The organism is Nonomuraea mesophila (assembly GCF_004352805.1).
In the GTDB taxonomy this organism is placed as follows: Bacteria; Actinomycetota; Actinomycetes; order Streptosporangiales; family Streptosporangiaceae; genus Nonomuraea; species Nonomuraea longispora.
In genome coordinates, this window is record NZ_SMLD01000001.1 from 54,862 (window position 1) to 162,005 (window position 107,144).

Annotated in this window: 121 protein-coding genes, 3 tRNA genes and 4 pseudogenes (1 of these 128 running past the window's edge); 69 read left to right on the forward strand and 59 right to left on the reverse strand. The window is 69.6% G+C overall.

Features of this window, described 5'->3' with window-relative positions:
* Positions 1-373, reverse strand: the 5' end (the start) of a protein-coding gene (locus E1295_RS00300; protein ID WP_246079743.1) for a TetR/AcrR family transcriptional regulator. The gene continues 392 nt to the left of window position 1, outside the view; only the first 373 of its 765 coding nucleotides appear in the window; it begins with the start codon at positions 371-373; its stop codon lies beyond the left edge, outside the window.
* An 82-nt stretch (positions 374-455) separates the two neighbouring features.
* Here E1295_RS00300 and E1295_RS00305 point away from each other — a divergent pair, with 82 nt between their 5' ends.
* Both E1295_RS00305 and E1295_RS00310 read left to right on the forward strand, forming a co-directional pair.
* Positions 456-1,190, forward strand: a complete 735-nt coding sequence (locus tag E1295_RS00305) for a DUF2306 domain-containing protein (RefSeq protein WP_132627588.1) — start codon at positions 456-458, stop codon at positions 1,188-1,190.
* Between the two features lie 235 nt (positions 1,191-1,425).
* Complete coding sequence (locus E1295_RS00310; protein WP_132627589.1) at positions 1,426-1,677, forward strand: hypothetical protein; 252 nt, start codon at positions 1,426-1,428, stop codon at positions 1,675-1,677.
* A gap of 263 nt (positions 1,678-1,940) precedes the next feature.
* Here E1295_RS00310 and E1295_RS00315 read toward each other — a convergent pair whose 3' ends face one another.
* Positions 1,941-2,708, reverse strand: coding sequence for a phytanoyl-CoA dioxygenase family protein (locus E1295_RS00315; protein ID WP_132627590.1), 768 nt, complete (start codon positions 2,706-2,708; stop codon positions 1,941-1,943).
* Positions 2,709-2,810: 102 nt separating this feature from the next.
* Between E1295_RS00315 and E1295_RS52335 the strand changes: the two are divergent.
* Positions 2,811-3,098, forward strand: a pseudogene (locus tag E1295_RS52335) (cupin domain-containing protein); the annotation flags it as partial.
* A 128-nt stretch (positions 3,099-3,226) separates the two neighbouring features.
* Here E1295_RS52335 and E1295_RS00325 read toward each other — a convergent pair.
* The gene (locus E1295_RS00325; protein ID WP_132627591.1) at positions 3,227-3,439 is read right to left on the reverse strand and encodes a hypothetical protein; all 213 of its coding nucleotides are present in this window, start codon (positions 3,437-3,439) and stop codon (positions 3,227-3,229) included.
* On the opposite strand from E1295_RS00325, the pseudogene E1295_RS52340 reads away from it, so the two are divergent.
* Positions 3,438-3,584, forward strand: a pseudogene (locus E1295_RS52340) (helix-turn-helix domain-containing protein); the annotation flags it as partial. The gene E1295_RS00325 and the pseudogene E1295_RS52340 overlap by 2 nt on opposite strands.
* Positions 3,585-3,615: 31 nt before the next feature.
* The gene (locus E1295_RS00335; RefSeq protein WP_181957939.1) at positions 3,616-3,882 is read left to right on the forward strand and encodes a hypothetical protein; all 267 of its coding nucleotides are present in this window, start codon (positions 3,616-3,618) and stop codon (positions 3,880-3,882) included.
* A gap of 65 nt (positions 3,883-3,947) precedes the next feature.
* Here the strand turns inward: E1295_RS00335 and E1295_RS00340 are convergent, their stop codons facing one another.
* Positions 3,948-5,303: a serine hydrolase domain-containing protein gene (locus tag E1295_RS00340; RefSeq protein ID WP_132627592.1), complete on the reverse strand. Its 1,356-nt coding sequence runs from the start codon at positions 5,301-5,303 to the stop codon at positions 3,948-3,950.
* A gap of 100 nt (positions 5,304-5,403) precedes the next feature.
* Between E1295_RS00340 and E1295_RS00345 the strand changes: the two genes are divergently transcribed.
* The gene (locus E1295_RS00345) at positions 5,404-5,955 is read left to right on the forward strand and encodes a helix-turn-helix domain-containing protein (protein WP_166427010.1); all 552 of its coding nucleotides are present in this window, start codon (positions 5,404-5,406) and stop codon (positions 5,953-5,955) included.
* Positions 5,956-6,055: 100 nt separating this feature from the next.
* Here E1295_RS00345 and E1295_RS00350 read toward each other — a convergent pair whose 3' ends face one another.
* Positions 6,056-6,745: an aminotransferase class IV family protein gene (locus E1295_RS00350; protein WP_246079744.1), complete on the reverse strand. Its 690-nt coding sequence runs from the start codon at positions 6,743-6,745 to the stop codon at positions 6,056-6,058.
* Positions 6,746-6,829: 84 nt separating this feature from the next.
* On the opposite strand from E1295_RS00350, the gene E1295_RS00355 reads away from it, so the two are divergent.
* Positions 6,830-7,174 (forward strand): MerR family transcriptional regulator, encoded by a 345-nt coding sequence (locus tag E1295_RS00355; protein WP_132627594.1) that lies wholly within the window; start codon positions 6,830-6,832, stop codon positions 7,172-7,174.
* 4 nt (positions 7,175-7,178) lie between these two features.
* Here the strand turns inward: E1295_RS00355 and E1295_RS00360 are convergent, their stop codons facing one another.
* Complete coding sequence (locus tag E1295_RS00360; RefSeq protein ID WP_132627595.1) at positions 7,179-7,973, reverse strand: class I SAM-dependent methyltransferase; 795 nt, start codon at positions 7,971-7,973, stop codon at positions 7,179-7,181.
* A gap of 73 nt (positions 7,974-8,046) precedes the next feature.
* Here E1295_RS00360 and E1295_RS00365 point away from each other — a divergent pair, with 73 nt between their 5' ends.
* Positions 8,047-8,646, forward strand: coding sequence for a TetR/AcrR family transcriptional regulator (locus tag E1295_RS00365; protein ID WP_132627596.1), 600 nt, complete (start codon positions 8,047-8,049; stop codon positions 8,644-8,646).
* A 45-nt stretch (positions 8,647-8,691) separates the two neighbouring features.
* Here the strand turns inward: E1295_RS00365 and E1295_RS00370 are convergent, their stop codons facing one another.
* Complete coding sequence (locus E1295_RS00370; protein ID WP_132627597.1) at positions 8,692-9,240, reverse strand: dihydrofolate reductase family protein; 549 nt, start codon at positions 9,238-9,240, stop codon at positions 8,692-8,694.
* A 71-nt stretch (positions 9,241-9,311) separates the two neighbouring features.
* Positions 9,312-10,013 (reverse strand): helix-turn-helix domain-containing protein, encoded by a 702-nt coding sequence (locus E1295_RS00375; protein WP_132627598.1) that lies wholly within the window; start codon positions 10,011-10,013, stop codon positions 9,312-9,314.
* Positions 10,014-10,153: 140 nt separating this feature from the next.
* On the opposite strand from E1295_RS00375, the gene E1295_RS00380 reads away from it, so the two are divergent.
* Positions 10,154-10,645, forward strand: coding sequence for a MarR family winged helix-turn-helix transcriptional regulator (locus tag E1295_RS00380; protein ID WP_132627599.1), 492 nt, complete (start codon positions 10,154-10,156; stop codon positions 10,643-10,645).
* A 13-nt stretch (positions 10,646-10,658) separates the two neighbouring features.
* On the opposite strand, the gene E1295_RS00385 is transcribed toward E1295_RS00380, so the two are convergent.
* On the reverse strand, positions 10,659-11,042 hold the full coding sequence (locus E1295_RS00385) for a hypothetical protein (protein ID WP_132627600.1): 384 nt from the start codon (positions 11,040-11,042) through the stop codon (positions 10,659-10,661).
* Between the two features lie 140 nt (positions 11,043-11,182).
* Here E1295_RS00385 and E1295_RS00390 point away from each other — a divergent pair, with 140 nt between their 5' ends.
* Entirely contained in the window at positions 11,183-11,866 is a 684-nt protein-coding gene (locus E1295_RS00390; RefSeq protein WP_132627601.1) for a flavin reductase family protein, read from the forward strand.
* Here the strand turns inward: E1295_RS00390 and E1295_RS00395 are convergent.
* From E1295_RS00395 to E1295_RS00405, 3 genes are read right to left on the reverse strand one after another with little or no spacing between them, the layout of a single operon-like run.
* Positions 11,828-12,337, reverse strand: a complete 510-nt coding sequence (locus E1295_RS00395; protein WP_132627602.1) for an NUDIX hydrolase — start codon at positions 12,335-12,337, stop codon at positions 11,828-11,830. The genes E1295_RS00390 and E1295_RS00395 overlap by 39 nt on opposite strands.
* 19 nt (positions 12,338-12,356) lie before the next feature.
* The gene (locus E1295_RS00400; RefSeq protein ID WP_132627603.1) at positions 12,357-13,100 is read right to left on the reverse strand and encodes an ABC transporter permease; all 744 of its coding nucleotides are present in this window, start codon (positions 13,098-13,100) and stop codon (positions 12,357-12,359) included.
* Complete coding sequence (locus E1295_RS00405; protein WP_132627604.1) at positions 13,081-14,022, reverse strand: ATP-binding cassette domain-containing protein; 942 nt, start codon at positions 14,020-14,022, stop codon at positions 13,081-13,083. Before E1295_RS00405 ends, E1295_RS00400 begins: the two co-directional genes overlap by 20 nt.
* 257 nt (positions 14,023-14,279) lie before the next feature.
* Here E1295_RS00405 and E1295_RS00410 point away from each other — a divergent pair, with 257 nt between their 5' ends.
* From E1295_RS00410 to E1295_RS00470, 13 genes are all read left to right on the forward strand, one after another.
* A complete protein-coding gene (locus tag E1295_RS00410) occupies positions 14,280-14,831 on the forward strand; it encodes a P-loop nucleotide/nucleoside kinase family protein (protein ID WP_132627605.1) in 552 nt (183 codons plus the stop codon).
* Positions 14,828-15,832 (forward strand): lysozyme, encoded by a 1,005-nt coding sequence (locus E1295_RS00415; RefSeq protein WP_166427011.1) that lies wholly within the window; start codon positions 14,828-14,830, stop codon positions 15,830-15,832. The genes E1295_RS00410 and E1295_RS00415 overlap by 4 nt, the downstream gene beginning before the upstream one ends.
* Before the next feature lie 41 nt (positions 15,833-15,873).
* On the forward strand, positions 15,874-16,419 hold the full coding sequence (locus E1295_RS00420; RefSeq protein ID WP_132627607.1) for a C40 family peptidase: 546 nt from the start codon (positions 15,874-15,876) through the stop codon (positions 16,417-16,419).
* Positions 16,420-16,489: 70 nt separating this feature from the next.
* The gene (locus E1295_RS00425; protein ID WP_132627608.1) at positions 16,490-16,720 is read left to right on the forward strand and encodes a transposase; all 231 of its coding nucleotides are present in this window, start codon (positions 16,490-16,492) and stop codon (positions 16,718-16,720) included.
* Positions 16,721-16,759: 39 nt separating this feature from the next.
* Positions 16,760-16,832 (forward strand) — tRNA-Thr (locus E1295_RS00430).
* 299 nt (positions 16,833-17,131) lie between these two features.
* On the forward strand, positions 17,132-17,569 hold the full coding sequence (locus E1295_RS00435; RefSeq protein ID WP_132627609.1) for a hypothetical protein: 438 nt from the start codon (positions 17,132-17,134) through the stop codon (positions 17,567-17,569).
* A 289-nt stretch (positions 17,570-17,858) separates the two neighbouring features.
* Positions 17,859-17,932: transfer RNA gene (locus tag E1295_RS00440), tRNA-Met, on the forward strand.
* 70 nt (positions 17,933-18,002) lie between these two features.
* A complete protein-coding gene (gene rpmG / locus E1295_RS00445; protein WP_019632658.1) occupies positions 18,003-18,167 on the forward strand; it encodes a 50S ribosomal protein L33 in 165 nt (54 codons plus the stop codon).
* Between the two features lie 193 nt (positions 18,168-18,360).
* Positions 18,361-18,810: a MaoC family dehydratase N-terminal domain-containing protein gene (locus E1295_RS00450; protein WP_132627610.1), complete on the forward strand. Its 450-nt coding sequence runs from the start codon at positions 18,361-18,363 to the stop codon at positions 18,808-18,810.
* Positions 18,810-19,238 carry a MaoC family dehydratase gene (locus E1295_RS00455; protein ID WP_132627611.1) on the forward strand — a complete coding sequence of 143 codons (429 nt, stop codon included), beginning with the start codon at positions 18,810-18,812 and terminating at the stop codon, positions 19,236-19,238. The genes E1295_RS00450 and E1295_RS00455 overlap by 1 nt, the downstream gene beginning before the upstream one ends.
* Before the next feature lie 55 nt (positions 19,239-19,293).
* Positions 19,294-20,349, forward strand: a complete 1,056-nt coding sequence (locus E1295_RS00460) for a hypothetical protein (protein ID WP_132627612.1) — start codon at positions 19,294-19,296, stop codon at positions 20,347-20,349.
* 56 nt (positions 20,350-20,405) lie between these two features.
* Positions 20,406-21,443 carry a UDP-N-acetylmuramate dehydrogenase gene (locus tag E1295_RS00465; protein ID WP_132627613.1) on the forward strand — a complete coding sequence of 346 codons (1,038 nt, stop codon included), beginning with the start codon at positions 20,406-20,408 and terminating at the stop codon, positions 21,441-21,443.
* Positions 21,444-21,662: 219 nt separating this feature from the next.
* Entirely contained in the window at positions 21,663-22,229 is a 567-nt protein-coding gene (locus E1295_RS00470) for a TMEM165/GDT1 family protein (RefSeq protein ID WP_132627614.1), read from the forward strand.
* A gap of 6 nt (positions 22,230-22,235) precedes the next feature.
* On the opposite strand, the gene E1295_RS00475 is transcribed toward E1295_RS00470, so the two are convergent.
* Both E1295_RS00475 and E1295_RS48405 read right to left on the reverse strand, forming a co-directional pair.
* Entirely contained in the window at positions 22,236-25,091 is a 2,856-nt protein-coding gene (locus E1295_RS00475) for an ATP-binding protein (RefSeq protein ID WP_246079745.1), read from the reverse strand.
* 122 nt (positions 25,092-25,213) lie between these two features.
* Positions 25,214-25,360 (reverse strand): hypothetical protein, encoded by a 147-nt coding sequence (locus tag E1295_RS48405; RefSeq protein ID WP_166427013.1) that lies wholly within the window; start codon positions 25,358-25,360, stop codon positions 25,214-25,216.
* A gap of 165 nt (positions 25,361-25,525) precedes the next feature.
* On the opposite strand from E1295_RS48405, the gene E1295_RS00480 reads away from it, so the two are divergent.
* From E1295_RS00480 to E1295_RS00490, 3 genes and pseudogenes are all read left to right on the forward strand, one after another.
* A complete protein-coding gene (locus E1295_RS00480; RefSeq protein WP_132627616.1) occupies positions 25,526-25,792 on the forward strand; it encodes a hypothetical protein in 267 nt (88 codons plus the stop codon).
* 526 nt (positions 25,793-26,318) lie between these two features.
* Positions 26,319-27,015 (forward strand): annotated as a pseudogene (locus tag E1295_RS49900) (DUF6192 family protein).
* Between the two features lie 370 nt (positions 27,016-27,385).
* Positions 27,386-27,574, forward strand: coding sequence for a hypothetical protein (locus E1295_RS00490; RefSeq protein WP_132627618.1), 189 nt, complete (start codon positions 27,386-27,388; stop codon positions 27,572-27,574).
* Here E1295_RS00490 and E1295_RS00495 read toward each other — a convergent pair.
* Complete coding sequence (locus E1295_RS00495) at positions 27,569-28,360, reverse strand: hypothetical protein (protein ID WP_132627619.1); 792 nt, start codon at positions 28,358-28,360, stop codon at positions 27,569-27,571. The genes E1295_RS00490 and E1295_RS00495 overlap by 6 nt on opposite strands.
* The gene (locus E1295_RS00500) at positions 28,357-28,857 is read right to left on the reverse strand and encodes a SigE family RNA polymerase sigma factor (protein WP_132627620.1); all 501 of its coding nucleotides are present in this window, start codon (positions 28,855-28,857) and stop codon (positions 28,357-28,359) included. The genes E1295_RS00495 and E1295_RS00500 overlap by 4 nt, the downstream gene beginning before the upstream one ends.
* A 239-nt stretch (positions 28,858-29,096) precedes the next feature.
* Between E1295_RS00500 and deoC the strand changes: the two genes are divergently transcribed.
* From deoC to E1295_RS00520, 4 genes are read left to right on the forward strand one after another with little or no spacing between them, the layout of a single operon-like run.
* Positions 29,097-30,038, forward strand: coding sequence for a deoxyribose-phosphate aldolase (deoC, locus tag E1295_RS00505; protein ID WP_132627621.1), 942 nt, complete (start codon positions 29,097-29,099; stop codon positions 30,036-30,038).
* A complete protein-coding gene (locus E1295_RS00510; protein ID WP_132627622.1) occupies positions 30,038-31,468 on the forward strand; it encodes an aldehyde dehydrogenase family protein in 1,431 nt (476 codons plus the stop codon). Before deoC ends, E1295_RS00510 begins: the two co-directional genes overlap by 1 nt.
* Complete coding sequence (locus E1295_RS00515; protein WP_132627623.1) at positions 31,461-31,673, forward strand: hypothetical protein; 213 nt, start codon at positions 31,461-31,463, stop codon at positions 31,671-31,673. Before E1295_RS00510 ends, E1295_RS00515 begins: the two co-directional genes overlap by 8 nt.
* Complete coding sequence (locus E1295_RS00520; protein ID WP_132627624.1) at positions 31,666-32,511, forward strand: aldehyde dehydrogenase family protein; 846 nt, start codon at positions 31,666-31,668, stop codon at positions 32,509-32,511. Before E1295_RS00515 ends, E1295_RS00520 begins: the two co-directional genes overlap by 8 nt.
* Before the next feature lie 82 nt (positions 32,512-32,593).
* Here E1295_RS00520 and E1295_RS00525 read toward each other — a convergent pair whose 3' ends face one another.
* A complete protein-coding gene (locus E1295_RS00525) occupies positions 32,594-34,036 on the reverse strand; it encodes an amidase (RefSeq protein ID WP_132627625.1) in 1,443 nt (480 codons plus the stop codon).
* A gap of 56 nt (positions 34,037-34,092) precedes the next feature.
* Between E1295_RS00525 and E1295_RS00530 the strand changes: the two genes are divergently transcribed.
* Positions 34,093-35,271 carry a threonine synthase gene (locus E1295_RS00530; protein ID WP_220448479.1) on the forward strand — a complete coding sequence of 393 codons (1,179 nt, stop codon included), beginning with the start codon at positions 34,093-34,095 and terminating at the stop codon, positions 35,269-35,271.
* Positions 35,272-35,286: 15 nt separating this feature from the next.
* Here the strand turns inward: E1295_RS00530 and E1295_RS00535 are convergent, their stop codons facing one another.
* The 3 genes from E1295_RS00535 to E1295_RS00545 are packed head-to-tail and all read right to left on the reverse strand — an operon-like array spanning position 35,287 to position 38,751.
* A complete protein-coding gene (locus E1295_RS00535) occupies positions 35,287-35,961 on the reverse strand; it encodes a hypothetical protein (RefSeq protein WP_132627627.1) in 675 nt (224 codons plus the stop codon).
* Positions 35,958-38,351 carry an ATP-dependent helicase HrpB gene (gene hrpB / locus E1295_RS00540; RefSeq protein ID WP_132627628.1) on the reverse strand — a complete coding sequence of 798 codons (2,394 nt, stop codon included), beginning with the start codon at positions 38,349-38,351 and terminating at the stop codon, positions 35,958-35,960. Before hrpB ends, E1295_RS00535 begins: the two co-directional genes overlap by 4 nt.
* A gap of 10 nt (positions 38,352-38,361) precedes the next feature.
* Complete coding sequence (locus E1295_RS00545; protein ID WP_132627629.1) at positions 38,362-38,751, reverse strand: ArsR/SmtB family transcription factor; 390 nt, start codon at positions 38,749-38,751, stop codon at positions 38,362-38,364.
* An 88-nt stretch (positions 38,752-38,839) separates the two neighbouring features.
* On the opposite strand from E1295_RS00545, the gene E1295_RS00550 reads away from it, so the two are divergent.
* The gene (locus E1295_RS00550; RefSeq protein ID WP_166427015.1) at positions 38,840-39,997 is read left to right on the forward strand and encodes an MFS transporter; all 1,158 of its coding nucleotides are present in this window, start codon (positions 38,840-38,842) and stop codon (positions 39,995-39,997) included.
* Here the strand turns inward: E1295_RS00550 and E1295_RS00555 are convergent.
* Positions 39,940-40,560 (reverse strand): TetR/AcrR family transcriptional regulator, encoded by a 621-nt coding sequence (locus tag E1295_RS00555; protein WP_132627631.1) that lies wholly within the window; start codon positions 40,558-40,560, stop codon positions 39,940-39,942. The two genes, E1295_RS00550 and E1295_RS00555, sit on opposite strands and share 58 nt — an antisense overlap.
* Before the next feature lie 55 nt (positions 40,561-40,615).
* On the opposite strand from E1295_RS00555, the gene E1295_RS00560 reads away from it, so the two are divergent.
* Positions 40,616-41,134: a hypothetical protein gene (locus tag E1295_RS00560; protein WP_132627632.1), complete on the forward strand. Its 519-nt coding sequence runs from the start codon at positions 40,616-40,618 to the stop codon at positions 41,132-41,134.
* On the opposite strand, the gene E1295_RS00565 is transcribed toward E1295_RS00560, so the two are convergent.
* A complete protein-coding gene (locus E1295_RS00565; protein ID WP_132627633.1) occupies positions 41,103-41,933 on the reverse strand; it encodes an undecaprenyl-diphosphate phosphatase in 831 nt (276 codons plus the stop codon). The two genes, E1295_RS00560 and E1295_RS00565, sit on opposite strands and share 32 nt — an antisense overlap.
* Positions 41,934-41,972: 39 nt before the next feature.
* Positions 41,973-42,854 carry a MurR/RpiR family transcriptional regulator gene (locus E1295_RS00570; RefSeq protein ID WP_220448480.1) on the reverse strand — a complete coding sequence of 294 codons (882 nt, stop codon included), beginning with the start codon at positions 42,852-42,854 and terminating at the stop codon, positions 41,973-41,975.
* Between the two features lie 111 nt (positions 42,855-42,965).
* On the opposite strand from E1295_RS00570, the gene E1295_RS00575 reads away from it, so the two are divergent.
* The 10 genes and pseudogenes from E1295_RS00575 (at position 42,966) to E1295_RS00620 (ending at position 50,531) form a co-directional block, all read left to right on the forward strand.
* Positions 42,966-44,099 carry a C45 family autoproteolytic acyltransferase/hydrolase gene (locus E1295_RS00575; protein WP_246079746.1) on the forward strand — a complete coding sequence of 378 codons (1,134 nt, stop codon included), beginning with the start codon at positions 42,966-42,968 and terminating at the stop codon, positions 44,097-44,099.
* Positions 44,096-45,703, forward strand: coding sequence for an ABC transporter substrate-binding protein (locus E1295_RS00580; RefSeq protein WP_132627636.1), 1,608 nt, complete (start codon positions 44,096-44,098; stop codon positions 45,701-45,703). The genes E1295_RS00575 and E1295_RS00580 overlap by 4 nt, the downstream gene beginning before the upstream one ends.
* Before the next feature lie 4 nt (positions 45,704-45,707).
* Positions 45,708-46,625, forward strand: coding sequence for an ABC transporter permease (locus E1295_RS00585; protein ID WP_220448481.1), 918 nt, complete (start codon positions 45,708-45,710; stop codon positions 46,623-46,625).
* Positions 46,622-47,464 carry an ABC transporter permease gene (locus E1295_RS00590; protein WP_132627637.1) on the forward strand — a complete coding sequence of 281 codons (843 nt, stop codon included), beginning with the start codon at positions 46,622-46,624 and terminating at the stop codon, positions 47,462-47,464. Before E1295_RS00585 ends, E1295_RS00590 begins: the two co-directional genes overlap by 4 nt.
* 11 nt (positions 47,465-47,475) lie before the next feature.
* Entirely contained in the window at positions 47,476-48,405 is a 930-nt protein-coding gene (locus E1295_RS00595; RefSeq protein ID WP_246079747.1) for an ABC transporter ATP-binding protein, read from the forward strand.
* Positions 48,406-49,167 (forward strand): ABC transporter ATP-binding protein, encoded by a 762-nt coding sequence (locus tag E1295_RS00600; RefSeq protein ID WP_132627638.1) that lies wholly within the window; start codon positions 48,406-48,408, stop codon positions 49,165-49,167. It abuts the gene before it with no gap.
* Between the two features lie 60 nt (positions 49,168-49,227).
* A pseudogene (locus E1295_RS52345) lies at positions 49,228-49,326 on the forward strand (AraC family transcriptional regulator); the annotation flags it as partial.
* On the forward strand, positions 49,326-49,835 hold the full coding sequence (locus tag E1295_RS00610) for an HAD domain-containing protein (RefSeq protein WP_246079748.1): 510 nt from the start codon (positions 49,326-49,328) through the stop codon (positions 49,833-49,835). The pseudogene E1295_RS52345 and the gene E1295_RS00610, both read left to right, overlap by 1 nt.
* 62 nt (positions 49,836-49,897) lie before the next feature.
* On the forward strand, positions 49,898-50,089 hold the full coding sequence (locus E1295_RS00615) for a PspC domain-containing protein (RefSeq protein WP_132627639.1): 192 nt from the start codon (positions 49,898-49,900) through the stop codon (positions 50,087-50,089).
* Between the two features lie 97 nt (positions 50,090-50,186).
* A complete protein-coding gene (locus tag E1295_RS00620; protein WP_246079749.1) occupies positions 50,187-50,531 on the forward strand; it encodes an NAD(P)-dependent oxidoreductase in 345 nt (114 codons plus the stop codon).
* Positions 50,532-50,607: 76 nt separating this feature from the next.
* Here E1295_RS00620 and E1295_RS00625 read toward each other — a convergent pair whose 3' ends face one another.
* The 3 genes from E1295_RS00625 to E1295_RS00635 all read right to left on the reverse strand — a co-directional run bounded on the left by E1295_RS00625 (position 50,608) and on the right by E1295_RS00635 (position 52,137).
* Positions 50,608-51,177 carry a hypothetical protein gene (locus E1295_RS00625; protein ID WP_132627640.1) on the reverse strand — a complete coding sequence of 190 codons (570 nt, stop codon included), beginning with the start codon at positions 51,175-51,177 and terminating at the stop codon, positions 50,608-50,610.
* Positions 51,174-51,722 (reverse strand): RNA polymerase sigma factor, encoded by a 549-nt coding sequence (locus tag E1295_RS00630; RefSeq protein WP_181957940.1) that lies wholly within the window; start codon positions 51,720-51,722, stop codon positions 51,174-51,176. Before E1295_RS00630 ends, E1295_RS00625 begins: the two co-directional genes overlap by 4 nt.
* 157 nt (positions 51,723-51,879) lie before the next feature.
* Entirely contained in the window at positions 51,880-52,137 is a 258-nt protein-coding gene (locus tag E1295_RS00635; RefSeq protein ID WP_132627641.1) for a hypothetical protein, read from the reverse strand.
* Between the two features lie 136 nt (positions 52,138-52,273).
* Here E1295_RS00635 and E1295_RS00640 point away from each other — a divergent pair, with 136 nt between their 5' ends.
* The gene (locus E1295_RS00640) at positions 52,274-52,516 is read left to right on the forward strand and encodes a GntR family transcriptional regulator (RefSeq protein WP_132627642.1); all 243 of its coding nucleotides are present in this window, start codon (positions 52,274-52,276) and stop codon (positions 52,514-52,516) included.
* Positions 52,517-52,574: 58 nt separating this feature from the next.
* Positions 52,575-53,210: a lipoyl(octanoyl) transferase LipB gene (gene lipB, locus E1295_RS00645; protein WP_132627643.1), complete on the forward strand. Its 636-nt coding sequence runs from the start codon at positions 52,575-52,577 to the stop codon at positions 53,208-53,210.
* Between the two features lie 6 nt (positions 53,211-53,216).
* Here the strand turns inward: lipB and E1295_RS00650 are convergent, their stop codons facing one another.
* The 3 genes from E1295_RS00650 to E1295_RS00660 form a co-directional block, all read right to left on the reverse strand.
* Positions 53,217-53,432, reverse strand: coding sequence for an antitoxin (locus E1295_RS00650; protein ID WP_132627644.1), 216 nt, complete (start codon positions 53,430-53,432; stop codon positions 53,217-53,219).
* A gap of 66 nt (positions 53,433-53,498) precedes the next feature.
* Positions 53,499-55,031, reverse strand: coding sequence for an amino acid permease (locus E1295_RS00655; protein WP_132627645.1), 1,533 nt, complete (start codon positions 55,029-55,031; stop codon positions 53,499-53,501).
* A gap of 161 nt (positions 55,032-55,192) precedes the next feature.
* Positions 55,193-55,735: a type 1 glutamine amidotransferase domain-containing protein gene (locus E1295_RS00660; protein WP_132627646.1), complete on the reverse strand. Its 543-nt coding sequence runs from the start codon at positions 55,733-55,735 to the stop codon at positions 55,193-55,195.
* A 562-nt stretch (positions 55,736-56,297) separates the two neighbouring features.
* Between E1295_RS00660 and E1295_RS00665 the strand changes: the two genes are divergently transcribed.
* From E1295_RS00665 to E1295_RS00695, 7 genes are all read left to right on the forward strand, one after another.
* A complete protein-coding gene (locus E1295_RS00665) occupies positions 56,298-57,422 on the forward strand; it encodes a HesA/MoeB/ThiF family protein (RefSeq protein ID WP_220448482.1) in 1,125 nt (374 codons plus the stop codon).
* A complete protein-coding gene (locus tag E1295_RS00670; protein ID WP_132627647.1) occupies positions 57,412-58,620 on the forward strand; it encodes a M50 family metallopeptidase in 1,209 nt (402 codons plus the stop codon). The genes E1295_RS00665 and E1295_RS00670 overlap by 11 nt, the downstream gene beginning before the upstream one ends.
* A gap of 189 nt (positions 58,621-58,809) precedes the next feature.
* The gene (locus E1295_RS00675) at positions 58,810-60,624 is read left to right on the forward strand and encodes an ABC transporter substrate-binding protein (protein WP_132627648.1); all 1,815 of its coding nucleotides are present in this window, start codon (positions 58,810-58,812) and stop codon (positions 60,622-60,624) included.
* A complete protein-coding gene (locus E1295_RS00680; protein ID WP_132627649.1) occupies positions 60,621-61,676 on the forward strand; it encodes an ABC transporter permease in 1,056 nt (351 codons plus the stop codon). Before E1295_RS00675 ends, E1295_RS00680 begins: the two co-directional genes overlap by 4 nt.
* Positions 61,673-62,554 (forward strand): ABC transporter permease, encoded by an 882-nt coding sequence (locus E1295_RS00685; protein WP_132627650.1) that lies wholly within the window; start codon positions 61,673-61,675, stop codon positions 62,552-62,554. The genes E1295_RS00680 and E1295_RS00685 overlap by 4 nt, the downstream gene beginning before the upstream one ends.
* Positions 62,551-63,525, forward strand: coding sequence for an ABC transporter ATP-binding protein (locus tag E1295_RS00690; protein ID WP_132627651.1), 975 nt, complete (start codon positions 62,551-62,553; stop codon positions 63,523-63,525). Before E1295_RS00685 ends, E1295_RS00690 begins: the two co-directional genes overlap by 4 nt.
* Positions 63,522-64,526: an ABC transporter ATP-binding protein gene (locus E1295_RS00695; protein ID WP_132627652.1), complete on the forward strand. Its 1,005-nt coding sequence runs from the start codon at positions 63,522-63,524 to the stop codon at positions 64,524-64,526. The genes E1295_RS00690 and E1295_RS00695 overlap by 4 nt, the downstream gene beginning before the upstream one ends.
* Positions 64,527-64,619: 93 nt before the next feature.
* On the opposite strand, the gene E1295_RS00700 is transcribed toward E1295_RS00695, so the two are convergent.
* On the reverse strand, positions 64,620-65,267 hold the full coding sequence (locus E1295_RS00700; protein WP_132627653.1) for a response regulator: 648 nt from the start codon (positions 65,265-65,267) through the stop codon (positions 64,620-64,622).
* A 22-nt stretch (positions 65,268-65,289) separates the two neighbouring features.
* Complete coding sequence (locus E1295_RS00705) at positions 65,290-66,486, reverse strand: sensor histidine kinase (protein ID WP_132627654.1); 1,197 nt, start codon at positions 66,484-66,486, stop codon at positions 65,290-65,292.
* Between the two features lie 172 nt (positions 66,487-66,658).
* On the opposite strand from E1295_RS00705, the gene E1295_RS00710 reads away from it, so the two are divergent.
* Positions 66,659-67,402: a GNAT family N-acetyltransferase gene (locus tag E1295_RS00710; protein ID WP_132627655.1), complete on the forward strand. Its 744-nt coding sequence runs from the start codon at positions 66,659-66,661 to the stop codon at positions 67,400-67,402.
* A gap of 126 nt (positions 67,403-67,528) precedes the next feature.
* Here E1295_RS00710 and E1295_RS00715 read toward each other — a convergent pair whose 3' ends face one another.
* The gene (locus E1295_RS00715) at positions 67,529-68,167 is read right to left on the reverse strand and encodes a maleylpyruvate isomerase N-terminal domain-containing protein (RefSeq protein WP_132627656.1); all 639 of its coding nucleotides are present in this window, start codon (positions 68,165-68,167) and stop codon (positions 67,529-67,531) included.
* 75 nt (positions 68,168-68,242) lie between these two features.
* Positions 68,243-68,971 carry a nucleotidyltransferase domain-containing protein gene (locus E1295_RS00720; protein ID WP_132627657.1) on the reverse strand — a complete coding sequence of 243 codons (729 nt, stop codon included), beginning with the start codon at positions 68,969-68,971 and terminating at the stop codon, positions 68,243-68,245.
* Positions 68,972-68,981: 10 nt separating this feature from the next.
* On the opposite strand from E1295_RS00720, the gene E1295_RS00725 reads away from it, so the two are divergent.
* On the forward strand, positions 68,982-69,749 hold the full coding sequence (locus tag E1295_RS00725) for an SDR family oxidoreductase (RefSeq protein WP_246079750.1): 768 nt from the start codon (positions 68,982-68,984) through the stop codon (positions 69,747-69,749).
* A 53-nt stretch (positions 69,750-69,802) separates the two neighbouring features.
* The gene (locus E1295_RS00730) at positions 69,803-70,618 is read left to right on the forward strand and encodes an SDR family NAD(P)-dependent oxidoreductase (protein ID WP_132627658.1); all 816 of its coding nucleotides are present in this window, start codon (positions 69,803-69,805) and stop codon (positions 70,616-70,618) included.
* Positions 70,619-70,703: 85 nt separating this feature from the next.
* Here the strand turns inward: E1295_RS00730 and E1295_RS00735 are convergent, their stop codons facing one another.
* Both E1295_RS00735 and E1295_RS00740 read right to left on the reverse strand, forming a co-directional pair.
* On the reverse strand, positions 70,704-71,645 hold the full coding sequence (locus E1295_RS00735; protein ID WP_132627659.1) for a ribose-phosphate diphosphokinase: 942 nt from the start codon (positions 71,643-71,645) through the stop codon (positions 70,704-70,706).
* 33 nt (positions 71,646-71,678) lie between these two features.
* Positions 71,679-72,317 (reverse strand): HAD family hydrolase, encoded by a 639-nt coding sequence (locus E1295_RS00740; RefSeq protein WP_246079751.1) that lies wholly within the window; start codon positions 72,315-72,317, stop codon positions 71,679-71,681.
* Positions 72,318-72,443: 126 nt separating this feature from the next.
* On the opposite strand from E1295_RS00740, the gene E1295_RS00745 reads away from it, so the two are divergent.
* Complete coding sequence (locus E1295_RS00745) at positions 72,444-74,243, forward strand: alkyl/aryl-sulfatase (protein WP_132627661.1); 1,800 nt, start codon at positions 72,444-72,446, stop codon at positions 74,241-74,243.
* A 20-nt stretch (positions 74,244-74,263) separates the two neighbouring features.
* Here the strand turns inward: E1295_RS00745 and E1295_RS00750 are convergent, their stop codons facing one another.
* Positions 74,264-74,731, reverse strand: coding sequence for a hypothetical protein (locus E1295_RS00750; RefSeq protein ID WP_132627662.1), 468 nt, complete (start codon positions 74,729-74,731; stop codon positions 74,264-74,266).
* Between the two features lie 35 nt (positions 74,732-74,766).
* On the reverse strand, positions 74,767-76,215 hold the full coding sequence (locus E1295_RS00755; protein WP_132627663.1) for a purine-cytosine permease family protein: 1,449 nt from the start codon (positions 76,213-76,215) through the stop codon (positions 74,767-74,769).
* 95 nt (positions 76,216-76,310) lie between these two features.
* Between E1295_RS00755 and E1295_RS00760 the strand changes: the two genes are divergently transcribed.
* A complete protein-coding gene (locus E1295_RS00760) occupies positions 76,311-77,711 on the forward strand; it encodes an MFS transporter (protein WP_132627664.1) in 1,401 nt (466 codons plus the stop codon).
* Positions 77,712-77,721: 10 nt separating this feature from the next.
* Here the strand turns inward: E1295_RS00760 and E1295_RS00765 are convergent, their stop codons facing one another.
* Positions 77,722-78,702: an NAD-dependent epimerase/dehydratase family protein gene (locus tag E1295_RS00765; protein ID WP_132627665.1), complete on the reverse strand. Its 981-nt coding sequence runs from the start codon at positions 78,700-78,702 to the stop codon at positions 77,722-77,724.
* Between the two features lie 221 nt (positions 78,703-78,923).
* Here E1295_RS00765 and E1295_RS00770 point away from each other — a divergent pair, with 221 nt between their 5' ends.
* A complete protein-coding gene (locus E1295_RS00770) occupies positions 78,924-80,288 on the forward strand; it encodes a sensor histidine kinase (protein WP_166427016.1) in 1,365 nt (454 codons plus the stop codon).
* A 144-nt stretch (positions 80,289-80,432) separates the two neighbouring features.
* Here E1295_RS00770 and E1295_RS50575 read toward each other — a convergent pair whose 3' ends face one another.
* Together E1295_RS50575 and E1295_RS00780 are read right to left on the reverse strand one after the other, a co-directional pair.
* Positions 80,433-81,611, reverse strand: coding sequence for an alpha/beta hydrolase (locus tag E1295_RS50575; protein WP_132627667.1), 1,179 nt, complete (start codon positions 81,609-81,611; stop codon positions 80,433-80,435).
* Between the two features lie 337 nt (positions 81,612-81,948).
* On the reverse strand, positions 81,949-83,772 hold the full coding sequence (locus E1295_RS00780) for a bifunctional metallophosphatase/5'-nucleotidase (RefSeq protein WP_132627668.1): 1,824 nt from the start codon (positions 83,770-83,772) through the stop codon (positions 81,949-81,951).
* 108 nt (positions 83,773-83,880) lie between these two features.
* Between E1295_RS00780 and mshD the strand changes: the two genes are divergently transcribed.
* Entirely contained in the window at positions 83,881-84,807 is a 927-nt protein-coding gene (mshD, locus tag E1295_RS00785) for a mycothiol synthase (protein ID WP_246079752.1), read from the forward strand.
* Positions 84,808-84,814: 7 nt separating this feature from the next.
* Here mshD and E1295_RS00790 read toward each other — a convergent pair whose 3' ends face one another.
* The 3 genes from E1295_RS00790 to dcd all read right to left on the reverse strand — a co-directional run bounded on the left by E1295_RS00790 (position 84,815) and on the right by dcd (position 87,269).
* The gene (locus E1295_RS00790) at positions 84,815-85,819 is read right to left on the reverse strand and encodes an inorganic phosphate transporter (RefSeq protein WP_132627670.1); all 1,005 of its coding nucleotides are present in this window, start codon (positions 85,817-85,819) and stop codon (positions 84,815-84,817) included.
* 5 nt (positions 85,820-85,824) lie between these two features.
* Positions 85,825-86,442, reverse strand: a complete 618-nt coding sequence (locus E1295_RS00795; RefSeq protein WP_132627671.1) for a DUF47 domain-containing protein — start codon at positions 86,440-86,442, stop codon at positions 85,825-85,827.
* A gap of 251 nt (positions 86,443-86,693) precedes the next feature.
* A complete protein-coding gene (dcd, locus tag E1295_RS00800) occupies positions 86,694-87,269 on the reverse strand; it encodes a dCTP deaminase (RefSeq protein ID WP_132627672.1) in 576 nt (191 codons plus the stop codon).
* A 101-nt stretch (positions 87,270-87,370) separates the two neighbouring features.
* Between dcd and E1295_RS00805 the strand changes: the two genes are divergently transcribed.
* Positions 87,371-87,444 (forward strand) — tRNA-Gly (locus E1295_RS00805).
* Between the two features lie 101 nt (positions 87,445-87,545).
* Here the strand turns inward: E1295_RS00805 and E1295_RS00810 are convergent.
* From E1295_RS00810 to E1295_RS00845, 9 genes are all read right to left on the reverse strand, one after another.
* Entirely contained in the window at positions 87,546-88,874 is a 1,329-nt protein-coding gene (locus E1295_RS00810; protein ID WP_132627673.1) for a tyrosine-type recombinase/integrase, read from the reverse strand.
* Entirely contained in the window at positions 88,874-89,080 is a 207-nt protein-coding gene (locus E1295_RS00815) for a helix-turn-helix domain-containing protein (RefSeq protein ID WP_225271124.1), read from the reverse strand. The genes E1295_RS00810 and E1295_RS00815 overlap by 1 nt, the downstream gene beginning before the upstream one ends.
* A 12-nt stretch (positions 89,081-89,092) precedes the next feature.
* Positions 89,093-90,622 carry a replication initiator gene (locus tag E1295_RS00820; protein WP_132627729.1) on the reverse strand — a complete coding sequence of 510 codons (1,530 nt, stop codon included), beginning with the start codon at positions 90,620-90,622 and terminating at the stop codon, positions 89,093-89,095.
* Between the two features lie 29 nt (positions 90,623-90,651).
* The gene (locus tag E1295_RS48415; protein ID WP_166427018.1) at positions 90,652-90,804 is read right to left on the reverse strand and encodes a hypothetical protein; all 153 of its coding nucleotides are present in this window, start codon (positions 90,802-90,804) and stop codon (positions 90,652-90,654) included.
* Positions 90,801-92,210: an FtsK/SpoIIIE domain-containing protein gene (locus E1295_RS00825; RefSeq protein WP_132627674.1), complete on the reverse strand. Its 1,410-nt coding sequence runs from the start codon at positions 92,208-92,210 to the stop codon at positions 90,801-90,803. Before E1295_RS00825 ends, E1295_RS48415 begins: the two co-directional genes overlap by 4 nt.
* Before the next feature lie 88 nt (positions 92,211-92,298).
* Positions 92,299-92,601: a hypothetical protein gene (locus E1295_RS00830; protein ID WP_132627675.1), complete on the reverse strand. Its 303-nt coding sequence runs from the start codon at positions 92,599-92,601 to the stop codon at positions 92,299-92,301.
* Positions 92,598-92,876, reverse strand: a complete 279-nt coding sequence (locus E1295_RS00835; protein ID WP_132627676.1) for a hypothetical protein — start codon at positions 92,874-92,876, stop codon at positions 92,598-92,600. The genes E1295_RS00830 and E1295_RS00835 overlap by 4 nt, the downstream gene beginning before the upstream one ends.
* A complete protein-coding gene (locus E1295_RS00840; RefSeq protein WP_132627677.1) occupies positions 92,873-93,286 on the reverse strand; it encodes a plasmid replication, integration and excision activator in 414 nt (137 codons plus the stop codon). Before E1295_RS00840 ends, E1295_RS00835 begins: the two co-directional genes overlap by 4 nt.
* A gap of 516 nt (positions 93,287-93,802) precedes the next feature.
* Positions 93,803-94,534 (reverse strand): GntR family transcriptional regulator, encoded by a 732-nt coding sequence (locus E1295_RS00845; RefSeq protein ID WP_225271129.1) that lies wholly within the window; start codon positions 94,532-94,534, stop codon positions 93,803-93,805.
* 795 nt (positions 94,535-95,329) lie between these two features.
* Between E1295_RS00845 and E1295_RS00850 the strand changes: the two genes are divergently transcribed.
* Both E1295_RS00850 and E1295_RS00855 read left to right on the forward strand, forming a co-directional pair.
* Entirely contained in the window at positions 95,330-96,202 is an 873-nt protein-coding gene (locus E1295_RS00850; RefSeq protein WP_132627679.1) for a DUF5919 domain-containing protein, read from the forward strand.
* Positions 96,199-97,023 carry an inositol monophosphatase family protein gene (locus E1295_RS00855; protein WP_132627680.1) on the forward strand — a complete coding sequence of 275 codons (825 nt, stop codon included), beginning with the start codon at positions 96,199-96,201 and terminating at the stop codon, positions 97,021-97,023. Before E1295_RS00850 ends, E1295_RS00855 begins: the two co-directional genes overlap by 4 nt.
* Before the next feature lie 382 nt (positions 97,024-97,405).
* On the opposite strand, the gene E1295_RS00860 is transcribed toward E1295_RS00855, so the two are convergent.
* The 3 genes from E1295_RS00860 to E1295_RS00870 form a co-directional block, all read right to left on the reverse strand.
* Positions 97,406-98,125, reverse strand: coding sequence for an aminoglycoside phosphotransferase family protein (locus E1295_RS00860; RefSeq protein ID WP_132627681.1), 720 nt, complete (start codon positions 98,123-98,125; stop codon positions 97,406-97,408).
* Between the two features lie 289 nt (positions 98,126-98,414).
* Positions 98,415-98,855, reverse strand: a complete 441-nt coding sequence (locus tag E1295_RS00865) for a type II toxin-antitoxin system VapC family toxin (RefSeq protein ID WP_132627682.1) — start codon at positions 98,853-98,855, stop codon at positions 98,415-98,417.
* Positions 98,848-99,060 (reverse strand): hypothetical protein, encoded by a 213-nt coding sequence (locus E1295_RS00870; RefSeq protein WP_132627683.1) that lies wholly within the window; start codon positions 99,058-99,060, stop codon positions 98,848-98,850. The genes E1295_RS00865 and E1295_RS00870 overlap by 8 nt, the downstream gene beginning before the upstream one ends.
* Positions 99,061-99,592: 532 nt before the next feature.
* Between E1295_RS00870 and E1295_RS00875 the strand changes: the two genes are divergently transcribed.
* Positions 99,593-99,985 (forward strand): SCO4402 family protein, encoded by a 393-nt coding sequence (locus tag E1295_RS00875; protein ID WP_425465328.1) that lies wholly within the window; start codon positions 99,593-99,595, stop codon positions 99,983-99,985.
* 233 nt (positions 99,986-100,218) lie between these two features.
* Here the strand turns inward: E1295_RS00875 and E1295_RS00880 are convergent, their stop codons facing one another.
* Positions 100,219-100,854, reverse strand: coding sequence for an FMN-dependent NADH-azoreductase (locus E1295_RS00880; protein ID WP_132627685.1), 636 nt, complete (start codon positions 100,852-100,854; stop codon positions 100,219-100,221).
* Between the two features lie 74 nt (positions 100,855-100,928).
* Here E1295_RS00880 and E1295_RS00885 point away from each other — a divergent pair, with 74 nt between their 5' ends.
* Positions 100,929-101,348, forward strand: coding sequence for a winged helix-turn-helix transcriptional regulator (locus tag E1295_RS00885; RefSeq protein ID WP_246079753.1), 420 nt, complete (start codon positions 100,929-100,931; stop codon positions 101,346-101,348).
* Positions 101,349-101,377: 29 nt separating this feature from the next.
* Here the strand turns inward: E1295_RS00885 and E1295_RS48420 are convergent, their stop codons facing one another.
* Together E1295_RS48420 and E1295_RS00890 are read right to left on the reverse strand one after the other, a co-directional pair.
* Positions 101,378-101,521, reverse strand: a complete 144-nt coding sequence (locus E1295_RS48420) for a hypothetical protein (RefSeq protein ID WP_166427019.1) — start codon at positions 101,519-101,521, stop codon at positions 101,378-101,380.
* A complete protein-coding gene (locus E1295_RS00890; RefSeq protein ID WP_132627687.1) occupies positions 101,518-102,204 on the reverse strand; it encodes a DsbA family oxidoreductase in 687 nt (228 codons plus the stop codon). The genes E1295_RS48420 and E1295_RS00890 overlap by 4 nt, the downstream gene beginning before the upstream one ends.
* Positions 102,205-102,721: 517 nt before the next feature.
* On the opposite strand from E1295_RS00890, the gene E1295_RS50580 reads away from it, so the two are divergent.
* Positions 102,722-102,895, forward strand: a complete 174-nt coding sequence (locus E1295_RS50580; RefSeq protein WP_246079754.1) for a hypothetical protein — start codon at positions 102,722-102,724, stop codon at positions 102,893-102,895.
* Between the two features lie 254 nt (positions 102,896-103,149).
* Here E1295_RS50580 and E1295_RS00900 read toward each other — a convergent pair whose 3' ends face one another.
* Positions 103,150-103,635, reverse strand: coding sequence for a DUF5946 family protein (locus E1295_RS00900; protein WP_132627689.1), 486 nt, complete (start codon positions 103,633-103,635; stop codon positions 103,150-103,152).
* Positions 103,636-103,987: 352 nt separating this feature from the next.
* Between E1295_RS00900 and E1295_RS00905 the strand changes: the two genes are divergently transcribed.
* The 4 genes from E1295_RS00905 to E1295_RS00920 all read left to right on the forward strand — a co-directional run bounded on the left by E1295_RS00905 (position 103,988) and on the right by E1295_RS00920 (position 107,075).
* Positions 103,988-104,497 carry a hypothetical protein gene (locus tag E1295_RS00905; RefSeq protein WP_132627690.1) on the forward strand — a complete coding sequence of 170 codons (510 nt, stop codon included), beginning with the start codon at positions 103,988-103,990 and terminating at the stop codon, positions 104,495-104,497.
* A gap of 1,111 nt (positions 104,498-105,608) precedes the next feature.
* Entirely contained in the window at positions 105,609-105,962 is a 354-nt protein-coding gene (locus E1295_RS49910) for a class I SAM-dependent methyltransferase (protein ID WP_220448483.1), read from the forward strand.
* 121 nt (positions 105,963-106,083) lie between these two features.
* Positions 106,084-106,353 (forward strand): hypothetical protein, encoded by a 270-nt coding sequence (locus tag E1295_RS49915; protein WP_220448484.1) that lies wholly within the window; start codon positions 106,084-106,086, stop codon positions 106,351-106,353.
* 26 nt (positions 106,354-106,379) lie between these two features.
* Complete coding sequence (locus E1295_RS00920; protein ID WP_132627691.1) at positions 106,380-107,075, forward strand: class I SAM-dependent methyltransferase; 696 nt, start codon at positions 106,380-106,382, stop codon at positions 107,073-107,075.
* The last annotated feature ends 69 nt before the right edge of the window (positions 107,076-107,144 follow it).

The window sequence follows — 107,144 nt, forward strand, 5'->3', positions numbered from 1 at the left end:
GCTGCGACAGCCAGGGATGGCGCTCGTACACCTGCCGGTTGGCGAGCATCCACTGGCGCACGCCGGCCCGCCAGCCGGCCTGCTCGCTGATCTGGGGAGGCGGGCCGGTGGCGAGGTCGGCCATCAGGTCGAACAGCTCGTCCTTGGACCCCACGTAGCGATACAGCGACATCTTCGTGACGCCCAGGGTCTCGGCGACTTTCGGCAGGGTCGCGCCTGGCAGCCCGTGGCGATCGGCCAGCTCCATGGCCGTGCGGACCACCCGGTCCACGTCGAGCCCCGCGGGACGGCCGCGATGCGACCCGGTGGAGAGCCGCCACAGCCTCCTCAGCGGTGCGGGCACCTCGGGTTCTGCGGACGGCTTGTTGCGCACGCCTGCGACTCTATCTTCCCGAGTTAGTATCCATGAGATAGTATCTCTGGGATACAAATTCGCACCCGACGTGGAGCAGACGATGACGACCCAGATACCGGAGCAGGCCCCACCGACGACCCGGCCGCGGCGGAAGCGGCGGAAGTCCCCCTGGTGGTCGCTGCCCCTCGCGGTGATCACCTTGGCGATCCTGGCCTACATGCTGGAGGCGTACGTCCCGCCCGACATCCGTACGAGCCGGGCCGACATGCACGGCGACAACGTGCGCTACGCGCTCCTCCTCGGCCACATCCTGTTCGGCGCGATCGCCACCGTGACGGGTCTGCTGCAGCTGTGGGCGGGGTTGCGCAACAGGTTCCCCCGCGTGCACCGGTGGACCGGCCGGGTCTACTTCTACGCGGGGATCTTCCCCTCGATGATCTTGGCGGTGCCGGTCTCCATCATGAGCGAGTCAGGGGTCTCCAACGTCGCCGCCCTGGACGCCATGCTCGTCATGTGGGCCATCACCGGCGTCGCGGGCCTGCGGGCCGCCAGGTCCCGCCGGTTCGCCGACCACCGCATCTGGATGATCCGCAACTACTCGGTCACGCTCGCCATCCTCGCCTCCCGGCCGTGGGGCCTCATCATGACGCTGCTCGTGACCGCCCAGGCGGACGGTCCCGCCTACGAGGGCAACTCCGTCGCGATAATCCACGACATCGCGAGCTCTGGCGCGTGGACGGCTCTGCTCGTCAACGTGGTCCTGGCCGAGATCTACGTCCAGCGCAAGTACATGGGGAGGGGGCGCAAGCTCGCCCCGGCAGGCGCGGGACGCTGACGCCGCGGCCGCGGCCGCGGCCGCACGAGCGAGACAGGTAAGGCATGACGATGTCAGACCGCACACCAGCGACCCGGCCGTCCCGCTGCGCGTCGGCGGTGACCATTCCGCCCACGCAGGATCCCGGGTACGCGGCGCCGCTGCCGGTCACCCTGGCCCTGATAGCGGCGATCGGCGTCATCGGCGCGGTGTCGCTCCGGGCGCTCTCGGCGTGGCCGTGGGCTGCCTGGTCGTCATGTTCCGCGCGGCGCGGTCGTCGCGGTGGACCGACCGCCACACCCTTGCGGTCGCCGGCGGCGCGATCGTCGCGCACAGCATCGGCGGGGTTCCGATGACGGCGTTCGTCGAACGGCAGCTCGTCGACCGGCTGGCGCTCGCGGTCATGGCGGTGCTGGCGGCCATCCTGATCGCGTACCTCGACCGGCGGCTGCGCGCGGCGCCGACGACGCGAGACGACCACGAACCAATGCATGGGAGGAAGCGATGACCGGCCCTGGGGCGGATTGCTGGGCACTGCCGGACCGGATCAAGGTCTCGGGCGGCGAGGTGGCCGCGGGCGTCTTCGGCGCCTGAGGACTGCCGATCGTGCTGGTGCACGGCACCCCGGCGTGGTCCTACCTGTGGCGTGACGTGGTGCCCGTCCTGGTCGGGCACGACATCGGCGGCCGGACCGTCGCGCGCGCCCACCTGGTGAACGACCTCGGCGTCAGGGCCATCGCCCTGGTGGACGCCCCGGTGCTCGGTCCGTGGTCAGGCTCCGGCGAAAGGCCGGTGCTTGCTCGGCACGTACGTGGGGAACGGCTGGTAGACGTTCACGCCCGGGTCCCCACGCAGCAGCAGCGCCGACACGAACGGCTGCTCCTCGCTGGTGATCCGGGTCGAGGTGGGGATGTAGCGGATCGTCAGGCCGCACCGGCGCTTCGGGGAGGTGTTGGCGTTGGAGGCGTGCAGGATGTTCGGATGGTGAACCTCCACGTCGCCGGGTGACAACACCAGGTCCACGGCCTTCGACTCGTCCACCGCCACCGCGCTCTCCGAGCCGAGCACGTTGTCCACGTCGTCGCGCTGCCGCAGCTCGTGCAGGTCCTCCCGGTGGGAGCCGGGGATCACCCTCAGGCAGCCGTTCTCCGTCGTGGCCTCGTCCACCGCCAGCCAGAGCGTGACCACTCGCATGGGCTCCAGCGGCCAGTACGCGCCGTCCTGGTGCCACAGGACGGGTTTGCCGGAGAACGGCGGCTTGCTGATGTAGTGCGAGGCGAACAGCGCGATGTCGGGACCGACGAAGAGCTCGGCGATGTCCAGCAGCCTTTCGTCGCTGACGAGGCGGACCCAGAAGGGGTCGCGGGGGACCAGCTCGGTGCCCAGGTCCTCGCCGTGGCGGTCCGGGTGCCGGGCCTGGAGCCAGGAGACGTGGTCGCTCGCGTCGGCGATGAGGTCGCGGTCGAGGACATTCCGGAAGATCGTGTAGCCGTCGCGGTCGAAGTCCTGGAGGGTCCGGTCGACGTCCGTGATCACCATGTGCTCCTCTGCAGCCTGTGGCCAGGTGTACGACTCGGATTCTTCGGTCTGGGCGGCCCTGGTTGCTAGTAATCGACGCTCTATAACTCTTAATATCCTGACATGTCGACCATCTTGCGCTGGATCGAGTTCGCCGCGGGGCTCCCGTACCACGCGGCCCTCGTCCCGGTGACCGGGAGCCGCCGCGACCGCCCCGAACCGCACACGCACGCCGACTTCCACGAGCTCGTTCTCGTCACGACGGGGGCGGGCACGCAGACGGTCGGCCCCGACCACGAGGGCGCGGAGATGCCGCTGCGCGCGGGCGACCTGATCCTGGTACGCCCGTCCGACCGGCACGAGTTCGCCGCCACGGCCGCGGGCATGCACTTCGTCAACATCGCCTTCCCCAGCGAACGCTGGCGCGCCTTCGCCGACCTCGCCGGGCTGGCGGACTGGGACCGGCGTGACCTGCCCCTGATCGCGCGTACGGACCTGGGCGGGCCGGTGGCCGAGGAGTTCGGCCGGGTGCTGGCGGCCTACACGGGCACGCCTCGGGTGCTCGACCTGGTCAGGCTCTGGACGGCAGTGGTCCCGGTGCTGGAGCGCGCCGACGGTGCCGCAACGGACCTGCGGCCGGGCTGGCTGGTGTCGGCCTGCGTGGCGATGAGCCGCGAGGAGAACCTGCGCGAGGGGTTGCCCCGGTTGCTGGCGCTGGCCGCGGTCAGCGCCGGGCACCTGGCCCGCTCCATGCGCCGCCATTACGGCTGCACTCCGGTGGCATTCGTGGTCGGGCGCAGGCTGGAACACGCCGCCCTGCTGCTGACCACGACGACGGAGGGCATCGGGCGGATCGCCCAGCGCTGCGGGTTCTCCGGTCAGTCGTATTTCGGCCGGCTCTTCCAGCGGAAGTACGGGATGGCGCCGCGTGACTATCGGGAGGCGGCGCGGCGGGCGGTGGTCCCCGCCGCTATGGACACCCGGCGACCCGGCCATCGCGGAGATCAGCGAGGCCGCGGGCAACGGCGAGCACCGGCTGGTCAACCGCTATTTCGAGGCCACGCCGCCGCCCGTGCTGACGGCCGCGCTCGACGGGTTCGGCAAGTTCATCACCCAGCCCGGCTCGTACAAGGAGGTCCTGGAGACCATCCAGCAGGCCGCCGACGAGTACTGGAGCACCCATCAGCCAGGCTGACCGCGTGGTCACATCGTCGCGGCCGTCCGCTGCGAGTGGCGGGCGGGGGTCTCCTCCCGTCGGGGTCAGGAGATGCGTACCATCGCGCGGCTGTTGTGCAAGATCCGGAAGCGTCCGTCGGCTCCCGGGTCGAGGAAGACGACCTCCTGGCGCTCCCCGTCGTCCCGCCCGATCTCGACGAAGCGGGAGCCGCCGAGTGCGGCCAGCGTCGCGACGGGGTTCGTGACCAGGGATTCGACGTAGCTGGAGCGCGGGATCGTGGTCATCGTCAGGACGTTCCGCCCGTCATGGCCGATCCTGATGGTGGCCGGCCCCATGTCGAAGTCGCCGACGTACGGGCGGGGGTCGAGAGGCGTCCCGGACTCCGGAGGACTCGCCGGAGTGGGGGCGCGCACGCCGGCCAGCTCGTTCAGCAGCGGATGGACGAGGTCGGCGTGGAGGGCGTCGGCGGCGCCGCCGTTGGTGAGCAGGGCGACGGCCACGTCCGCTCCGGGGACCATGCGCAGGTAGGCCTTCTGCCCGATCGTCGCCCCCGCGTGGCCGGTGACCGTGCCGCCGTCCCAGTCGTGCACCTCCATGCCCAGCCCGTACGAGCGGGGAAAGGGGGACAGCGGCGGCGGCGTCACCTGCGGCGTGCTCATCACCTCGACGGCGGCGCGCGAGAGCAGGCGCGTCCCGTCGGGGGCGAGCCCGTGGTTCAGGTGCAGGCGCGCGAACTCCAGCAGGTCCGAGGCGCTCATGGCCAGCCCGCCGGCCGGATCTAGCGCGCGCGGGAGCGACCAGAAGGGGGCGGGGCCCGTCTCGACGTGGCCGACCGCGGCGCGGTGCATGAGCGCCTGCTCCGGCAGGGTGACGACGGTTCCCAGCCCGAGCGGCCCGGCCAGTCGACGCTGGATTGCCTCGCCCCAGGGGTCCTCCCGCAACACCTCGACCAGGCGGCCGAGGACGACGAAACCGGCGTTGTTGTACGAGAACAGCGCGCCGGGTTCGGTCACCTTGGGCGCGTCCGACAGATTGGCGACGAGGGCGGCCACGGCGTCGTCGTTCCTGCCGTAGTCGCCGAGGTCCTCTCCCGGGAATCCCGCGGTGTGCGTCAGCAGGTGGCGAGGGGTGACGGCCGCGGCGGCGGGCTCGTCGGCGAGCGCGAACTCCGGGAGGTGGTCGCGGATCGGCCGGTCGAGGTCCAGCCGCCCCTCGTCCACGAGCTGCATGACGAGCGTGGCCGTCCACGTCTTGGTGACGGATCCGATCTGGAAGACCGAGCCGGGGGTGGTTTCGACACCGGTGCGGGTGTTGAGGATGCCCACGGCCGCCTCGGCGACAGCCCCGCCGTGCAGGACCGCGAGTGCGGCGCCCGGCACGCGATGCCGGCCGGCCAGTGTGGCGAGGCGCTCGCGCAGGTCTGAAGCGGTGATGGTCATGGCGATTCCTCCAGGTCTATTGGTCTCATATTTAAGACCATAGCCAAAAATGGAGTCAATGGAGCGCTACGATTCGCGCGAGGACGATCGGAGGATGCCCGTGAGCGATGTCGGTGTGCTGCACCCGGTCCGGATCCGGGTGGCGCAGATCCTGGCCCTCGGCCCCCGCACCGGGACACAACTGCGCCAGGCGTTGCCGGACGTCCCGTACAGCAGCCTCTACCGGCACATCCGGTGGCTGGTGGACGCGGGCGTCGTCCGCGTCGTCGGCGAGCGCAAGGTGCGGGGAGCGGTCGAGCACACGTACGAGCTGGACGAGCGCGCCGTTCAGGGCGCGGTGCCCGACCCCGCGGGGTTGTCGACCGGCGACCACGAGCGGGCGGTGACCGCGTTCGTCACGGGCCTGATGGCGCAGGCGCACGCCTATCTGGAGGGCGACCCGGACGATCCGGTCGCGGAAGGGCTGACCTACACGTCCCTCCACGTATGGGTGGACGACGACGAGCTGGCCCGGCTCCGCGCGCGCCTGCGCGACCTGATCGACCCCCTCGCGCACGCCACCCCCGGGCCGGGACGGCGGCAGATCACTCTCGGCGTGGTCGCGATCCCGCGGCCGGGCGGCGCGGAGCCCGCGGACCCTACGGCGCGGTGAGCGGTTCGGCCTCGTACGCCTCGTGCAGCACCTTCACGAAGGACGGCGCCGCGGGCAGGGACGCGGCGCCGATCCGGTGCACGGCCAGGCCCGGCGTCCACTAGTTCAGCACCACCGCGCCCGCCAGCGACGGCAGGTCCGCGAGCCCGACCTCCTCGACGCGCTGGGGCACGCCGAGGCGGTCGAGCTGCCTGCGTACGATGCCCATCGTGGTCCCCACCAGCATCTCCGCCTCGGGCCACACCACCCCTGAGCCGTCCCAGAAGGCGAGGTTCCAGATAGAGCCCTCGCTGAGCCGCCCCCGCCGATCGACGAAGGCGGCGTCGTCGAAGCCGCGGGCGACGGCCTGGCGGAGGTAGTACGTCTTGGCCGCCTCCCCGACCTGCTTGACGGCCGGCAGGAACCGTTCGTGCTCGAAGGCCGCCAGGGAGAGCGGGCCCGCCGGGCCGGTCGCGGCGGGCCCGGTGCGTACGAGCAGCTCCGGCTCCTCCTCGGCCGACGCCACGGTGAAGTCTCCGGCCGGGGAGTACACCGTGGCCCGCAAGGACAGGTCCGCCGGGCCCGCCCGGAGAGCCGCCCGCAGGCAGGCGCGTACGCGGTCGTCGGGCACGGCCCGGCCGAACAGCTCCAGCGAGGCGGAGCGCAGCCGTTCCAGGTGGAGGTCGAGCCCCCGCACCAGGCCGCCGCGCACCTGCATGGCGGTGAAGTGGGCGTAGCCGGCGAAGGCGAGCGGCGCCAGGTCGCCGGCGCTCGCCGCGTGGCCGTCGCGGTGGACAACGAAGGAAGACATACGTCGCTCCAGCATGCTCAACAGGTGGAATGTCCGTGACAACGGCGACGTTAGGGCCTCACATCGATGGAAAGGTCAACCCGCATGCTGATCGGTGAGTTGTCCCGGCGCACCGGGGTCAGCACCCGCCTGCTGCGCTACTACGAGGCTCAGGGGTTGCTCGACAGTGGCCGCGGCACGAACGGCTACCGTCACTTCGACGAGGATTCCGTGGTCACCGTGCGGCAGGTGCGCGCCCTGCTGAGGGCCGGACTGTCCACCGAGGTGATCCGGTCGGTGCTGCCGTGCGCGCGGGGCGAGCGTCCCGACATCGAGTGGTGCGCCGAGTTGTGGGACATCCTGAACGGCGAACTGGCGACCATGGACCGGCGCATCGACGATCTGCAGAACAGCCGCGACACTCTCGCCGGGTTCCTGGCACGGTCCTGAGTCGTCAGGCGGCCCGTGCCGCGGTGACCAGCATCGCGGTGTAGTGCATCGTGAAGGCGCCGCCCACCGCGTCGATCGCGGCGCCCATGCCCGACAGCACCTCGTCCAGTTTGGCGGCCGGGAGCCGGTTGTTGCCTCCGTGCGTGGAGGATTGGTCCAGCCATTCGTCCCGGGTGTAGGTGTGCTCCCACGCGAAGTGCCACCGTTCCGGTTCGCCGAACGCGCCGGTCTGGCGCATCCCGTCCGTGGCCGTGTCGCACATCGCGCCGTAGGGGTCCTCGGGGGGCTTGGCGGCCGGCATCTCGGGCAGCGCCCGGCGATAGACGGCGGTGAAGGCCTCCTGCAGGTCGGGCGGAGGCTGGAACGCGTTCCAGAACAGCGCCAGCCGTCCTCCGGGACGCAGCACCCGCGCGGCCTTGGCGGCGCCCGCGACCGGGTCGACCCAGTGCCAGGCCTGCGCGGCGGCGACCGTGTCGAAGGTGCGGCCCGCCGGGTCCCAGTCCTCGAACGTCGACACCTCGGTCTTGACCCCGGTCTGCCTGGCCAGGTCGGCCATGCGCGGGTCTGGCTCGACGCCGAGCACCTGGCATCCGGCGGCCTGGAACTGGCGGGCGGCGATGCCGGTGCCGCTGCCGACGTCGAGCAGGCGCGGCCCGGGGCCGGCGGCGACGATCCGCTCGACCAGGGCGTCGGGGTAGCGGGGGCGGGTGCGGTCGTAGCGCTCGGCGTTGGTGCCGAACGACTCCGCGACCTGGCGAAGCCGATGGGGCTGGTTGCCTTGCGTCGATGAAGTGGGCATGCGCCCACATTAGTGGGCATGTGCCCACTCGGCTAGCCTGGAGGTTCCGGTTACGCTGATGGAGGAACGCACGGTGCCGACTGGGGTGGCCCTGCGCGACGTGCGCGACCAGCTGTTCAACGCCGCCGAACGCGTCCTGCTCCGGGCCGGTCCCAGCGGGCTGACCAGCCGGGCGGTCACCACCGAGGCCGGTTGCGCCAAGGGCGTCCTGCACCGGCACTTCGACGACTTCGACGCCTTCCTCGCCGAGCTCGTGCTCGACCGCATCGGCCGCATCGAGGCTCAGGGGCTCGCCCTGCTGGGCTCCGCCGGCACCGGCACCGTCGCCGGCAACCTCACCGCAGCGCTGAGCGGCGTGTTCGAGTCGGTCGCCGTGGCCATCGTCGGCCTCATCACCTTCCGCGACGAGCTGCGCGCCCGCCTGCGCGGGACCCGGCCGGCGGGGATCCCGCTCCTGGCCGAGGCCACCGAGATGATCGCCTCCTACCTCGCCGTCGAGGTCGAGCTGGGCCGCATCGCGGTGGACGCCGACGTCGACACGCTCGCGCTCACGCTCGTCGGGGCCGCGCACCTGCTCTACGCCGGCAGGGAGGGCTCCCCGCCCGAGCCCGCCGCCGTCGAGAAGGTCGTGACCACGGTCATCGCCGACGTCGTGCAGAGACGGTTGCTCTGAGGCCGTCCCTGCACGACATCGGCGAGACGGCTGCTCCGAGGCCGTTCAGCCGGCGTCGGGCACGTACGTCAGGTTGAGCACGCCGGTCCGGAAGGTCTCCGACTTGACCAGCTTCAGCGGGTGGGTCGGGGTGTCCTCGAACAACCGCTGGCCGTGGCCGACGGCGATCGGGTGGACGAGCAGGTTGAGCTCGTCGAGCAGCCTGTTGGCCAGCAGCCATCGTACGGTCGTCGCCGAGCCGGACATGTGGATGTCGCCGCCGCCGATCTCCTCCTTGAGCTCCCGCAGCCTCGCTGCGACGTCGCCGGAGACGATGGTGGTGTTGGCCCAGTCGGCCTTCTCCAGGCTGCCGGACACGACGTATTTACGGGTGCCGGTGAACAGGGCGGCCACTTCCTGCTCGGCCTCCGCCGACGTCCAGTAGGCGGACCACTCGTCGTACAGCCTGCGGCCCATCAGCATCGCCGCAGCGCTCTGCATGCTCGCCTGGACCGCGTCGCCCATCTCGTCGTTCCAGTACGGGAAGTGCCACTGGTCCGGCGACTCGACCACGCCGTCCAGGGAGATGAAGAAGCTCGAAATGATCCTGGCCATCGCTGGGCTCCCTAGGAGTTGTCAGGGGGTGGCGCTCATGCACCGACGTGAACGGTATGCGGGCGCCGCGCTCACGTCTTGTACAGAAGCGACAGGGGCTCGTCCGGGGCAGGGGTGCTCAGCTGCGTGGCGGTCCGCCCGACGTAGCGGGTCAGTGACCGCGCCAGATGCGGCTGGTCGAAGTAGCCGAGCCGGTGGATCACCTCATGAACAGGAGTGCCGTCCTGGATCAGCAGCGCCGCCTCCCTGGCGCGGGTGATGCGCTGGACGGCGCCGCGGGTGAGGCCGGTGGCCGTCACGAACCGCCGCTGGACGGTGCGTTCCGACACCTCCGGTGTGGCGCCGCGGAGCACCGCGGTGACGATCGGGTCGCGGTCCAGCACCGCCTCACGCACCATCCGCCGTACGAACTCCTCGGCGTTGTCGTAGCCGGGCATCCGCCAGGTGGAGCCCTTCAGCCAGAACGACCCGCGCGTCGCGCCGGGGATCTCCACGGCCCCGTCGACGAGCAGGCGGCCGGGAAGGTGGGGCATGGACGTGCCCAGCGAGAAGGTGATGCCGAAGAACGTCGCGTCCTCGGGCACGCCGGCGGCGCTCGCCGCCCTCTCGGGCCCCCGGACGGCCACGCTGACCTCGCCGCGGTGTTCCCAGAACACCAGCTCGTGGTACGGGGTCGCGATCGACGTCATGCGGGCGACGTCATGGCTGCTGCTGCGCCACACCCGCTCGATGTACGGCGAGTCGGACGACCGGCTCTCGATGTGCAATCCCATCCGAGTCAGCTCCCTCCGCCGAAAAAAAGACACGTTGAGCAGGCAGTCTGCCACGGATCTCGCTGAAGGCGCAGGGGCTCGCGGGCCGCCGGCTCTTCCACAACTGACAGTTATTATATAAGCGCTGTTACAATGACTTCATGGCTGATTCCGACCCCACCCGCGAGAGCCTCTGGCGGCCGCTGCGGGCCCTGCAGGCATCGATGGACGCCGACATCGCCCGGCTCTACTCCGAGAAACAGATCGACGGCCTCAAGCCGAGCTTCGTGATGGAGTTGCTCCGGCTCGACGCCCTGGGCCCGATGACCATCACCGAACTGGCCGAGTCGGTCGGACGGACCCACTCGGCGCTCAGCCAGAAGGTGGCCGCCATGCGCGAGGCAGGCTGGGTCCAGACCGTGACCGGCGACGACGCGCGCAGCAAGAAGGTTACGCTCACCGACCACGCCCGCGCGGTCGTCGGCCGCCTCGCGGCGGAGTGGCGGGCCACCGAGGCGGCCCTCGCCGACATCGAGGCCGAGATCCCCTACCCGCTCACCCGGGTGGTCGCCGACATCGAGCAGGCCCTGGCCCGCAAGAGCTTCCACGAGCGCATCGCCGAGAAACTGGCGCAGGACCCCGCGTGGCAGTGACGGGCTCGTCCGGTCAGGCCTGAGGGCCGCGGGGCAGGCCGGCGGTGTACGCCGCCCAGTCCGCCGGGTGCGCCATCCCCTTGCGCACGGGCACCTTCCGGGCCCCGCCCGCCTCGTCGACCACGATGCGATTGCCCTCCAGGCGCGGGCTCCCGCCCGCGGGGATGGGGAATCTGCGTTCGGCCGGCCCGATCGGCGCGGCGAGAACGATGGCCTGCGGCTCGACCCGGAAATACGGCCGCCGCAAGTAGACGACGCCCAGCCCGGCGACGATCAGTCCGACGATGATCGTCGGGCTGAACGCGCCGAGCAGGAAGAGCCAGAGTTGCAAAAGGACCAGGACAGAGCCCAGGATCAGGAACGTCCAGCCCAGCAGCGGGTTGTAGCGGATCTTCATGGAGGCGTGGTCCTTCGCCGGCGGACATGTGCGGGCTCACGATCTTTACCGCCGGCGGCCCCGGGAGGCAAGCAGGGGTTCCAACAGGACGTCCGAAGACCGCCAGCGCCCGTTCCCGGCCCGCCGCAAAGGTGGAGGTCATGAGCATCGTCGCCGACACGCACACCCGCATCGAGCCGAACATCCTCTACTTCGGCACCCCCGTGGTCCTCATCTCCTCCATGAACGAGGACGGCACCCCCAACCTGGCGCCCATGTCGTCGGCGTTCTGGCTGGGCTGGCGGGCGGTGCTCGGGCTGGCGGTGCGGGCCAAGACGGCGCAGAACCTGCTCAGAACCCGTGAGTGCGTGCTCAACCTCCCCTCCGACGCGCTCGCGCCGGCCGTCGACCGGCTGGCGCTGACCACCGGGTCCGACCCCGTGCCCGAGCGGAAGCACGCGCGCGGTTACCGGTACGTTGCGGACAAGTTCGGGCGGGCGGGGCTGACCACCGTCCCGTCCGAGACGGTGGAGCCTCCCCGGGTGGGCGAGTGCCCGGTCGCCATGGAAGCCGTCCTGGAGCGCCACCACCCCGTGGGCGACGACGGTGGGATCGTGGCGTTCGAGGTGCGGGTGCAGCGGGTCTGGGTGCACGAGGAGGTCCGCATGGCCGGCACGGACGACCGGGTCGACCCCGACGCCTGGCGCCCGCTCATCATGAGCTTCCAGAAGTTGTACGGGCTCGGCCCGCAGGTGCACCCGTCCACGCTCGCGCAAATCCCCGAGCGGCTCTACCGCAGCGCCGACCTAGAGCGGGCCCGCGCCGTCCAGCAGGGCCAGCCATGACCGGCCGGCGCACACCCGGTTGATCTCCTCGACCGCCAGCCACCCGGCCCCCGTCGCCTCCGACCCGGCGGGCGGCCGGGTCGGTGCGCCCAGGCCCGGGAGCGCGGCACGGAACATCACCATGTACGTCAGCGGCGGGTAACGGTAGCCGTCGGGCGCCGGGGCGAGCAGCTCGATGCGTTCCCAGGCGAAGACGGACAGCGCGGACGGGGAAAGGCGCAGGCCGGTCTCCTCGTACAGCTCGCGGACCGCGGCGTCGGCCGCCGTCTCGCCGGGTTCGAGGTGGCCGCCGGGGATGTCCCAGCCGCGCCCGTCCACGCGCGTCATGAGGGTCCTGCCCGTCCTGTCCGCCACGAACGCGAACGCGCACGTGGTCTGCTCCAGCGGCGGGACGGACGCGGAGCGCATCAGGTCCATGCGGTGCGCCACGGGGATGTAGGGGAGCGTGCCGGTCACGACCAGGTGAGTCATGCCTCCATGGTGCCCGCGATCAGACGCCCCGCCGCATGGCCCGGTTGCCCAGGTAGAGGCCGACGGCGGCCACCGCGCAGGCGGCGGCGGTGCCGTACAGGACGGACAGGCTCGCGAGGTCGCCGGCGAACAGCGCGCGCTGGGCGTCGACGATGTACGTGACCGGGTTGGCGTACCCGACGGCCTGCAACCAGGCGGGGGCGGTGTCCAGGGGGAGGAGCACGCCCGAGCACAGGAGCAGCGGGAACATGATCGACTGGCTGACGATGTAGAACAGGGTGCCGCCGGGCGCCGACTTGATGGCGAGGACGAACGAGAGGGCGCCCAGCCCCACCCCGAAGACCACCAGTTGCGCCAGGCCGGCCAGCACGCCCGCCGGATGGAGCTCGAAGCCCAGGGGCAGCGCCAGCACGATGATCAGTACCGCCTGGACCAGCAGGACGATCATCTCCTTCATGGTCCTGCCGACCAGCATCGCGGTGCGGTTGAGCGGGGTGACCATCATGCGCTCCATCGAGCCGCCGATCAGCTCGACCAGCAGCGTGTAGCCGGAGGCCATCGGGCCGGTCAGGCACATCATGACCAGGATGCCCGGCACGAACCACTGCCACGACGAGCCGACCGCCCCGTCCAGCAGCGACCCGAACAGGAACAGGAACAGCAGCGGCTGACCCATCTCGAAGAGCAGCCCGACGGGCTCGCGCAGGGACGGCTTGACCTCGCGCGAGAAGACGGTGGTGGTGTCACGCAGGAATGTCGTCATCGGTGAGGCTTCTCCCGGTAAGAGCGAGGAACACGTCGTCAAGGGTGGGGCGGGCGGTCTCCGCGGTGGTGACCTTGATGCCGGCGCCGTCCAGGGTGCGGAGATAGTCGGGCAGCGCGGCGGCGGCGTTGGGCACCTGGAGGCGTACGGTGGTGCCGGTCGCGGTCCCGTCGCCGATGCCGGCGGCCGTCCGCGCCTCCCGTTCGGTGCTCGTGGTGATGGTGATGTGGTCGCCGGCGAGGTCGTTCTTGAGCTGTTCTGCGGTGCCGTCCGCGATGATCCGCCCGCCGTCGATGATCACCACGCGCTCGGCCATGGTGTCGGCCTCCTCCAGGTAGTGCGTGGTGAGGAAGAGCGTCGTGCCGAACGTCTCCCGCAGCCGCAGGATGTGCTGCCAGATGTCGGCGCGGCTCTTGGGGTCGAGGCCGGTCGAGGGCTCGTCCAGGAAGAGCAGGTCGGGGCGGTGGATCAGGCCGAGCGCGATGTCCAGGCGGCGGCGCTGGCCGCCGGACAGGGTGCCGGGCTTGCGCCGGGCCAGTGGTGTGAGGTCGAGGAGGTCCAGCAGCTCGTCGGCGCGGGCGGCGGCGTCGCGGGTGCCGAGGCCGTAGCAGCGGCCCTGGGTGACGAGCTCGTCGCGGACGAGGAAGTTCTCGCCGGCGCTGTTCTTCTGGCCGACGTAGCCGATGCGGGAGCGGACGGCGGCCGGGTGCGAGCTCACGTCGTGGCCCGCCACCGTGGCGGTGCCGGAGGTGGGCGGCAGCAGGGTCGTGAGCATGCGCAGGGTGGTGGACTTCCCTGCGCCGTTGGGGCCGAGGAACGCCACGAGCCGGCCGGCCTCCACATCGAGATCGATGCCGGCGACGGCGGTGACGGTCTCCTTCTTGATTTTGAACTCTCGGGTCAGGCCCCGGGCGTGGATCATGGTCGGTCTCCTCCGGGCATGGCGAAGAAACCCCTGGTCGGGGCGGGGGTTGGGAACGAGACCAGTCTGCGGAGGGGAGACCTCTTTGGCAAACGCGAACATGACGTACACATACGGCGCTGACCTGCGAGAACGACGTACTCGACGTTCGCTCGGCGGAGGCCGGTTTCGGGGCTCTGAGGTGCGGTTATCCCGATGCCGGAGAAGATTTTTCGCGAAAGCGCCCTGGGACACCGCTTCTGGCAGCATGTCGGGTCATGGACAGGCTCACCGTCCTCGTGAACGGGCTGCCGGGAGCGGGGAAGAGCACGCTGGCCCGCGCGCTCGGCCGCGCACTCGGGTTGCCGGTCTTCTCCAAGGACGCCGTCAAGGAGACGCTGGCGGACGTCCTCCCCACGCCCGGCGGCGTGGAGCCGAGGGAGTGGAGCAGGCGCCTCGGGATGGCCGCGGGCGAGAGCCTGTGGACGTTGCTCGCGAGCTCGCCGCCCGGCGCGGTGCTGGAGAGCCCGTGGCTCGCGCCGTTGCGTCCCGTGGTGCTGGCCGGGCTCGGCCGTGCGGGGGTCGTGCCCGCCGAGGTGCGGGAGGTCTGGTGCGAGGTGCCGCCCGAGGTGGCGAGGAGCCGGTACGAGCGGCGCTCGCGGCACCCGATCCACCACGACGCCGAGGTCGATGACGAGCGGTGGCGGGAATGGTCGGCGGCGGCACGGCCGCTCGCGCTGGGGCCGGTCTATTCGGTCGATACGTCAAAGAGCGTGAATGTGGCTCGACTTGCGGATTTGTGTGCGGCTCCGCGAGTATCTCCGGGGTGAAACGTCTGTGGTTATCCATGGTGATCGCGGTGGCCGGGATGACGGGAGTCGCCGAGGCCGCCGGCGGAGTCCCCGGGGTCGACGTCAGCGACTGGACCGGTGACGTCGACTGGGAGAACGTGGCCCTGGGCGGCGGGAAGTTCGCGTTCGTGCAGGCCACCGAGGGCACCGACTACCGCAACCCGCGTTTCGACGGGCAGTTCGGCGGCGCCGCCGAGGCGGAGCTCTACCGCGGTGCCTATCACCTTGCGCAACCGCATGAATCCGATGGGACAGCTCAAGCCGACTATTTCCTCCAAAATGGCGGCGACTGGATCAGTGACGGCCAAACCCTGCCCGGAGTCCTCGATTTGGAGGACAACCCGTACAAAGACAAGAACGGCAAGAACTCCTGCTACGGCCTGTCCACGAAGGACATGGTCACCTGGATCAAGGACTTCACCGTCAGATACCGCCGGGCGACCGGCCGCCACGCGATCATCTACACCACGACGAGCTGGTGGCGGACCTGTACGGGCAACTCGGCCGCGTTCACGTCCAACCCCCTCTGGCTGGCCCGCTGGGGGAGCGATCCCGGGTCGCTGCCGAAGAGCTGGAAGCAGCACACGTTCTGGCAGTCGGCCCGGAAGGGCACACTTGCCGGCGGCGAGAACACGTTCAACGGCAGCGAGTCCCGGCTCAGGGCGCTGGCCAACCCGCCGGCCGAGGTGATGGTCTCGGGCGAGGCCGTGAGCAGGACGTCGTACAAGGTGGTCGTGACGAACACCGGCCCCTACCCGGTCAAGGACATCAAGGTGTCGGGGCGCGCGTTCGGCGGGCAGCGGGTGGTCGAGGCGCCGGCGTGCAAGTTCAGCGGTACGGCGGTGACGTGCCGGATCAAGGAGTTGCCGAAGGCGAAGAAGGTGCTGTTCGTGTTCACCACCAAGCCCAGGAAGCCGAAGGGCACGGTCGGCATGAACGTCACCGTCGGCTCGGTGAAACTCACCCTTAAATCCCGATAAGGCAGGATGTATCCCAAGACCCGGCTACAAGGGGTGTTGGGGTGAAGCGTCGGTTAGCGGTGGCGGTGGCGCTGATCCTGCTGACCGCCACGGCCTCGGTGCCGCTCGGCCTGTCCCTCCCGCCCAGGATCGTCCAGCTCGCCTACGAGATCGAGCGGTACGGCATCGCGTACGCCTGGGGCGGCGGCCACGCCGGCGAGCCGGGACCGTCGAAGGGCACCTGCAGGGGTTACCGGGGGAAGATCAAGCCGTGCCCGGCGGCCAGGACGCGCGGCCTCGACTGCTCGGGGCTGACCAGATGGGTGTACGCGCTGGCGCACGGCAGGGACGTGCTGGGCCCGGGCAACACCGACGCGCAGGTACGCAGGTTGCGCCGGGTGAGGTCCCCGAAGCCCGGGGACCTGGCATTCTTCGGAAAGATCACCAAAAAGACCGTCAAGACCCATCACGTCGGCATCTATCTAGGCAATGGAACGATGATGAACGCGCCCGAGACCGGGGCGATCGTGCGCGTCGACGACATCGCCGAGAAGAAGGACTTCGCCGGCTTCTACCGCTACCGCCCGCCACGTACCGGATCTCGCTGACCCATCCGGTATGCCGGTAACGCATGTGGCGGCCGGAAATTGAGAGACCCGACGGCTAGTGTGTGCCGCTATGGACAGGCGATGGATCGGCCTCGACGGCTACGAGGTCCTGCCGGCCATCCGGGCCGGCAGGCAGGTGCTGCGCGTGCGCAGGCACGGGTGCGTGATCGCCGACTGCACGTCGGTCGCGCAGGTGGCCAGGCTGATCGATCTGGCCGAGTTGTGCGAGGTGATCGAGCTGCCCGCGCATCGCCACGCGGAGGCCCCCGTGAGGGCCGGAACAAGTTCGCATCAGGGCTGAGCGCCGTGTATGGTTACACCTGTCCGCAGCGACGGACAGGCCCCTATAGCTCAGTCGGCAGAGCGTCTCCATGGTAAGGAGAAGGTCAACGGTTCGATTCCGTTTGGGGGCTCACAGTCTGAGCAGGAAAAACGCCCGGTCCGAGAGATCTCGGGGCCGGGCTTTTGTGATCGTCGGGGTGTTTTCGCGATGAACGCCGTCAACCCGTAAGCCGGGTAGGAACGAAGAACGTCTCCAGTTGGGCTCGCGCATGTCTCCTGACCGCCGGCAGGTGCGAGTACGCCCAGCCAGTTCCCACAGTGGTGGTTTGTTGCTTTGCTGCACTTAACGACCAAATGGCCCAAAGTGTCGCATGGGACTCGTTATCCTCACAGGGCTACAGATGCCGAAGGCGAGGAGAGGTAGAAACGCATGCGTACCAAGTTGGGTGCCGTTGTGAGTGCCGGGGTGCTCGCAGCCGGGATCATCTCCACGAGCGCTGCTCCCGCCAGTGCCGCCAGTGCCGCCAGCCCCTGTGGGAGCGGCTACAAGCTCGTGGGAGCCTACAACATCAACAAGGGCGGCCAGAAGTACGGCCTCCTCGAGATCCGGTGGAACGCCCGCACCGGAAAGAACTGTGCACTGGCCTACGGCTCCGGGTCGAACTACGGTCGGTCCGACTACAAGTCGGTGCGGATTCGTTCGTCCGACAAGAATTCCTGGGCCGACACCGACTGGGGCGACTTCTCGCGGTACGCGGGTCCTGTCTACGTCGCAGCCAAGAACAAGTGCATCGATGTGGCCGCCCACATCGAAGGCACGTCGGGGAAGAAGGGCTACGTGTACAAGCGTGACGTCCACTGCGGATGACCGGTGCGGCGCCGCGAGGCGCCAGGCGATGACGTAGTACGTCAGCCGTACCGCACGGTCGTGGACACCGGCTGGGCATCACGATGATCAGGTGTCCAGCCTGTTCCCGGGTCTCGCGGCCGGCGGGTGGATGCGGGGCGTCCGTTCCCGGGCACGTCCGTCGCACCGGATTTCGGTTCTGGGGGGTTCCTGGGGCATACTGGGGAGAGCCTGCCCGATGGAGCGAGTTGCCGATGTGCTCGCCACGTCGGGTATTCTCTACGATGGCCGGTGTCGTTGACCGGCTCAAGGCGGAGTAGCTCAGTCAGGCAGAGCAAACGGCTCATAATCGTTGTGTCGCCGGTTCAAGTCCGGCCTCCGCTACTGCCCATTCCCAGGTCGCCGACCTGGGCACGGGCGTGTCCATGTCCCGAACGTAGAAAGGCACTCCCAAGTGGCTGCCACCGACGTTAGGCCGAAGATCACGCTGGCCTGCCAGGAGTGCAAGCACCGCAACTACATCACGCGGAAGAACCGGCGCAACGACCCGGATCGGCTTGAGCTGAAGAAATACTGCCCTAACTGCCGCTGCCACCGCGCGCACCGCGAGACCCGCTAGGCTCGCACCGGGCAGGGCCATCGGCCCCCCTTATTCATCCGTTCCATCGCACAACCGGCGTCCCGTTCGCAGGGCGCCGGTTCGTCGTGTTCGCACCTCGGCAAAATCACGGCCATCTCCCGCGACAGCCGAACGTTGTTCTGTTACCGTCGCCCTCAGCAGCGCTCGGTCGGAGAGATGCGAGGAGCCACTGATGGCCTTGAACCGTGACTTCGTGGGCCGGAGCTATCCGCCCAGCGCCCCATACGAGGTCAGCCGGGTGAAGATCAGGGAGTTCGCCACCGCGATCGGCGACAACAACCCTCTCTACCGCGACAAGGAGGCCGCGCGGGCCGCCGGCTACCCCGACGTGATCGCGCCGCCCACGTTCCCCATCGCCTTCAGCCTGCAGAGCGGCAGCGAGGCCCTGGCCGACCCCGGTCTGGGGCTCAACTTCGCCATGGTCGTCCACGGCGAGCAGCGCTTCGAGTACGTACGTCCCGTCATCGCCGGCGACGAGTTGGTCACCACCGCGACGATCACCGACATCCGCACCGCCGGCAGCAACGAGTTGCTGACCGTGCGCAGCGACGTGACGACCGTCGAGGGCGAGCCCGTCTGCGTCACCTACAACACGATCGTCGAGCGCGGAGGGGCCGCCTGATGACCGCCACGGTGAAGTACGACCAGGTCGAGGTCGGCCAGGAGCTCCCGCCCGTCGACTACCGCGTGCGCCGCTCCAACCTCGTCATGTACGCCGGCGCCTCCGGCGACTTCAACCAGATCCACTGGAACGAGCGGTTCGCCAAGATGGTGGGGCTGCCCGACGTGATCGCGCACGGGATGTACACGATGGCGCAGGCCGGGCGGTTCGTCACGGACTGGGCGGGAGATCCGGGGGCGGTGGTCGACTTCGGCGTGCGGTTCTCGTCGATGGTGGTCGTGCCCGACGACGACCAGGGGGCCACGGTCACGGTCAGCGGCGTGATCGAGGAGAAGCTCGGGGACAAGCGCGTGGTCGTCGGGCTCGTCGCCAGGGCGGGCGACGCTCAGGTGTTGTCCAAGGCGCGTGCGGTGGTGCAGCTGTCGTGAACGCCGGCGGGCCGGCGATGATAAGTCGGCCTGCTTTCGGGTACTCCGTGACGGTATGTCTGAAGCCGCGCGAGAAGTCTGGCCCACGGTCCGATCGATCCCCGTCTCCGCCGTCACCGACGCCAGCCCGCCGGGACACCTCGGACCAGCCCGCGTCGAGGCCGTGGCGGGCAGCGGCGGCACCGGCCGCGACACCGCAGGCGGTTCGCCGGGTGGGCGGCGATCGACCGGGGTCGGTACGGCCGGGGCCAAGCCGGGCGGCACCCACGCTCGCCAGAACCCTGCCGCCGAGCTGGGTTTCTCCGGGGACCCCGGCCAGCACGGAGACGACGGCGACGGCATGCTGCACGCCCAGCGCACGTGGGACGCGTCGCTGGCCACCAGCCGCCTCGACGACCTCGGCGTCAACACCGAGCGGCAGCGCGTCGAGACCGCCGAGATCACCACGAGCGTGGGCCTGCTCGTGGACGGCCGGCCCGAGGACGTCCAGCGGTGTGTGCAGTCGCTGATGGACCACACGCGCGCCCGCGTGCTCGCCCTCGACCTGGGCAACGTCGACGGCGCCGGCAACGTGCTGGACGACCTGGCCCGCCGCCGGCCCGAGCGGATGGCCGTCTGGCACGTCGCCGAGCGGCCGCACTGGCGCGGCGGCACCGCCACCTGGGGCGAGAGCCGGGCCAAGCTGCTGCGGCTCGACGAGTCCGAGGTCCACGTCCTGATGGAGACGACCACCGTGCTGCGCGGCGACGCGCTGACCCCGCTGATCGCGGCCGTCGCCGAAGGCGCCGTCGCGGCCGGCTGGTGGGGGGCGGAACCGCTCGACGACGGTCGGAGCTGGCGCGAGGCGGGGCCGGGCCGGGTGCGAGCGCTCAGAGGGGACCTCATGGCGGTACGCAGGTCGGCGGCGATCGGGGCGCTTCCCGAGCACGCCCACCACGGCGCGAACGCCGACCTCGAGCTCTCCCTCGCCCTGCGCGGGACCCTGGTCGTGCCCCGCGACCGGCCGCCCGTGGAGCGCCACGACCGTGACGACCTGCCCGGCGACTACCTGGAGCGGGAGTCGCGCCACAACTACGACGGGGTGCTGCGCCTGCTGCGCGCCTCCGCCTGACGGGCGGAATGCGCCCCCACCGTGGCGCGGACGGCCCGTCGGTAAGCTGTGGGCCCATGGAGATGCTCGCGCCGTACACCACGTTGGGCCTGGGTGGGCCCGCCCGCGATTTCGCCGAGGCGTCCACGGCGGAGCAACTCGTCTCCCTGGTGGCCGAGGCCGACAGGAACGGCGTGCCCACCCTGGTGCTCGGCGGAGGCAGCAACATCGTGGTCGCCGACGAGGGGTTCGACGGGCTGGTGATCAAGGTCGCCACCCAGGGCGTGACCGTCTCGCGTGACGGCGAGCAGGTGCTGGTCACCGTCGAGGCGGGCGAGGACTGGGACCCGCTGGTCGCCCGAGCTGTGTCCGAGGGCTGGTCGGGCCTCGAGTGCATGTCCGGCATCCCGGGGCTGGTCGGCTCGACCCCCATCCAGAACGTCGGCGCGTACGGCCAGGAGGTCGCCCAGACGATCAGGTGTGTGCGCGCCTACGACCGGCTCACCCGGCAGGTGGTCGACCTGGAGGCGCGGCAGTGCGGCTTCTCCTACCGCGACAGTGTCTTCAAACGCGATCTGTCGCGGCACGTGGTGCTGGCGGTGACGTACGCGCTGGACGTCTCCGAGTCGTCGGGCCCGCTGGCGTACGCGGAGCTGGCAGGCCGGCTGGGGGCGGTGACGGGGAGCCGGGTGCCGCTCGCCCAGGCCCGTGAGGCGGTTCTGGAGCTGCGGCGGGGCAAGGGCATGGTGCTCGACCCCGCCGACCCCGACACGCGCAGCGTCGGCTCGTTCTTCACCAACCCGATCCTGACGGCCGAGCAGGCGCAGGCGCTGGCGGTGCGCGCTCCCGGCCATCCGCAGTGGGAGCTGCCCGGTGGCTCGGTCAAGGTGCCCGCCGCCTGGCTGATCGAACAGGCAGGATTCCCGAAGGGCTACGAGCTCGGGCCCGTACGCATCTCGACCAAGCACACGCTGGCGCTCACCAACCCCGCGGCGCGCGCCACGACGGCCGACCTGCTGGCGCTGGCCAGGCAGGTGCGCGACGGGGTGCGGGAGAAGTTCGGGGTCATGCTGGTCAACGAGCCGGTGCTGGTCGGCTGCGCCCTGGGGGAATAACGGGCGGACCTGGCCTGTTATGGTGGTTCGAACCGAAGGGGAGTAGTCCCAATCGTGTGATCGACACACTGGCGCTTCATCGCGCCCGGTCGCACGGGCCTCACGCGGGCGGACGAGACCTTCGGCCTGGCAGCCATGCGACAAGTCGCTGCCGGGCCGAAGTCGTGCCCGCATCTCCCCGGGCCATCGCTTCCGGCCCGGTCGCGCGGAAGAGGACCGTTGGAAGCGTTCTGGATCAGTCTCGGCGTCATCTTCGTGGCCGAGCTCGGCGACAAGAGCCAGCTCATGGCGATGACGTTCGCGACCCGTTTCAAGACCTGGCCCGTGCTCGCGGGCATCACGATCGCCACGACCTTCGTCCACCTGCTGAGCGTCGCCGTGGGCGGCCTGATCGGCGACGCGCTGCCGACGACGGCCATCTCGGTGGTGGCCGGGCTCGCCTTCCTCGGGTTCGCGGCGTGGACGTTGCGCGGTGACGAACTGACCGAGGACGAGGCGCAGAAGGCCCGGCACACCACCAGGAACGCCCTGGTCGCGGTGACGGTGGCGTTCTTCCTCGCCGAGCTGGGCGACAAGACGATGCTGGCCACGATCACGCTCGCCACGCAGCACGGCTGGGTCGGCACCTGGATCGGCTCGACGGTCGGCATGGTGGCGGCCGACGCCCTGGCCATCGTGGTCGGGCGGCTGATGGGCCGGCACCTCCCCGAGAAGATCATCAGGTACGGCGCCGCCGCCGCGTTCGCGGTGTTCGGCATCGTGCTCCTGGTCGAGCCGTTCCTCTGAGGAGGCCTACGGCGACAGCAGCGACAGGCGGTGGGCCGCCGCGGCCGCCTCACCCCGGGTGGTCACGCCCAGCTTGGCCAGGATGTTCGACACGTGCACGCTCACCGTCTTCGCCGAGATGAACAGCTCGGCGGCGATGTCCCGGTTGGTCCGGCCCTCGGTGACCAGGCGCAGCACCTCGAGCTCGCGCGGCGTCAGCAACTCCGACTGTTCCTGCCCCTGCGTGAGCCCGCCCACCCGGCGGGACAGCGCCTCGATCTCCGCGACGAGCGGCGTCGCGCGCAGCGCCTCGGCCAGCGGCAGGGCCGCCTTCAGCCGCGTCGCCGCCGCCTCGCGGTCGCCGCCGCGCGCGCTCTCGCCCGCCGCCCGCAGCAGCGCCTTGGCCTGGTTGTGCGGGCGATGGAGCCGCTCCCAGGCCGCCGCGGCGGCGTCGTACTCTCCCACGAACGACAGCCGGTACGCCTCCACGACCGGCCCGGTGGTCGACAGCTCGGCCGCCACCTCCGAGGCGTGCCGGCGTACGGCCGCGGCCCGTTCGGGCTCGGTGCTCCCGGCGGCGTCGCAGACCGTGCGCAGCAGGGCGAGCAGCCGCCAGCCGAGCATGGCCTTGCTCGACTGCCGGTTACGCGACAACACCCGCTCGGCCGCGCCCAGGGCGGCGCCGGGCTCACCCTTGGCGAGGTGCCAGCGCATGAGCAGGCGGGCGTTGTGGGTGATGTCCTGGACGAACTCCTCCTGGCGCTCCTTCAGGACGCCGACCTCGGACAGGATGCCCTCGGCCAGCCGCAGCTCACCCCTGGCCATCGCGATGTCGGCGCGCACCCGCAGCAGGGCGTACCGGGTGCGCAGGACGGGCCCGTGGCCGAGCGCGGTCTCGACGGTCTCGATGGCCTCGTCCCAGCGGCCGAGCGACTCCAGCACCTCGGCCCGGTTGTTCAGGATGAACAGGCCGCTGCCGCGCAGCCTGCCGTACTGCTTGGCGAGCCGCCAGCCGTCCAGCGCCACGCGCAGGGCCTCGTCGTCGCGGCCCATGTCGGTCAGGGCGTCGATGTTGTTGCCTATGGCCCTGGCGATGATGCGTCCGGAGTTCGCCGCCCTGCCGAGCTCCAGGGCCTGCTCGTTGACCGTGATCGTGGCTTCCAGCTCGCCGTTGAGCGAGTGGCCGAGCGCCAGGTTCATCAACAGGTCGGCTTCGAGGCTGCGTTCGCCGTACTCCCTGACCACCCGCAGGCCGTCGGAGATCAGCTCGCTCGCCTCGGCGATCTCGCCTCTCAGCATGAGGTTGCGGCTCAGCGGCGTGACGACCTCGGCCCAGTCGAGGCTGTTCCCGGGTACGAGCCGCAGCGCGTGCCTGAGGTCGTCGATGACGCCCGGATGTCCTTTGGAGGTCTTGATGCCGGCCCGCCGCACGATCAGCTGGGCCACCCGCGCCGGCTCCGCGGCCTCGTCCAGCTGGGAGAGCGCGCCTTTGACGAACTTGAGCCCGGCGTCCACGTCGCCGCCGGCGTTGGCCGCCTGGGAGGCCCGTTCCAGGACGGCGGTGTGGTCGGCGCCGATCAGCTCGGCCGCGTCGGGCACGCGGTCCCACAACATGAGGACCCGTTCGAGCAGCGGGACGGCCTCGGTGTAGGCGTACGCCTTGAACGACTTCTGCGCGGCCTCCCAGGCGGAGATGAGCGCCCAGTGGTCGTCGCGGGCGCCGTACCAGTGGTGGGCCAGTTCGACGGCGGCGCGCCCCGGCGGGACCAGCCTGCGGTCCTTGGAGATCTCCTCGGCGTACCTGGCGTGCAGCCGCTGGTGCTCGCCGGGCAGCAGCTCGTCGTGGACGGCCTCGCGGATCAGGGAGTGGCGGAAGAGGTAGGCGCGGCTGTCGGCGATCTGCAGCACGTTGCCCGCGATCGCGGGGCGCAGCGCGGTCTCCAGCTCGATGTCGGACAGGCCGCTCACGGCGGCCAGCAGCGCGTGGCTGACCCGGGTGCCGCCGGCCGCGGCGACGCGCAGCACCCGCTGGGTCTCCTCGGGGAGGCGTTCGACGGCGCTGAGGATGAGGTCCTGCATGGAGTCGGGGACGGTGCAGTCCTCGCCGCTGTCGAGCAGGGCCTCGACGAACAGCGGGATGCCCTCGCTGCTCTCGTAGACCTTCTGGACCTTGGCGTACTGCGGAACCTCGCCGAGGATCCCGGCCATCTGCTGGGCGACCTCGTCCCGCGACAGGCGCGGCAGGTCGAGCCGGTGCACGCCGTTGACCCGCCCCAGCTCCGCCAGCACCGGCCTGAGCGGGTGCTGGCGGTGCAGGTCGTCGGAGCGGTAGGTCATGACGATGAGGACCTGCGGCGTGTGCAGGTTGCGGCTGAGGAAGGCGATGAGGTCGCGGCTGGACCTGTCGGCCCAGTGGATGTCCTCGATGACGAGGACGGTGGGAGCGCTCGCCGCGAGGCGTTCGAGCAGGGTGAGGAACTGCTCGAAGAGCCTGGCGCGGCCGGCGTCGGTCTCGCCGTCGCCGTTGGGCTCCCCGAACTCGGGCAGCAGCCGGGCGAGGTCGCGGGCGGCGCCGTCGGGCAGCAGCCCGGTCACCGTGTCGGGTCCCCGCTCCCTGACGAGCTGCCGGAGCGCGGCGGTGAAGGGCGCGTAGGCCAGGCCCTCGGTGGACAGCTCGACGCAGCCGCCGTACAGCACGTGCGCGCCCCCGGCGGCGCAGTGCTCGGCGAAGCGGTGGACGAGCCTGGTCTTGCCGACCCCCGCCTCACCGCCGATGAGGACGGCGGTCACCGCGCCTTCGAGCGCCTCGTCGAACGACTCTGAGAGCGCTTTGATCTCCTCTTGCCGCCCCACGAAGACGGGACTGACCGATCGTCCCCGCATGTCATCCAGCATGTCACGCCTTATCGGTTACTTTCGACGCCTTTATGGCCGTTGTCGCGGACGTCACGGAGGCACGTAGGCCCGGCCACGAGGAAGTACGTGGCCGGGCACTCGTGGGGCGGTCATGACGAGCGGCGCTTGCCGAAGACCGAGCGGCGCCCGGCCTTGTTCGCCTGCTGCGCCTCGCGTACCCGCCGGTGCTCGGCGGCCGTCCTGCGCAGTTCGCTGGCGTGGTTCTTCATGAGCTCGTACTCGATCTCGGGATTCACGGTGTCTCCTGCGTTTTCGTGCTTTTTCCTGACACCCTCAAGACTCGTGCTAAGGCCCCGGCCCCCACATCGGGTGGATGCCCTATCTCCGGTACGCGGGCACGCCGGCCCTACCTAGGACCTGCGGCACGACCGCCCTAAGGGGTTGTCGCTGAACTTTCGATCTTGGAAATCGCCGTCATAGAGGGCCGAGAGGAGGCCCGCGGCAGCGTCTTCCTGATGGGGACGGGTGTGGTGGTCGTGGCTTTTTGGGTGCTGGTGGTCATGCGGTGCGCCGGCTCAGTGTGGTGGGGTGCTGGTGACGGACGGGCGGTGCTGCCCGGCCTGTGGGACTCGCCTGCCTGGGTCGATGCGGCGGGACGCTCGTTTCTGTTCGGATGTGTGCCGGGCCAGGCACCGGTGGTTGTTGTTGCGGATCCGGGTCAAGGTTGAGGTGATCCAGAACCCCTCGCCGGAGCATCAGTTGTCCGGAGTGCTCGCGGTCGTGGCTGGAGGGTGTGGATCATCCCGTAAGGATGATCTATTGCTCGCCGCGCTGCCGGACTGCGGGTTGGCGGCGTCGCAGAGCCGGTGAGAACGGCGTCACGGTGACGCCGTTTCTTTCGGATCGTTGATCACTAATTGTCCTCATATGGCGGGGCGGGGAGAAGTCTGTAACCAGGGCATTGTCACCGATTGTGCGTGGGTGGAGACTTCGCGCTAGCACTCGTAGGGGTGCTCAGACGCGAGGAGGGGCGCGATGACCACCATGATCGGGAGGGTGACGCAGGAGCGCTACAAGCAGTTGGTCGCCGACGGGCTGGAACAGCTCGCCGTCCAAGGACGCACGCAACTGATGCTCGGCGATCATGCGCTGGAGATCGAGCCGATGAACCCGCGGGGCGGGTCGCATGCCGGCCCCGGGGAGGAGCCGTTCGGCGTCCGGCAGCCGCTGGCCCAGTACGCCGAGGACCTGGACATGCCGCTGACCACCCTGCTCGATAACCGGTGGGTGGCCTCCCGCTGGCCCAAGGAGCGTCGCCAGCACGGCGTATCGTACGTCGTGCACAAGGCCCTGGCCGGCATCGCGGACGAGGGCGTGCGCTTCGCCAAGATCCTCGACCCGCCCTGGCACGAGAAGTCGCAGACCCGCCGGTGGACGCAGGACGCCGCCAAGCGGGAGGCCGGCCAGCGGGTCAACCGCCCCACCACGGTGCAGGAGAAGGTCAACAAGGTCCACGACCTGCTGGAGGACGAGAAGGGCCCAGGTAGCGACCGATCTGTTGCGCCAGCCGCAGGTCGTATTAGAGGTTGTCGAGGACCAGACCGCCATGCACCTGGTCAACCGGGCGCAGGTCGACCGGTCTCACCGCATCGCCCAGCAGCGGCTGGAGGTCGTGCCCCAGCCGGCCAAGCAGGCCATCGAGCGGGCGCGGGAACAGGTGCGCCACAGCCGGGAGTACGTCGACCTGGTCGGGGCCTGCGCCACGTTCGTGGCCACGGCTGGCCGGATCGTGCCGACCTTGCGCGGGCACGCCTTCACCGAGGAGGAGCGCGAGCGGGTGCACGCCAACCTGGCGCGCGTGCGGGGCGCGACCGAATGGATCGGCCAGGCGATCGACACCGGTGACCTGTCTTTGGATGAGGGCCTGGCCGCGTTACTGCGGGGCGAGTGAGCCTGCCATGGCCTCCTCCACGCCAGGACGGGGGCAGCGAGCAGGCAGCAGGCCAGGCTGCCGACGAACGTGTGTGGTGAACGAGTCCGGATGGCGTTGATGGAAGCGCGTCCGGCCGGGCTCACCACCCGGCACCGCCGGCTATACCAACGCCGCGCTGTCCCTGCTCGCCCAGGCCCGCGCCGTCCTGGCCGCGGCCGTCACCGCCGACCGAGCGGCCGGTGCCACCTGGGACGAGATCACCGCAGTTCTGGATGTCAGTTCGAACACCGCCGCCCGCCGCTACCGCACCTGACGGCGAGCTGGTCTCGCGGCTCAGTCTTCGACCCTCCCACTCGGGTTCGTGCGATGAGCCCCAAGGTAACTGTCTGTGCTTCGGCCTGCCAGCGGCCGGGGTGTGGCGGTGCCCGGCCTGACCAAGCTGCACCAAGACCCCCCCGGCTGGTCGCAGGGCGTGCTGATCGGCTTCGCCGCCCTGTCGGAGCGCGCCTATCCGGCCGCATTGGACGCCCTGTCGGAGGCCATGGCCGAGGCGTGCTCGCGGCCAGAACCCTCATGAACCCGCCGAGGGGGTTGGGGACGGGCGGTCGTAGACGCCGACGGCCCAGCTGCCTGGCCGTTCACCGACCTTGGAGGACAGGCGTTCGAGAACTTCGGGGCGCATAAGAGCGTGGGCGGCGGCTTCGTCGTCACACTCCTTGGACTTCGGGGCGAGGGGGCAGCCGGCGACGGCTTGCGCCACCTCCCGGACGGGGGCGTCGGCAGGGAAGACCCAGACCTTCAGCGACTGCGGGCGCTTCAGCCAGTCGGCGGGTGCGGACAACTTGTCGTGATGTCCGCCCCCCGGGGGGTCGCACCGCCCGGCGGTTCCACCTATTTCGCCGCCCTTGAGCTTGGTCTGTATGACTACCCACGCTCGGGCATCATCACAGACCACCTTGTATCCGGTGTAGTAGCTGGCCGGGGTGAACGTCACCGTCTTGGCGGCGCCCGTGGTCGTGAAGCGCTCGGAGCGCAGGAGGGGCAGGTAGAAGTTCTTACCCCCCAACACCACGTGGAGGCTTTCGGGAAGCTTCACAGCGGGCTTGACCTGGGCCGAGTCTGCGGGAGACTGGGCCACCGTCGACCTGTCCAGCCGGGACGCTCCGGCCAGCAGGCCGTTCACCAGTCCCGCGGCGACGACGGCGATGGCCAGCGCACCCCCAGCTGCCACCGCCCGCCGCGCACGGCGGATGCGGCGTCCCCGCCGGATGATCGTGTCGAGATGAGCGGTGGGTCCGCCGCCCGCCCGTTCTTGGCCACGTTCGTTCAGCAGCCGTTCCAAGTCGCTCGTGCTGTGCGTCATCGCTGGGCCCTCTCCACCTGCATCGTCTGAATGTCCGGATCGACCCGAAGGCGGGTGAGAGCCCGGCTGAGCTGGCTCTTCACCGCGCCCAACGAGCAGCCGACAATGTCGGCGACCTGGGTGAGCGTCCGCCCCTCGAAGTAGTGCAGAACGATCACCGCGCGCTGGCGTGAAGACAGCGTGCCGATCGCGCTCCACAGAGCGTCCCGCTCGTCCACCTCACCGGCCCGGTCGCGCGGATCGGCCCTCTCGGGCAGGCTCTCCGCCGGGACCTCCCCACGCCAGCGCCGGCGCCACCAGGACGCGTGGGTGTTCACGATGATCCGATAGACGTACGGATCGGGGTTGCCCTCGATCCGCCGCCAGGCAACCCATGCCTTGGCCAGCGCGGACTGCACGAGATCCTCGGCCGTGCCCCAGTCCCGGGCGAGAAGATACGCCATCCGGCACAGCCGCAAGTGGCGTTGCGCCACATATTCGGCGAACCCGTCGTCCATCCACCATCTCCGTCTCGATCGTCTCTGACGATGACTACAACCTGGGAGCGGCGAACGGTTTACCGAAGGTCCGCAGAAAGCCTCGGCACCTCAAAGAGCTTTACACCTACCCCTGCAGCGGTTACAGACTGCGGCCGTGCTTCGGCGAAGCTAGATCATCCACCCAGCATCGGAGAGTTCAGCAACAACCTCTAAGGTGGTCTGGTTTGGAGGTGGAGGCCCTGGTCGGCGATGCTGTGATGGTGTCAACTGTGACTACCTCGCTCACGGACGTCGCTTCGTCCGACACCGCGTTGCGAGCATTCCTGCACGGCCTGCCCGGTGTCGACCGGGTCGGCGCGGACCAGCGGGCGGCGATGCTGGGCACCCGTTCGATCAAGACCACGGCCAAGGCGCAGGCCATCGACCTCGCCATCTCGATGGTCGACCTGACCACGCTGGAAGGGGCCGACACGGCCGGCAAGGTGCGCGCGATGTGCGCCAAGGCCGTGCGGCCCGGCGGTGACGCGCCCAAGGTGGCGGCCGTCTGCGTCTATCCCGACCTCGTCCCCGTGGCGGTCGGGGCGCTCGGCGGCACCGGGGTCAAGGTGGCCTCCGTGGCGACCGCGTTCCCGAGCGGCCGCTCCTCCCTCGACGTCAAGGTCGGTGAGACCGCGGCGGCGGTGGCGGCCGGCGCAGACGAGATCGACATGGTGATCGACCGGGGCGCGTTCCTGTCCGGCCGCTACATGAAGGTCTACGACGAGATCGTCGCGGTGAAGGCGGCCTGCGGGGCGGCCCACCTGAAGGTGATCCTCGAGACCGGCGAACTGGCCACCTACGACAACGTCCGGCGGGCGTCCTGGCTGGCGATGCTGGCCGGCGCCGACTTCATCAAGACCTCGACGGGCAAGGTGTCGCCGGCGGCGACACCGCCGGTGACGCTGATCATGCTGGAGGCGGTGCGCGACTTCCGCGACGCGACCGGCCGCCAGGTGGGGGTCAAGCCGGCCGGCGGCATCCGCACCGCCAAAGACGCCATCAAGAACCTGGTGCTGGTCAACGAGACGGCCGGCGACGACTGGCTCTCGCCCGACTGGTTCAGGCTGGGCGCGTCGTCGCTCCTCAACGACCTGCTCATGCAGCGCCAGAAGCTGTCCACCGGCCGCTACGCGGGCCCCGACTACTTCACCCTGGACTGATGATGGCGATCTTCGAGTACGCACCCGCGCCCGAGTCGCGCGACGTCGTCGACATCAGGCCCTCATATGGGCTGTTCGTTAACGGTGAGTTCGTCGACGGCTCCGGCACCCCGTTCAAGACGGTCAACCCCGCCACCGAGGAGACGCTGGCCGAGGTGGCCACGGCCTCCTCCGACGACGTCGACAGGGCCGTGCAGGCCGCGCGCAAGGCGTTCGGCGTCTGGAGCGCCCTGCCCGGCGCCGAGCGGGCGAAATACCTGTTCAGGATCGCGCGGATCATCCAGGAACGCGCCCGCGAGCTGGCCGTGCTGGAGTCGCTCGACAACGGCAAGCCCATCCGCGAGTCGCGCGACGTGGACGTGCCGCTGGTGGCGGCCCACTTCTTCTACTACGCGGGGTGGGCCGACAAGCTGGCCTACGCCGGGTTCGGCGAGCCCAGGCCGCTCGGCGTGGCCGGGCAGGTCATCCCGTGGAACTTCCCGCTGCTCATGCTGGCCTGGAAGATCGCTCCCGCGCTGGCCTGCGGCAACACGGTGGTGCTCAAGCCGGCCGAGACGACGCCGCTGACCGCGCTGGCCTTCGCCGACATCTGCCGCCAGGCCGAGCTACCGCCGGGCGTGGTCAACATCGTGACCGGCGCGGGCGAGACCGGCGCCGCCGTGGTCGGCCACCCCGACGTCGACAAGGTGGCCTTCACCGGCTCCACCGAGGTGGGCCGGATCATCGCGCGCGCGGTGGCGGGCACCGGCAAGAAGCTGACCCTGGAACTGGGCGGCAAGGCGGCCAACATCGTGTTCGAGGACGCCGCCGTCGACCAGGCCGTCGAGGGCATCGTCAACGGCATCTTCTTCAACCAGGGCCACGTGTGCTGCGCCGGGTCGCGGCTGCTGGTGCAGGAGTCCGTGCAGGAGGAGGTGCTGGAGTCGCTGCGCAGGCGGCTGAGCACGCTGAGACTGGGCGACCCGCTCGACAAGAACACCGACATCGGCGCGATCAACTCCGCCGAGCAGCTGGCGAAGATCCGTTCGCTGAGCGACCTCGGCGAGAGCGAGGGCGCGCAGCGCTGGTCGCCCGCCTGCGAGCTGCCGGACAAGGGGTTCTGGTTCCCGCCGACCGTCTTCACCGGGGTCGCGCAGTCGCACAGCATCGCCAGGCAGGAGATCTTCGGCCCCGTGCTGTCGGTGCTGACCTTCCGCACGCCGGCCGAGGCCGTCGAGAAGGCCAACAACACGCCGTACGGGCTGTCCGCCGGCGTCTGGACGGAGAAGGGCTCGCGCATCCTGTGGATGGCCGACCGGCTGAGGGCGGGGGTCGTCTGGGCCAACACGTTCAACAAGTTCGACCCGGCCTCCCCGTTCGGCGGCTACAAGGAGTCGGGATACGGCAGGGAAGGCGGGCTGCACGGGCTGGAGGCGTACCTCGATGTGTGAGCGTCACCAACCGGGCCGCACGCCCGGCTCCCGGTGCGGGCTGCGCCGCGGGCGCGCCGCGAGCGGGCATGCCTTCGCCAGGGCCGGGCGTCCCGTGCGCACCGGCCTGTTCGCGCACCGCTGCGGCGTGAGCCGGTGCGGCCAGGTGTTCGTGCTGGTCGAGATGTCGCAGGAGTCCACGTGGAGGGGGCGCGGCGATGAGTAGGTTGTCCGTCAGAAAGACCTACAAGCTGTACATCGGAGGGGCGTTCCCGCGCTCGGAGAGTGGGAGGTCCTACCCTGTGACCTCGGCCAAGGGCGACTTCCTCGCCAACGCATCGCGCGCCTCGCGCAAGGACGCCCGCGACGCCGTGGTGGCCGCCCGCAGGGCGTTCCCCGGCTGGTCGGGCGCGACCCCCTACAACCGGGGGCAGATCCTCTACCGCGTGGCCGAGATGCTGGAGGGCCGGCGCGGCCAGTTCGTCGAGGAACTCGGCGGCGGCAAGCGGGCGGCGGCCGAGCGGGTCGACGCGACGGTCGACCGGCTCGTCTGGTACGCGGGATGGTCCGACAAGATCGCCGCGGTGCACGGTGCGGCCAACCCGGTGGCGGGTCCTTACTTCAACCTGTCGTCGCCCGAGCCGACCGGCGTGGTGGCCGTCGTGGCGCCCGACGATCCGCTGCTCGGGCTGGTGTCGGTGGTCGCCCCGGTGATCGTCACCGGAAACACCTGCGTGGTGGTGGCCTCCGAGCCGTCCCCGCTCGCGGCGATCACCCTGGCCGAGGTGCTGGCCACGTCCGACCTGCCGGGCGGGGTCGTCAACATCCTCACCGGGTCGCAGGCCGAGCTGGCTCCCTGGCTGGCCGGCCACATGGACGTCAACGGGCTCGACCTGACCGGGGTCGACGACGCCGATCTCGCGCTGCGGTGCGAGCAGGCGGCGGCGGAGAACCTCAAGCGGGTGCTGCGGCCCGCCCCGCAGGACTGGACGGCCGACCCCGGGACCGGGCGGATGACCCGGTTCCTCGAGACCAAGACCGTCTGGCACCCGATCGGCATCTGACCACGCCGTCCCCTCGGTCCAGGCCGGGGGGACGGAGGCGAGGTCCGCTCCGCCGAAGCCGGCCCGTACGCACGCGAGAGATTCAGAAGCCGAGGCCCGGCGGCCTGAGCGGCGGATGCGCGGTCTGCAACTGCGCCGCCAGGCCGAGCAGGTGCGGCTCGCCGCCGGGCGGGGCCACGATCTGCACCGCGATGGGCAGCGCGCTCGAATGCGTGGCGATGGGCACGGTGATCGCGGGCCAGCCGCACATGTTCCACGCGCCGGTGGCGGGGGCGTACCTGACGTTCGTCACCGTGTTGCGGACGAAACCGCGCGACCCCCAGCGGTCGGCCAGCGGCGGGAGCGCGGCCAGCGCGGGCATGATCATGGCGTCGGCGTTGCCGAACCACTGGTCGGCGCCGTAGCCGCTCCAGCGCTCCCGGCCGCGCGCGCCGTCCAGCTTGAGCGCGCCGAGGGCCCGGCCCGCGCGGCTCAGCGCCCGCGTACGCCGCTCCAACCGCCCCCGGTCCAGGCCGTCCGCCGCCGCCGCGGACCTGACCAGCCACGCCGCCACCGACGCCGGCCCCAGCCAGGCGGGCAGCCTGCGGGTGTGCTCGACCACCGTGTGCCCGGCCACGCGCAACGTCTCGCCCGCCGCGCGTACGGCGGCCTGGAACTCCTTGTCCACGGGCAGGCCCGCGGGCAGCGGCTGCGGGGCGTACGCCACCCGCAGGTCGAACGGCTCAGGCCCCTCGGGCGGCGGTTGCGGCTCCCACACCTTGTCGTCGTCGGCCCAGACCGAACGCAACATGGGCGGGCTCGGCTCCTCCCGCCGCCCCGACCGCCACGCACGGGCCAGCGTGGGGTCAGCCGCCAGCACCGACAGCGCCAGCGCCAGGTCCGGGGCCGTCCGGGCCAGCGGGCCGTTCTCGCACAACCGGTCCCAGTCGTCGGAGGGCGGCGGCACCAGCCCGGTGCCCGGCTTGATGCCGAGCACCCCGCAGCACGCCGCCGGGATGCGTACCGAACCCATGCCGTCGTTGCCGAGCGCCAGCGGCACCATGCCCGCGGCCACCGCCGCGGCGCTGCCCGCCGACGAGCCGCCGGGCGTGCGCGCCAGCTCCCACGGGTTGCGCGCGATGCCGTAGGCGCTGTCGCCGAACGCGACCAGCCCCAGCTCCGGCAGGTTCGTCAGGCCGACGACGACCGCGCCCGCCGCGCGCAGGCGGGCCACCGTCTCGTGGTCCTGCCGCGCGGGCACGTCGGGCGTCGCCACCGAACCGGCGCGCATGGTCTCGCCGGCCACCTCCACGTTGTCCTTCACCGCCACCGGCACGCCCGCCAGCGGCAGCTCCGCGAGGTCGCGCCGCTTCTGCAACGCGCGCGCCTCGTCCACCGCCTGCTCTCTGACCAGCCGGAAGGCCCGTAATCTCGGGTCGCGCTCCGAGATGGCATGGAGATGCTCCTCGACGACGGCCACGGCAGTGACGTCCCCGTTCCTGACGGCCGTCGCGATCTCGACAGCGGACCTGCCTGCCCACAACATGACTAGAGTGTGCAGCTTTTCCCATGGGGACGCGAGCCTGTATAAGGTCGGTACGCGTGAACGGATCGTCCCTCGCCCGCCGTCAGCGCTCCCTCGGTGACCGCTCGGCCGAATTCCCGCTGTTCCCGCCACTGACCCGGGGCTGCCCCCGCACCAGCACCGACGAGATCGCCTACCCGCTCGACGTCGACTACGACTACGACCAGGTCGACCCGGCGCTGTTCGCGCAGGAGCCCGGCCCCGACATCGCGCGCTGGTCGCCGCTGCTGCCGCCCCTGGAGGCCCCCACGCTGGGGGAGGGCGGGACACCGCTGGTGGAGTTCGACGGCGTCCACGTCAAGGACGAGTCGCGCAACCCCACCTGGTCCCACAAGGACCGCCTGAACCGGGTGACCGTCAGCGCCGCCCTCGCCGCGGGCGCGCCCGGCATCGTCGTGGCCTCCTCCGGCAACCACGGCGCCTCGGCCGCCGCCTACGCGGCCAGGGCCGGGCTGCCCGCGATCGTGCTGAGCTCCGCCACCTCGCCGCCCGCCGTCCAGTCCTTCGCGCGCTCGTACGGCGCCAAGGTCGTGTCCGTGCCCATCGAGGCGCGCTGGCCGCTGCTGCGCGAGGTCGTCGACCGGCTCGGCTACCACCCCGTCAGCAACCAGACCGTGACCCACACCGGGCACCCGTTCGGGCCGGAGGGCTACAAGACGATCGCGTACGAGCTGTTCCGGCAGCTCGGACGGGCACCCGCGGCCGTCTTCGCGCCCACCGGCTACGCCGAACTGCTCTACGGGGTGTGGAAGGGATTCACCGAGCTGCGGCGGCTGGGGGTCGCCGGCACCGTGCCCCGGATGTACTCCTGCGAGACCGCGGCGGGCGGCCCCCACGCCAGGGCCCTGTCCACCGGCGCGCCCGCCGCGATCGTCGAGCTCGGACGCAGCGACGCGTACGGCATCGCCGGGCCGGTCGGCGGCCACCGCGGGGTGCTGGCCGTGCGGGACAGCGGCGGCGAGGCGGTGCTGGTGACCGACGAGGAACTGCGCGCGGCGCAGCGCGACCTGGCCGGGCAGGGCATGTGGCAGGAGCTGTCGGGGGCGGCGGGCGTGGCCGGTCATCGCCGGCTCGGACGCGACTTCGACGGGCCCGTGGTGTGCATCGCCACGTCCAGCGGCTTCAAGGACGTGGGCGTGGGGTCCGAGAGCTTCCCCGCCCCGCCGGCCCCTACCCTCGACGACCTCCTGCCCTGAGCGCGCGAGGGGTGGTCAGGACCTGAGCCAGACGCGGAGCGGACCGATCGAGGTGAAGCCGTGGCCGAGGGGGACCTCCAGGTCGCTCTCGTAGCCGACCAGCGGGCGGCCCGGCAGGAGTTCGGCGGCCATGGCCAGCGTGCCGGCCCACGCGGTGCCGGAGTCGCAGCCGGAGGCGAAGACGTTGGAGACGCCCGCCACCCCGTCGCCCGGGGTGAGCACCGAGCCGCAGACGATCTCGCCGCCGGCCCTGGCGCCGAGGATGCGCACCTCCTCCTTCAGCAGCGCGGGCGGGAACAGGCCCGTCACCTCGCCGCCGAAGGCCGCCCGCTCCCACTCGCCCAGCGTGGCCGCGTCGCCGACGACCTCCCACGCGATCGCGGTGTCCGCCCGCCCGGGCGCGGGCCGGTGGATCCACTGGGCCTCGAACAGCACGTCGAAGCCCGGAAGGTCGAGTGCCGCGTAACTGTCCTTGACCGACGCTCCCGGCCCCGCGTCGATGCCGCTCAGCACGTCGGCCGCCGTCGTGTCGGGAGAGAGCGTGACGGCGTCGGGGTAGAACATCGGCGTCCTGACGGAGCTGGCCCAGACCCTGCCGCCGTGGTACGTGCCGGGCACGCCGTGGGCGCGGCACATCGTGTCGCACCACCCGGCGTTGTCGTGCACGGCCGCCACTCGCAGGTCGGTCATGGTGCGCTCCGTTTCGCTCGCCTGGTCGGCGTGGCTGTCAGGGGGTCCTCCGGCCACGGGTGCCTGGGGTAGCGGCCGCGGAGTTCGGCGCGTACGGACCGGTAGCCGTCACGCCAGAACGAGGCCAGGTCCGCGGTGACCGCCACCGGCCGGCCCGCAGGGGAGAGCAGGTGCACCAGCACCGGCACGCCGGAGATCTCCGGTGTCTCCTGCCGGCCGAACAACTCCTGCAGCTTCACCGCCAGCACCGGCTGCTCACCCGAGTAGTCCACCCGGACGCGGGAACCGCTCGGGACCTCGATCCGTTCGGGAGCGGCCACCTCCAGCCGCTCGCTCCACGGGATCAGGCGCCGCAGCGCGGACGCCACGTCGATGCGTTCGAGGTCGGCGCGGCGGCGGGCCCTCGACAACTCGGGTTCGAGCCACTGGTCGGCCAGGTCGGCGAGCGCGTCCACCGGGGGCCACGGCGGGCCGATCGCGCGGTGGCAGAAGGCCAGGCGGTCCCTGAGGTCCCTGGCCTGCTTCGTCCAGGTCAGGACGTCTTCCGTGCGCAGGCCGTACAGGATGGCCGCGCGGACGTCGGCGTCCTTGAGCGGTGTCGCGGACAGCTCGATCGCGCCCAGGCGCTCCACCCGGCGGGCGGAGACGTCGCCGCGCCGCTCACCCGGCGGCACCCGCCAGGCCACCTCGTCCTCCGTGGTGACGGGGCAGGCCAGCCTGGCGGTCTCCTCGTCGATGACGACCGCCTGGCGTACGCGGGCCGACGCCGAACCGGCCGGGCGGTCGGCCACGGCGATGGCCAGCCAGGTCGCGGTGGCCAGCTTCGAGCTCTCCGCCAGCTGGGCCTGGGTGCCGGACGCCATGAGATAGCCGCCGCCCCTCCTGCGCGCCACCCGCTCGGGGAACGCCAGCGCCACGGCCGCCCCGGCCGTCTCTTCGTCCACCCCCGCGGCCTCGCTCGCGTGGTGTCCGGTGGCGGTGCGGCGCAGGCGGGCGGTCTCGCGGCGCCAGCGGGCGGTGTACGGGGTGCCGCCGCGCCGGGCCGTACGCCAGAGCTCCACCAGGTCGTCGCCCGCCTCGCGCGGCGGCTGCTCCGACAGCAGGGCCACCACCTCGGCGGCGCGGGGCCCGAGGTCGATCAGGGCGCGGGCCAGGCGCGGGTGCACGCCCGCGAGCGCCATCCGCTGCCCGCGGCCGGTCACCCGCCCCCCGTCCACAGCTCCGAGAGCCTCCAGCACGCGGGTGGCGGCGGACATCGCGGCGGCCGGCGGCGGGTCGAGGAGCGCCAGCCCGGACGCGTCCGGCGCGCCCCAGCAGGCCGCCTGCAGCGCGAACCCCGTCAGGTCGGCCAGCACGATCTCCGGCCTGGCGTGGTCGGCGAGGCGTTCGTGGTCGGCGGCCGGCCAGCAGCGGTAGACCGCGCCGGGAGCCTCACGGCCCGCCCGTCCGGCCCGCTGGTCCGCCGACGCCTTCGACACCCTGACCGTGGTGAGCGAGCCGAGGCCGCGGGCGTGGTCGGTGCGCGGTTCGCGGGCCAGCCCCGAGTCGACCACCACCCGGACGCCGGGGACGGTCAGGCTCGACTCGGCGACCGACGTGGCCAGCACCACCCTGCGGGCCGTGCCGGGCGACAGCACGGCGTCCTGGACCCGGGCCGGAGCCTGGCCGTGGACCTGCAGCACCTCCACGCCGGCTCCCGCCAGCAGCCCCGCGACCTTCGCGATCTCGCCCACGCCGGGCAGGAAGCACAGGACGTCGCCGTCCCGCTCCGCGAGCGCCCGCCGTACGGTCGCGGCCACGTGGGACAGCAGCGCGGGATCGACGCGCAGGCCGTGCGGCGGGGTGGCCGGGCGCGGCGGGGGCGCCCACACCGTCTCCACCGGGTGCGTGGCGCCGGTGGCCGCGACGACGGGCCCGCCCAGCAGCCGCGACCACGGCTGCGCGTCGGCGGTGGCGGACGTGGCCAGCAACCGCAGGTCGGGCCGGAGCGTGTCGCGTACGTCGAGGAGGAACGCGAGCGCGGTGTCGGCGTCGAGGTGGCGCTCGTGGCACTCGTCGAGCATGACCGCGTCGACGCCGGGCAGCTCCTGGTCCCGCTGGAGGCGCTGGAGCAGCACGCCGGTGGTGACGACCTCGACCATGGGGTTCGCTCCGGTGTGGCGTTCGCCGCGGATCGTGTAGTTCACGCCCATGCGCCGGGCGGCCGCGCGTACGGCCAGGCGCCGCGGTTCGGCCACCAGCACCCGCATCCCGGCCTCGGCCAGGGCCAGGGGCACGACCGTCGTCTTGCCGGTGCCGGGCGGGGCGGTGAGGACGGCGGTGCCGTGCCGGTCGAGCGTGCCGAGCAGCTCGGGCAGGACGTGGTGGATGGGCAGTCCGGGTCCGGTCATGGCGAGCGGGTCAACCCCGGCCGCGCTCGCCGGATGCGGTGAGGCGCGGGCGGTCGCCGGGCGCGGCGCCGGGCGTCGTTTCGGCCGGGCGGTCGCCGGACGCGGTGAGGATCGAGTCGAGCAGGCCGGGGAAGCGGGCGTCGAGGTCGTCGCGGCGCAGGCTGATGTATTTCAGCCGCCCCTCCTGCTTGGTGAGGACGACTCCTGCCTCCCTGAGCGCCCGGTTGTGGTGTGAGGCCGTCGACTTGTGCACGCCGAGGTGGTCGGTGGCCTCTCCGCAGGTCAGCTCGCCCACCGTGGCCAGCCGGGCGACGATCTTCAGCCGGATCGGGTCGGCGAGCGCCCGCAGGACCTCGGTGAGCTCGATGTCCTCCGTCGCCGGGTGCGGGAGCGAACGCATAGATGCATCGTACCCTGTCGCATTGTTTGACAACCATCAAACAATGCGACAGTTTGATGTCCGTCCAACTGTTCCTCTGGAGGGTATCGTGAGCACACGGCTCTACCCGCTGGCTGCCGGAAATTTCGCGATCGGCACGGGCATGTTCGTCACGGCCGGCCTGTTGCCGCCCATCTCGGCGGACCTCGACGTCTCCCCGGCGGCGGCCGGTCAGCTCATGACCGTGTTCGCGCTGACGTACGCGGTGTTGTCACCCCCGCTCGCCGCCGTGACCGCGCGCATGCCGCGCAGGACGCTGCTGCTCACGGGGATGGGCGTGTTCGTGCTGGGCAACGCGCTGACCGCGCTGGCGCCGACGTACGCGCTGGTTCTGGCCACCCGGGTGCTCGCCGCGGCCGGCGCCGCCATGTTCACGCCCACCGCGTCGGCCGTGGCGAGCGCGCTGAGCGCTCCCGAGCGTCGCGGCCGTGCGCTGGCGCTGGTGATCGGCGGGCTGAGCCTGGCGTCCGCGATCGGCGTGCCGCTCGGCACCTGGCTGGGCGACGCCGCGAGCTGGCGGGCCACGCTCTGGCTGGTCGCCGGGCTCGGGGTCGCCGGGTTCGCCGGAGTGGCCGTGCTGGTGCCCGACGTCACGATCCCGATCTCGGGGCGGCTGAAGGACCGGTTCGTGCCGCTGGCCGACCGGCGGGTGCTGGCGGTGCTGGGCACGCACGTGCTGATGTTCGCCGCGAGCTTCGCCGCCTACACCTACCTCGGGTCGCTGTTCGACCTGCCGCTGGCGGCCGTGTTGTGGGCGTGGGGGCTCGGCGCCGTCGTCGGCAACCAGCTCGGCGGGCGGCTCACCGACGCGTACGGCCCGCGCCGTATGATCCTGATCGCCCTGGTCGCAGGCACCATCTTCCTGGCCCTGATCCCCGTCGCGAACCTCGCGCTGCCCGTCGCGCTGGTGTGGGCGTTCCTGTGGAGCGCGCTCGGCTGGCTGCTCGCACCCGCCCAGCAGTTCAGGACCGTGGCCGCGGTGCCGGACAACGTCCCCGTCGGGCTGGGCCTGCTGTCGTCGGCGCAGTATCTGGGGTTGTTCGTGGCCGGGCTGGCGGGCGGCGCGGCGCTCGGCGCGTTCGGCAGGCCAGGTGTGATCGTGTTGTCCGCCGGGCTGGGGCTGGCGGCCCTGCTGTTCACGCTGGTCACCTACCGGGCCGAGGCGGTCCCCGTGATCTCCTCCAGGGAGAGCGCGCCCGTCAGGTAACGCTGGATGCCCGGCGTCACCGTGCGCGCCACCAGGTGGACGGGCATCGAGGCGAGCGGGTCGACCTTGAGGACGTAGCGCATCATCGCCACGCCCATCATCTGCGAGGCCGCGAACAGGCCGCGGATCTCGGGGTGGTCACGTGACAGGCGTCCGGCGAGCGGGGTCAGCAGCTCCCTGCGCATCAGGTCCTTCAGCAGGTCGGCCGCCGCGGGAGAGGCCGCCGCCGCGTGCAGCACGGCCGCGAAGGTGGGGCCGTGCGACGGGTCCTCCCACAGGTGGAGGTAGCGCGTGACGAGCCGCTCGGCGAGGTGCTCCTCGTCGCCCTCGAAGGCCTCGACCAGCAGCGCCACCGGCATGCTTTTCTTGATCGCCGCGTCGAACAGGCCGTCCTTGCTGCCGAAGAAGTGCATCACCAGCGCGGGGTCGACGGCCGCCTCACGGGCCACGCCCCTGATCGTCGTGCCCGGATAGCCCCTGGACACGAACGACGCGACCGCCTTCGACAGGATCAGCTCCCTGGTCTGCGGATTACCCGGACGCCTGCCCCGTTCTCCGGCCATGAGGCCATTCAATCAGGGACGCCGCTCACGGCCGATCCGGGTCAGAATGGTCGCCATGCCTGACAAAAACGACCCGCGCGAAGAGCCCGCCCCCGCCGACGGCCCCGCGCACCGCGACGACGACCGGCCCCCCGGCGGTCCGGGCGTCGAGCCGGGTGACGGCGAGCTGAGTGACGTCGAGCCCGGTGACGGCGATCCGCGGGACAATCCCGCGCCTTTCGCCGCCGTCGTCCTGCTGACGGCCGGGGTGGCGGTGGCGGTCATGGTGATCTCCGCCCTCATGTCGGACCCGCCGGGGGCGAAGTTCGTCCTCGGCGGCCCGATCGCCACCGTGATCTACGGGGTGGTCTCCCACGAGGTGTGGTGGCCGCGCTGGTGGGGCGCGATCCCGGGCGCGATCGCCGGCCTGGCCGGCTATTTCGAGGGCCGCGCCGCGCTGGCCGACCTCGTCGGCGACGCCTGGGCCCACCCGGTCGCGTACGTCGCCGCCTGGACGTTGTTCGCCGTCGTCTTCGCCCTGTGCAGCCGCTTTCCCCGCACCTTCAGCCGTTCGCCGGGATCCAGCCCAGCGTGACCGCCAGGATGACGAAGAACCCCAGGATGATCCGGTAGATCACGAACGGGGTGAAGCGGTGGGTGCTGATGTACCTGAGGAACCAGGCCACTGCCAGATAGCCCACGACGAACGAGATGACCGTGGCCAGGATGGTGGGGCCCCACGCGGGCGCGGGGCCCTCGCCGATCTCGCGCAGTTCGTACAGGCCGGAGGCCAGGACGGCGGGGATCGCCAGCAGGAACGAGTATTTCGCGGCGTCCTCGCGGCGGTAGTCGAGCAGCAGGCCGGCGGTGACGGTGCCGCCGGAGCGGGACACGCCGGGGATCAGGGCGAGCGCCTGGGCGCAGCCGTAGACGAGGGCGTGGGGCAGGCTCAGGTGCTTCTCCAGCGTGAGCTTGTTGCGGGCCGTGCGGTCGGCCAGCCACAGGATGCAGGCGAAGACGATGAGCGTGGTGCCGACCAGCCGCAGGTCGCGGAAGACGGTCTCGATCTGGTCTTTCAGCAGCAGGCCGAGGATGCCGATGGGCAGCGAGCCGGCGATGATGTACCACCCCATGCGGGCCGCCCAGTGGCCGCGCAGCTCCTTGATGAACAGGGAGCGGGTCCAGGTGGAGACGATCTCCCAGATCTCCTGGCGGAAATAGATCAGCACGGCCGTCTCGGTGCCGAGCTGGATGACCGCGGTGAACGCCGCTCCCGGGTCCTGCCAGCCGACGAAAGCGGAGACCACACGGATGTGGGCGCTGGAGGAGATCGGCAGGAACTCCGTGAGCCCCTGCAGCAGCCCCAGCACCACCGCTTCTAGCCAGCCGATCACGACGAAACCTTCCGAGACAGCGGGAGTGACGAGGTGAGGTTAGCGGAAACGGGGGCCGAGCAGTTGCTCGCGTAATGCGCTCAGTTGGTGGGAGTGCTCGACCGAGCGGGTCTGGTCGAGGGAGTCGAGCGCCAGCAGCAGCGCGTCGCCGAGGACGATGCCGGTCAGAGGCTCGCCGGTGATGCCCGTGGGCGTGTGGGGAGCGGCGAGCACGGCGTCCACCCGGTCGGCGAACTCGCCCCCGAGCTCGTCGGAGATGAGGACGACGCCCGCGCCCACCGCGTGGGCCCGGTCGATCAGCACGGTGATCTCCTTCAGGCGGCGGCCCGGCTGGAAGATGACCAGCACGTCGCCGTGGCTCAGTGCGAGCAGGTCGTCGGCCAGCGCGAAGCCGGTCGCCGAGGTGGCGCGGGCGCGGTGGCCGCGGCGGCCCAGCTTGAGCGCCAGGTGGCGGGCGGCGGGGTCGGAGGCGCCGGTGCCGAAGACGAGCACGCCCGGCGCGTTGACCAGCAGCTCGACCGCCTTCTTGAACGGTTCTTCGTCGAACAGCCGCCGGCAGTGGTCGATGCGTTCGCGGGCCTCGTCGAAGACGCGTTCCCAGATGCCCGACAGGTCCTGCCCGACGTGGCTGATGCGCTGCTTGAGGCGTACGTCGGGAGCCACCGCGGAGGTGAACTCGGCCGCCAGCGCACGCTTCAGCCCCGGCAGCCCGCCGAACCCGAGCCGCTGCATCGTCCGCACGACGGTGGCGTTGCTGGTGCCGGTCGCGGCGCCGAGCTCCTGGGCGCTGGCGAACAGGATCTGCTCGGGTGTGGCGGAGACGAGGAACTGGCACACCGCCCGCTCGGCCGGCGACAGCTCGTCCCACACCTGCCTGACCGTGGCCCTGAGCTGCTCGACCGGACCGTGTGTATTTTCCATTACGGCTATTGACTCCCCTGTAGCGTTCATTACTCTCTCTTGGAAACGACCGCTACAGAATCGCCGCCTCCTGAAATGAACGTTACAGGCCGGTCGGTCCAAGGAGCACCATTGAGCCTCACTTCCCTGCCTCTCGTCGAGATCTCCGGCGCTCCGCGCGAGCGCGGACGCCAGTACGGCGAGCAGGCCCGTGACCGCGTCCAGCGTGCGCTGAGCTACTACGCGGAGGCGTTCGGGCACTCCAGCGGCCTGACCTGGGAGCAGGTCGTGCAGCGCGCGGCCCGGTGGGTGGAGCCCGGCAAGGCGTTCGCGCCCGACCTCATCGAGGAGATGGAGGGCATCGCCGAAGGCGCGGGGGTGAACTTCCTCGACGTGCTGGCGCTCAACGCGCGCGGCGAGATCATCTACGACACCACGTTCAGCTCCATGGAGCCCGACGGGTGCACGTCGTTCGCGCTGATGGGGGAGGCCGCCGGCGACGGCCACGTCTACGCGGGCCAGAACTGGGACTGGCGCGACGGGGTGTCCGGCACGCTGATGGTGCTCAGAGTGGTCCAGCCGGGCAAACCCACGGTGATCATGCACGTGGAGGCGGGGCAGGTCGGGCGGCAGGGGGCCAACTCGGCGGGCATCGCACTCAACGCCAACGGGCTGGGCGGGCGCTTCGACGACTCGGTGGGCGTGCCGCAGACGCTGATCAGGCGCAGGGTGCTCGACAGCGACAACCTCAACACCGCGCTGGAGGCGCTGACCAAGTCGCGGGCCCACATCGCCAGCAACGCGCTCGTCACCCACCGCGAGGGCTTCGCGATCGACCTCGAGACCACGCCGGGAGCGGTCGGCTGGATGTACCCGACCGACGGCCTGCTCGTCCACGGCAACCACTACCAGGCGTTCGTGCCGCCCCAGCTGGCCGGCTCCTACCGGCCGGGCTCGGCCGACTCGCTGTTCCGGGTGCCGAGAGCCGAGGGCGGGCTGCGGGCCGTGGCCGAGGCGTCGGGCACCGACGAGGCCCGCAAGCGCATCCGGCTCGCCATGTCCGACCACCTCGGCTACCCCGAGTCCCTCTGCACCCACCCCGACCCCGCCCAGCCCGCCGTCAAGCGGTGGGCGACGCTGCTGTCGAGCTGTGTCGACCTCACCACGGGCGACTACCTGATCGCGGCAGGCACGCCCTGCGACCACGAGTACGAGCGCGTGCCCTGGAACCTCTACGACGGACCGCATGGAGAAGTGACCCCGTGAAGAAGACGCTCGCCCTGCTTGGGCTCATCGGTCTCACCGCGGCCTGCGGCGGCCCCGCCGCGACCACCAAGGCGCCGGACCCCGCCAAGCTCACCCTGGTCGACCGCACGGAGAAGGCGGCAGGCCCGCTCGACTCCGCCGTCTGGCTGGTCGACGAGGAACCGGGCACCCTCGACCTCGACACCGACGGCGGCACCAACAACCGTACGATCATGGCGAACGTCTGCGAACGCCTCATGCAGACCCAGCCCGACCTGACCGTCAAGCCCTGGCTGGCCGAGAAGGCCGACCTGCCCGACCCCAAGACCATGGTGCTCACCCTGCGCCGGGACGCCACGTTCCACGACGGCTCGCCCGTCACCGCCGACGACGTCGTGTGGAGCCTCAAGCGGCACGCCGGCGACGGCATGGACGAGTCCGACGAGTTCGAGGACGTCGATTCGATCACCAAGACCGGCGACCACGAGGTCACGATCGCGTTCAAGAAGCCCAACTCGCTGTTCGCGCAGGCCATCGCGGGCGGCGCGGGCATCGTGCTGAACAAGGAGGTCGTCGAGAAGCAGGGCAAGGAGTTCGGCACGCCGGGCCACGAGGACGCCTGCAGCGGGCCGTACACGGTGGAGGAGTGGAAGTCGGGCAGCCACCTGACGATCACCCGCCACGACGCGTACTGGAACAAGGACGTCAAGCCGCTCACCAAGAGCATCACCTTCCGGTGGGCCGAGGACACGGCGCTGGTCAACAGCCTCGTCACCGGTGAGGCGCAGGGCGCCTACCTGTCCGACACCGGGCCCGCGGTCGCGCTGCAGGACAACCAGGCGGTCAGCGTCTCCTACGGGGCCACCACCCGGGTGTACGTGCTGCTGCCCACCGACCGCGGCGTGATGAAGGACCCGAAGATCCGCCGGGCCCTGTCGCTGGCCGTCGACCGCGCGGGCATCGCCAAGTCTGGCTTCTCCGGGCTGGCCAGGCCCTGGAAGGTGCCGGTCGGGGCCGGCGCCTGGTCGTACGAGAAGGAGGCGTTCCAGACGGCCTACGACCAGCTCCAGGGCGCCCCCGAGACGCCCGACCTCGACGCGGCCAAGAAGCTCGTGCAGGAGGCGGGCTCGCCCAAGGAGCCCATCATCGTGGCCACCAACGGCGAGCAGGCCCGTACGGTCATCGCCAACGCGGTGGTCGACGCGGCCAAGAAGATCGGGCTCACCGCCCAGATCAAGACCGTGCCCGCGTCCGAGTTCGGCAGCTTCTACACCGACAAGTCGCTGCGCGCCCAGGTCGACCTCGTGCCCGACGACTGGTACATCACCAAGTCCGACCCGATCGGCTTCTACGACAACGGGCTGACCGGCTCGGCGAACAACTGGGTCAAGTTCAGCTCGCCCGAGTACGACGAGCTCGTGGCCAGGGCTCTGGAGACCACGGACGACGCGGCCCGCGCCAAGGACGTCATCGAGCTGCAGCGCCGCTTCACCGCCGACATGGTGTGGATCTCGCTCGTCGAGGTGCCCAACGCGGTCGTGCTCGGCGGCAAGGTCACCGGCCCGCCCGCCTCGCAGGTCCACATGAGCTACCCGTGGGCGGCCGACCTCGGGGCCAAGGGCTGACGCCGTGGCGGTCCGCAAGCTGGCCGGGCTGGTCGCCACGCTGCTCGCCACCTCGTTCGTGATCTTCGGGGCGTCGTACGCGGCGCCCGGCGACCCGGTCACGTTCCTGGCGGGCGGCAAGGAGAACCTGACCCCCGAATACCTGGCCGCCATCCGTGCCCAGTACCACCTGGACGACCCCTTCCTCGTGCAGTACGCGCGCTGGCTCGGCGACGCCGTGACCGGCGACCTCGGGCGCTCGATGCAGTACAACGACCAGGTCTTCGACCTGATGATGGCGCGGCTGCCGAGCACGCTCGGGCTGGTGGCGTACGCGGCGGTGCTGTTCGTGGTGTTCGGCGTGGCCCTCGGGGTGCTGGCGGCGGTCCGCGGCGGCCGCACCGACTCCGCCGTCGTCGCCGGCACCACGCTGGCCACCTCGGTGCCGTCGTTCGTCACCGCCGCCGTGCTGATCTCGCTGTTCGGCGTGCAGCTCGGCTGGTTCCCCGTCATGGGCGGCGGGTCGTTGTGGCACCTCACCCTGCCCGCCGTGACGCTCGCGCTCGGCGCCCTCGCCATCATCAGCCGGGTGACCAGGCAGGCCATGGTCGAACAGCGCGAGCTCGACCACGTGACCGTGGCCCGCGCCTCCGGCCTGTCCGAGCGGCTGATCGTCACCAGGCACGTCCTCCGCGGCGCGCTCGGCCCGATCGTCACCATGTGCGGGCTGGTCACCGCCGGCATGCTGGCGGGCACCGTGGTCGTCGAGACCGCGTTCAGCCTCAACGGGATCGGCTCGCTGCTGGTCAAGGCCATCAACACGCACGACTTCCCGGTGACCCAGGCGGTGATGTTGTTCATGGTGGTCGCGTACATCGTGGTGACCACGCTCGTCGAGCTGCTGCAGCCGCTCATCGACCCCCGGGTGAGGAGGCGGGCATGACGGCCGTCGTCTCCACCCTCTCGCCCAGGCCGGCGCGGCCCCTCGGCTACTGGCTGGCCTCCGGTTTCCTCGGGCTGGTCGTCGCGGCGGCCCTGCTCGCACCGGTCGTGGCGCCGTACGAACCGGACGCGGTCGACTTCTCCGCCACGCTCGCCCCCATGTCGCCGGGGCATCCGCTCGGCGCCGACCAGTCCGGCCGCGACCTGCTCACCAGAGTCCTGTACGGCGCCCGCACCTCGCTCGTCGGCCCGCTGCTGCTGCTCGCCATCGCCTCGATCCTCGGCGTCGCGCTCGGCACGCTGGCCGCCTGGCACCGCGGCTGGGTGGACACCGTCGTCGCCCGGCTGACCGACGTCATGTACGCCTTCCCCGGGCTGCTGTTCGTCGTGCTGATCGTGGCCGTGTTCGGCAACGGGATGACCACGGCCATCGTCGCGCTCGGGCTGGCCTACACGCCGACGATCGCCCGCTACACCAGGAGCGTCGCGCTGGGCGAGTGCGCCAAGCCGTACATCGACGCCTACCGGGTGCAGGGCATGGGCGGGTTCACCATCTGTGTGCGGCACCTGGTGCCCAACATGGCGCGCGCGATCGTCGGCTACCTGGTCGTGCTGTTCGGGGAGGGGCTGATGAGCCTGGCCACGCTGAGCTTCCTCGGGTTCGGGGCGCAGCCGCCGTCCTCCGACTGGGGGCTGATGGTCAAGGAGGGCCAGCCGGCGATCGTGCAGGGGGCGTTCCTGCCGGTGCTGGTGCCGGGCGCGGCCATCGCGCTCGTGGTCGTGTCGTTCAACGTGATCGGCGTGCGCCTCGCCGACCGCATGGGCGTGAGGGGCACATGATGCTGCTTTCCGTGGAAGGACTGACGATCGAGGCGGGCGGGCGGCGCCCGATCCTCGCCGACGTCTCGCTCACCGTCGGCAGGGGCGAGATCGTCGGCCTGGTCGGCGAGTCGGGCTCCGGCAAGTCCACCCTCGCCCGCGCCGTGCTGCGCCTGCTGCCGCAGCACTCGGCGGTGTCGGGGCGGGTGCTGGTCTCCGGCGACGACGTGCTCACGATGGGCCCGGACGCGCTGCGCGACCTGCGCGCCGGCCAGGTGTCGATGATCTATCAGGACCCGCGCTCGTCGCTCAACCCGGTCCGCAGGATCGGCGACTTCCTCACCGAGCGCATGGTGCTCACGCTCGGCCGGCCCAAGGCCGAGGCCCGCGCGCGGGCGCTGGAGCTCCTGGCCGCGGTCGGCCTGCGCGAACCCGAGCGGCACATGCGGCAGTACCCGCACGAGCTGTCGGGCGGCATGTTGCAGCGCGTGGTCATCGCCGCCGCGCTGGCCGCCGACCCGGCGCTGCTCCTCGCCGACGAGGCGACCAGCGCCCTCGACGTCACCACCCAGGCCGAGACGCTCGCGCTGCTGCGCCGCGTACAGGCCGAACGGGAGCTCGGCATGGTGTTCATCACCCACGACCTGCACCTGGCCGCCGCCTTCTGCGACCGCGTGAACGTGCTGTACGCGGGCACGATCGTCGAGTCGCGGCCCGCCAAGGAACTGTTCGACGACCCGCGCCACCCCTACACCGCTGGGCTGCTGGCCTGCACGCCCGAACTCGACGACCCCCGCCCGATCCGTCCCATCCCCGGCCGGCCGCCCTCGCTGGACGACACGTTCACCGGCTGCCCCTTCGCGCCCCGGTGCCCGCACGCCACCGGCGCCTGCGAGGAGTGGCGGCCGCGGCCCGTGACCGTGCCCGGCGGCTCGGCCGCCTGCCGTCTGGTGGAGGTCTGAATGCTCGCCGTACATGCTCTGTGCAAGTCGTACGACGGCGCGGTGGCCGCCGCCGACGTCTCCTTCGAGCTGGCCCCCGGGGGTTCGCTGGGCCTGGTGGGGGAGTCGGGGTCGGGCAAGACCACGATCGCCCGCATGCTCGTCGGCCTGGTCGCCCCCGACTCGGGCACGATCACCGTCGACGGCAGGGAACGCACCGCCAGGGAACGCGGCCGGGCCGCCAGGCTGCGCAGGGCCCGCGAGATCCAGATGGTGTTCCAGGACCCGTACGTCTCCCTCGACCCCCGGCTCACCGCGGCCGAGTGCCTGCGTACCGCGCTCAGGTTGCACGGTAAGGACCGCTCGCGCGCAGGCGAGCTGCTCGACCAGGTCGGGCTGGGCGCCCGCGAGGCGGAGGCGCGGCCCCACCAGCTCAGCGGCGGGCAGCGTCAGCGCCTGGCCATCGCCAGAGCGCTGGCCGTCGAGCCGGCGGTGCTGGTGCTGGACGAGGCGGTGGCCGCGCTCGACGTGTCGATCCAGGCGCAGATCCTCGAACTGCTCGCACAGGTGCGCCGCGACTCGGGCGTCGCCCTGCTGTTCGTCAGCCACGACCTGGCCGTGGTGCGGCACCTGTGCGACGACACGCTCGTCCTGCACCGGGGGGTGGTGGTCGAGCGGGGGCCGGTCGCGCGGGTGCTGGCCGAGCCCGAACATCCCTACACCAGGCTGCTGCTCGACTCGGTGCCCCGGCCGGGCTGGGACCCGGCCAAGGTCGTACGCTGACGGCATTCGGACAGTTGTCCGCGGTTGAGATGCGCAACCCCCTATGCGATCGTCTGACCCATGGACCTGCTCGCGGCGCTTCTCGACGGCCCGCGTGCCCGTGGGGTCCGCCCGGTCCCCGATCCGCCCTGGTCGCCGCGCGCCGGGGATGAGGCCCCGTGGTGAAGCCGCTGCTGCTGCTCGACGTCGACGGCGTGCTCAACCCGATGGGCCGGCCGACGCCCGACTACCGGCGCTACCGGTGCACGGTCGGGGGCGAGGTCTACACCGTGCATCTCAACCCCAGGCACGGGCGCGGGCTGCTCGACCTGGCCATCGCCACCGGGTCCGAGCTGGTCTGGGCGACGACGTGGGAGCAGCACGCCAACGAGTGGATCGCGCCCAGGATCGGCCTGCCCTCCCTGCCCGTCATCCCGCTGCCGCCCGAGCCTCCGAGCGAGCACGGTGAGATGTTCAAGACCCCGCACGTGGCCGCCTACGCCGGGCGACGGCCGTTCGTGTGGTTCGACGACCAGGTGTGGGCAGAGGATGAGGACTACCTCAGGGTGCGTCAGGGACTGACCGACTTCCTGCTCATCCACGTGGACCCGATGCGTGGCCTGACCAGGCGACATCTGGGCATGGCGGAGGAGTGGCTCACCCTTACAGGGTTTTCTCAGGGTTCCTGACGGGAGTCCGCCGAGCCGATCGGTCGTTGTACGGGTAGGTCGTAACCACACGGAGGCACAGCATGTACCGCTCAAGAGAGCACAGGATTCTGGCCGGCGTCTGCGGCGGTCTCGCCGACAAGATGGGCCTTCCTCCCACCCTTGTCCGGATCCTCTGGCTACTGCTCTCGCTCATCCCGGGGCCGCTCTGGGTGGTCTACGTGGCGATGTGGATCCTCGTCCCGGAGGAGCCGAAGGGCTACCGTCCGGCCTAGCGCACAGGCGGCGCCGGGCCCGCCGTCCATCCGGACCGTGGGCCCGCCGCTTCTCGCCGCCCCCGCCTGAGCGGGCGCGTCAGTCCTGCGGTGTGCCGTGCTGGCGGGGCAGCCGGTCGAGGCCGTCGAGGATCAGATGCTCGCCCGGCTGGCCCGCGTGGGCGACATCGACGACCAGGTGGAGGCGTGCCGCAGGGTGTTCGCCAGCGACACCCGCTGGACCGTCGTGCGGGGCAGCGACCTGGAAGAGGGCGAGAGCCAGGGGCTGCCGGTGTGGAGCCGGCACGTCGGCGACCCGATCCTCGCCGCCAACCGCACCCGCCGCGTGGACTTCGCCCTCTTCATGGTGGAGGCGCTCGTCAACGACGCCCTGGTCCACGAGGCTCCGGCGATCGTCGGCTGCCGGACCTCTTCGGCACTGGCCCACGCCCAGCGGGCCTGACCCGCCGGGCGTGGACCTGCGCCGGGCCGGAACCCCTCGGCCCCTCCCTTGGAGGCGGTTCCCTTGGCGGGTGCCCCTACCCCGCGGGGTTCCAGTCGACGAGGGTGCAGGGCTTGACCGGCCCGGTCATCACCAGCGGCTTGAAGCGGGCGGTGACGACCGGGCCCTCCCCGCTCTCCTTGTTCTCGGCGAACTCCAGCACCAGGGTCTGACCCTTGCCGACGTAGCCGGGATCGATGTTCACCCCGCCGGTCCGGACGCGGGCGGCCTTGTAGCTCACGGAGTCGCGGAAATCATCGAGGCCGGTCGGCTCCCCGCCGACCACCTCTCCGCGGCCCGGCTCGCACTGCTTGTCGATCGGCACGTAACTGACGTCGGCGAGGACGCCGGCCTCCTTCAGGTCGCCCTCCAGCTTGTCGGCGTCCCTGAACTCGTTGATGTCCACGCTGATCGTGCCGTCGCTGTTCGTGCTCACGGCGTACGCGGGCGTCCCGGTGCCGGTCAGCAGGGGTACGGCGATCGCCGCCGCGGCGGCCATCGCCGCCGTCGCCAGGACGGACCGCGTACGGATGACGCGGCGACGCCGGTCGGCGCGGGTGGCGATCTCGGTCTTCAGGTCCATCAGCAGTTGCTCCTCGAAGTTCAACGGGCTCCATCCATGACGAAGGACAGGTGGCGTAGCGTCCGGCGGGCACGATGCAGGCGTACCTTGGCGGCGCCCTGGCGGATGCCGAGGGCCTGCGCCGCCTCGGTGACCGTGAGCTGGTCGATGGCGACCAGCTCCAGCATGGCGCGCTCCCCTTCCGGCAGTTCCTCCACGGCCGCCAGGGCGTGCCTGGCATCCCGCTCCGCGTCGATCCGTTCTTCGAGCCGGGCGACGTCGTCGGCGGCCAGTTGCCGGCGTCCGTTCAGCCGGTCCGATAACCGGTGCTCCCGATAGACCCGTCGCCGCTCGGCGGAGATCGTGTTACGGGCCACGCCGTACAACCACGCGATCTCCGAACCCAGGTCGGCCCGGTAGGTGTGAGCCGAGTCGAGCACCGCGATGAACACCTCGGCCACCAGATCGGCGACCGTGTGCGGGTCGTCGACGCGGCGGGCGAGGAACCGGGTGACGGCATCGACATGTCGCCGGTAGAAGGCCTCGAAAGCCACAGGATCTGTGGCGATCTTCGCCTGTTTGCGACGCACCGGCCATGCTCCCTTCGTCGATTGACACCCCTGCTTGGTGAGAAGTGGCCGAAGGGTTACAAGCCTGGTTGTTGCCGGTACGTCTGTCGTCCCGCAACGGCGCCGACTTCGGACGCGACGACGGCGTCTATCCGGCCCGACCGTCGAGGAGCTTCGTTCAGAGTTTCTCGGCGATGTCCACGTTTCCTGGATGGCTCTCCCGCACCAGCGAACCGGCCCCCATCCGGTCGGTCCTGCGTACCCAGGCCAGCCCTGAGGCCGTGCAGAGCTCCAGGACGCGTGCCCTGCAGTCGCAGGTGTGCCGCATGATCCGCACTCGCTCGAAGCGCGGGTGCGGATTGCGCCAGTCGACCAGCTCGGCGTCGGCCCGATAGGGACCGATATGCGGGCCGTGGAAGTCGGAAAGCTCGGCCATGAGTCATATCTCCTGACGCGATATGCGTGGTCCGGAGGTCCGGGTGGACGAGCAGCAGTCTACGTAACCCGGCCACGGCTGGTCAGGGCTGGCCCTGCCTATCTTGACCCTGACCTGGCCGCCTAGCCTACGGGTCGTGAAAATCGACCCGGAAGGGCTGCAAGCGCCCTACCTGCAGCTCGCGGACGCTCTGCGTGCACGGATCAAGTCCGGAGAGTTCCAGCCCGGCCGGAAGGTGCCGTCCCAGACGGAACTCGAAGACATGACCGGTCTGTCGCGGAACACCGTGAAGAAGGCGCTCGACGTGCTCAAAGTGGAGGGCCTTCTGATCACTGCGCCGGGTCGTGGGCTGTTCGTGGCGGAGAGGCCGAAGACGTGATCCCGCACGGGCCGGGGCGGCGTCCCGCACCTCCGGAAGGCGGCATATCCTCGAAACCATGAGGGCTAGGCCGCTGACGCTCATCGAGGATGAGCTCGTCGACTACGACAAGGCTATGGAGCGCATGACCGACCTGGTCGGGCAGCGCCAGCGCGACGAACGACCGGACACACTCTGGCTGCTGAGCCACCCCTCCGTCTACACGGTCGGCCGCCGCACCCCGCTCGACCACCTGCCCGACCCGACGCGCGGCATCCCCGTGGTGGAGACCGGGCGGGGCGGGCAGCTCACCTACCACGGGCCCGGCCAGCTCGTCGGCTACCTGATCGTCAAGCTCGACGACGACCAGGGCATCGTCGACTACGTTCGCGAGGTGGAGCTGCGGCTGGTGGAGGCGCTGGGCAAGCTGGGCCTGCCGGCCGAGCGCCGTGACACGCCGCCCGGCTCCGAGCTGCTCACGGGTGTCTGGACCGCCGAGACCGGCCGCAAGATCATCTCTATCGGGATGCGGCAGAGCCGGGGCGTCACCAGCCACGGGTTCGCGCTCAACGTGGAGGGCGACCTGTCGCCGTGGAACTGGGCGATCGCCTGCGGCATGCCCGACGTGGACATGACCTCGCTCAAGCGGGAACTGGGCGAGGCCTCGATGGCCGACGTCCGCGCGGCCGTGGCCACGGCCTTCGAAGCCTCCTGACCGGGATCACCGCCTGCCATCCGTGACGGCTTCGAGAATGTCGGCGGTCGAAGGCCCTTGTGAGCGATCTCGCGCCTTCAGGCGCCCGACTATCTCGACGTTGGTGATATCGGCCGGCTCCCTGGCGACGTAGGCCGACAGGGACATGCCGACCTCCGCCGCACGCTCCTTGAACGCCTCGGCGACCGGTTCGGGGACATCGCGGATGTAGGGCGTCGCCATGCACGACATGTTGGCGCAATCCAAGCACGTGGGTACGGCCCGCGTGAGCCGTACCCACGTCGATCGTCAGGGGGTGGGGACCTCGTCGTCGACCGTGCGGCGGGGCCCGGTGAACCAGTGGCGGGCCGACAGCACCCACCACAGCGCGATCCCGATCAGCACCACCCCCACCGCGATCGGCGCGTAGTTCACCGACGTCCACGTGAAGTCCGGGTTGCCGGGCACGCCCTCGGGCGAGAACGGCATGATGAAGTAGATCGAGACGACGGCGATCTCGACGCAGGCGATCCAGCACAGCACCTTGTACTTCCGGCCGAGCGTCCACGGGCCGGGGGTGAAGGCGTCGCCCATGCGCAGACGCAGCCAGATCGGGATGAGGAAGGCCAGGTAGAGCCCGATGACGGCGATCGACACGACGGCGTAGAAGGCGACCGGCGTGGTCAGGCCGGGAGGGGCGTAGAGGGCGGGCAGGGTGATGAGGGCGGCGGTGAGGCAGCCGCCGAGGATGGCGTTGACGGGAGTGCGGTTGCGGTCGACCCGCGACCACAGTCGCCAGCCGGGGATCGCGCCGTCCCGCGCGAACGCGTACGTCATCCGCGACATCGACGTCACGCAGCTCATGCCGCAGAAGAACTGGCCGATGGTGGAGATCGCGAAGATCGCGGTGGCGAGCGGGGACGACAGGGCCGTCTCGAAGATGGCGCCGACGAAGCCTCCCTGTTCGTTGAGCGCGTCCACGTTCGTCGCGGCGAACAGGAACGACAGCAGCAGGATCCACCCGCCGATGGCCGAGTAGAAGATCGACTGCCACAGCCCGCGGGCCGCGCTGGTGGCCGCGCCCTGTGTCTCCTCCGACACGTGGGCGCAGGCGTCGAAACCGGTGATCGTGTACTGGGTGAGCAGGAAGCCGAGCGGCAGCACGTACAGCCAGAAGGGCAGTCCTTCCGAGCCGGTGCCGAAGCCCGAGTTGTCGTTCGTGCCGCCGAAGACGAAGCCGAGTGACTGGTGGTCGTCGGGCGCGAAGATCAGGATGGCGACGATGATGGCGGCGCCCGCGACGTGCCACCAGACCGAGACGTTCTGCAGCAGCGAGATGAGCCGGTGGCTGAAGATGTTGATGAGGGCGTGCAGCGCGAGGACGATCACGAACAGCAGGAACGCGTGGGGGAGCGTGGCCTCCCATGCGCCGCCGGTCAGCCGGTTGATGGTGATGTTGAGGAACGTCGCGCAGCCGTAGTCGACGGAGGCGGTGACGGCGATGAGGCCGATCAGGTTGAGCCACCCGGTGAACCAGCCGTGGATCGGCTTGCCCAGCTTGGCGGCCCACCAGTAGATGCCGCCCGCCGTCGGGTACGCGGAGACCAGCTCCGACATGCAGAAGCCGATGATCAGGATGAAGACGGAGATCAGCGGCCAGCCCCAGGAGATGGCGATGGGGCCGCCGTTGTTCCAGGCCTGTCCGAAGGTGGTGAAGCAGCCGGCGAGGATGGAGATGATCGAGAACGAGATGGCGAAGTTCGAGAATCCGCTCCAGGTGCGGGCCAGCTCCTGCTTGTAGCCGAGTTCGGCGAGTCGCCTGGAATCCTCTTCAGCGGTCATTGAGGTCTCCCTGGGGGGCACGGAGGACGCTCCATTTGGTCTACATCTAGACCATTTCTCGCCAGGGGACAAGGCGTCACGGCATGGTTTCGAACCGCTCACTCCATGCCGGAGGGAGGGCGCCCGGCTCGGCGCCCTCCCTCCGCGGCGGCTTGTGCCTGTTACCCGAACGCGTCGGTCGCGGCCTGGCAGAAGGCCTTCAGGTCATCCGGCTTGCGGCTGGTGACCAGCGTGTTCGGCCCGTCGGTGCAGATCATGACCTCCTGGTCCACCCACGTGGCGCCGGCGTTGCGCAGGTCCGTCTGCAAGCTCGGCCAGGACGTCAGCGTGCGGCCGCGTACGACGTCCGCCTCGACCAGGGTCCACGGCGCGTGGCAGATCGACGCCACCGGCTTGCCCGCGTCGAAGAACGACCGGGCGAACTGCACGGCCTGCGGCACCGTACGCAGGAAGTCGGGATTCGCCACGCCGCCGGGCAGCAGCAGGCCGTCGAAGGCGCCCACGTCGACGTTGTCGACCGTGTCGTCCACGGCGAACGTGTCGGCCTTGTCCAGGTGGTTGAACGCCTGGATCTGGCCGGGCGCGGTGGAGATCAGCCTGGGCGTGCCGCCCGCCTGCTTGACCGCCTTCCACGGCTCGGTGAGCTCGACCTGCTCGACCCCCTCAGGAGCGACCAGGAACGCGATGGTCTTGCCCTGCATCATGTGATCTCCCCCTTGATCCGGCTGTTTCCTTCCCCCTATCCGGGTGGTTCCCATGTATGCGTCTTCACCTTGTGGAGGGCGGGGCCTCCGGACGCGGTGCCACGGCTTCGAAGCCGGAATTAAAGCGCATTCATAATGGGGGGCTCTAATGTCGGGAAAGTCATGCCGGAGCGGCCGGCTTTCTTATGGAGGCCGCAGGCGTACAGGGGGGAGGTGAAGGCGATGACCATCGAGATCCGCGAGCTCGACCGCGTGGAGACGACCGTTCTTTGCGACCCGGACTACAACGGCTGCGGCTGAGCGCCGCGACGTTCTGTCCCGGCTCGACGGTAGGGAGGTGAAGAACGTGCAGAGCATCGAGATCCGCGAGCTCGACCAGATCGAGACCACCGTGCTGTGTGACAACTGCGATATCCCCAGCTGACGATGTCGGGCCGCCTCTTCGGGCCGCGGTAGCGCCGCGGCCCGATGGGCGGCGCCGGGTCCACGCTCGGTGATCGACGGCGGGCGGCGCCTGGGGAAGAGCGGAGCCCGCCGTCGTCCGGATAACGCGTTCGGGAGCATGATGAAATATCCGAGAATCAAATATACGCATCGCCCGAGATTGCTGGCCGGCGGCCGGGTCAGCATTGGCGGGATCGTTTTCGGACTGGCTTCCGAATTCAATGATCCGGAGCATCGGGTGTGGGCGTTGCTCAACGAGATGGACGGCACACGAACGAGGGAAGAACTCGTCGCGCGCATGGCGGAGACCGGCGCCGACGAAAAGGTGACCGCCTCGGTCATCGACACTCTGGCCGCCGCGGGGCATGTCGAGGACGCCGACCCGGACCTCGCGGAGAACCTGACCCAGGCCGAGCGCGATCGGTACGACCGGGGGCGCGCCTTCTTCTCCTGGGTCGACAAGTCGCCGAGGAGCTCTCCCTGGCATGCGCAGGAGCGCCTGCGCTCCGCCCGGGCCGTGGTCGTCGGGGTGGGAGGCACCGGAGCCGCCGCGGCGGCGGCACTGACGATGTCCGGCGTGGGGCACGTCCATTGCGTCGAGCCGGACGTCGTCGAGCTGTCCAACCTGAACAGGCAGATCATCTACACGGAGTCCGACATCGGCCGGAGCAAGGTCGAGGTGGCGGTCGAACAACTCCGCGCGCGCAACTCGGCCGTCGCGGTCTCCGGCGAGCGGCGTTCGGTCAACGGGCCGGACGATCTCAAGCAGATAGCCGGCGGGTTCGACGTGCTGGTCCTCTCGGCCGACCGGCCGGACGAGATCAGATACTGGGCGAACGAAGCCTGCCTGGCCACGGGCACGCCGTGGGTGCACGGCGGCTATCACGGCCCGCAGGTGTCGTGCGGTGTCTTCCTGCCGGGAACCGGCCCCTGCTATGCCTGCGTGCAGCGCAGGCAGACCGAACGGCGCGCGGGACGCGATGTCGTGGCGGAATGGGAGCCGGGGAAGAGCACCGACCCCGTGAACGCGGCCAACGCGGTGTCGGCGATGGTCTCGGGCGGCCTGCTCGCCCATCTGGCGCTCAGCGTCATCACCGGGGCGCCGCCGATACCGGCCAATCGCATCTATGCCCACAACCTGATGGTCATGGATCACGCGTTCGCTCTGTCCGCGAGCGGTGCGGACGGGGAGCGGTGCGACGTTTGCGGCGGCGGTGGGCCCGATGAGACCCATGAACGCTGAGGACGTGCTCGACGGGCGTACCGTCGAGCTCCACGACCTGAGCTGCCGCCGTGAGCGGGACGAATGGGTGGTCGGCCGGATCGACACCGGCAGGTTCATCGCGGTCCCCGAGGACGGCAAGCGCGTCATCGACCTCCTGGGCGAGAAGCTGACCACCACGGCGGTGCACGACAGGTTGCTGGCCGAGACGGGGCGCGACGTCGACGTGGACGCGTTCGTCGAGGCGCTGACCCGGTACGGATTCGTCAGAGCGGGTGACGAGGCCGCGCCGGTGCCGCCGTCCTGGCTTCCCCGGCTGACGAGCAGGCACGTACGGTGGTTGATGGCTCGCTGGCTGTGGGTCGTCGTCGGGGTGTGGAACCTGGGCGGGCTCGTCCTGCTGGTGAGCCACGCCGACCGGATGCCGATGCCTTCCGACCTGCTGGCCGTCGAGCGGGGCAGCGTCATTCTGCTGGCCCAGCTCGGCACCATCTGGGCCTCGATCTTCGTCCATGAGCTGGCGCATCTCCTCACCGCGAGGGCCTGTGACGTGCCGGGGCGGATGCGGCTGGGCACCCGGCTGCAGTTCCTGGTGGTCGAGACGGACGTCAGCGGGATCTGGCACGCGGGCCGCCGGGAGCGGCTCGCCGTCTATCTGTCCGGGATCGCGGTGAACGTGACACTGGCGACCGTCGGCCTGATCGCGGTCCTGTTCGGCGCACCGCCGCTGGCCTTCCTCGGCACCGTGGTGTTCCTCGCACAGGTCATGCTGATCGTCCCGCAGTTCTTCGCCTTCATGCGTACGGATGTCTACTTCGTGGTCCAGGACCTGTTCGGGTGCCGCAACCTCTTCGGGGACGCGACCGCGTTCCTCGCCTACCTGTGGGCGCGGCTACGCCGCGGACCGGCGGCCGACCCGTCCGGCGCCCTTCCGCGTCGCGAGCGGTACGTCGTCAGGGCCTACTCGGTGTTCGTGGCGATCGGATCGGTCGTGTGCGTGGGCGTCTCGCTGACGATCACTCTCCCGGTCGCCGTACCTCTCGTCGCGAGATCCGTGGGGACCCTGCTGTCCGGCGGGTCGGGCGCGGCCATGGTGGACGCGGCGGTCGTCCTGGGCGCGATCGTGATCGGCCAGGTGCTGTGGGCGACCGCGTTCTGGAAACGCAAGCGATCGGGGATCATGAACTGGCTGCGTCTCAGGAAGGAGCGGGCCTCCTGATCGAGGGGGCCGGCGTACGCGGGCGGGTCGTAAGCTGGGCAGGTCACGGCGGGAAGCCGGGCCGGGTTGAAAATTTACACCGCCCAAGGAAACAGGACTGAAACAATTTTCCGCCATGCGTTGACACGCGGTCTTCGTATGGTGTGCCTTTCTCTACACAGGAACCCCCCGCCTGAAGGTGAGGCACATATGAGGAAATGGCTCGCACGCCTGGCTGCGCTGGGCGTCGCGCTACTAGTGGCAGGTCAGGGGACGACGACGGCCCTTGCTCAGGAACCGACGGCGGGGAAGAAGATCGTTCGCGTCGGCGCCACGCAGTCCATGGACTCCATGAACCCGTTCCTGGCCGTCCGCCTGGTCTCCACGTCGATCCACCGCTGGATGTACGGCTTCCTCACGGTTCCCGACTCCAAGACGCTCCAGCCCAGCGCCGACCTGGCCGAGTCGTGGGAGGCGTCGGAGGACGGCCGTACGTGGACGTTCAAGATCCGCGAGGCCAAGTGGTCCGACGGCAAGCCGATCACGGCCGAGGACGCCGCCTGGACGTTCAACAAGATCATGACGGACGAGGCGGCCAAGACGGCCAACGGCCCGGCCGTGGAGAACTTCGAGAGCGTCACGGCCAACGGCCAGGAACTGACGATCAAGCTCAAGTCGCCGCAGGCGTCCATGCTGGAGAACCCGGTCCCGATCATGCCCAAGCACGTCTGGGAGTCGGTCACCGACATGGCCAACCACGACGCCGAGGTGTACCCCACGGTGAGCAGCGGCCCGTACTTCGCGACCGAGCACAAGAAGGACCAGTACGTCAAGCTGCAGGCCAACCCCAACTACTGGCGGGGCAAGGCCAAGGTCGACGAGCTGCAGGTCATCTTCTACGACAACCCCCAGGCCGCGATCGCCGCGCTGCAGAAGGGCGAGATCGACCTGATCGGCCGGCTGGACCCGCCGGAGTTCAAGGCCATCCAGAACGACCCCAACATCGAGGCGTGGAACACCGACGGCCGCCGGGCGAGCTACCTGCAGATCAACCACGGCGCCACCACCACCGACGACAAGCCCGTCGGCGACGGCCACCCCGCGCTGAAGGACGTCAAGGTGCGCCAGGCGCTGCACTACGCGATCGACAAGCAGAAGCTGGTCGACGAGGTGTGGGACGGCCTGGCCAAGCCCGCCGACGGCTCGATCGTGCCGCCGATGTACAAGGACTTCTTCTGGGAGGCCACCGGCGACACCAAGGTCACCTACGACCCGGCCAGGGCCAACCAGATCCTCGACGACGCCGGCTACAAGAAGGGCTCCGACGGCGTCCGTACGATGCCCGACGGCGACCGCAAGCTGGAGTTCCGCTTCAGCATCCACACCGACACCCCGCTCGAGGACAAGCTCGCCGAATACCTGACCGGCTTCTTCAAGGAGATCGGCATCACGCTGACCACCAAGAAGCTCGAATCCAGCAAGTTCACGGAAGAGACGGGCTACACCGGTCTGTTCGACATCGCGATCAGCGGCTGGTCGGTCAACCCCGACCCCGAGGAGGTGCTGGCCACGCACCTGTGCTCGCGCCGGCCCACCAAGGACGGCGAGGGCGGCGGCACCGAGTCGTTCTACTGTGACGAGACCTTCGAGAAGCTCTACAAGGAGCAACTGCAGGAGCTCGACCGGCCCAAGCGCGCCGAGATCATCAAGCAGATGCAGGAGCGCCTCTACACCGACGCTCCGGTCATCGCGATCTACTACACGAACGACCTCGAGGGCTACCGCAAGGACCGCATCACCAGCATCACCCCCATCCCCGAGGACAAGGGCCTGCTCTACGGCGGCAGCGGCTACTGGCCGTTCTACACCGTCGACGTCAAGGCGCCCGGGGCAAGCGGCGGGAGCGGCGACGGCGGTTCCAACACCGGCGTCATCGCCGGTATCGTCGGCGCCGTGGTCGTCATCGGTGTAGGCGCGTTCCTCCTGAGCAGGCGGCGCAAGAGCGTCGCAGACGAGCGCGAATGACAACTCCGCTCGAAGCAGCAGAGCCCGCCGCCGCGCAGGCGGCGGGCCCTGGTGACGGGCGCTCCACCCGCCGCGGCACGCTGCGCTACGCGCTGTCCAAGGCCGGTGGGGCGCTGTTCAGCATCGCCATGGTGATCGTCGGCACGTTCTTCCTGTTCCGGATGTTGCCCGGCGACCCCGTACGCAGCCTGGCGCAGGGCCGCAACATGACCCCGGCCCAGCTCGACCTCGAACGCAGCCGGCTCGGCCTGGACAAGCCGCTGATCGAGCAGTTCTTCCAGTTCGTCGGCGACACGCTCCGCCTCGACCTCGGCATGTCGTACGAGTACAAGCGGCCCGTCCTCGACCTGATCGGCGAGCGGCTCGGCCCGACCCTGCTGCTCGCCGGCACGGGCCTGGTCATCGCGGTCAGCCTCGGCATCTGGCAGGGCACGCGGGCCGGCTGGCGCAGCGGCAGCGCGTTCGACCGCTTCTCCACCGGCACGTCGCTGCTGCTGTGGTCGGTGCCGACGTTCTGGCTCGGGCTGCTGCTCATGATGGTGTTCGGGGTGGGCATCGGGCCGATCCCCGGCATCTTCCCCTTCCGCGGCATCGAGAGCGTGGACGCGCCCGACGGGTTCGCGTACGTGCTCGACGTGGCCTCCCACATGGTGCTCCCGTGCCTGACGCTGGTCGCCGTGGTCTACGCCCAATACCTCCTGGTCATGCGCTCGTCGCTGCTGGAGGAGGTCAGCCAGGACTACGTGACCGTGGCCAGGGCCAAGGGGCTGCGCGACGACGACGTACGCCGCCGCCACGCGGTGCCCAACGCCCTGCTGCCCACGGTGACGCTGGTGTTCATGCGCGTCGGCTTCGTGGTCGGCGGCGCGGTCACCGTCGAGACGATCTACACCTGGCCGGGGCTCGGCCAGCTGTTCTACGAGGCGATCAGCGTGCCCGACTTCACGCTCATGCAGGGCACGTTCCTGCTGATCACGGTGGCGGTGATCGTCATGAACACCCTGGCCGACGTGGTCTACCACGTGCTCGACCCGAGAGTGAGGTCGGCATGACGAGCGTCGCGGCGACCCGCAGGCGGCAGGCGCTGAGCCGCTTCTGGGCCGACTTCCGCACCCACCGGGCCGGCGTCGCCGGCATGGCCGTGCTCGTCGTCTCCGTGGTGCTCGCGCTGATCGCGCCGCTGTTCATCGACGAGAGCGTGACCAGCGTCGTCGACACCACCGGGGAAGACTTCGACGCGCCCAGCCTGGCCTTCCCGTTCGGCACCGACGAGTCCGGCCGCTCGATCCTGCTGATGGTCTGGTGGGGCTCGCGCACGTCGCTGCTCATCGGCTTCCTCGCCGCCGTGCTGAGCATCGTGATCGGCATGGTCGTCGGCATCGCCGCCGGCCACTTCCGCGGATGGCTCGGCGCCGTGCTCATGCGCGTCACCGACTGGTTCCTCGTCCTGCCCTCGCTGGTCACCGCCCTGGTGCTGGCGGCCATCCTGGGCGGCAGCACGTTCACGATCATCATGGCCATCGGCATCACCACCTGGCCGTCGACCGCCCGGCTGATCAGGGCGCAGACGCTGGCCGTGGAGTCCAGGCCGTACATCGAGCGCTCCAAGGCGCTCGGCGCCGGCCACTGGCACATCACGACGCGCCACGTGCTGCCCAACGTGGCGCCGCTGCTGCTGGCCAGCACCACGCTGGAGGTGGCCAGCGCCATCGTGACCGAGTCGACGCTGGCCTTCCTCGGCGCCTCGGCCAACAAGACCTCGTGGGGGACCATGCTTCGCGGCTCGTACGACTTCGGCGCTGCCAACGAGGGCGCCTGGTGGTACATCCTCATCCCCGGCCTGGCCATCCTCGCCGTCGTCATGGCGTTCACCCTGGTCGGCCGGGCCCTGGAGGCCGTGCTCAACCCCCGGCTGAGGAGGGGCGCATGAGTGTGCTCGAACTCGACGACGTCTCGGTGACCTACCGCATCGCCGCCGGCGAGGTGCCGGCCGTACGCGGGGTATCGCTGACGCTCGACTCCGGAGCGGCACTCGGAGTCGCCGGCGAGTCGGGGTCCGGCAAGTCGACGCTGGCCATGGCGCTGCTGCGGCTGCTGCCGCGGGACGCGCGCGTCGAAGGCCGGATCCTGCTCGACGGCGAGGACGTGCTCACCATGAAGTGGGGCCGCATGCGGGCCGTACGGTGGGCCGAGGCCTCCATCGTGTTCCAGGGCGCGCAGCACGGGCTCAATCCGGTGCGCAAGATCGGCGACCAGATCGCCGAGCCGCTGCTGGTCCACGGCCAGGCCAAGCCCGAGGCGGCCCGCAAGCGCGTGGCCGAGCTGCTCGACCAGGTCGGCCTGCCCGCCTGGCGAGCCCGCAGCTACCCGCACGAGCTGTCCGGCGGGCAGCGGCAGCGGGTGATGATCGCGATGGCCCTGGCCTGCTCGCCCCGCCTGATCATCGCCGACGAGCCGACCACCGCGCTCGACGTCATGGTGCAGGCCCAGGTGCTGACCCTGATCAAGGACCTGGTCGCGGAGCAGGGCATCTCGCTGATCATGATCTCGCACGACCTGTCCGTCCTCGCCGACGTGTGCGACCGGCTCGCCGTGATGTACGCGGGCCGCATCGTCGAGCAGGGCCCGTCGGGCGAGGTCTTCCACGACGCCCGGCATCCCTACAGCAAGGCGCTGGCGGCGGCGTTCCCGACGGTGGGCGACCCGGCCGCGCGGCTCGCGCCGAAGGGCCTCGGCGGTGACCCGCCCGACCCGATGCAGCTCCCGCCCGGCTGCTCGTTCCACCCGCGCTGCCCGGTCGCGCTCGACGAGTGCGCCACCCTCGACGTGGAGCTGTGGCCCGCCGGCGAGCGCCGTACGGCCGCCTGCGTACACGTCAGGGCGAAGGAGGAGGCGTCATGACGGAGACGCAGGCCACGGAGGAGAAGGTCTCGACGGCGGGGGCGAGCCTGCTGGAGGCGCGCGACCTGCACGTGGAGTTCGTCGCGCGCGGGCGCCGCGCCCGCGCGGTCGACGGCGTCAACCTGTCGGTCGGCGAGGGCGAGATCGTCGCGCTGGTCGGCGAGTCGGGCTGCGGCAAGACCACGCTGGCCCGCACCCTGCTCGGCCTCGAACGGCCCACCTCGGGCGAGGTCCGCTACGGCGGTGCCGCGCTCGACTACGGCTCCAAGGCGCTCAGGGCCTACCGCAGGCAGGTGCAGCTCGTCCTGCAGGACCCGACGGGCTCGCTCAACCCCCGCCACACCGTCTACGAGGCGGTGGCGGAGGGCCCGCGCATCCACGGGGTGGCCGACGAGGAGAACGTCGTGGCCACGGCGCTGTCCAGAGCCGGGCTGCGGCCGCCCGAGCGGTTCTTCCTTCGCTACCCGCACGAGCTGTCCGGCGGACAGCGGCAGCGCGTCGTGATCGCGGGCGCCCTCGCGCTCGACCCGAAGGTGCTGGTCGCCGACGAGCCGGTCGCCTCGCTGGACGCCTCCGTACGCGGCGAGATCCTCGCCCTGATGCTCAAACTCAGGGAGGAGCTGGGCCTGTCGGCGCTGGTCGTCACCCACGACCTCGGGCTGGCCTGGAACATCGCCGACCGGGTCGCGGTCATGTACCTCGGCAGGATCGTCGAGTCGGGGCCCGTCGAGCAGGTGCTGACCGCGCCGCGCCACCCGTACACGCAGGCCCTGATGTCGGTGCTGCCCGAGTCGCCGGAGCGGGTGGTGCTGACCGGCGAGCCGCCCGACCCGACGCGCATTCCCGGCGGCTGCCGCTTCCACGCCCGCTGCCAGGTGCTCGCCTCCGGCAGGGCGGCCGAGGCCGGGGTCGACGGCAGGTGCCGCTCGGAGCTGCTCGACATCCTGCCGGCCGTGCCCGTGGCGCAGGCCGCCTGCCACTACGCGGACGTCGCCGGCTAGCCGAGGCCGGCTACGCGGATGTCGCCTGCTGGCCGAGGCCGGCTACGCGGATGTCGCCGGCTGGCCGAGGTTCGGCTACGCGGATGTCGCAGGCTAGCCGAGGTCGGCGTCGTGGACCAGGATGGCGGCCTGGACGCGGTTGGCCAGGCCCAGCTTGGCCAGCAGCCGGCTCACGTGCGCCTTCACCGTGGCCTCCGTCAGGCGCAGCTCGCGGCCGATCTCGGCGTTGGACAGGCCGCGGGCCACGGCCCTGATCACGTCCTCCTCCCGCCCGGTGAGCCCGGCGAGCTGCCTGCGCGCGGCCTCGGCACGTGAAGGGGCGCGATCCACGTACGACGCCAGCAGGCGTTTGGTCACCGACGGGGACAACATGGCCTGACCGTCCGCGACCGTACGCACGGCGGCGGCCAGCTCCCTCGGCGGGGTGTCCTTGAGCAGGAATCCGACAGCGCCCAGGCGCAGCGCCTCGTGCACGTACTCGTCCAGGTCGAACGTGGTCAGCATGACGACTTTGGGCGGGTCGGGCAGGGCCAGCAGCCGGGCGGCGGCGGTCAGGCCGTCCATGCCGGGCATGCGCACGTCCATCAGCACGACCTCGGGCCGGAGCCGCCGCGCCGCCGCCACGGCCTCGGCGCCGTCGCGGGCCTCGCCGGCGATCGCGATGTCGCCGGCGGCCTCCAGGATCAGCCGCAACCCCGACCGGACCAGCTCCTCGTCGTCCACGACGAGCACCCGGATCACCGGACCCTCCAAGCGCCGCGGGTCATGCCGGGATCCGGGCGCTCACCAGGAAGCCGCCGCCGTCCTGGGTGTTGGTGCGCAGGGTGCCGCCGAGCAGCTCGACACGTTCCCGCAGCCCGATCAGGCCCCAGCCCGCACCGGGCAGTTCCTCGCGCGGTGGGCGCGGCTCTTCGCGCGGCGAGTGCGGCTCTCCGTGCGGCGAGCGCGGCTCCTCGTGCGGCGGTGGGGGTGCCTCGTTGCGCACCTCCACCTCAAGCACGTCGGTCCCGAAGCGGATGCGCACGTCCGCGCCGGCGTTCCCCGCGTGTTTGTGCACGTTGGTGAGCGCCTCCTGCACCACGCGGTACGCCGTCCGCTCCACGCTCGCCTCCACCGGCCGCGCCTCGCCCTCGTCGTGCCGGGTCACCGCGATGCCCAGGGCGCGCGTCTGGTCGAGCAGCCGGTCGAGGTCGTCCAGCGTGGGCGGCGGCCGGCGCGCGCCGCCGGCGTCCTCCCCCAGCAGCTCGTGCGGAGGCGAGCGCAGCACGCCGAGCACGTCGCGCAGGTTGGCCAGCGCCTCCCGCCCGATCCCCGCGATCATGGCGGCCGACCGGGCGGTGTCGTCGTCGGCCGCCCGCAGCTCCATCGCCCCCGCGTGCAGCACGATGAGCGAGACCCGGTGCGCGACCACGTCGTGCATCTCCCTGGCGATCCTGGCCCGCTCCTGCGACCTGGCCTGCTCTGCGCGCATGACCTGCTCGCGTTCCAGCCGTTCGGCCCGTTCTCTGGCCGCCTCCAGCACCTCGCGCCGGGCGCGTACCCAGAGACCGAGCGCCAGCGGCAGCCCGATCACGGCCAGTGCCATGGCCACCGCGTTGGCCGGGCTCGCGGTGGCGAGCCGGTGGGCGCCGTCCTGCCACTCGCCGACCAGCGCGGAGATCCCGCACACCGCCAGGCAGCCACCGAGGTAGGCGGCGATGCCGCGGCCCCTGCCGAGCGTGAGGCCCGCGTAGTAGGAGGCGACCATGAGCGGCGGCCACATCACCAGCCAGGCGTACCCGACGGCGCCCACGACAGCCAGCGGCCACCAGGAGCGCCTGACCTGCCAGGCGGCCACGCCCGAGGCGGCGGAGATCGCGGCCAGAACCGGGAGCGGCAGGCTCGACGGCACCCCGACCTGCCCCTGCACCACGAGCAGCGAGGCCGCGAACACACCGGAGCCGAGCAGGACGAACCGCATGTCCACAGCGTATGAGGTGGTCAGCGGGATGAATGACGACGAAAGTAGTAACTCCCGCTGTTTCGCCGCCGCCGGGGCATACAGCGGATATGTAAGGCCGGGTCGACCGAGGCGAACCATCGCGCGACAAAAGCGGTTGGGGCACGTTCTCGTGGCCGCTACTGTCCCTCCCATGGCCATCCACATCACGACGCTCGCCGAACGACCCGAGTTCATCGGCACTGTCTGGGAGATGCCCGACAGCTGGCCGACGTTCATGGATCACGACCCGATCGCGTGGTCCCTGTTCGGTCCGGTCGTGCAGCCACACCGCGACTACGCCGTCATCGCCACCGAGGACGATGTCCTTGTCGGACACGGCCACAGCGTCCCCTTCGCCTTGAACCTGCCCGGTCGTGGCCCCGAACTGCCCGACACCGGTTGGGACCAGATCCTCATGTGGGCGCACTCGGACCTGCGCAAGGAGATCACCCCCGACGCGGTGAGCGCCCTGGAGATCAGCATCCATCCGGAGCATCAGGGCAATGGGCTGTCCGCATTGCTCCTCAACGCGCTGCGCGACAACGCGAAGTCCAAGGGTTTCACGGAGCTGCTGGCGCCCGTACGCCCCAATGGCAAGCACCTGGAGCCCCACACGTCGATGTCCGAGTACGCGTTCCGCACCCGTGAGGACGGCCTGCCCGCCGACCCGTGGTTGCGCGTGCACGTACGCGCCGGCGGCACCATCGTGAAAGTCGCGCCGGCGTCCCAGACCATCTCGGGATCGCTGGCGCAGTGGCGAACGTGGACAGGCCAGCCGTTCGATGTGAACGGTCCCGTAGAGGTGCCGCTCACGCTGTCCCCGGTCATATGCGACCTCGCGGAGAACTACGCCGTGTACGTGGAGCCGAACGTGTGGGTGCGGCACTCGTTGTGAACACACCGGCGAAGCCACTACGGGCGCCTGCGGCCAGCCCCACCTGATGGGAAGGCGTCGGAAGCACCCGCCGCCGCCGCACGATGACCGGCTGGTACGGATTTAGCCGCGAGGGGCGCGCCCGGCTCAGAAGGCGCTTATCGCCGCCGGTGCGCGTTCGGCGCGGCTCAGGGTGCGGATGACCGCGGTGGCTCCGTGGCGGTGCACGGCCAGGCGGGCCAGCAGCTCCACGACGGGTTCGTTGACGGCCGACGGCAGTTCAGGCGTGTCCACGCCGACGCTGGCAGCCAGGTCGTCGGAGTGGACGACCAGCTCCACCAGCCGGGTGAGCAGGAAGTCGTCCAGCCGCAGGCACCATCCGGCCCAGGGCAGCAACACCACGCGGCCGGCCGGTTCGGCGGGCAGCGCGGCGCTCTGGTGGTCGAGCAGCGCCTGCGCCTTGTCCGCCAGGGCTTCGGCCCCGTCGGCGGCGGCCGCCTCGCCCCCGCGCCTGATGCTCAGGTTGCTCTCGTGGTCGAGGCCGGCCTGCACCCACGGCGAGCGTGAGTAGTGCTCGATGAGGTCGATGGGCTCCTGGACCTCGCCGTCCGGCGGGAGTACGTCGCCGACCCTGACGAGCTGGTGAGCCAGGTGCCCGGCCAGCCCCGCGACACTGAACTCGGTCAGCGCGCTCGGCTTGTCCCACGACGTGCGCACGGCGGGGTGACGCAGGAGCGACACCGCCGACGTCGCGGCCACCAGATAGGACTGCCTGCTTTCCCCCATGTGCCGCCCTTTCTTCCCCTTCAGGTGGTACGCGCCAACCCTATCCGTTCACCATATTTCGGCCATGTGCGGTCCTCAGGCCAGGGCCTTCCTGATCGCCGACCTGACGAACGCCCGCGCCAGCCGGGCCCTCCTGAACCGGCTCAACACCGGAGGCGGCGTGCCGTATCTGCGGGCGCGGATGTCGGCCACCACGGTGTCCGGCGCTCCCATCCCGGCCGCCACGTCCAGAGCCTCCCGCTTGCTGATGAGGCGGCCCTCCCGCAGGGTCACCGTGGCCCTGGCGACCGTCAGCACGCCGAGGTCCACCCAGACCTCCTGCAGCCAGCGCCGCCGCGCCCGCGTCTTGACCAGCCAGAAGTCACGCAGGTCCGACCGGACGAACGCCTCCAGCTCCGCGTCCGACACCGGGGGCAGCACCTCGCCGGGCGGCGGGCCGTACAACCGCCGGGGCGCCGTGTGCAGCTCGCGCCGCGTGACGGCGGTGACGGGACGGCGGAAGATGCGCTCGTGCGCCCACGTCACGTGTTCGGTGGAGAGATCGTCCAGCTCCTGGCGGGGCAGGTACGAGCAGTGCAGCAGGGCGGCGAGGGGCGGTTCGAGCGAGCGGTGCACGGCCTTGATGTCGCGCCACTGCTGCATCGTCACGGGCGAGTCGAGCACGGCGACCAGATCGAGGTCGCTGCGGCCTGGCCGGTAGTCGCCGGCCCCGAGCGAGCCGTGGGCCCAGAGCGCGACCAGGGGGACCGCCGGTTCGATCCGGTCGAGAAAATCCGTCAGCAGGCGTTCGGTCGCTGCGTGCATGATGGCCACTATGATCGATTCACGGCGTACAGGAAAGGTCGCGCTGATCACAGGCGTGGGCCGCACCGCCGGCATCGGGGCGGGGATCGCCCGGCGGCTGGCGGCCTCGGGCTGGGACATCGCCTTCTCCCACTGGTCCGCCTACGACGAGCGCATGCCCTGGGGCGGCGAGCCGGGCGCGACCGACGCGATCACCGCGGCCCTCGCGGACGCCGGCGCGGCCTCGGTGGCGATCGAGGCGGACCTCTCCGACGTGGACACCCCGTCCCGGATCTTCGACGAGGCGGAACGGGCGCTGGGCAACGTCACCGCGCTCGTGATGTGTCACTGCGAGTCGGTCGCATCGGGCCTGCTCGACACGACCGTGGACAGCTTCGACCGGCACTTCGCGGTGAACGCGCGGGCCACCTGGCTGCTGATCCGCGAATACGGCCGCCGCTTCCGGGGCACCCACGGAACCGGCCGGATCGTCGCCCTCACCAGCGACCACACCGTCGGCAACCTGCCGTACGGCGCCAGCAAGGGCGCACTCGACCGCATCACGCTGGCCGCCGCGCACGAGCTGGCCCACCTCGGCGTCAGCGCCAACGCGGTCAACCCCGGACCGGTGGACACCGGGTGGATGCCGGACGAGGTCCGCGACCAGTGCCTACGTCAGACGCCGCTCAACCGGCTCGGCACACCGAAGGACACCGCGCACCTCGTCGACTTCCTCTGCTCGGAGCAGGGCCAGTGGATCAACGGCCAGCTGCTGATGAGCAACGGCGGCTTCGGCTGAGGCCGGGTGAAAAGCCTTGGCGGACGGCCGGTCGCCGCGGGCATGATGGCGACATGATCGATCCACGCCTCGCAGGGAAGGTCGCCCTGATCACCGGCGCCAATCACGGCATCGGCGCCGCCACCGCGGTCGCGCTGGCAGCCGAGGGCGTCGCGGTCTTCCTCACCTACAAACGGCTCGCCCCGCTGAACGATCCGGCCACCCCACCCGCGTACGACCAGGCCCGCGGCTCCGACGCCGGCGAGGTGCTGCGGCGCATCCGGGAGGCGGGCGGCACCGCGGTGGCCGCCGAGGCCGACCTGGCCGGCCCGCAGACGCCCAAGGCCCTGTTCGACCAGGTGGAGAAGACCTTCGGCCCGGTGGAGATCCTGGTCAACAACGCCAGCGGCTGGCTGAGCGACACCTTCAGCCCCGCCGGCCATGACGCCATCGGCCGTCCGCTGCGGCCGGTCGACGCGGAGACGCATGAACGGCAGTTCGCCGTCGACGTGCGGGCTCCCGCGCTGCTGATCGCGGAGTTCGCGCGGCGGCACGTCGAACGCGGCGCGACCTGGGGCCGCATCGTCGGCCTCACCTCCGGCGGCCCCGACGGCTTCCCCACGGAGGTCTCCTACGGCGCGGCGAAGGCGGCCCAGGAGAACTACACCATGTCGGCCGCACACGAGCTCGGCGCGTACGGCATCACGGCCAACATGGTCTATCCGCCCGTGACCGACACCGGATGGGTCAACGCCGAGGTGGAGAAGCTGGTCGCGGAGAGCGGCGTGCTGCGCGAGGTCGCCCAGCCGGAGGACGTCGCCGAGGTCATCACCTTCCTGGCCTCCCACCAGGGCAGGCGGGTCACCGGGCAGACCATCAGGATGTTCTGAGCGGCGCGGACGCCTGTCGCCCTTCGCCTGCCGTCACAGATCAGGACGTCGGTTCGAGAAGACCGCCCGGTGCTCAAGTGAGCTCTCACGGGCTGGTGTCGAAGAGGGCGCTGACCGACTCGCCGTCGTGGATGCGGCGCATGGCCTCGGCCAGGGCGGGTGCGATCGACAGGACGGTGAGCTTGTCGCAGGGCTTGGGCGGCGGCACGGTGTTGGTGCAGACGATCTCCTCGACCTCGGGCAGCGCGCCCAGCCGTTCGAGCGCTCCGGCCGAGAACAGCCCGTGGGTGCAGGCCACGCGTACGGACCTGACGCCCTGTTCGCGCAGCCGGTCGAGCAGCTCGATGACCGTGGAGCCCTTGGCGATCTCGTCGTCCAGGATGATCACGTCCTTGCCGGCCACCTCGCCGATCACGGAGCTGATGACCACGCGGTCGTCGCTGTAACGCTGTTTGGCGCCCATGGCGACGCCGGTGCCTAGCAGGCGGGCGAAGGCGGCGGCCTCCTTGGCGTTGCCGAGGTCGGGGGAGACGACGACGGCGTTGGACAGGTCGTACTGGCGGAAGTGGGCGGCCAGCTCGCGCAGGGCGTGGAGGTGGTCCACGGGGACGCTGAAGAAGCCGTGCACCTGCGGTGAGTGCAGCGTCATCGCCAGGACCCTGCTGGCGCCGGCGGCCACCATGAGGTCGGCGACCAGCCGGCCGCCGATGGAGATGCGGGGAGCGTCCTTCTTGTCGCTGCGCGCGTAGGCGTAGTGGGGCAGGACGACCGTGGTCCTCGCGGCGGAGGCGCCGCGGGCGGCGTCGAGCATCAGCAGCAACTCGACGAGGTTCTCCTGAGTCGGCGGGACGAGCGGCTGGATGAGGAAGACGTCACGCTCGCGGCAGTTGGCCTGAAGCTGCACTTCGAGTACGTCGTTGGCGAAGCGGTGGACCTGGACGGGGTGGAGGGGAGTGCCCAGGTGGGCGCAGATCTCCTCCGCGAGCTCGGGGTGGGCACTGCCGCTGAAGACCGTGATATCACGCACGGTTCCCAGAGCTTAGCGACCCCGGCCCGGCGTTCACGAGAGCAGCTCCGGGGTGAGCGCGTCGAGGTTGGGCAGCACCCGCCAGGCCAGGGCGAGCGCGTCGGGCGCCGGCGGGTAACGCGGGTGGGGCACGGCGATCACGTGCATGCCGGCGGCGTCGGCGGAGCGCAGCCCGTTGCTGGAGTCCTCGACCGCCACGCAGCCGCGGGGGTCGACGTCCAGCCGCCGGGCCGCCTCCAGGTAGCCGTCGGGTGCCGGCTTGCCCCGCGACACCTCCTCGGTGGAGACGGTGGCGGCGAAGCACTGCTTCAGGTCGGCCGCGTCCAGCACCACGTCGATCAGCGCGCGCGGCGACGAGCTGGCCAGCCCCAGCGTGTGGCGTTCCGCCAGGCGGCGCACCGCCTTCACCGCCCCCGGCATCAGCGGCACCCCGTCGCGGTAGCGGGCGGCCATCTGGTCGATGACGGCGCGGGCGATCTCGGCGGGCGGCCGGCGTACGCCGAGATCGTGCAGGTAGGCGGACCACTCGGCGGTGCTCATGCCCATGAGCCTGGATTGCGTGTCGGGCTGCCAGGTGCCGCCGTGCTCGGCCACGAACGCCCGGCGCACCTCCTCCCACACAGGCTCGGAGTCCACCAGCACGCCATCGAGGTCGAACACGCAAGCTCTCACGACCGCGAGAATACGCGAACGGCTATCGGCAGGTCTCAGCCGACATATGTCCTTATTGCCCGAGATTCATGCTAATAGGGAAGTCTGTTGAGCTATCGCGAGTGATTCCCGGGCATGCCACACGGCATGGCAGACCTTCCACTTCATGACCAGGGCGACTTCGCGGACGCCGACCGCGGCTTCATCGCGAAGCTCAGCCCGGCGGTCGTCAGAACGGCGGACGGCCGGGTCGTCTGGGACGGCGACTCCTACGACTTCCTCCAGGAGGACTGCCCGGAAACCGCCCACCCCGGCCTCTGGAGACAGAGCCGGCTCTGCGCCAGGCAGGGACTGTACGAGGTCACCCCCGGCGTCTACCAGGTCCGCGGCCTGGACCTGTCGAACATGACGCTGGTCGAGGGCGAGCGGGGCGTCGTCGTGATCGACCCGCTGATCTCCACCGAGTGCGCCGCCGCCGCGCTGAAGTTGTACCGCGCCCACCGCGGCGACCGCCCGGTCACCGGCGTCATCTACACCTGCACGCACGTCGACCACTTCGGCGGCGTACGCGGCGTCACCGGCGGCGGCGTGCCGATCCTGGCCCCCGCGGGGTTTCTGGAGCACGCCGCGTCCGAACGGGTCTACGCCGGCCACGCGATGACCCGCCGGGCCGTCTACCTGTACGGCCGCGCGCTGCCCCGCTCGCCCGAGGGCCAGATCGGCTGCGGCCTCGGCATGACCGCGTCGACGGGCACCGTGTCGCTCATCCCGCCCACGCTGGACCTCACGCGGACCGGCCAGGAGGAGACGGTCGACGGCATCCGCATGATCTTCCATCTCACGCCGGACGCCGCCGCCCCCGCCGAGACGAACGTGTTCCTGCCCGATCACCGGGCCCTCTGCCTGGCCGAGAACGCCACCCACAACCAGCACAACCTGCTGTCCCTGCGCGGCGCCGCCGTACGCGACGCCCGCGCGTGGGCGCGTCACCTGACCGAGGCCGTCTCCCTGTTCGACGGCCAGGCCGAGGTCGCCTTCGCCTCGCACCACTGGCCCACCTGGGGCGCCGAGGCCGTCGTACGCTTCATCGAGCAGCAGCGCGACATGTACGCCTACCTGCACGACCAGACGCTGCGCCTGATCAACAAGGGCCTGACGGGGCCCGAGATTGCCGAGGCCATGCAGCTGCCGCCCCAGCTGGAGCGGGCCTGGCACACCCACGGCTACCACGGCTCGCTCTCCCACAACGTCAGGGCCGTCTACCAGCGCTACCTCGGCTGGTTCGACGGCAACCCGGCCCACCTGTGGGAACACCCGCCCAGGGAGAGCGCGATCCGCTACGTCGAGTGCCTGGGCGGCGCCGCCGGCGTGGTCGAGTTCGCCCGGCGTTACATCGGCGAGAACGACCTGCGCTTCGCCGCCCAGCTGCTCAACCACGCGGTCTTCGCCGACGAGGGCAACAAGGAGGCCCGCGACCTGCTCGCCGAGGTCTACACCAGGCTGGGCCACGGAGCCGAGAACGCCACCTGGCGCAACTTCTACCTCATGGGCGCGCTGGAGCTGGCCGACGGCATCGTGCCCGCCACGATGGACGTCACCTCGCCGGACCTGCTCGCCGCGCTGAGCGTCGACCAGATCTTCGACTCCATCGCCATCCGCGTGGACGGGCCGCGCGCCTGGCACGAGCGGCTGTCCATCGACTGGCATCTGACCGACCTGGGGGAGTGGCACCGTACGACGTTGTGCAACGGGGTGCTCGTGCAGCAGCGGGACCCGCGCGGCGCCGCCGCCGACCTGACCCTGCGGCTGACCAAGGAGCAGCTCGTCGGGCTCCTGGCGGGCAAGGGCGTCGAAGGGGTCGAACGCGAGGGCAACACGGCGGTGTTGCAGCGGCTGGTCGCCGTGCTGGACCGGGCGATGCCGGACTTCGCCATCGTGACGGCCTGACCCGCGCGCCACCCGCCGACCTAGGTGCGGGCCGCCTCGGAGTGCAGCACCTCGCAGGCCAGCCCCAGCAACGTCACCAGCACGGCCGCGAGCGCCGGCCCGAGGACCAGCGGGACCGTCAGCTCGCCCGCGTGCCACACGGCCGCCGCGATGGCCGCGAACGTCAGCACCGTCATCCCGAACATGGCCGCCCACAGCGGCAACATGCGCAGGTAGGCGAACAGCAGCCCGAACACCGGCCACACGAACGGCGGCGCCGCCACGGCCAGCGCGGCCCAGCCGCCCGTCACCAGGCCCAGCCACACGAGCGCCGGAACGGGCCGGCGTTCGAGCGCGGGGCCGGCGGCGTACACGAGACCGAGCAGCACGCCTGCGGCGGCCACGGCCGCGAGGCCGTCGAGCAGCACGGTGACCACGGCCATGAGCAGCAGCCCGCACGCCGTGACGTGCGTCGCCCACTGCAGCAACCGCAACGGAAGGTTCGGCATGACTCACTCAGCGTAACGCCGGGTGAGCGCCCCGATCAGCCAGGCCCCCGCTCGCCACGCCGGGTGAACGCCGTCAGCAGGTAGTACAGCGCGCCGGCCACCACGAGGGCGACCACCACGCCGATGTTGGCCGCCCCGAACGTGCCGCTCTCCAGTTCGCGGCTCATGAGGAAGCCGAGGACCGCGGCGATGTTCTCGTCGGCCGAGGTGATGAGGCCGAGCCCGACGACCGAGGCCACCACCAGCGACACCAGGCCCGGCCAGTGCAGCGAAGGAGCGCCCGGACGCAGCAGCCGCTCGCGGTCGGCGCTGTCGGCGCCGCCGGCCGGCCCGCCGTACGATCGCCCGCCGTCCCGCAGCCGCCACATGTCGACCAGGAACACCGCCGCCCAGGCCGCCATCACCACGCCGATGATCGCGAGGAACGCCTGGAAGGTGGCGAGGAAGCTGGTGGAGACGAACAGCAGGTAGTAGCCGCCCAGCACCATGAGCAGCCCGTCGATCAGCACCGCGTAGTGCCGCCTGATCGGTACGCCGAGCGCCAGCATCGACAGTCCCGACGAGTAGATGTCCATGATCGCCCCGGCCAGGAAGCCGCCGATGGCGGTCAGCAGGTACGCCAGCAGGAACCAGGTCGGCAGCGCCCCGGCCAGCGCCGCCACCGGGTCGCCGCCCGCGGCCTCGGCCAGCGACGGGTCGCCGCCCGCCAGCAGCACGCCGAACACGAGCAGCACCATGGGCGGCAGGGCGCCGCCGAGCATCGTCCACAGGGCCACCGAGCGCGGGCGCGAGCCGGACGGCAGGTAGCGCGAGTAGTCGGCGCCGCAGTTGACCCAGCCCAGGCCGAGCAGGGTCATGGCGAAGATGATCCCGCCCACCCAGCCGCCGGGGCCGGCGGTGGTCTCCAGCGACACGCCGAGCCTCGGGGCCATGAGGATCATGTAGACGACGGTCAGCACGACGAACGCGTACGTCAGGTAACGCTGCACCACCATGATCATCGCGTGCCCGTACACGCCGACCGCGATCACCACCACGGCGGCTGCGGCGAAGCACACGGCGGTGGCCGTCGTGGGCGGGACGCCGGGCGCGAGCCGGCCCAGGATGGCCGCGCCGCTCTGCGCGGCCAGCGTGACGAGCACGATCTCCCAGCCGACGTTCGACACGTACGACAGCGCCGCGGGCAGCTTGTTGCCCTGGTAGCCGAACGGCGCCCGGCCCAGCGTCATGGTGGGCACGCCCGACCTGGCGCCGGCGATCGCGACCAGGCCGACCAGCAGGAACGACAGCGCGTAGCCGATGGCCCCGGTGATGATCGCGGGGATCACGCCGAGGCCCAGCCCGACGATGTAGACCCCGAACGCGACCCCGAACAACGACAGGTTCGAGCCCGCCCACGGCCAGAAGAGGTCTCTCGGCCGCCCGTGCCGCTCGGACTCGGGGACCGCGTTGATGCCGTTCTGCTCCACGGCCATCGTGTCCATGATCGGACGCTACTCGCCTTCTGCGAAGAAACGAACCCTTGCCGTGGGTATGGGGGGTCACGTTTCCTCCGCCGATCCGCGGAGAGACTGCCGTGATGAGGCCATTCGGGGGTGACAAGCGCAAACACGCGCTGGCCATCTGCCTGGTCGCGGCGTTCATGAGCGGGCTGGACGTGAGCATCGTCAACGTGGCCGTCCCGTCGATCCGCGAGGCGCTGCACGCGTCGGAGGGCGGGCTGCAGTGGACGGTGTCGGGGTACGCGCTGGCGTTCGGGCTGCTGCTGGTGCCCGCCGGGCGGCTGGGGGACGCCAGGAGCCGCCGCCTGATCTTCCTCTGGGGCGTGGCGCTCTTCACCGCCTCCAGCGCGGCGTGCGGGCTGGCCTGGGACATGAAGGTGCTGATCGTGGCCAGGTTCGTGCAGGGCCTGGCGGCCGGCACGCTCAACCCGCAGGTGTCGGGGCTGATCCAGCAGATGTTCAGGGGGACCGAGCGGGGGCGGGCGTTCGGCGCGCTCGGCGCCACCATCGGCGTGTCCACGGCCGCGGGGCCGCTGATCGGCGGCCTGCTCGTCGGCCTGGCCGGGGCTGACCACGGGTGGCGGTGGGTGTTCCTGGTGAACGTGCCGATCGGGATCGTGCTGCTGCCGCTGGCCTGGCGGGCGCTGCCGGCACAACCCGGCAAGGGGCGGCGCGAGAGCATGGACCCGGTGGGCGTGCTGCTGCTCGGCATCGGCGTGGTGGGGCTGCTGCTGCCGTTCATCCAGCGCCAGCAGTGGGAGGGGAACACGAAGTGGCTGCTCGTCCCCGCCTCGCTGGCGGTGCTGGCCGGGTTCGTGCTCTGGGAACGGCGCTACCCGCGCGAGCCGCTGGTGGACCTGTCGTTGTTCCGCAGGCGTTCGTACCGGCTGGGCACGGCCATCGCGCTGTTCTACTTCGCCGGCTTCACCGGCATCTTCTTCATCTTCACCCTCTACCTTCAGGTCGGGCTGCACTACAGCGCGCTGCTGGCAGGGCTGGCGATCACGCCGTTCGCGCTCGGCTCGGCGTCGGCCTCGGTGGTGGGCGGGCGGCTCGTGTCGCGCGCCGGCCGGCGCGTGGTGGCGGTCGGCCTGACGATGGTGATCGCCGGGCTGTGCGCGACGATGCTGGCGACCGCGCTGGTGCCCGGCCGCGGGGTGGGCCTGGCGACGGTGTTGCCGCTGCTGCTGGCGGGCATGGGCAGTGGCCTGGTCATCTCGCCCAACCAGGCGATCACGCTGTCGGAGGTGCCGCCCGAGGGCGGGGGGAGCGCGGCCGGCGTGCTGCAGACGGGGCAGCGGCTGGGCTCGGCGATCGGGATCGCCTTGGCGGGCTCCACGTTCTTCGGCGCACTCGGCCAGGGCTGGGCGACGGCCTTCCGGCACGGCCTGATGGCCGTGCTGATGTCGGTCGTGATCGCCCTGGCGGCCGCCGCCTACGACCTCGTACGCACCCGCCGGGAGGCCGGGCGCCTGTGATCCTCGCGGCTCATCCGGCCAGGACGCGCGCCTCCCTTTCTGGATCGAGACCGACCACGGGACGGTCGGGCCGCATGGGCGCCACGCCGCCGATGCTCTGCAGCCAGGCCCACGTGTCGGCGACCGTCTCCTCGACCGGGCGCGGCCGCAGCCCGGCCGCCACCGCCTTCGACACGTCGGCTCCGTGCATGAAGCCGTGGAGCTCGCCCGGCAGCCAGATCGGCAGGTCGGACCACGGCTCGATGCCCGCCGCGAAGATGCGCTCCTGCGGGGTCCAGCGCAGCTCGGCGTCGGACCCGGTCACCTTCACGCACGTCTCCAGCAGTTCTCCCATCGTCGTGAAGCCCGGCGGGCTCACCAGATTGTAGGGGCCGCCCAGCCCCTGCTCGGCCGCGCGCAGGGACCACAGGGCGAGGTCGCGGGCGTCGATGTACTGGAGCCCGAGATCGGCGGGCTCCGGAGCGAGCACCGGCCCGCCGCGCGCGATCCTGTTGAGCCACCACGGCAGCCGGCCGACGTTCTCGTAGGGGCCCACGATGAGCCCCGCCCTGACCAGCAGCGCCCGGTCGCCGAACGCGGCGACGGCCGCCAGCTCCGCGCCCGCCTTGTTCTTGGCGTAGTCGCCGTCACCGTCGTCGGGCGAGGCCGTCACGAGCGGCGCGTCCTCGTCGGCGCCCGCGGGCACCGGCAGCTCATAGACGGACCTGCTGGACACGTAGACGTAGCGGCTCGCCCGGCCGGCCAGCAGTGCGGCGGAGTCCCTGACCGCGGACGGCGCCCGCGACCACGTGTCGAGCACGACGTCCCACTCGCCGCGCTCCAGTGCCGCGAGGCCGCCGGGGGCCGACCGGTCGCCGCGCAGCGCCGTCACGCCCGGCATCGGGTCGCGGCTGCCCCGGTTGAACGTCGTGACGTCCCACCCGAGGGCCCGCGCCTCCTCGACGACCGCCCGCCCCACGAACTCCGTGCCGCCCAGTACGAGAAGTCTCATGGTGTTCACCCTGACCGGCGGAGTCCATGGGCGACAGGGGCTCACGCTCTCGGCGGAATCGCCACGAGCGGAAGGCGGCGGCGATGCTGCACCCTGCGTAATTAGATCTACGTTCATCATGCCCCTCGAAAGGGCATAGCAGCAGATCAGAGTATCTATAGTGCAATTGCCTTGTGCGGGTGAGTGTCACCAACAGTGACATCGGAGTACATGGGATGGTGATGCGGTTCTTCCCTCGCTCGATCCGGGCGCGCCTGACCGCGATCGCGACCGCCATCGCGGCGCTGGTCCTCTTCGCCACGTCCACCTTCATGCTCGTCACCGTGCCCGACAACCTGCGCGACGTGGTCCGCGACAGGGTCGAGGTCTCCGTACGCAGGGTCGCCGGCGACGCCAGGGCCGGAGAACTCTCCACCGCGATCCAAGTCCCCGCGCGCGTGCACTTCCTGGAGGTGGTCACGCCCAGCGGCGACGTGATCGCGACCACCCCCGGCCGTGCCGTGCACTGGAAGATCAAGGCGTTCCGGCCCGCCGAACCCGACAAGGTCTACGTCAAGGAGATCTGGGCGCCCCACGAACGCAACGCCGGGGAGACCCACTTCCTGGTCATGGCGATGTCCGTGCCGACCCCGAACGGCCTTGTCGCCGTCTACGGCGCCTCGTCGCTCACCGACGTCGACCGCGCCATCAGATGGTTCGAGATCCAGACCTTCATCGTCGCCCCGCTGATCCTGGCGAGCGTCATGGGCATCACCTGGCTCGTGGTCGGGTTCGCGCTGCGCCCGGTCGAACGCATCCGCTCCAAGCTCGCCGAGATCACCGGCCAGGACCTCAGCAGGCGCGTACCCGTCCCCGACACAGGAGACGAGATCACCGATCTGGCCGCCACCACGAACGACACCCTCGACCGCCTCGAACGCTCCGCCGAGACCCAGCGGCGCTTCGTCGCCGACGCCTCGCACGAGCTGCGCAGCCCCATCGCGGCCCTGCGCACCCAGCTGGAGGTGGCCAACGCCATCCCGGAGGAGACCGACTGGCGCGCCACGGGAGCGCGGGCGCTGGCCACCGTCGACCGGCTCACCGGCATCATCGACGAGCTGCTCATGCTGGCCAGGCTGGACGCCGGCGCGGTCGCGCCCCGCCGCGTGGTGGACATGTGCCGGCTGGCCGTCGAGCAAGTACGCCGCCGCAAGGACGCCGGAGTGGCCATCGTCCCCGACCTGTGCGCGTCGGCCCCCGTCCACGGCTCGCCCGTGCAGCTCGACCGCATCCTGACGAACCTCCTCGACAACGCCACCCGGCACGCCGACACCAGGATCGACCTGGAGGTGGCGGTGGAGGAGGGCCGGCGGGTGGTGGTGACCGTGACCGACGACGGCGAGGGCATCGCGCCCGAGGACAGGGAACGGGTCTTCGAGCGGTTCTTCAGACTGGACAGCGCCAAGGCCAAGGACCAGAGCGGCAGCGGCCTCGGCCTGCCCCTGTCCAGGGAGATCGCCCTGTCCCACGGCGGCACGCTCACCATCGCCGACCACGCGCCGGGCGCCCGCTTCGTGCTCGTCCTCCCTCGCTACCAGGGCGCCTGAACCTCTCCCCCGTGCGGGGACCGGCCGACGTGCTAGGCCACGTGGTGCTGCCGGCCCGCCACCACGGGGCGGACCCGCGCCCACCCACGATTACTGACGCTCCGGGACGGCTGCGGAGGCGGGAGCACAGGACGCGCTGAGGCCTCAGGCGCTCCCGGTCAGCGCGAGGTTCAGCAGCGTGGCGCCGAGTGCCGCCCTGCCACGGCCACGAAGGGCAGCCAGGTGGGCCGTCCGCGCAGGCAAACGGTGAAGATCTTCTTCTGTCACCTGCCGGGCGATGGTCAGCGCCGCGGCGGGATGGTTGTCCAGGATGCTGTGGGCCAGCCCGTCGAAGGGCACGAGCACGCCGTGGGGAGTCATGTCGCGGATCCGTTGCGCGACAGCCGGTATGGACCGCAGGTCCCTGGCTCCTGACACCACGGCGACAGGCCAGGTGAAGCTCCGCAGGGCGGCGGGCGCGTCGATGGGTTCGCCGGTGAACGAGGGAAAGCGGTCGGCGATGGAGGCGTAGGGCAGGGCGGGGTCCAGGGGACGGCCGTCCGGCTTCTGCGCGTAGCACTCACGGAAGTTGATCACTCCGGCGAGGTCGAACTCCATGACGTAAGGGCGCACCCGGGTCAGCTCGCCGGTGACCAGGGCGGCCAGCCGATTCCAGAGCCGGCGCCTGCCTTTGCCCACCGCCATGAGCAGCTTGGACAGGAGCGGAACCCCACCGAGCTCGTAGACGAGCGGGACCACGACGGCCGTTTCCTCATCGGTGACCTTTCCCGCCTCCACCAAGGCGCGCAGCGCCGCCGCCACGCCTCTGGACGCGGGGTCGTCCCCGTCCCACAACAACCGGCGCAGGTACGCCCGGCAGAGGTCGAAGTCGTCGACCGAGGCGTAGGTGGAGTCGAGCACCATGGCAGCCACACGCTGCGGGTGGGTGGCGCCGAGCACCTGCGCGAGATAGCCGCCGTAGGAGGTGCCGTAGACGACGGCACGGTCCACAGCGCACACGTCGAGCACTGCCACGAGATCCTCGACCGCCGCGGTGACGGTGAGATCCTCCGACCGTAGATCCACCCCGGCACGGTCACGGCGGGAGAAGCCGACACCCCGATGCTCGACCATGATCACATCGAACCCTCGGTCCGCAGCCATGCGCCGGAGCCGGCGATAGGGAAGGATCGAGCCCATCCCCGGCCCTCCCGGAACCACCAACAGGGGCGTCGCGCCCCGTCGTCCCGCGCGCACATAGGCCAGGTCGAGGTTGCCACGCGGGACCCGGCCGACGCCATGGCGCCGGTCACTGCGGATTTTCATGGCTCCATAAGAATTCATGACGCTACGTCAAGGTCAAGCGCCGGCGAACGATGTCCGTGGTCGGATGCGCACGCGCGTTCCGGGCTTGGACGTCGAAGTGGTGGCGATGACGACCGAAGCAGACCTGTGGCCGGGGGCGACCCGAGGTCAGGGAGCAGGAGGGGCGTCACCGGAGAAGAAGTCGGGCCGTCTTCGGGCCGGCGGGGCGCCGTTGCGGTGGCCGGCCACGTGCGGGTCAGATCGCGTCTCCCTGGAGGCCCCCGGCCGCGTGCGGAGGGTGGGTGACGTTGGCGGTGCCGTAAGAGATGGAGGGTGTGGACGGGCCCGCCCGCCCCAGGGGCGGGCCTCGAAATGGTCAGCCGGTCACGGTGATGCGGTCGGTCGCGGGCGGGGCGATGGGGTTGTCCTTGCCGAGGTGGTCGACGAAGGCGTCGATGTCGAGCGGCCCGCTCCACACGTCGGTCCCCTCCTGGAAGGCGAGGAACGCGTCGCCGCCGCCCACCAGGAAGTTGTTGGCCGCGACCCGGATGGTCTGCGTGTCGGTCACCGGCGTCCCGTCGATCTTCATGTCGGACACCTTCGAGCCCCAGGCGGCGCTCGTGCTGTAGGTGTAGGTGAAGTTCGCCGAGGGCTGCAGGATCTTGGTGAACGCCTGGTTGTTGGGTCCGCCGGGGAACTGCTGCTCCAGCACCGTCTTGAGCTGGGCGCCGGTCAGCGTGACGACCTGCATGAGGTTGTTGAACGGCTGAACGGTGAAGGCCTCGCCGTACGTGACGACCCCGTCGCCCTCGCCGGCCGGTGACGAGGCATGCGACAGCGAGGCCCGCACCCCACCTGGGTTCATCAGCGCGATCTGGGCGTCGCCGCCGGTCTGAGTGGCGGCGAGCTGCGCGTCGGCGATGAGGTTGCCGAGGGGCGACTCGCCTGAGGGCGCGGCCGTGTTGGTGATGTCGGCGGTGATCGTGCCGATGGCCTTGTTGGCGACGGGGGCGACGCGGTCCTTCCACGTCTGCACGAACGTCGAAATTTCGGGATCTGGGGTGACTGTTCGGGTCACCACGTGGTTGTCCGCCACGAGCGAGGCGCGGTCGATGTCCCGCGTCCTGGCGTCCACCTTCATGTCCACCTGCGTGATGACCCGCCCGAACGAGCCGCCCTGCGAGAAGAGCCGGTCCCTGCCCCTCGGATCCTTCACCGTGCACACGTACGCCTGGTGGGAGTGGCCGCTGAGCACCACGTCGATCTCCGGGTCCACCTGCGTCGCGATGCGGTTGCCCGCCCCCGGTACGGCGCTGCACGCGTCGGGCGACCGACCCTGCTCCACCTGGTCGCCCTCGTGCACGAGCACGACCTGGGCCTTGACGCCCACGAGCCTGAGCAGCTTGGACGCCACGTTCGCGGCCTTGACCTCGTCCACGAACGTGAGGTCCTTGATCCCCTCGCTCGACACGATGCCCGGCGTCGTCTTCGTGACCAGGCCGATGAAGCCGATCGGCACGCCGTTCATCCATTTGACGCTCACCGGCGGCAGCGCGGGCACGCCGAAGCCGGACAGCGCCTGCTTGAGCTCGGCCGCGTTCGAGCCGCCGAGCGCCTGCTTGAGCTCGGCCGCGTTCGAGTCGCCGAGCGCCGCCGGCGCGTCGGTCTTGGCGTGGCGGTTCTTGAACAGGACGTTCGCGCCCACGTAGTCGAACGCCGCGCCCTTCCACTCACCGGCGGGCGAGCAGCCGTCCACCGGGTGGCAGCCGCCCTTCATGATCCGCCGCAGCTCGGCGTAGCCCTCGTCGAACTCGTGGTTGCCCACCGCGGCCACCTTGAGCCCCAGCTTGCCCAGGAACTCGACGGACGGCTCGTCGTGGTAGGCGGCCGAGATCAGCGGCGTCGCCCCGATGAGGTCGCCCTGGGCCACCGCGATCGTGTTCCTGTCGGACAGGGCCTTCATGTGGGTCGCGACGTACGCCGCGCCGCCGGCGTCGACCGTGTTGCCGTGCTCGTCGACCATGCGCCCGGAGGAGCCGGTCGGAGGCTCGAGGTTGCCGTGGAAGTCGTTGAGGGCGAGCAGCCGTACGGGGACCGTACGCGGTGGCTTGCTCGCGTCCGCCGGAAGGGCGGAGAGCGTGACCGCTCCCGAGGCGACGGCTCCGGCCAGCGCCAGCCGGAGGAAGGAACGAGACGTCATGGCCCAAGACGTTACGACCGTTGTCCGTGCAGCCGATGTCGCAAAGGTAACGATTTGCCGGGCGCTGCCATGGCGTTATTTGCCAGTCGTAGGCCTAGAGTTCGTTCTGTGAGTGTGCGTGTGGAAGTTCGGCAAGTACTCGATGACCAGGAGATCACCGACGTGCTCGGCCTGGTCCAGGCCGCGACGGAGGCGGACGGCGTACGGCCGCTCAACGAGCATGTGATGCTCCATCTGCGCTACGGCGGCGACCCGCAGGCCCGCTCCCTGCTGCTCATGGACGACGGCACCCTGGCGGGCTACGCCCACGTCGACCCCACCGACGAGGTCGAGGGGCCCAGCGCGGAACTCGTCGTCCACCCCGCCCACCGCCGCCGCGGCCACGGCGCGCGGCTGCTGAGGTCCGTGATGGACCAGGCGGGCGGCCGGGCGCGCCTCTGGGCCCACGGCGGGCATCCGGGAGCGGGGGCGCTGGCGGCCGCGTTCGGGTTCGAGCGCGTACGCTCGCTGTGGCAGATGCGGCGATCCCTGTCCGCCCCGCTGCCTCCCGTCACCCTTCCTCCGGACGTCGGCCTGCGTATGTTCGCACCCGGCCAGGACGAGGAGGCGTGGCTCAAGGTCAACGCCGAGGCGTTCGCCGACCACCCCGAGCAGGGCGCGTGGACGATGGACGACCTGCTGCGGCGCGAGCAGGAACCCTGGTTCGACCCCGAGGGCTTCTTCCTGGCCTTCCGCGGCGACCGGCTGGCCGGCTTCCACTGGACGAAGGTGCACGGCTCGTCCGAACACGGCCACGAGCCTCTGGGGGAGGTGTACGTCGTCGGCGTCGACCCCTCCCAGCAGGGCACCGGCCTCGGCAAGGCCCTCACCCTGGCCGGACTGCACCACATCCGGGAGCGCGGCCTCGCCCAGGCGATGTTGTACGTGGACGAGGCCAACACGGCGGCGATCAGGCTGTATGAGTCCCTCGGCTTCGACCGGTATGACGTGGACGTCATGTACGCGGCCCCCGAGGCCGGTGCGCCAGGTTCCTGAGAGGCGCCTACTCCACGATCGCGTGAAGGATGAAGTAGGAGACGGACGCCACGAACGCCGCGGCCGGGATGGTGAGGATCCATGCCGTCACGATGTTGCCCGCGACGCCCCACCGTACGGCGCTGAGCCGCTTGGTGGCCCCCACGCCCATGATCGCTGACGTGATCGTGTGCGTGGTGGAGATGGGCGCCCCGAACCCGATGGCGGCCCCGTAGAGCACGGTCGCCGCCGCCGACTCCGCGGCGAACCCCTGGGGCGGGTCGAGCGCGATGATGCGCCGGCCGAGCGTGCGCATGATGCGCCAGCCGCCGGCGTACGTGCCCAGCGAGATCGCACCCGCGGCGGCCAGGATGACCCACTGCGGGATCGGATCGTTCTTGTCGGCGAAACCGCCGACCGTCAGTGCCAGGAAGATGACACCCATCGTCTTCTGCGCGTCCTGCAGCCCGTGCCCGAGCGCCATGGCGGCGGCCGAGACGGTCTGCGCGTAGCGGAAGCCGCGGTTGGTCTTGCCGGGCTGGCTGTTGCGGAAGATCCAATATATTGCGATCATGATCGCGGCGGCGAGGCTGAACCCGACCAGGGGCGAGAAGATCATCGGGATGACGACCTTCTCCATGACGCCGTCCCAGTGCACCACGCTGGCCGAGGCCAGCGCGGCGCCCACCAGGCCGCCGATGAGCGCGTGGCTGGAGGAGGAGGGCAGACCGAAATACCAGGTGATCATGTTCCAGGCGATCGCGCCGATCAGCGCCGACGCCACGATGACCAGGCCGTGCGAGCCGTCAGGTGCGTCGATGATGCCTCTGCCGACCGTCTGAGCGACCTGGGTGCCCAGGTGGGCGCCGATGAAGTTCATGGCCGCCGCCATGAACAGCGCGGCCCTGGGTGTGAGGGCCCGGGTCGACACGGAGGTCGCGATGGCGTTCGCCGCGTCGTGGAACCCGTTGGTGTAGTCGAATGCCAGTGCGATGACGACCACGCCGATGACGAGGCCGAGCGTGAGGTCCACCGGGCTTAGCTTTCCTTGACCGCGATCGACTCGACGGTGTTGGCCACGTGCTCGAAGGCGTCGGCCGCCTCTTCGAGGGCGTCGACGACCTCCTTCATCTTCATGACCGTGAGGGCGTCGTACTCGCCGCTGAACAACTTCGCCAGCAACCTCCGATAGACCTGGTCACCCTGGTTCTCCAGGCGGTTGACCTCGATCCAGTATTCGTTGAGGTTCTTCATCGAACGCAGCCGCGGCATGGCCTCCGCGGTCAGCTCGGCGGCTCGCTCCAGCACCTCGACCTGCCTGACGACGTCTTTGGGCAGGTGGTCGATCTGATACAGCACGATGAGGTCGGACGCCGCCTCCATGGCGTCCATCACGTCATCGAGGTTGGAGGCGAGCCGGTAGATGTCCTCGCGGTCGAAGGGAGTGATGAAGCTCTCGTTGAGCCGGTTCATGATCGCGTGAGTACGTTCATCGCCGGCGTGCTCGCAGGCGCGCATCTTCTCGGCCAGGGTCTCCCTGTCCGATCCGTCGCTGATGATCTCTACCAGCAGCCGGGACGCGGTGACCAGGTTGTTCGCCGAGTCGGCGAACAGGTCGTAGTAGCTGTCCTCACGAGGCGTGAGACGCAGGCGCACGTCGTTCTCCAGATGTGCGGGGATGGTCCGTGGAAGAGGGTACGGGTAGCCAGGCGAATTACGAACTTCATGTCCCCTTCGCCTAATGGCTACCCGGAGCATGTTGTACGACACCGGAAACCCCGGTAGTTTGGGCGCTTTTTGCAGCTCCAGCTGAGCTTAAACGGCCTGTCCGCATCGCCTCGACCCGGGGTGCCCCCACTTTCCTCACCAGGATGTTCCCTGACTGTTCATCTGATGTTCATCTTTATTTAGATCTTGGTCCGGTGGAAGTTCCGGAACGACCGCGACGGCGTCGGCCCCCGCTGCCCCTGATAGCGCGACCCGTACTTGTCCGACCCGTACGGATGCGCGGCAGGAGAGCTGAGCCTGAACACGCACAGCTGTCCGATCTTCATCCCCGGCCACAACTTGATCGGCAACGTCGCCACGTTCGACAACTCCAACGTCACGTGCCCGCTGAACCCAGGATCGATGAACCCCGCCGTCGAATGCGTCAGCAATCCCAGCCGCCCCAGCGAACTCTTGCCCTCCAGCCGCGACGCCAGATCATCGGGAAGCGTGATCATCTCGTACGTGGAGGCCAGCACGAACTCACCAGGATGCAGGATGAACGGCTCGTCCCCCGCCGGCTCCACCATCCGCGTGAGATCCGGCTGCTCCATGGACGGATCGATGTGCGGGTACCGATGGTTCTCGAACACTCGGAAGAACCGGTCAAGCCGCACATCGATGCTGGACGGCTGGATCATGTCCTGGTCGAACGGATCGAGCACGAGCCGGCCGGCGTCGATCTCGGCGAGGATGTCACGGTCGGATAGCAGCACGCACTGCAACCTACCGTCTCGAGGGCGAAAGTCCGCGAGCCGGGGATTGCTGATCCGGGGCAAGTTTCCGCTACAGTGGGGGACGCGACTTCGGGTCGTACGCGGGTGTAGTTCAATGGCAGAACATCAGCTTCCCAAGCTGACAGCGCGGGTTCGATTCCCGTCACCCGCTCCAACTGGTGAGGCCCAGGTAGGGACATGAATCCCGACCCGGGCCTTGATTGTTTCCGGACTTGTTCGATCTTCGCGGGCCATTAACGGGCCATTAGCTCTTGATCACCCTGCTGGGACCAGCGCGCCCGCCGTGCCCTCGTCGTCGTCATCGTCACGTGCTCCGAGTTGCCGATCGATGGCGTTGGTGATCGCCTCGTCGGCTCCCCTGACTGCGTGCTGGTAGATCATGGCCGCTCGTACGTTGTCGTGTCCCATGCGAGCCATGAGGTCCTTCAGGCCCGCGCCGGACTCGGCGGCCAGCATGTTGCCCGTGTGCCTCAGATCGTGGAAGTGGAGCCCTGACAGGCCCACCTCCGAGACGACGTCCACCCATCGTGTGCGGGTGTTGAAGCCGCTGCGGCGTATCGGACCGCCCTTGGCCGCTGGGAACATGAGGGCGCCCGGCTCGTCCTGGACGTAGGTGTTCATGTGTTCTTTCAGGACGGGGACGATGCTCTGTGGGATGCCGACCGTCCGGCGTCCGGCCTTGGACTTGGGAGGTCCCAGCACCAGCCCGCCCGCGGAGCGCTCGACGAAGGCGACCCGTACGCGGACCGTACGCGCCTTGAGATCGACGTCCATCCGGCGTAGTGCGCTGACCTCACCCCAACGCAGGCTCGCGAAGGTGGCCAGCAGCACCATCGCACGGAACCTCCGGTCCTGGGTGGAGTCGGCCTTTCCCTCCATGGCCATCTTCCACAGTGCACGCTCAGCCGCCGCACGCGCGTGGAAGATCTCCGGATGGGTCCGCATCGCGCCGTGCCGTTGAAAGCGCAGCCGGTATGTCCCGTCCTTGATCTTGCGGACATTGCCGATCGGACGTAGCCCGACTCGGTCGGCCAGTTCGAACACCTGGGAGACAGTGAGCACGGGACGCTCTTGCGCGTGCTCGTCGCCGGCCCCGCGGATCCGGCACGGATTCTGTGGGATGACGCGGTCGTCGGCGGCGGTCATCAGTACGGCTCGCAACAGCCGGTACGCCTTGGCCGCCATGCTCACCGATACTCCGTTGTCGAGCAGGTCAGCCCGCCACTGCCGAACAGCCGAAGTGCTGATCTTGGCTATCGGGACGTTGCCGAGATGTGGCGTGATGTGCTTCTTGAGCAGCCAGCGATAGAGATCGACGGTCCGGGGACGCAGGCCGGGGCGTTGGGCGATCCAAGTTTCGGCGTAGTCGCGCAGCTTGACCTTGCCGCGTTCTGGATCGTTCCATTCGCCCTTGATGATCTGTGCCTCGATGAGTGACAGCGCCCGTTCCGCGTCGGACTTGCGTTCGTAGGTGTCGGTGCCCGTACGCATCCGGCCGTCCGGTGCGGGATAGCGGATCTGGTACCGCCCGGACTCCCGCTTGCGGATGTTGCCGAAACGGCGGTGGTTCTCCTTGTTGGCCATCAGGCGGCCCTCCCGGTTGCGTCGAAGGTCGTCATGGGCGCGACGGTCCCGGCGACGACGAAGGCGATCAGTGCGGACTCTCGGATGCGGACGTGCCGCCCGACCTTGACGAACTCGATTCGGCGTTCGGCGATCAGTCTGCGGACGAAGCGAACCGAGGTGCTGAGCAGTTCGGCCGCTTCCGGGACGGTGAACAGTTGATCCAAGATCTCCTCCTCTCAGGCTGCCTGTGGAGTTGCCGAAAGTTCTTCGAGCCGTCTCAGGTGGGCACGCCATCGCTGGCGTTCGGCGATGGATCGAAGGAGCCGTACGCCGATCGGCGAGACATCGGGATCGCCGGGTCTGACCGGCTGCCAGACGTAGCGGTGCGGGTCGGTGGGCTCGTCGGCCTGGCCGAGCGCTTCCAGGACCCACGTACGGCGGTCCTGCTTGTGTTCGGCGAGGGTCTTGTTGCTCCACTTGCGGGAGACAAGGACCCGGCGACCGGCGTAGCCGAGGTGTTCAGGCTTGTGTGCTTTGGACCGGCAGCAACCGGGAACCATCCCCGGCTTGGCGTTCTTGGGCTGCACGCCGTACCGCAGCCAGTTCGGGCAGGTCGGCGAGCACGGCTCGTAGCGCAGGGCATCAACGAAGCGGGCCGCGTGATCACGCTGGGCCTGACCGTCCAAGTTCTCGCCGAGGCTCTTCGTCAGGTATTTGGACAGGTACCGGATGCACCGGTCGGCGTCCGGCGACCCGGCGAGCACACCTTTCACGTCCACCTGATCGCCGAAGCGGATCACGTGCATGGGCTCGTCGCCGAGTTGGTCGAGAGCTTCGTCCCAGGTGGGCAGGACCTCGCCCGTGTCGGGGTCCACGTAGCCGTCGTTCCAGATGGGCAGTCGGTCACCCTCGAAGCGGGCTTCATCCGCCTGAGGCCACCAGACCTGGTGATAGGTGGCCGCCGCGATCTGCTTCATCTCGGCGCGCGGCAGGGTGCCCCGGACGGCCATGTGCAGGTGCGGAGCGAGCCGCTTCTGAGGTTCCACCGTGGCGAAGTACTGCACGTCGTAACCAGCGACGCGGCGAAGGTTCTGTACGAACCGGTCCACGAGCTTGGAGAAGTGCAGCGCGTCACGGGCCGCCCCGACGTAGTCGTACGTGTCCGGATCGACGGGAGCGCCGTTCATGACCTTGCCGTAGCTCGGCAGGGTGAGGGTGACGAACAGGGAGGGCCGGTAGGTCCTGCCGTCCGCCGCCTCGAAGGTCCGGCCCAGAGTCGTGCTAGCCATCTTCCGCTTGGGTAGGTCGGGCGCGTCCTGGCGGCGCTTGGTCGAGCGGACCCGCTTGGATCCCGTACGACCCAGCACGTTCCCGCGCATCCCGGCCTCGTTGATCTCGACGTCGAGCCCGGTGAGCACGGCGTCCAAGTCGGAGGTGTCGCCGCCGGCCTTTTCCTCCTCGTCGCGCTTGGCCTGCATGTCGGCCCGGAACTCGACGAGCCAGCGCTGCCCGTCGGTCGCCTCGTCGGGCGTGATGATCGGCTCCTCATCGAGGTGCCATCCCTCCCTGCACTGCGCCATCCGAAGCTGTCGGTTGCGCTTGGCGCACGGAGGACACTTGCTCTCCAGCGGTGAGCCGCACGGAACATCGACGACCTCTGACTTGCCGGTCGTCATGTCGAGCCGCCTGAGCGCGACGGGCCGGATGCAGACGCCGTGAAGCTTGGCGATCTCCTCGGCTACGTCGCGGGCGAGCGGTTGAGCCATGCGGATGGCTCGCGGAGTATTGCGGTCGTTCAACGAACCTCCTCTCCAACCTTGGGGAACGTGAGCGCGATCTGTCCGCACTCGGAGCACTCGACCAAGCCGCGCATCGCGTCGAGCCAGAGGACATTCAGCACGCCGCAGGAGGCGCAGCGGAGGCCGTCGAGGAAGTGAGCCAGTGTCATCGGACCTCACCGACCATCGCGCGGATGTCATCGTCGGAGACGTACGCGGCCCGGACGCGAATCGGATCAGGACTGGTCTCCAGCCGCACGTACCCGACGCCCGCTCCCCGCTCTGGACGAGGAGAGATGCGATCGGCCAGCGCACCGCGATCTCTAGCCCCGTCACCGAGCACCATGTCCACCTGCTCCGATTCGTCGAGCCGTAGAGCGATCTTGTCCGGGAAGAGGTTGCGAATGTTCATGACCTCCTTGCGAGGGTCCTGGAGAGCCGCCAGGACGCCGACGCCGACCGCGCGTCCCTGAGTGGTCAGCGTGGCCAGAGCAGCCGAGATGCGCTGCCTGAGCTGCCTGTCGGACTGGTAGGCGGTCAGGAAGGCCACCTCATCGACCACGACCAGAACGAACGGGTCGTCGAGAGTGGGTGTGTGTGATCGTTGAATTCCGGCGAAGCGAGCGGCACGCTTCTGCATGACAGTCACGGCCTCGTCGAGCAGGTCAGCGCAGTCAGCGGGATCAGCCGCGTACCGGCCGCCGAAGAGAGCCCTGCCGTACGACAGCTCCATCAGCTTCGGGTCGAGCGCCCAGATCTCGACCAGGCCCGCATGCATGGCAGGCATGAGGCCACGAATCGCTGACCAGATGATCGAGCCCTTGCCCGCCCCCGTGGCCCCGGCGACGAGGACATGAGTCCCGTGCAGCCGGAGGAGCCACGGCGAGCCGTCCTCTTGCCTGCCGATCTCGACCGCCCCGACAGTCGGGGTATCCGGGATCGGTAGCGCTGCAATCGGCGTGGCCAGCGGATCGTGACGTGGGAAGGTCAGCACGAGGTGACCGGCCCTGGCCACCGCGACCCGACAACTCTCCGACCCGAAGCCGTGGGACAGGTTCTCGATCCTGTCGGACCAGTCCTTGACCGCTTGGCCGTCGAGCATGCGGACGGTGAGCCGATCGGCCCAGGAGTCGGATGTGACCTTGACCAGCCGCGGAACGTACTCCCGTCCGCGAAGGTGCCGAGCCAGTCCGGCGACGGCCATGACCGGTTGCCAGTGCCGCCGATAGATCCAGAACCAGCGTGCGAAGGCGACCAGCCGCCAGCCGATCCACCGCGCGAACGTCGGCCTGTCGAGGATCGCCCAGGCGCCCATGGCCACGAGAGCGGGAACGACGAGCAGCAGCGCGACGCGCCAGCCGTACACGAGGCAGAGCCCAGCAGGAACGGCGATCGCCGCCAGCGCGACGGGATGCCGCCAGACCAGACGGAAGAGGCCGGCTACGAACCGGGCGACGAAGATGACCAGAGTGATGATGGCCGGGGTCTGCACCACGGCCGGTTTGAAGACCACCGCCGTGTCAGGGGTGGTCGAGACGATGCGGTGCGGCTCGTCGCCGGGCATTCTCTTGAACATTAGGGTGAAGTCCTTCCATGCATGTCGCGTGTGTGCGGAAGGCCGAGGGGCCGCCGGAAGTTGCCGCTTCCTGCGGCCCCGCTGAGCATCAGGCCGCCTCGCCGTCGGTGGCCTTGCCTGACTCGCCGGAGTGCAGCCGCTCGCAGTCAGCCAGATAGCGAGCGGCGGCGTTGAAGATCTCGCGAGCAACGGTCAGGTCGTCGTCGGTCACCGGTCCCGCGGTCGAGACGGTCACCGAGGCGTCCGAGGTGTCGAGGTCGAAGCAGGGCCTGCTGTTCTCTCCGAGCCAGGCGCGCGCCCGCAGCTCCACCGAGCAGAAGGCGATGCTGAACCGCGACGGCTGATCGGGCCGTAGGGAGACGGTGACGTAGGTGTACGGGCTGAGCGTCATCGACCCGCCACCCCCAGACCGTTCGGGAGGCCGTGGAACATGCGCTCGACCGCTCCGGCGAACATGGCGGCCTCTCGCGCCAGAGCCCGAGCGAATTCGACGTCGTCGAGGGTGACGTGATCGTTGGCCGACGTGGTGACGAGCACCTGCGTACCGCCGAAGACGAGCCCCAGGACCGGCGACCGCTGCGGGTACGGATGGTTCCGTGCGTCAGCGCCCTGACCGACCTTGAGCGCGATCGTGCTGACCGGGCGGGCCTTCCGCCGCCCCATCACGCCGCGTCCTTGGCAGCGGTCGTCGCCCTACCGGCCGGACGAGGAGCGCGCATCTCGCGAACCTTGATCGAGTACGCCAGCCTTCCGGCCTGGTTGACGTACGGCGTGGCGGTCATCTGGTCGAACTCGACCGGCGTGAACGGCAGCCCGGCCATCGGAGCCGGAGGAACCGGCTGAGTCGGGCCGAGCAGTTTGACGGAGACGGTCTTCTGAGCCGCCTTGAGCGTGGGGTCGGCGTCCATGACGCTGACCTGCCAGACGAGCTCTCCGCTCTGCTTGTCGCGGGTCTGGACGAAGCGCCCGTTGGTCGAGGCGTCGAAGTCCTTGACGGGCTCGACGTCCCCCACGATGTAGCAGCCGTGCGGGAAGACCATGTCGAACGTGACGGGGATGGGACCTTGCAGTGCCATGAGGCTTACTCCTAGCTGGTCGTCTTGTCGCTAACTCGTCTTGCCGAGTTGTCATGAAGGTACCCGCAGGTCAGGGACTTGACAACACGAGTTAGCGGGATTTCTTCAAGATCTTTTATGAGGCTATGACAAATCCATCCATAAGCCATTGCGGCATAGCGGATGGATCGGTTTAAATGACGATCAACTCCACGTGATCTCCAAAGCTCGTGCGGGGACCATGTGGCAGTCGCGCCGATATGGGACCGTGCAAGGAGTGCGAGATCTCGAAATTACGGTACGACCTCAACCACGCTCGCGACATGTCGATCAGGAGCGAGCCCGACGACGAGCCCATGGGGCTGCCACCAGGCGTGCGGGGCACGCGGTGGATCGAAGTCGCCAAGAGCAAAGCACGCAATCGGCAGCTAGCCAGACACAAGCTGACCGAGAAGGAACAGAAAGCCCTCATGCGGAGAATCGCGCGAAGCCGGGCCTGGAAAGAGGAACAAGAGCGCCGCAGAAACGGACTATGAGTTAGAGGGAGTAGGAGTCCTCTAGCTCATGGAGGTCGCCGGGTAGAACGAGGTCCACGACAAGCACCGGCCGTCCTCCTCCGTTGAAGACACTGGCCAGCACCCCGAGGACGGGCGCGTTCTTGCGGACCTCCATGAGCTTGGCTTCGTCTGACGAAGGGTGTCGAGCGCTCAGCCGCTCGACGACGTGCTGAAGCTTGACACCCTTGCTCGCCCGAAGGTGCTCTCTGATGCCAACGGTGAGTGGCTGGGCTTCACCGAGCTGTGTCTCTTCGGCCTGATGCGCCGGGCACCACACGGTGAACAGGTCAGTCGGCCGCTCATCGTCGCGAAAGAGAACCCGACGCCGCACCACCGCGGATCCCTCCGGCACGTCCAGAAGCTTCGCGACCGCAGCGCTGGCTGCGAGCGATCCAGCCTCGATGACAGTGCAGTTCTCGTCCACCTCCACGCGGTCGAGGACGGCCCTGCCCGGACGGGGAGTCTGGTGAGCGGCGCCTGGTGGCGCGGCCTTCACGAAGGACCCCTTGCCGTGCTCCCGTTCGATGACTCCACGGAGCTGGAGAACTTGGAGGGCGCGAACGACGGTTGGCCGGCTCACCCTGAACTCGCGGACGAGCTGCGTCTCGGAGGGCAGCAGAGAGCCGGGCGGATAGGTCCCGTCCGCGATCTTTTGCCTGATCGTCTGCACGATCTGGGCGTACTTCGGGGGCGCGAACTCTTCGGACGACATGACGACCACCCAACAACTCGACTTGTCGTAAAGCGTAGTTCTAGTTGGACAGCCTGTCATCCCCCTCAGCTACAGGAAGCGTACGAGCTGGTGGAGGAACCATCTGACTGCGCCACAGACAGCCCCTCCACCAGCACCAAGACGCGACGCAATGGCACCCCTGAACTCGCCATCCGCCGCGCCCGCCTATCGCGCCTCACCATTGAGGAGAGCAATCCAGACGTCTTGCGCCTCCTTGGATCGCCAGCGATACGTCTCGTGAATCTGCTGCACCACTCCATCGAGACGCGTAGTCCGACGGATGTAGGCAAGGCCACCCTCGCGACACCGTTCGTAGATGATGTCCTCGCACTCGCAGGTGAACTCGATCACGCGCGGCGGACCCTGCTCGCGTACCACCTCCCGCCAGACCAGGCGCATGCAGTTTGGCCGAGGCGGACCCACGTGAGGCGCAAAGCAGCCGACGTAGACGTTCACAGCAGCGCACCCGCCCGTCCGGTCCCGCTGCACCGCCAGCAGTCATCGCGGTGTCGGTCATCAGGAGCGGCATCGCCTGAGTTGTTCTCGTCCACCACCACGGCCCGGCGGAGGCTGATGTACTTCCAGCCTCGTCCTGAGCAGGAGTTGCATGGCGCAGTCATGCAACGAGGATTGCCCGAGGAGTTGTCACGTCTCGATCGCTCGCGAGTACCGTCTGTAATCGCCTCGTCTCTTTTCGTCTCCTCTTGGTCTCGTCCGAGCCCGTCTCTGTCGCTAACCTGGGCCTATATGGCACCCCAGCCCGAGGCGCGGATCATGACTGACCAGCCGATCCTGTTGAAGACTCTCCTGACGCAACGCCATTGGCAGACCTACAGCACATTCTGTAAGGAGTACGACAAGGCGGCCAAGAAGGTGGACCCGTCGTTGCAGGGCGGTTGGCCGAGCCGGGCACAGCTCCACCGATGGCTGAACGGGGAGCTCAAGGGTGTGCCGTACTCAGGCCACTGCCGCGTCTTGGAGGCGATGTTCCCGGGCAGGTCGGTACATGAGCTGTTCACCACGACCGCCGTCGAGATCCCCGCACAGAGAACAGATCCGGAGCCAGCCAGAAGCGCCGGCCCCGACACCGCCGCCTGCGCCATGCCGCAGATGGCCGATGTAACCGCGGTCTTCAGTAGCCGCTCGGCCTTCTCCTCCGCATACCCGGCATCATCGATGTTCGACGACGCGAAGGAGATCAACGCAGCAGGCCTGTCGCTCAACATCCTCTGCCAGAGCTATCCCGATCATCAGCTCAAGCGTCTGCTCGACTCAGGCACGCGCATCCGCTGCCTCTTCCTCGACCCGAAGGGCCAGTCGATCCGCGCCCGCGAAGCAGAAGAGGGCTACACCGACAGCACCCTGACGACCCTAACGGCGCTCAACATCAGCATGCTGACCAGGCTGCGCGATCGGCTCGACACCACGTCGGCCCAACGCCTTGAACTCCACGTCTACGACGAGACGATCCGATTCAACCTGATCATCGTGGACCGAGGGTTGTGCGTGGTGCAGCCGTATCTTCCACAGGCGCGCGGAGTCGATTCACCTACCTTTGTGATCAAAGACGACACCGCCGCAGAGGGGCTGTTCCCCATCTTCGACCAGGTGTTCAGAGATATGTGGGAGCGGAGCAAACCCGTATGACCATCGACGCCAGGACTGTTCTCCCCATCGCTGAACGTGCCGTGTCGATCGCCAGCCAGATCATCCGCACCAAGGCTCCCGGCGTCATCACGGCCAAGGGCGACCGGGACATGGCGACAGAGGTGGACTACGCCGTAGAAGATGCCGTAAGGGAATTCCTGTCTCGCGAGACGCCCGAAATCGGATTTTTGGGCGAGGAGGAAGGCGTCAGTCACCTGGGCGACGGCCTGATGTGGGCGCTGGACCCGGTAGACGGAACGGCCAATTTTCTACACGGCATCCCGCTCTGCGGTGCCTCCCTGGGGCTGATCGACAAGGACACGCCCACACTCGGTGTGATCGACCTGCCGTTCCTCAACCTCCGCTACTCGGCGGCTGAAGAGTCCGGCGCTGTCGCCAACGGATCCGCGATTCAGGTGAGCGATGCCCGCGAGTTGCAGAGTGCGATCGTGGCGATCGGCGACTACGCCGTGGGGGAGAACGCTGACGAGCGCAACCGGCCGCGGCTCGCCCTGACCCAAGAACTCGCCGCTCGTGTCCAGCGCATCCGGATGTTCGGCTCAGCCGCGATCGATCTCGCGTGGGTGGCGCACGGCAGGATCGACGCCACCATCATGCTCAGTAACAACCCGTGGGACACCGCAGCAGGCGTCATCATTGCCCGAGAAGCGGGAGCAACGGTGATCGATCTCGACGGCAGTCCGCACAGCATGACCGCCCAGGCGACCATCGCCGCAAGCCCCAAGCTTGTAGCCGATCTCGTGGAACTCATCGCCGAGACCCGCAAGGCAGTGGTGCTCGACCGGAACGTTGCCGAATAGCTCTTGTAGGTATCAAGCGGCGGCGCGGCGCGCCGCCGTACCCCCGGCCCTCCGCCCGCCCGCCGTCCGGGCGTGCGGCCTGGGGGCCGGTCCCGGACGGCGGCGGGACACCGGGCCGGCCACCGCACACCGGCCCTGCCGTACCAATCGAACGCACCGACCGGGGTTGCCACGCCGCTGCACAGATACAGCCCTACGATCGCCACTGCATGGCTGGACACCGTGCATGGTTGGGGGCGATCGAAGGTCCAGGGCTTCGTTCCTCAGCCCCGGCCCACCGAGCACCTCGGTACTGTCGATCAGCGGCATGGCCTAACCCCACCTTCGTCCTTTGATTGGGGAACGAAGCAGAAGGCCTTGCGAGCTCTTCACGGCTGGTACTTCATGCCAATGCAGATAGCAGGAGCGCCTTGTGCTCATAGACAAGCTCGCGGTCCGCTGTCGCCCAGGCGATGGCGGCTTCGGCGTGCTGGCGACGGGTCGCAGTGAGGTGGTGATTACTTGCGTTGGCTGCCTCCGCGTCAACGATGCTGGTCTGCCTACGCACTATCGCGTCCAGGAGTCGTTCGGGATCGACGTCGCCGTAGCCGTCGCGTAGTTCACGCAAATGCTGGGCCTGTTGGTCGATCGGAACTCGGCCTTGGGACTGGATGCACCAGGTCCACGCCATGTAGCCCAGATCGTCGAGCCGGTTCCCGGGACGGCTCGACGACCAGTCGATGAAGGCCACCGGCAGACCCCTTTGAAAGACGGTATTGAACGGGCCTGGGTCACCGTGGATGACGCATTCGGCGGAGGCGGCTAGGACATGCCCAGCGGTTGTTTCGTGCAGGTCGCGCAGCATTCGACCCCCGCAGGCATACGCGCCGGGTGCTCGCTGCGTGGGATGATCGGTGGTGTTACCTGGAATGAAGGTCAGTATGTCCCGGCCGTGTTCGTCGATACCAAAGTAGCGTGGTGCGTACGGGTATCCGACAGACTCCAAGTAGAGCAGCACCTGGCAAGCGAACTCAGCGCCCGCATCACGAGCGCGGCGCACTGTGTCGCCAACGCGCACCACTTCCAGCGAATTATTTCCACCGGTGAGAGGCTCCTCGATCACAACCTCCATGATGGGACATGCCGCTCCAACATGCTCCATTGCGTGCCGAGATCGGCACCGCGCGTTGCGCGAAAAGCAGCAGCTCGCGGGCTGATCACCGGGCCATTAGCGGGCCATTAAGAGGGGTGACAGGGGGTCAACCGCGGTCACTCAGGACCGGCTTTCCGTCCAGCTCAGCGCCTCATCAAGTCGTGATCGATGCGGTTCCCAAGCTGACAGCGCGGGTTCGATTCCCGTCACCCGCTCCAGTGTCTGTGCAACAGCGTCCAGCCCCACCGCTCAGCGGTGATCACTGAGGGCTTGAGTCTTTGAGAAGTTCAGTCTCGACGACGCCATCAAGCGCCCGGTGGAGTTTTGCGTCGGTCGTCAGCAGCGGAATCCCTTGATCGAGAGAAAGCTGTGCGAAGACGGCGTCATACATGCGCAACGTCAACCGCACCGCCAGGGCGGCGGACCGCTCCAACCGGTCGGCGTCCACGGGATGAACCCGGACACCGAGCTCGTCAATGATTCGAACGGCCGCAATGAACTCATCTGCGGACAGCCGCCCCGCGAGCAGGCCCTTCTTTCGCAGCACTCCGGCAACCTCAATCCGCGCGAAGTCCGCTGTCTCCAGCCTTACCCGGCCGTGCAGAAAGTCGTCCCGGATCTGGCGGGCGTGCCCGTAGCCAGGTTGATCGACGAACCACCGTAGGAACACACCAGTGTCCACGACGTACGCGTCAGCCACGCGCGCCTTCCCGGAGACGGTCCAGTTCCTCGTCGACGCCCGTCACACCGCGCATCCTCTCCTGAACCCGCTCCATAACGGCCAGCGCTCGCTCGCGCCGACCAGCCGTTTCGAGGTTCTCGCGGACAAGTGCAAGGACCGGCTGGACACGGTCATCCGGAAGCCGATCGACCAGAGCATGCAACTCTTCACGCATCGCGCTCATGCTCGCAGTCTATGCCTCGTCAGGCTTGTCTCTCTGACCATTTGTGCAGGGCGAGGCAGGCCGGTGGCCGTGCCCGTTGCGTGCCCGTTCGCAGAGCGATCTACGGAGGCTCAGGGAGACTCACGGTCACTCGACCGGCATACGCCCAGGTCGGTGTTTCTCCAGTTCAGCCCGTGTGATCTTGAAAGAGTTCCCAAGCTGACAGCGCGGGTTCGATTCCCGTCACCCGCTCCCCTCGTTGCGGGGCCTCACTGCGCGGCCTTCCACATGGGGCGCTTCGCGCCTCAGTGTTCCAGACAGTGCTTCCCAGGGGGCTCCGCCCCCTTCGACCCCCGGACAAGCCCGCCCGTTGCCCGGTTACACGGTGGGCCGGCTGATGCCCTCCCCGAACAGGCCAGTCTGTCGCTAACCCGGGCTCATATGGCGCCCCAGCCCAAGGTGCGGATCATGACTGACCAGCGGGGCCCTCATCGCCGACCACCACGCCCACAACGACGTGGCATCGACAGGTCCCCAGTAGTTTCCTTCCGTGATGGAAGAACATCCGGGTAAACAGTGGGTGCGGGGGCCAGAGCAACGCGAGGACGTGCTCGAGGCACTACGAGCCTTAGGCGACCACGACTACCAGGATCAGCACTGGCGATCCGGGGAAGGATCGCCGGATCTCACCGCTGCCGTGCACTGGCTGATCGACGACACCTTCATCGACCAACACGGCGCACGAGCACTGATCCCTCACCTTTTCGTTGATCAGCGAGAAGCCGACCTCGTGCAGACGGTGGTCGACGCCCTCTTGCGCGCCCTCGATGACCTCGGCCCTACCGCTCCGGACAACGCTTATCTCGACCATCCTGAGTGGACCAACGTCCTGAACTCGGCCGGCGCCGCCTACCGGGCCTTATCCTCCGGCAAGCAGAGCTCATGACGCCTTGCGTGTAGGAGCGTCATGAAAGCCCAGATAGACCGGCAGGTCCCGACACCTGGGCCTCGTTCGTTATTCCTAAGTCCGCCGCGATCTTGTTTCCCCGCGTGGCGGCTTTGAGGCCGAGCTCGTCGAGCCGGCAGAGCTTCGTCAGGTCAGGTCCGGTGAAGGCGTCAGGCAAGACGTGCCTGTCTCAGCGCCGTCGCAGCAGTTGTGGTCAGTGGCCGCTGGGAAGTTCAGGCGGCGGTCGCGTTGGTGATCGTCGCGGCCAGCTCGCGGACACGCTGGTGAGCGTCGGCCATGGATGCCTCGTGCTTCGGGAGGAGTTCGGCCAGTGCGGGGTTGTGCGTGGCCATGATGAGTTCGGGGATCACCGTGTGGACCTCGAGTCCGAGCAGCTCTTCTCTTCCGAGGACCGCTTCGGTGGTGGGCACGACGTAGTCCAGGCCGTGGTTGGGCGTGCCAGGCCCGTAGCCGCCGCCCCGCGCGGAGATCAGCACCGCGGGGCGTCCGGCGGCAGGGGAAGGTCGGACGGTGCGGCCGAAGACGATGATCTGGTCGAGCCAGGCCTTGAAGACCGATGGCATCGACAGGTTGTACATCGGCACAGTGAACAAGTAGGCGTTGGCGCCGAGGAACTCCTCGATGAGTTCGTCCTGGAGAGCGGCCGCGGCGGCCTGCTCAGCGGTGTGGTCGGCGGGGTCGGTCTCGCGGGCGGTCACGCCTGCGGCGCTGATGTGCGGGACCGGAGCTGCGGCCAGGTCCCGGTGGACGACGTCCCCGTCCCAGCCTTCGAGGAAGGTTCGGGCCACGTTCCGAGAGACCGAGGCCTCGCCGAGCGAGGAGGAATCGACGTGAAGCAGGTACGACATCGGTGTTTCCTTAGTTGGATAGGTAGGTTCATACTGGGAATGCGGTTACGTACGGCCTGGGAGGTATTGAGGTGGTGACAGCGCGACGGATCAGCGGCCCGTGCCAGTCGTGGCCGGAGGACAGCGCCTTCATCCGGGAGGTGCTCGACCGCATCGGCGACAAGTGGACGGTGCTGGTCATCAGCACCCTGAGCACCGGATCCCTGCGCTACTCCGACCTGCAGGCAAGCATCCCGGGGATCTCGCAGCGGATGCTGACCCAGACCCTCAAGCACCTCGAGCGTGACGGGCTGATCACCCGGACCGCGTATGCCGAGGTCCCGCCACGGGTGGAGTACGACCTGACCGACCTCGGCCGGTCACTCCTGAACGCGGTCACAGCGATGGCCGCGTGGGCAGTCGCCCACCACGGGGAGGTCGCCAGCAACCGAGCCTCCAGCGAGGCCACGGGCGTGGGCCGCGCGAAGACCTCGGTCACCACCCCGGCTCGATAACCGACGGGCGGCCCGTCAGCGGCGGGTGGTCAGGTGCCGTCCTCGCCAGCGGTCCCGCTGACGGTGTCGTCTTCCTCCTCCGAGCTGTCGATGATGCACACGCCCGTGTCGGGATCACACCATCCGCCGGCGCGTGTGGTGACGAACTGAAGGTCGTGCGTGGGGTCGCTCATGACGCGCGCTCGCTCGGCGCGGGCCCGGCCACCTGCTCCAGCAGTTGGTCGTAGGCGGCGACCTTCTGGGCTCCCGGCGCACCGACCCGTCGGTCGAAGACCACGAACGGCACCCCGGTCGAGCCCAACTCCACGGCCTCCTGCCGATCGGCACGGACACGGTCGGCGTACTCATCGCCGGCGACGATATCGCGCACCCGCCGCCCATCCAGCCCGACAGACTCGGCCACCTCGACGAGAGCGTCGGGATCGAACGGGTTGAGGACGCCTGCGAAGAAGCCGTCCTGGACCGCGGAGAAGAACGCGAACCCGCGACCCTGGTCACCTGCGTACTGCACCACCCGGTGCAGGTCGAAGGTGTTGGCGTTCCAGCGGTCGACCGTGTACCTCAGCCCCTCCTTGTTGGCAATGGCCTGCATCTGGCGCTCGGCCCGCCGGAGGTCATCGGCCGTGCTGCCGGGATGGCTGCGCACGAAGCTCGTCTCGTTCTTCTCCAGCCCCTGCGGCGCGGTCGGGTCCAGCTGGAAGGACCGCATCACGATCTCGAACCGATCCGCGTCCGGGCGTTGGGAGATCGCCGCCTCGAGTCGGTGCTTCGCCACGTAGCACCACGGGCAGCCCAGATCGGCCCAGACCTCGATGGCGACCCGCGAACCGGTGCCCTGCTCTCGCCGTTCAATCATCCGTCTCTCACCTCACTAGCAGTGCGTAACCCCATCATGAGTGAGTAGAACGAGGCATACAAAAGGCACTTTGAAGTGCGTCAGCCTCGCGGGCCAGGCAACTACACCCTCATCTGGGAAGAGCCAGATCATGGAAGATGCAGGTCCGGTACGCTGATCGCTCGCACGGCCCCCGACCGCCGCGCCCGCTTATCGAGATGACAATGACACAAATGTGACAACAGATACTATTGCTGCTTAAATAGCATCAGATCGCAGAGTGGCTTCATTCTCATACACCACGATCTTGGACGCGGCCCGGCCTCGACGGCAGCCTCACAGGATGACCGCTCAAGCCACCATCGCAGCAAGCCCAAAGCTCGTGGGTGACCACGTCGCGTGAGACGCTGAGCCTGTGTTCACAGCACCATCCCGCGCGCAGGTCGAAGCACAGCTCGACGGTATCCTCAACGGCTCAGTGACCCGCGACCAAGCCGACCGATGGGCTGCCCAATGGGTCCGCGCGGAAGGCCCAGCCGTGGACGACGACCTCGTATGGTGGGCGCTGCAACTCCTTCACGGCATCGACCTGCGCCACGGCCCTGATGACGATCACCTGCACACCGATGAGCAGGTAGCCGAATGGCTGGAAGAGTTCCGGATCCGCAGCAGAAGCAATGCCTCCGGTGCGGGCGCTTCGGCTCCGGAATGATCGCGGAGCGTCGGCGCAGGCCCGAAGGTGGGTACATGCGGAACCTGGCCGAGCTCTTCGTCGAGCACGCACGCGAGACGGATAGTCCTTCGACTGGGGGCGACGGCCGAGGTCGAGAGCCTGATCGTCGTGCCATTAAGGATGGTGACGAGGGGGAGTTCAGCCTGGGTGGCACCAGTGTCCTGGCGGATCTCGGCGAGCGTCTTGGGCGCTGGAGCACTCGCCGTGGATATTCTCACGCTGACCTTCGGGTGTCAGCTCTGAACGGATGTCCAGGACTCCACCGTCGCTTCGGCGATGGCTTTGATGCGATCCCCATACGCCAGATGTCCGTCGAACACAAAGCTCCCGTCCTTGAACGGCAACCCGCTGAACGAGGCACTGAAGCCGGGAGGTTCGCCCTTCGGGAGTGGTGCGTATGCCGCCAACGGTGCCATGTCGTAGCCCCGCCGTGCCCGGTGGTTGTTCCGTGCCACCGAATGAGCCGCCAGGCGGAGCAGCGCGTCAAGGCCCTGATCCACGTAGAGCTGCAACTGGCGAAACTGGTCGTCGAGGTATTTCTCGTGAGCTTCGGAAGGATGCTGCAGGAGATACGTCACGACCACGGGAGCATGCCACCTGAACATCTGCGGATCCGACTGCTCCTCGGCCAGGATCCCGTGGTAGTAGTCCACGCACAGGCCCAGCGGGCCGGCCGTCGCACCGCAGTCGCACCTGTCCGTCATGGAGATATCTGCCATGGCTGCAACATAGGTGGCCGGCCCTGATCTTGGCGATGTTTTATCGGCGCGGGCTCATGCCCTACCCGACCATGGGTCCTGTGGCCATGAGGTTCTGCAACGAGCGAGGGCCGGCCGCGCTCGACCCTGAATGGACGGCAGGGGCCGTGGTCATGTCCTGCGGAGTGGTGAAGCTCGGTCCTCGCGTGAGGCTCTGCTGGTTTGACCATGCCGTCATCCGTTCGGTGTGTGCCACCTCCTTGGGGCACACCAGACATGCCGTCGCTTGCCCGTACTTCCGAGCGCATGCCCCTGGCTCGTAACCTGTCATCGGCCGGGAACGATCATGCCCCCACCGACAGGAGCGTCCTGTATGAGCGCCATGTGTGACTATTACCGTGCTCCCGATCGCGCCACAGCCACCTTGCGGCCGACCACCGTACGGAACCGCAGCAAACCCCTTCGCGGCGCTCCGGTGTTCGATGTCGTGGAAATCACGTGGGTCGACCCTGACGGCTCTCTCGGCAGCCTCGTGGCCGCCATCAAGGACGTGCCCTACTCAGATGATCTCGTCGAGACAGTCACCTTGTACCCTCCGCCTGCAGGGGCACCGCAAAGTGAAGAAGCATGGCTGAGCCTCCCGGAGGACTCGCCTTATCTCGATGGGCCACAAATCGATGAATTACCGGTGACCGCACGCGATGCTCTCGCTGAGGTCGACGACTCTCGTCTGCTCGAAGTCGCCCGGCGTTGGACGATGGAGCCCCTCTGTCCTTTCAGCGAAAGCGACGACGTGGTGGACCTGGTCCGGGAGCTTGTCGCCCTTGCGCGGCGGGCCCAGGAGAGCGATGAACTGCTCTACTGCTGGTGGATTCCGGACTAGCCATCCACTTCTGGTCCACGAGTCGGTAGACGGGTTGATCACCACGACCCACACCGTCGCAACCAGGAGCTTCTGGTGCTGTCGTATCGTGCCGCCGTCGATTTGTCGCATCAGACCCTGAACTACGTCGCCGGGGTGATCCGACGCCCCCGTAAGTCGATGAGGTCGGTCTGGCGGCGACTGAACCCCGACCATCAGGCCCTGCTGGTGCTGGTCTACCTGCGTAAAGGCGAGACCTCCACCAAAGTCGGGGCCCACCAGCGGAGCAGCTCACTGGTGCGCGTCGTCTCTGAACTCGTACCAAGGCCCCTTCACGTGCCGGACATCGCCCGTTCGGCTCACGGGGCTCCAGACGTAGCCGTAGCCGTCCCCTCCCCACCCTTTGCCTCGGAAGAAAGTAGACAGGTGCGGGCGACCGCCTCCATTTTCCCTGACGAGTGCATGAAGCGCAGGTCCTCAGCCCAGATCAGGGCCACGACAGGGATGCAGGTTAGGAGCGCCGCACCCACGTACACGGCTATGCGCACCGCAGGCCGTTCCTCGCGACTCGGCCTCGATCATGTGGTCATCTTCACATGTGCTCGGGCAGGACTACGAGATCGCACGAGGATGAAAGGTTCCATGATGATGCTGACGACGCCGAGCGCCATGAACGTCGCGTACCGGCAAGTGCCATCGGGCAGTGTGATGGTCGCGTCGGCTTGGTCGGCGGTTTCGGGGGCGTGCCCTTCACAACGTCGGATCAGCATCTCGAAGCCGGGCTTGTCACGCGCTGGCTGGTCGGGCCATTGGATACGCGGGCAAGGTGCGACCCACCGTTTGGGACTCGGTCAGTCGTCGCTGCGGCTCGCGGCTGCGTCCCATCTGGCCGAATCTCGTGGGCCGGGCTCCGAAGCGCAAGGCTCGGCACGAACAGGCGGTCCAAGTGGTAATCGATGATCTCGCTAGCGGCTCGTGGCTGCGCTGTCGGCTGAGGACACTGGAGGTCAGGCCGTTGGCGAGAGCCAGGAGGCCGGCGACTTCGGTACGCGGGTCACGATCAGGGGCTATGTCGCCGGCCTGCTGCGCGGCGGTCAACCGTACGGTGAGGAAGTCTTAGGGGAGGCGCTCGATGAGTGAAGCGTTCTACTCGCACGCGAGGCTGTACGACCTGATGTTCCCGGGCGGCGGGTCCGCGGTCGACTTCTACCGGGTCGACGCCGATCGGCAAGGTGGGCGCGTACTGGAGCTTGGGTGCGGCACCGGGCACACGCTCATTCCCATCGCGTCCGACGGGCATCCGTGCGTCGGCCCGGATTTCTCGTCGGACATGCTGGCCGAGGCGCAGCGTAAGGCGAACGAGCGCGGTGCGGCGGTGGAATGGATTCAGGGTGACATGCGGGCTTCGATCTGGGCCGTACATTCGACTTCGTGTTCATCGCCGCCAATTCCTTACTGCATCTGCATGAGGCTGTGGATCTGGTGAGCTGCTTCCGGTCGGTTCGACGACATCTGGCGCCTGGAGGACGGTTCGTCTTCGATGTGTTCAACCCGAGCGTGCCCTGCTGGCCCAAGCCGATGGCGTGCGGCGTACCCGGGAGTCGTTCATGGATCCTGACCGTGGCAACGTCAGCGTCGATGTCGCTGAGGTCTACGATGCGTCCGCGCAGGTGACACGTGGGACGTGGTATCTCTCGACTGACTCCGAGCCCGACTTCGTCGTCGCACCGCTCGACATCAGGAGCATATTTCCGCAGGAGCTGCAGCTGCTCGTCTCGCTCGGCGGCCTTCGACTCGTCGAGCGCTTCGGCGACTGGTTCGGTCGGCCATTCGCCATGGACGCGCCGCTGCAACTCTGCGTCTGCGAGTCCGCGTGACGTGCGGCAACTGCGATGATGTCCCGATGCGCAAGGCGACCGCTTACCATGGCGCGCTCGGCGACCTTTTCGCCAAGCATGCCGATACGAGCCCCTACAACGCCTACACAGACAGACCCGCGATGCTGCGACTCGCCGGTGATGTTTCCGATGCCAGAATCCTGGACGTCGGCTGCGGGGCAGGCCATTACGTGTCCGAACTCGCGGCCCGCGGCGCCCAGGTCGTCGGGATCGAGGGCAGTGCCACGCTGCTGAGCCACGCCCGGACCCGCGTGAACGGCCACGCGGAACTACTCCTTCACGACCTCGAAGAGCCACTCGACTTCGCCGCTGACGCTTCGTTCGACGGTGCGGTCTGCGCCCTCGTGTTCCACCACATCAAGAATCGTGAGCAGTTGCTGGGCGAACTACGCCGCGTTCTGCGACCAGGTGGATGGCTTCTGATGTCCATCACCCACCCCACAGCCGACTGGCGTCACTTCGGAGGCTCGTACTTCAGCCACGACTGGAGTGACCTGGCCGTCGCAGGTGGCGAGCATTCGATCCACTACCAGCGCATGCCGCTGGAAACCTTTCTGAGTGAGCTGCTGGCCGCGGGGTTCGTGCTGGAGCAACTGGTCGAACCCCGGCCCACGGCCGCCTTGCGAAAGGTCGACGAAGCCGCGTACGAAAGGCTCCACCAAGCCCCGTGCTTCGTCGCTGTACGGCTGCGGCGTCCCTGATCATCGCCGACTCCGAGGTGATCACTGTGCTGGGTGACAACGTCGCGGTCACTCGCGGGAACGCGTCCG

What these genes read in the sequence shown, in the direction of transcription:
- E1295_RS00305 (WP_132627588.1), top strand. Translation starts at nt 456, where the DNA reads ATGACGACCCAGATACCGGAGCAGGCCCCACCGACGACCCGGCCGCGG.
- E1295_RS00310 (WP_132627589.1), top strand. Translation starts at nt 1,426, where the DNA reads ATGTTCCGCGCGGCGCGGTCGTCGCGGTGGACCGACCGCCACACCCTT.
- E1295_RS00315 (WP_132627590.1), bottom strand. Translation starts at nt 2,708, where the DNA reads ATGGTGATCACGGACGTCGACCGGACCCTCCAGGACTTCGACCGCGAC.
- E1295_RS00325 (WP_132627591.1), bottom strand. Translation starts at nt 3,439, where the DNA reads ATGGAGCGGGCCAGGTGCCCGGCGCTGACCGCGGCCAGCGCCAGCAAC.
- E1295_RS00340 (WP_132627592.1), bottom strand. Translation starts at nt 5,303, where the DNA reads ATGACCATCACCGCTTCAGACCTGCGCGAGCGCCTCGCCACACTGGCC.
- E1295_RS00350 (WP_246079744.1), bottom strand. Translation starts at nt 6,745, where the DNA reads ATGTCTTCCTTCGTTGTCCACCGCGACGGCCACGCGGCGAGCGCCGGC.
- E1295_RS00355 (WP_132627594.1), top strand. Translation starts at nt 6,830, where the DNA reads ATGCTGATCGGTGAGTTGTCCCGGCGCACCGGGGTCAGCACCCGCCTG.
- E1295_RS00360 (WP_132627595.1), bottom strand. Translation starts at nt 7,973, where the DNA reads ATGCCCACTTCATCGACGCAAGGCAACCAGCCCCATCGGCTTCGCCAG.
- E1295_RS00370 (WP_132627597.1), bottom strand. Translation starts at nt 9,240, where the DNA reads ATGGCCAGGATCATTTCGAGCTTCTTCATCTCCCTGGACGGCGTGGTC.
- E1295_RS00375 (WP_132627598.1), bottom strand. Translation starts at nt 10,013, where the DNA reads ATGGGATTGCACATCGAGAGCCGGTCGTCCGACTCGCCGTACATCGAG.
- E1295_RS00380 (WP_132627599.1), top strand. Translation starts at nt 10,154, where the DNA reads ATGGCTGATTCCGACCCCACCCGCGAGAGCCTCTGGCGGCCGCTGCGG.
- E1295_RS00385 (WP_132627600.1), bottom strand. Translation starts at nt 11,042, where the DNA reads ATGAAGATCCGCTACAACCCGCTGCTGGGCTGGACGTTCCTGATCCTG.
- E1295_RS00390 (WP_132627601.1), top strand. Translation starts at nt 11,183, where the DNA reads ATGAGCATCGTCGCCGACACGCACACCCGCATCGAGCCGAACATCCTC.
- E1295_RS00395 (WP_132627602.1), bottom strand. Translation starts at nt 12,337, where the DNA reads ATGACTCACCTGGTCGTGACCGGCACGCTCCCCTACATCCCCGTGGCG.
- E1295_RS00400 (WP_132627603.1), bottom strand. Translation starts at nt 13,100, where the DNA reads ATGACGACATTCCTGCGTGACACCACCACCGTCTTCTCGCGCGAGGTC.
- E1295_RS00405 (WP_132627604.1), bottom strand. Translation starts at nt 14,022, where the DNA reads ATGATCCACGCCCGGGGCCTGACCCGAGAGTTCAAAATCAAGAAGGAG.
- E1295_RS00410 (WP_132627605.1), top strand. Translation starts at nt 14,280, where the DNA reads ATGGACAGGCTCACCGTCCTCGTGAACGGGCTGCCGGGAGCGGGGAAG.
- E1295_RS00425 (WP_132627608.1), top strand. Translation starts at nt 16,490, where the DNA reads ATGGACAGGCGATGGATCGGCCTCGACGGCTACGAGGTCCTGCCGGCC.
- E1295_RS00435 (WP_132627609.1), top strand. Translation starts at nt 17,132, where the DNA reads ATGCGTACCAAGTTGGGTGCCGTTGTGAGTGCCGGGGTGCTCGCAGCC.
- E1295_RS00450 (WP_132627610.1), top strand. Translation starts at nt 18,361, where the DNA reads ATGGCCTTGAACCGTGACTTCGTGGGCCGGAGCTATCCGCCCAGCGCC.
- E1295_RS00455 (WP_132627611.1), top strand. Translation starts at nt 18,810, where the DNA reads ATGACCGCCACGGTGAAGTACGACCAGGTCGAGGTCGGCCAGGAGCTC.
- E1295_RS00460 (WP_132627612.1), top strand. Translation starts at nt 19,294, where the DNA reads ATGTCTGAAGCCGCGCGAGAAGTCTGGCCCACGGTCCGATCGATCCCC.
- E1295_RS00465 (WP_132627613.1), top strand. Translation starts at nt 20,406, where the DNA reads ATGGAGATGCTCGCGCCGTACACCACGTTGGGCCTGGGTGGGCCCGCC.
- E1295_RS00475 (WP_246079745.1), bottom strand. Translation starts at nt 25,091, where the DNA reads ATGCGGGGACGATCGGTCAGTCCCGTCTTCGTGGGGCGGCAAGAGGAG.
- E1295_RS00495 (WP_132627619.1), bottom strand. Translation starts at nt 28,360, where the DNA reads ATGACGCACAGCACGAGCGACTTGGAACGGCTGCTGAACGAACGTGGC.
- E1295_RS00500 (WP_132627620.1), bottom strand. Translation starts at nt 28,857, where the DNA reads ATGGACGACGGGTTCGCCGAATATGTGGCGCAACGCCACTTGCGGCTG.
- deoC (WP_132627621.1), top strand. Translation starts at nt 29,097, where the DNA reads ATGGTGTCAACTGTGACTACCTCGCTCACGGACGTCGCTTCGTCCGAC.
- E1295_RS00510 (WP_132627622.1), top strand. Translation starts at nt 30,038, where the DNA reads ATGATGGCGATCTTCGAGTACGCACCCGCGCCCGAGTCGCGCGACGTC.
- E1295_RS00515 (WP_132627623.1), top strand. Translation starts at nt 31,461, where the DNA reads ATGTGTGAGCGTCACCAACCGGGCCGCACGCCCGGCTCCCGGTGCGGG.
- E1295_RS00520 (WP_132627624.1), top strand. Translation starts at nt 31,666, where the DNA reads ATGAGTAGGTTGTCCGTCAGAAAGACCTACAAGCTGTACATCGGAGGG.
- E1295_RS00525 (WP_132627625.1), bottom strand. Translation starts at nt 34,036, where the DNA reads ATGTTGTGGGCAGGCAGGTCCGCTGTCGAGATCGCGACGGCCGTCAGG.
- E1295_RS00535 (WP_132627627.1), bottom strand. Translation starts at nt 35,961, where the DNA reads ATGACCGACCTGCGAGTGGCGGCCGTGCACGACAACGCCGGGTGGTGC.
- hrpB (WP_132627628.1), bottom strand. Translation starts at nt 38,351, where the DNA reads ATGACCGGACCCGGACTGCCCATCCACCACGTCCTGCCCGAGCTGCTC.
- E1295_RS00545 (WP_132627629.1), bottom strand. Translation starts at nt 38,751, where the DNA reads ATGCGTTCGCTCCCGCACCCGGCGACGGAGGACATCGAGCTCACCGAG.
- E1295_RS00555 (WP_132627631.1), bottom strand. Translation starts at nt 40,560, where the DNA reads ATGGCCGGAGAACGGGGCAGGCGTCCGGGTAATCCGCAGACCAGGGAG.
- E1295_RS00560 (WP_132627632.1), top strand. Translation starts at nt 40,616, where the DNA reads ATGCCTGACAAAAACGACCCGCGCGAAGAGCCCGCCCCCGCCGACGGC.
- E1295_RS00570 (WP_220448480.1), bottom strand. Translation starts at nt 42,854, where the DNA reads ATGGAAAATACACACGGTCCGGTCGAGCAGCTCAGGGCCACGGTCAGG.
- E1295_RS00590 (WP_132627637.1), top strand. Translation starts at nt 46,622, where the DNA reads ATGACGGCCGTCGTCTCCACCCTCTCGCCCAGGCCGGCGCGGCCCCTC.
- E1295_RS00600 (WP_132627638.1), top strand. Translation starts at nt 48,406, where the DNA reads ATGCTCGCCGTACATGCTCTGTGCAAGTCGTACGACGGCGCGGTGGCC.
- E1295_RS00615 (WP_132627639.1), top strand. Translation starts at nt 49,898, where the DNA reads ATGTACCGCTCAAGAGAGCACAGGATTCTGGCCGGCGTCTGCGGCGGT.
- E1295_RS00635 (WP_132627641.1), bottom strand. Translation starts at nt 52,137, where the DNA reads ATGGCCGAGCTTTCCGACTTCCACGGCCCGCATATCGGTCCCTATCGG.
- lipB (WP_132627643.1), top strand. Translation starts at nt 52,575, where the DNA reads ATGAGGGCTAGGCCGCTGACGCTCATCGAGGATGAGCTCGTCGACTAC.
- E1295_RS00650 (WP_132627644.1), bottom strand. Translation starts at nt 53,432, where the DNA reads ATGGCGACGCCCTACATCCGCGATGTCCCCGAACCGGTCGCCGAGGCG.
- E1295_RS00655 (WP_132627645.1), bottom strand. Translation starts at nt 55,031, where the DNA reads ATGACCGCTGAAGAGGATTCCAGGCGACTCGCCGAACTCGGCTACAAG.
- E1295_RS00660 (WP_132627646.1), bottom strand. Translation starts at nt 55,735, where the DNA reads ATGATGCAGGGCAAGACCATCGCGTTCCTGGTCGCTCCTGAGGGGGTC.
- E1295_RS00665 (WP_220448482.1), top strand. Translation starts at nt 56,298, where the DNA reads ATGATGAAATATCCGAGAATCAAATATACGCATCGCCCGAGATTGCTG.
- E1295_RS00670 (WP_132627647.1), top strand. Translation starts at nt 57,412, where the DNA reads ATGAACGCTGAGGACGTGCTCGACGGGCGTACCGTCGAGCTCCACGAC.
- E1295_RS00675 (WP_132627648.1), top strand. Translation starts at nt 58,810, where the DNA reads ATGAGGAAATGGCTCGCACGCCTGGCTGCGCTGGGCGTCGCGCTACTA.
- E1295_RS00680 (WP_132627649.1), top strand. Translation starts at nt 60,621, where the DNA reads ATGACAACTCCGCTCGAAGCAGCAGAGCCCGCCGCCGCGCAGGCGGCG.
- E1295_RS00685 (WP_132627650.1), top strand. Translation starts at nt 61,673, where the DNA reads ATGACGAGCGTCGCGGCGACCCGCAGGCGGCAGGCGCTGAGCCGCTTC.
- E1295_RS00690 (WP_132627651.1), top strand. Translation starts at nt 62,551, where the DNA reads ATGAGTGTGCTCGAACTCGACGACGTCTCGGTGACCTACCGCATCGCC.
- E1295_RS00695 (WP_132627652.1), top strand. Translation starts at nt 63,522, where the DNA reads ATGACGGAGACGCAGGCCACGGAGGAGAAGGTCTCGACGGCGGGGGCG.
- E1295_RS00705 (WP_132627654.1), bottom strand. Translation starts at nt 66,486, where the DNA reads ATGCGGTTCGTCCTGCTCGGCTCCGGTGTGTTCGCGGCCTCGCTGCTC.
- E1295_RS00710 (WP_132627655.1), top strand. Translation starts at nt 66,659, where the DNA reads ATGGCCATCCACATCACGACGCTCGCCGAACGACCCGAGTTCATCGGC.
- E1295_RS00715 (WP_132627656.1), bottom strand. Translation starts at nt 68,167, where the DNA reads ATGGGGGAAAGCAGGCAGTCCTATCTGGTGGCCGCGACGTCGGCGGTG.
- E1295_RS00720 (WP_132627657.1), bottom strand. Translation starts at nt 68,971, where the DNA reads ATGCACGCAGCGACCGAACGCCTGCTGACGGATTTTCTCGACCGGATC.
- E1295_RS00725 (WP_246079750.1), top strand. Translation starts at nt 68,982, where the DNA reads ATGATCGATTCACGGCGTACAGGAAAGGTCGCGCTGATCACAGGCGTG.
- E1295_RS00730 (WP_132627658.1), top strand. Translation starts at nt 69,803, where the DNA reads ATGATCGATCCACGCCTCGCAGGGAAGGTCGCCCTGATCACCGGCGCC.
- E1295_RS00745 (WP_132627661.1), top strand. Translation starts at nt 72,444, where the DNA reads ATGGCAGACCTTCCACTTCATGACCAGGGCGACTTCGCGGACGCCGAC.
- E1295_RS00750 (WP_132627662.1), bottom strand. Translation starts at nt 74,731, where the DNA reads ATGCCGAACCTTCCGTTGCGGTTGCTGCAGTGGGCGACGCACGTCACG.
- E1295_RS00755 (WP_132627663.1), bottom strand. Translation starts at nt 76,215, where the DNA reads ATGGACACGATGGCCGTGGAGCAGAACGGCATCAACGCGGTCCCCGAG.
- E1295_RS00760 (WP_132627664.1), top strand. Translation starts at nt 76,311, where the DNA reads ATGAGGCCATTCGGGGGTGACAAGCGCAAACACGCGCTGGCCATCTGC.
- E1295_RS00765 (WP_132627665.1), bottom strand. Translation starts at nt 78,702, where the DNA reads ATGAGACTTCTCGTACTGGGCGGCACGGAGTTCGTGGGGCGGGCGGTC.
- E1295_RS00770 (WP_166427016.1), top strand. Translation starts at nt 78,924, where the DNA reads ATGCGGTTCTTCCCTCGCTCGATCCGGGCGCGCCTGACCGCGATCGCG.
- E1295_RS50575 (WP_132627667.1), bottom strand. Translation starts at nt 81,611, where the DNA reads ATGAATTCTTATGGAGCCATGAAAATCCGCAGTGACCGGCGCCATGGC.
- E1295_RS00780 (WP_132627668.1), bottom strand. Translation starts at nt 83,772, where the DNA reads ATGACGTCTCGTTCCTTCCTCCGGCTGGCGCTGGCCGGAGCCGTCGCC.
- E1295_RS00810 (WP_132627673.1), bottom strand. Translation starts at nt 88,874, where the DNA reads ATGGCCAACAAGGAGAACCACCGCCGTTTCGGCAACATCCGCAAGCGG.
- E1295_RS00820 (WP_132627729.1), bottom strand. Translation starts at nt 90,622, where the DNA reads ATGGCTCAACCGCTCGCCCGCGACGTAGCCGAGGAGATCGCCAAGCTT.
- E1295_RS48415 (WP_166427018.1), bottom strand. Translation starts at nt 90,804, where the DNA reads ATGACACTGGCTCACTTCCTCGACGGCCTCCGCTGCGCCTCCTGCGGC.
- E1295_RS00825 (WP_132627674.1), bottom strand. Translation starts at nt 92,210, where the DNA reads ATGTTCAAGAGAATGCCCGGCGACGAGCCGCACCGCATCGTCTCGACC.
- E1295_RS00830 (WP_132627675.1), bottom strand. Translation starts at nt 92,601, where the DNA reads ATGACGCTCAGCCCGTACACCTACGTCACCGTCTCCCTACGGCCCGAT.
- E1295_RS00840 (WP_132627677.1), bottom strand. Translation starts at nt 93,286, where the DNA reads ATGGCACTGCAAGGTCCCATCCCCGTCACGTTCGACATGGTCTTCCCG.
- E1295_RS00845 (WP_225271129.1), bottom strand. Translation starts at nt 94,534, where the DNA reads ATGTCGTCCGAAGAGTTCGCGCCCCCGAAGTACGCCCAGATCGTGCAG.
- E1295_RS00850 (WP_132627679.1), top strand. Translation starts at nt 95,330, where the DNA reads ATGACTGACCAGCCGATCCTGTTGAAGACTCTCCTGACGCAACGCCAT.
- E1295_RS00855 (WP_132627680.1), top strand. Translation starts at nt 96,199, where the DNA reads ATGACCATCGACGCCAGGACTGTTCTCCCCATCGCTGAACGTGCCGTG.
- E1295_RS00870 (WP_132627683.1), bottom strand. Translation starts at nt 99,060, where the DNA reads ATGAGCGCGATGCGTGAAGAGTTGCATGCTCTGGTCGATCGGCTTCCG.
- E1295_RS00875 (WP_425465328.1), top strand. Translation starts at nt 99,593, where the DNA reads ATGGAAGAACATCCGGGTAAACAGTGGGTGCGGGGGCCAGAGCAACGC.
- E1295_RS00880 (WP_132627685.1), bottom strand. Translation starts at nt 100,854, where the DNA reads ATGTCGTACCTGCTTCACGTCGATTCCTCCTCGCTCGGCGAGGCCTCG.
- E1295_RS48420 (WP_166427019.1), bottom strand. Translation starts at nt 101,521, where the DNA reads ATGAGCGACCCCACGCACGACCTTCAGTTCGTCACCACACGCGCCGGC.
- E1295_RS00890 (WP_132627687.1), bottom strand. Translation starts at nt 102,204, where the DNA reads ATGATTGAACGGCGAGAGCAGGGCACCGGTTCGCGGGTCGCCATCGAG.
- E1295_RS00900 (WP_132627689.1), bottom strand. Translation starts at nt 103,635, where the DNA reads ATGGCAGATATCTCCATGACGGACAGGTGCGACTGCGGTGCGACGGCC.
- E1295_RS00905 (WP_132627690.1), top strand. Translation starts at nt 103,988, where the DNA reads ATGAGCGCCATGTGTGACTATTACCGTGCTCCCGATCGCGCCACAGCC.
- E1295_RS49910 (WP_220448483.1), top strand. Translation starts at nt 105,609, where the DNA reads ATGAGTGAAGCGTTCTACTCGCACGCGAGGCTGTACGACCTGATGTTC.
- E1295_RS49915 (WP_220448484.1), top strand. Translation starts at nt 106,084, where the DNA reads ATGGATCCTGACCGTGGCAACGTCAGCGTCGATGTCGCTGAGGTCTAC.
- E1295_RS00920 (WP_132627691.1), top strand. Translation starts at nt 106,380, where the DNA reads ATGCGCAAGGCGACCGCTTACCATGGCGCGCTCGGCGACCTTTTCGCC.